A 115,343-nucleotide genomic window follows, 5' to 3' on the forward strand; every position below is an offset into this window, starting at 1 on the left:
CAACAAAACTGGCATAACAGGTGCATGAATCAGTTAAGCAGAATACGTGAGAGAAGAGACCTTCAAATTTAACGCAGCGTGCAGCCAGATTATGCATAACAGCTACAAGCCACGCATATGCAACCACTAAACCCCACTAAAATCGAAGAACAAGAAATATACGACATAAGTTGATTTTGCGCGGTTTTGTGTATTACTCTTAAAGACATGGCATCGCACATTTCTGGATCTCAATCATCGCTGAGAGAGGCAAATAAAGCTCTTTTAAGCAATGCTATTACTAAATATGGTGCGATGACGCAGATAGAACTAGCAGAAAATACAGGATTATCCACAGCAACGGTTTCTGTTTTAGTGCGTCAGCTCGTTGACGAAGGTCGGTTTACCACCACAGATACTGTACGCAGTGGCCGTCGAGCAACCTTAGTATCTATTGCCCGCAAAATGGGTATTGGTGTGGGTGTTGCTATTGAACGCCATAACTTATCTATTTGTATTACAGATTTTTCTTTGACTATACTAGGCACTCATTCTATGCCCTTGCCTTTTGGACATAAACCCGATTCCATACTTATTCAAGCCTCTCGTCTTATTCATGAAACACTTGATTCTCTCGGTGCCAGTGTAGAGGAAATTGCTGCCATTATGGTGGCTGTAGCCTCCCCTATTGATTGGAAGCATCAGCAGATAGGCGTGCTCGGTATTTTGCCGGACTGGGATGATGTGGATATTGTTGCGCATTTTAAAAATTCTTTCCATTGCGCTGTTTTTATTGATAATGATGCTAATGCTGCTGCTATTGCTGAACATAAGCAGGGTGCTGCAATCACTATGTCTAACTTCCTTTACGTTCATGCCGGAGATGGTGTGGGCTCAGCTATGTTTATTAACAACGATATTTACCGCGGATCTATGGGATTAGCTGGAGAAATTGGACACGTGCAGGTTGATCCTTTTGGAGATATTTGCGTTTGTGGAAATAGAGGTTGTCTCGATACGATTGTGAGCGAGCAACGTCTCACTCAGGTATTGAATTTTACTCATGGATCCATTACTTTAGACGATCTTATTCAAGGTGCACTCAATGCAGATGCCGGTTGCCGTCGTGTTATTTCTGACGCAGCCGTGCGCATCGGAACTGTTGTAGCTCAAACCTGTATTTCTATGGACCCTCAATCTATTGTTATTGGCGGTTCCCTCACTAAAGCGCACGAGATTTTCTTAGAACCTCTTCAACAGTCTGTTCAGCGCTTGCTTTTTCCTGATGCTGTGGAACCTATTCGCATTATTCCTTCCGATAATCCAGAAGGCAATGTTGTTTTAGGCGCAGCTTTATCCAGTATTGAACTTGCTTCTTCACTGAATAAAGTGAGCAATTAAGAGCACAAAGAGGAGCTGATATACTTGGTTGTTATTGATAAAAACGTTGAGGACATAGGTGACTTCACACATGAGTGCAATTGAACAAAAAACAGTGCTTGAGTTAAGTCATATTAATCTCAGCTTTGACTATATTGAAGCGCTGAACGATGTAAACTTAACGCTTAAAGCTCACGAAGTTGTAGCTCTAGTAGGAGATAATGGCGCTGGTAAATCCACTCTTCTTAAAGTTATTGCTGGACTGTATCACCCAGACAACGGTTATATTTCTGTAAATGGCGAAAAAGTCAATCTCTCTAGTGTGCGAGCAGCCAATGATTTAGGTATTGCATCGATTTTCCAAGATATCAATATGTGTATGAACTTAGATGTTGCTGCCAATATCTTCTTAGGTCAAGAAATAGCAAATCAAGTGGGTAACCGCAATGACGAGAATATGCATATTCAGGCGCGTCAAATTTTATCGCAGTTATCGTCTCCTTTAAGCGCTTTCCGTTCTTTAGAAGGCTTATCTACTGGCGAGAAGCAAACTGTTGCTATAGCGCGCGCCATGCTTCACGATCCTTCTATAGTTTTGATGGATGAGCCAACTGCTTCTCTGTCAGTTATTCAAACTGCTCAAGTTTTGTCGTATATCAAGGACTTACGTTCACGCGGTAAAGCAATTTTGCTTGTCTGCCATAATCTTCCCGATATTTTTGCTGTAGCAGATCGTATTGCTGTTATGCGTCACGGTCGGCTCGTTTCTGTTCACCGTACTGTAGAAACATCGTATGAGCAGATTATTGCTGAAATTGCGGGTGCACGTACTATTAACGAAGAGTTTGTGAATACAGAAGATCATCCTGAAGATCACAAACTGATTGATCGCTACAACTAAAAAGGATAATAATGACTTTAGCAATAATGATTGGCAGCGCTGTTCTCGGCCTTGTTTTAGGCATACTGTTTGGCGCTTTTCCGCTGCGTACCACAGAAATGACACGTAAGCAGGAAAGTTATGGTTCTGCTTTAGGCGTTGTATGTTTAGGTTTAGTTTTGATTTTGATTTTCCTCAACCAAAACGCTGCCTCATGGATTTTTATTGGAACAGTTATTGCTGGTTTTACGATTGCAAAAATTCCGCCTGTTCGTGCGTGGTTTGTGGCGCGCTTTAAGATTTTTAGGCCTAAGAAAAAGCGTAAGCGCTAAAAACTTTCACAAATCTCAGGATTTTGTGAGAGATTCAAAGTGTTCGTGTCTACACAGAGTTTCTAGTAGCTTATAGCCAATAACTATGGCAGATAACACAAGGCACTTGTCATCTACCGTGAATTACATATGTATATGTTCTACTTCTTAAAATGCTCTGAATGTGATTCCCACCTGTTGAGTACAAGAACGAGCACATCATGCTGAATTTCGTAAACTAATAACCGATCAGGTTCGATATGCCGCTCTCATGCACCCTTAAAATTTCCCGAAAACTCATGATCTCTATAACGTGCATCTAAACGATATCCCTGAGATAAAACAGAGATAATGCTGTTTCTTTGCCAGCTTCAAATCTTTCTTAAACTGACTTGTAAACTTAACAAGATATGTCATATGTCCAAAGCTGCTTTAAGATCGTCAATACTCTCATAACTCGGAACACTCTCATCTATAGCAATAGAACGTCCTTCTTGAATAGCAGCAGTTACATCGTTAGGTAAATCCAGCTTCAAATTAAAAGGAATGCCATTTTCGCGAATGGTGGTTTTGAGGAACATATTTATAGCAGTGGTCATATTCAATCCCAGCTCAGCAAAATATGTTCAGCCTGCTCTTTCACGACCTTATCGGTACGTATATTCAAATTTATACTAACCATATCAATACTCATACACAATTTATGTGCATTGTAAAGACAATGTCATTATATTATAAGGATTACAGGCTCTTGTGTTTTTAGCGGGGTTTTCGAGGTTGCAGGTGCGTGACTAGTAGCTGTTCTGCACAATCAGGCTTCACGCCGCGTTAAATTCGGAGAGCTATTGCTCTCACATATACTGGCTTAACCGATTCATACACCTGTTATGCCAGTTTTGATGGGCAAAAATGGTTTCAAAAGTGGCATATCGGTTGCGCGTATCAACTTCACGCATACAGGCAAGGAATCAACTGGAGTCTACTGAGTAATATCGCCCAAAAACCCCACTATGTCCGAAGATTATCTTTTACTCGTCTTCGTCGTTATCATCGTCAGGACGAGTTTTTTTATACAAAGTCCAACCTTGATAGCTTGTATAGCCAATAACAACAAGAAGGCAGGCAATAAACACCCAGCTTGCCCAATTTGTTATTGTTCCATCATGAATATAGCTGTAAATGCTTTGAATAAGCCATGCTGTGCAAGCTAAAGCAGTAAGAAGATAAAGACGCGACTGTGCTGTTTCATTCATGGTTCTTAAGTGTAGCAAAAGTTAAGGCTCGCACACTGCGTGCGAGCCTTAGTCTTTAATCATCACCCAAGGTGACGTGAATGCCACCAACCAGTGAACTTACTATGTTGTAGAGGAATGCTCCAATAGCTGCTAGAACTGTTCCCACCACAATCTCGAATACACTCACAATGGTGAAAATAGACAGCACGCGTCCCAGACTAATAAAGGAAGCAATATCGAAACCTTTAGAGTTCAAACCTGCACTCGACACAATAGAGGTGAGGGAATCAAAAACACCCACAGCCTGCAGTACATAATACAAGAAGACGACTGCAATAACCTGTATTAATGCAACAGCAATCAGCAGCATAAACGATACCTTGGTCACTGACCATGGATCAATCTGCGTTAAGCTCAGCTTCATACGTCGTGCTCGAGGAACAGACTTCTTCTTCTCTGCAAGAACAGACACATGAACTGTGTCCGGCGTAGTCGGTTCACTGGATGCCACACGAGCTTCAGTCACAGGTTTTTCTTCCGCTTGTTCTACCTGTGGCGTTTCTAATGCTTCGGTTTCATCACTCATGTGATTCCCCCTTTTCTTCTATTTTCAGCCTATATCTGAAGTTATAACTGAGTTTAGCTTAACAAAAGCACTGTCTATTGCACAGTTTGTGCGCTTTCTGTTACTGCCTCTTCACGAGTATCTTCGTCCTCAGTTTCTTTCTCCGCATTGCGGGCGATGGAAACAATTTCGTCGTTCTTATCTGGCTTCGCTAAGGTGACGCCTTGAGTAGTACGTCCTGTGCGCTTAATTTCGCTCACATCAGAACGGATTACTTTACCAGACTTCATAATCGCCATGATTTGGTCGTCTTCTTCTACAACAACCGCACCAACAAGCAGACCGCGACCTTCAACGAGGTTAATAGCCTTCACACCATAACCATTACGACCTTGCAAACGATATTCAGACAAAGCTGTGCGCTTAGCAAAGCCTTCGCTGGTTACGACTAACAGATCGGAATCGGACTCAGCTGGAACCACAGCCATGCTTAAGAGGAAGTCATCTTCCTTAAACTTCATAGCCTGAACACCAGCAGTCTGACGACCCATTGGACGCAAAGTATCATCATCAGCAGCGAACTTCACAGACATACCTGCATGAGACACCACAATAATGTCATCATTGCTATTGCACAGAGCAGCACCAATCAGCTCATCCGAAACTGTTTCGTTCTCGCCGTCCATATCCATCAAGCGAACAGCAATCAAACCGCCTTGACGAGTGGAATCATACTCTGGAAGCTTTGTCTTCTTAATCTTGCCGCTCTTTGTTGCCAGCACGAGATATTCAGCTGCTTCATAATCCTTAATAGACAGAATCTGCTGAATTTTCTCCTGAGGTCCTAACTGCAGAAGATTAGCAACATGCTGTCCCTTCGAATCACGAGAGCCTTCTGGCAGCTCGTATCCCTTCAAACGGTAAACGCGGCCTTCATTCGTAAAGAAGAGCAACCAGTTATGCGTGGACGTAGAGAAGAAATGATCAACAACGTCATCTTCACGTAGCCTAGCGCCCTTAATGCCCTTACCTCCGCGATGCTGAGAACGGTATTCATCCGCCTTCGTGCGCTTAATATAGCCCGAATGCGTAACAGTAACAACCACATTCTCTTCAGCAATCAAATCTTCCACATTCATCTCACCAGAGAATGGAAGAATCTTGGTACGACGTTCATCGCCATACTTTTCAATAATCTCATCCATTTCATCGCCCACAATCTTGCGACGACGTTCTGGACTGGAAAGAATATCGTTGTAATCAGCAATGCGACGCATCAGTTCTTCATGCTCGTCAAGAATCTTCTGGCGTTCCAAAGCTGCAAGGCGACGCAACTGCATAGCCAAAATAGCATCAGCCTGAATCTGGTCAACGCCCAAAAGCTCCATTAAACCTGTACGAGCCTGATCAACATCAGGGGAGCGGCGAATCAAAGCAATAACTTCTTCGATCATATCCAGAGCCTTGAGGTAACCCTGCAAAATATGATCGCGATCTTCTGCTTCGCGCTTCAAATACTCCGTACGACGGTAAATAACATCGAGCTGATGGTTAATCCAATGACGAATAAAAGCATCAAGGCTGAGCGTACGTGGCACGCCATCGACAAGAGCCAACATATTTGCGCCGAAAGTCTGCTGCAGCTGAGTGTGCTTGTAGAGGTTGTTGAGCACAACCTTTGGCACAGCATCACGCTTAAGAACAAGAACCAAACGCTGACCTGTGCGTCCAGAAGTTTCATCGCGCATATCGGCAATGCCTTGAATCTTACCATCGCGCACACCTTCTCGAATGGAGGATGCCAAACGATCTGGGTTCACCTGGTAAGGAAGCTCAGTAACAACCAAGCACAAACGACCCTTAATTTCTTCAGTATTCACCACAGCGCGCATGGTAATAAGACCACGACCTGTGCGGTAAGCCTGCTCAATGCCGTTATGTCCCAAAATTGTAGCGCCAGTAGGGAAGTCTGGTCCCTTAATAATAGCGATGAGGTTGTTGAGTAATTCTTCTTTAGATGCATCAGGATGATCCAAAGCCCAGTGCACACCCTGAGCCACTTCACGCATATTGTGAGGTGGAATATTGGTTGCCATACCCACAGCAATACCAGAGGAACCGTTGACCAGCAGATTAGGGAAACGGCTTGGAAGAACTGTTGGTTCCTGAGTTTTACCATCGTAGTTAGGAATAAAATCAACAGTTTTCTTATCAATATCGCGCACTAATTCCATAGCCAGAGGAGCCATACGGCACTCTGTATAACGCATTGCTGCTGCTGGATCGTCACCTGGAGAACCGAAGTTACCCTGTCCATCAACGAGTAAGTAACGCATAGACCAGCTTTGAGCCATACGCACCAAAGTATCGTAAATTGCAGAATCACCGTGAGGATGGTACTTACCCATCACATCACCGACTACACGCGAGCACTTGTTATAACCACGGTCTGGACGATAACCGCCATCGTACATGGCATATACCACGCGACGATGTACTGGCTTCATACCATCTCGCACATCTGGAAGAGCACGCTCCACAATTACCGAAAGTGCGTAAGCCAAATAGGATTCACGCATTTCTTTTTGCAGATCAGTGCGCTGCACGCGATGACCTGCCATTAAGCCAAAATCTTCGCCATTATCTGGCGTTAATTCGTCTGCCATTTTCTACCCTTTAATACAATCTGTCAGGTTTATGCATCAATAAAGCGAGCATCGCGAGCATTACGCTGAATAAACAATCGACGTGGCTCTACATCGTCACCCATAAGCATGGAGAAAGTTTCATCAGCTTGAGCTGCATCTTCAATATGAATTTGTTTCAAAATACGATGATGCGGATCCATAGTTGTTTCCCACAACTCCTGATACGACATCTCACCCAAACCCTTGTAGCGCTGGATACCTTCGCCCTTAGGAAGCTGACGACCTGCTGCCTTACCTTCAGCTAAAGCACGGTCACGTTCTTCATCGGTGTACACGAAATCGTGATTACCCTTCGTCCACTTCAAACGGTACAGAGGAGGCATAGCCACATACACATAGCCAGAGTTAATCAAAGGACGCATATAGCGGAACATTAAGGTCAGATTGAGTGTGGCAATATGAGCGCCGTCCACATCAGCATCGGCCATAATAATAATCTTGTGATAACGCACCTTGTCAATGTCGAATTCTTCGCCATAACCACCGCCAATAGCCGTAATCAGCGATTCAATGGTATCGGACTTCATCATGCGGTCGAGGCTGGCACGTTCGGTGTTCAAAATCTTACCGCGCAAAGGCAAAATAGCCTGTGTAATAGGATTACGACCCTGAATTGCTGAACCACCTGCGGAATCACCCTCCACAATAAACAATTCGCATTCAGCAGGATTATTGGACTGGCAATCCTTAAGCTTATCTGGCATACCTGCAGACTCAAAAATAGACTTGCGGCGCGTATTTTCGCGAGCTTTCTTAGCCGCAAAACGAGCACGAGCAGCTTCCTGAGCTTTCTGCACAATGCGCTTAGCTTCATTAGGATGTTCTCCCAACCAATCGCCAAGCTTTTCAGTTACTACACGCTGAACGAAAGTCTTTGCTTCGGAATTACCGAGCTTAGTCTTGGTCTGTCCTTCGAACTGAGGAACGGTCAGTTTCACAGAAATAACTGCTGTTAAACCTTCACGCACATCATCGCCGGTTAAGTTTTCGTCCTTTTCTTTAAGGAAGCCCTTCTCGCGCGCATAACGGTTGATTAAACCAGTTAATGCAGCACGGAAACCTTCTTCATGCGTACCACCCTCGGTTGTGGTAATTGTATTTGCGAAGGAATGAATAGACTCGGAATATGCACGCGTCCACTGCAAAGCAAGTTCAGCAGAAATACCCATCTGCAAATCTTCTGCTTCGAAGTCAATAACTTCGTCTTCAACAGGAGCAGTTTTCTTTGCCTTCACCAAGTATTCCACATAGTCTTTAATACCGTTTGGATACTTGTATGTTACGCTGCGATGCTGTGGCTTATCGTCAGCATTATTATCGGCAATTTCGTCGCCTGCCTCGTCTACAAAACGTTCATCTGTTAAGGAAATCTGCAAACCCTTATTCAGGAATGCCATCTGCTGGAAACGCGCACGTAAGGTTTCAAAATCATATTCAGTAACTTCAAAAATAGCTGGATCTGCCCAGAAAGTAACAGAAGTACCTGTTTCTTCGTCCTCGTTGAGAGCGCGCCCTTGAATAAGTGGGGTGACGGAATGCTGATTTTCAAAATTTTGCGTCCAGTAATAGCCTTGACGACGCACTTCTACGTTAATACGAGTAGAAAGAGCGTTTACTACAGAAATACCTACGCCGTGCAGACCACCGGATACGGCATAACCGCCGCCACCAAATTTACCGCCTGCATGGAGCTTAGTAAGCACCACTTCCACGCCAGATTTACCTTCGCCAGGCACTTCGTCCACAGGAATACCGCGGCCGTTATCGACTACGCGAATACCGTTATCTGGCAAAATAGTTACTTCAATATGAGAGGCAAAACCTGCTAAAGCTTCGTCCACAGAATTATCAACAATCTCATACACGAGATGATGCAGACCGCGAGGGCCAGTGGAACCAATGTACATACCTGGACGCACACGTACTGCTTCCAAGCCTTCCAGAACACGCAAATCGCTTGCATCATAATGTTCAGGGGACATTGTGTCATCAAGTTGAACGGAATTTTCTGTATCGTCCGCCACTGACGTTCCTTCCCAATTCATAAAAAATAACCCCGTACTTTTTATTGATGTGCGAGGTTCTTTTTGCTCCTACCCACGTTAAAAACCACAAAAAAGGCTCTTCTACGTGTTTTTACTTATTATGAATAGGGTACCAAAACATAGCGACACTTCGTCTGTAAAGCGCTTTAACGGTTTTTATAGATTTTTGACTGCTAATAGCGCGGATATCGTTTGCGTTTATATGGCTCTGGCTGAGGACCGATAAAACGAATGTCGCTGATTTCTAGACCTTCAATCTGCTCATTGATTTTAGTAATCATCTGTTCTTTCATAAAGCCAAGTTGAGTAGCCCATGCTGGTGAATTCACAAAAACCGTCAGTTCGGAACCGTGAAAACGCCCCACACGCGAATTTTGAGCTATGGTTTCACCCACAATTTGCGCCCAATCGTCATACAGATGAGCCACACCCATATGATTTTTCCACTGCGGATTACTCGTTATGGCTGCTAATACTGTTCCAAAATTAACCCAGTCGCGTCCTTTTTGTCCGAAACTTTGTGCTGCCAACTGATTTGATTCATCAAAACTGCGTCTTTGAACAAATTGATACGCATAAGGTTCAAAAATATGTGCAGCTAAACTATGAGAAGAAATACGAAATTCTTCGCTCAGAGGTTTACGCATGGGCACGATCACCTTCTGATTGCTTCATAAAATCCTCTAAAGAGGGTACATTGCTCATACTCATACTATTTGCACGCAACTTCTCAACATCAATAAAATGAACAAAAGATGATTTCTCAAAAAATTCTTCCGGAACATCATTTTTTGCTGCTACGGTAATAAATACCTGAGGAAGATGCGATGCAAAAGCCATAATATGCGCACGCCGTTCATTATCGAGCTGAGCAAAAACATCATCCAAAACAAGCAGGGGAGAGCTAGCTGTTTTTTCAGTAAGCACCTCGCATAAAGCCATTTTGAGGGCTAAAGCCAAACTCCACATTTCACCATTCGACGCGTAATCCTTGGCATCCATACTGTTGAGCATAAAAGCTATATCGTCGCGGTGGGGTCCAATAAGATTACGGGCTTGAGCCACTTCACCTTCAAATAAACGCTGATAATGCGCAATAATTGCATCATACGCAGCTTTTTTATCGCTAAACTGGTTCAGCTCATCATACGAAGGAATATACTGTAGCTGAGCTGTATGCTGTTTGCCCGCTAGCTGAGCATGAATCCTGGTAAAAACAGGAGATAATATATCTACTGTTTGCTGGCGAGCTTGGGTAATATCTATACCGAGATTAACCAGTTGATCTGTCCAAATCTCTAAGCTCGTAAAAATATGCGTAAAATCTACGCCAGCTCCACCAGCGTTCATGGTGGCGCGCAGCTGAGCCACATTTTTCAGTAAAGCAGCACGCTGTTTAGCAATGTGATTATATTGCTGAACTTTCTCGTAATAGCCAGAAACAAGGAAAACAGCTGCAGCATCGAGAAAATGACGTCTTATACTTGGCTCTGCAGAAATAAGTTTTTGATCTTCTGGAGCAAAGGTAACGCTCGGTATATCTCCCACAATATCGCGTAAATACTGGGATTTTCCGCCATTAATACGCGCTCTGTGCCCTCCTCGAGAAGATAAAGTAAGAGCATATTGTGTTGATTCTTCGCTATTTTTAGAAAAAAGAACATTCGCACGGATATGAGCAGAGACTTGTCCAGCTTGAATCAGTGGTTTTGCTGTATGTGTGCGATGACTCATACCAGTGGAGAGAAATTCCACTGCCTCCACAATATTCGTTTTTCCTACGCCATTATTGCCATAAAAAATCGTAATCCCAGGAGCACAGTCAATAATGCAGTGCTCCCAGGAACGATAATGATCTAAAGCAAGTTTAGAAATATACATTAATCAAGAACTAATCAATAAAGCGCATTGGAACGAGCAAATAACGATAATCTAAAGATTCATCGCCATCAATATCTTGTTGTCCGTTGAATTCTACTGCACGAGCAGCATTGACCATTTTCATACGCACATACGGTTCATCAATAGCGTTTAATCCTTCTTTCAAATAGGCAGGATTAAAAGCAACTGTAATTGCTTCGCCATCGAGTTGAGCATCAATAACTTCGTGAGCCTGGGATTCATCTGCAGAACCTGCAGAAAGTTGCACTTCATTATTGCTAAATACCATGCGGATTGGAGCATTCTTTTCTGCTACTAAAGCAACACGAGTAATTGCACTAATTAATTCGCTGCGATTAATAACGGCATGAATAGGATATTCATCCACAAACAGACCATCAACAGCAGGGAACTCACCATCAATAAGCTGAGCAGTGGACTGACGTCCTGCATTAGAGAAGCTCAATAATGTTGATTTCTCTGAATCGTAACCCATAACCACATTGCTGGAAGTATCAATGCTACGCGAAATATCTTTGATAACCGCGCCATCAATCAAAATAGTGCCCTCAAAATCAGGGTTTGATGGGGTCCAGTTGAAGCTTGCACGAGCCAAACGGAAACGATCGGTAGAGGTGAGCACAACTTTTTCGCCATCAATAGTCATGCGAATGCCCTTAAGAACCACACGATTTTCCTCGTGAGCAATAGCAACTGCTGCTTTTGCAATTGCATGAGAGAAAGTATCTGCATCCACCTGACCTAAATCTTGAGGAACTTCTGGCAAAGCAGGGTAGTCTTCATATGGCATTAACTGCAAAGAGAACTTAGATTTTCCACCAGAAATAGACAAACGAGAGTTTGTAGTTTCCAAGGAAATAGTGCCTTGAGGCAAAGCCTTAGCAATATCTGCTAACAGCTTACCTAGCACAACAACAGTTCCATCTTCGTCCACAGAAGCCTCTACATGATCGCGTGCAGACTTTTCATAGTCAAAAGTGGAGAAAGAGAGTTCTCCGTCATGCGCATCAAGCTTAATACCCGATAAAATAGGCACTGCAGGACGAGCAGGAAGTATGCGTGTAGCCCAAGCAACAGCATCAGCAAAAGCTGCAGAATCAACTTCAATTTTCATAATGTCTCCTACGCTAAAAATCTAAAATCCTATTGTACAGATTTTTTCGCGACGAAGAGAGCTTGATTTTTTCTGCTGCAGATTATTACGACGATTAAGTATAAAGATATAGATAGTAGTAATAATAAGGGCTGTGGATACTGTGGATAACTGCTCGTAACTGCTATTTTCCACGCCTTGCAAGCATTCTTTTGTTGTGGATAACTTAAGAAATGTATGTGGATAAGTAGGGTAGTTATGCACATCGTCCGGATAACCAAAAAATTATCCACATTTTCATATTTCTTATAAACGGCTTATTCACGGCTTATCCACCCATCTTTGCGCATAATGTGGATAGTATTGTGGATAACTTTTGTATATATTTCTTTTCCATCGGCGTGGCGCGAAGCTTAAAATCCTTTTGCCAGACGGATTCTGCTGAAAACGTGAATAGTTGATGCGAAAAGCAGGCAGCTTCATCTAGCTTCAGATATAGTCTGCGCTGGGCACAATAAAGAACAATTTATTCAGCAAAAGTGCGATTTTGCTTGAGCTGATTAGTCAGTTTTGTTACAGCAGTATATGTTTCTTGCTGCTCTTGCATTTCTGAAGAAATCTTACGGCATGCGTGCATAACTGTAGAATGATCGCGACCGCCAAAAGTAGCGCCAATATCCACCAAAGACATAGATGTTAATTCGCGCGATAAATACATAGCCATCTGACGAGCAGCAGCTACATTTTTTGTGCGTGACGAACCAACAATATCCTCAAAAGTGAGCTTATAATATTGCGCCACAAAGCTAATAATATTTGTTGGAGTAATCTCCACAGTTGAATTCGTAAAGTCTTTTAATGTCTGCTCAGCTAAGCTCTTCGTAATAGTTTGATTACTCAAACTTGCCATAGCAGAAATACGGGTGAGCGCGCCCTCAAGCACACGCACATTTTCCGTGACCTTCTCAGCAATCAAGTTCAACACATCCATAGGAATATCAATATGTTGAGCCTTAGCTTTCATGCGCAAAATAGCCACGCGCAACTCGTGAGAAGGAGGATCAATACTTACAGGCAATCCTTGGCTAAATCGAGAAATCAAGCGGTCTGGCAAACCCTTCAAATTTTTTGGAGGAACATCGGATGCCAAAACAATTTGCTTGCCCTGTTCATACAACTCATTAAAAGTATTAAAGAAAGCCTCCACAGTGGTATCGCGACCAGCAATAAACTGCACATCATCGACGAGCAGAATATCTACACCACGATAGCGGCGGTTAAATTCCACCATTTCTGCGCGACGGCTGCTTGCATTATTACCTAAAGCAATAACCAATTCATTCGTAAATTCCTCAGAATTCGTGTAGCGCACCTTCAAATTTGGATTAATCAGCAAAGCCTGATTACCAATAGCATTAAGTAAATGAGTTTTACCTAAACCAGATCCTCCATAAATAAACAGAGGATTATATTCCATACCAGGACGCTCAGCCGTTGCAAAAGCAATACTTTTAGCAAACTGATTCGATTCTCCAGGAACGAAGTTATCGAAAATAGCATTTTTATTGAGATGGGTAACTGCATCGCGCGTATTTGCTGGGGTATCCATCATAGCGCTCGATACAATATCTGGCTGCACAGCAGCAGGGACAGGAGATTCATCTGCTACAGGCGTTGGAACAGAAGAATGTTGAGATACCTGTTCGTGATGCACAGGAGCTGTTCTCTCTGGTGCAGCTGAAGGAGTGACTGGTTTAGTGACTGGAGGAGCTGTGACTGTATTATTCACTGGAGAGGTGTGTGCCGCTGGTGAAGCAGGCGTTGCTTCATTTTGCTCTAAAATATGCGGATCGATTTGCACAACATAGGTCATAGGCTGACCAGTAACCTGCGAAAAAATACTGGTTAATGCTTTATGAAGCTTTTTCTCTACTACTGTGCGGGTAGATTCACTAGATACAGTGAGCACAATCATAGTGCCGAAAATATTTGTGGCATGAATATCGCTAAGACATGCCATCTCGCGTAGGGTTAATTCCAGAGGTTGATCAAGCAAGAGTTGGTACGACTGATTCCAGACTTCAGCAGCATCCATCATATCTGCCATCTCGCCTCCTTCACAGTGACTACTGTTTCCTTCAAAGCTTTTATACCTACGGTTTTTATTCACAGCATTGAGCTCTTGAGATATATAACGCGCAATGACGTGTTATATATATGCGTGCGAGCGAATGTGTAAATTTTGCGCACATAAAACACAACTTTACATCCCCGCCATGCCTAATATCATGCCCCATCATTTATACACCGTGTTGATAAAGTTATCCACAGTCAAGCGTGTTGAAAATACACAAATGTGAATAACAAGGGTGTAATTTGTGAATAAGTGGATAAAGTTATTCACAAACTTATCCGCTTATTCACAAGGATATGTGTGGATAACTACACAGATGTCATTTAGAATGTGGATTGTTTAGGTGACTTTTCCACACTGTGGATAAGGTGTGGGTAACTTGTGGAACAACCGTGGATAACATTCCTATGCTCCTAATTGAGGGTGAATAAACACTATGAAGAGAGAGGATTTGCCTCAGTACAGGGTTTCGAGTAAGGTTGTAGAGATTGACTTAAAAGGAAAGCCGTGATGGACACGGCAAAAAATGGGAGCGTTAAATTATGAAGCGTACATTCCAGCCAAACAACCGTCGTCGTCACATGAAGCACGGTTTCCGTTTGCGCATGCGTACCCGTGCGGGTCGCGCTGTAATTAACCGTCGTCGTGCAAAGGGTCGTAAGTCCCTTTCTGCATAAGCGATAGCGCACATATATATAAAAGCGCCTGACAGTGGAGCGGTTAAAAAGTCATCAAGACTTTACTGCTGTCTTAAAGAAACGTCATAAAGTTTCTCAGAAAGATATAGTCGTCCATTTTGTTGTTACTTCTGTACCTGATAGTAATAACCGAGTGGACGACTTAGTCAGTTCTACGGCAAAAAATCGTTTAGGACTAGCAGTAACAAAGTCTGTGGGAAATGCGGTTAAACGAAATGCGGTTAAGCGCCGTTTTCGCGTACTTGCGCGACGTTATGAGCATCTTCTTCCCAGCGGATACAGTTGCGACATTATTATGAGAGCAAAACCTAGCTGCTATTGTGTAGCTTTTGAAGAGCTCGATCGCCAAGTACATGCTGTGTTTACTAAAATTGCTCACAGAGTAACCGAACCAAAGGATGCAGCGTGAGCATAGCCAGCACAAGCTTACTGAAGATGATTCAGTGGTATCGCTCCACCATTTCTTCGCGTACTTTGCCGCGCTGTAAATACTATCCCACATGCTCTCTCTATGCCGTAACAGCTATTGAACGTTTTGGAGCAATACGTGGGGGAGCGCTAATGCTGTTACGGTTGCTACGATGCAGACCGTGGTCAGCAGGTGGAATTGATGATGTTCCACAGAAATTTTCACTTTTTTATAGATTTTCGTGGTCTTCAGCGCATGAAGAGCCGAGCCTAGAACCGATATACCATCCTTACGAAGGGGACAAGAAGTAGAATGAATCTCGATCAAGGTTTTTTGGGTAGTATTTACAAACTGTTATACCCTCTGGAATGGTTAATGACCCAGGTGATGGTCTTCTTCCAAAAGTTCTTTGTTATGCTCGGTATGCAGGATGGCTCAGGCTTTGCTTGGGTTCTGTCTATTATTTTCCTGACCATTACTGTGCGCGTTATTATTTTGCCGTTCTTCGTCAAGCAGATGGCTTCTATGGGACGCATGCAGACAATTCAGCCTCAGCTGAAGAAGATTCAAAACAAATATAAGGGTAAGAACGATCCGGCATCGCGCGAAGCTATGAGCCGTGAGATGCAAAAGCTCTATAAAGATAATAATGCTAATCCAATGGGTTCATGCGTTCCTGGTTTAATTCAGGGTCCTGTCTTTATGGCTTTGTTCTATATCTTGACTGCAATCTCTCGTATTGCTGACGGTTCTCGTGATGCTTTGGGTGGCTTTACTCAAACCGTAGCTCAGCACATTATGGATACCGAGCTGTTTGGAACGAAGATTTCTCATAACTTTACGAACGCAACGGGTAGCGGAAAAATCGTTATCGGTTTATTCGTAGCATACATGTGTATTACTATGTTCCTCTCCCAGTACTACAGCTTGCGTCGTAATATGCCAAAGGAATCTTTTGGTACTTCTCAATACAATACACAGCGCATGATGGCATTTATTTTCCCTGTGATGTATATCTTCTCCGGTATCGCTTTCCCATTTGCAGTGCTGATTTACTGGGCAACAAACAATACATGGACCTTGATTCAGATGATTTTCCAGATTGAAAACTTCCCAACACCTGGATCTGCTGCTTATGAAACAAAGCAGAAGCGTGATCGTCACCGTGAAGAAAAGCGTCGCGAACGTCTTGGACTTCCTACTGTGGAAGAAGAAGAGTTACAGAAGGTTAAGGAAGCTCAAGAAAAGCTCAAGAAAAACGGCGGAAATCAGCGTTATCAGCCATCGCGTAAAAAGAAGAAGTAGCGAGTATTACAGCAGAGAGTGGCGTAAATGCGGGGCAGGTGCGCGGAATAGAGAGCGGTGTGAGCCCTGCTGAAGTGCGAGTGGTATCGAGGCGGTGCTGAAGCTCTGAAAGCTGAAAAAGCTAAATAAACAGCGTCGAAAATAGAAGAATGAACAGGTTAATGTTTCACGTGAAACATTGATGCGAAGAACGAAGTGCTGGTGGTGTGCGAAGTGTTCTGGTTGTGCGCGTGTACGTGGGTGCGTAACAGTGTTTGCGTGAGAGCGTGGCGATATTTCAGCGCATACTTTTTCGTACGAGATAAAAATCTCCGAGCGTGTCGTTCACAGTAAAGCAGTAACCGTAGGCAGAGCCTAAAGCTCTGCCTATCATTCTTTTAGTAGTAGGGAAGAAGTATTTGCCTGAGTCATGTATAAATACTTAGCGGGCGCTAAACTGAAGTGTGGTAAGGAGTGTTATGGATCAGAATACAGAAGTGAACCTCGATCAGCTCAATGATGAAGCTGATATTGCGGCTGACTATCTCGAAGAGTTGTTGGATATTGTCGATTATGAAGGCGATATTGAATTAGGCATTCGTCAAGGTCGTCCAGTTGTGCAAATTGTTGCCGATGATGATACTGATATTCGTCATTTAATTGGACGTGACGGTCAGGTTGTTAATGCGTTGCAGCACTTAACTCGTTTGGTTGTTCAGCAGTCTACAGGCGAACGTTCCCGCATTATTGTGGATGTAGATGGATACCTGAAGCGTAAGCGCGACAAGCTTGTTGCTGCTGCTTTAGATGCTGTGCAGGATGTGTTGGAGACGGGCGAACCTGTGGATTTGCGTCCAATGAATTCTTATGAGCGTAAAATTGTGCATGATATTGTGCGTGATGAGGGTTTAAAGTCTCGTTCGCATGGTGTTGAACCAAAGCGTTTTGTGACGGTGTATCAAAAGCATGATACTGAGGTTGAAACTCAGGATGATTTCGATGATGACACAGATGGTGTAGAAGAATACAATGACTGATATTCTCAGCTCTTCTCATCTTCCTCAGCAGGTTCTTGGAGATGCATACGAGAAGCTCGCTCTTTTCCATAAAAAATTAGAGACAGAGGGCGAGCCTCGCGGCATTATTGGACCTCGTGATGTAGATATTATTTGGGAACGTCATATTTTGAACTGCGCTGCTCTTGTTCCATTTTTGAGGGCTGAGCTGGACGGTATGACTAGGCGGTCTTCACAGTCTGCACAATCTCCAATCGTTGGAGATATTGGCAGTGGTGGTGGTTTCCCTGGTATTATTTTGGCCGCCTGTATGAGCGATATATCTTTTTATCTTGTTGAACCGATGGAACGTCGTGCGGAATGGCTTCGTGAGGTTGTTTCTGAACTTGATTTGCGTAATGTAACTGTTGTACGTGCTCGCGCTCAAGAAGTTGTTCCAAGAAAAGTTCTACCAGAATTACGTTCTCTTATGCCACGTGGTTTTAAGGGTTTCGATGTGGTAACCTGTAGAGCCGTAGCTCCAATGACGAAACTTACCGGCATGATGTTCCCATTACTCGCATCAGGCGGTAAACTGGTAACTCTCAAAGGAAAGAGCGTAGAAGCTGAGTTAGAAAAAGCGGTCAAGGAAATGAAGAAATATGGCGCTATTTCTCCTCATATCTATGAAGCTCCTGTGGCTGAAGGTTTGGAATCTACGCGCGTATTAGTGGTCAAGAAGAAATAATCGGAGGTAATAATGAGTAATGTTTCACGTGAAACATTCGAAGAGAACGACTCTCAGTTTGAACCTGCTTCCGATGTTATTCAACGAATTTTTAAGGATTCCTCTTCGTCTGAGGTTGGCTCATCCATTGCTAATGAACAGAAGCGCTTGGAACAGCTTGCCCTACAGAAGTTCGATAAGCCACAATCTACTCGATTTATTGCAGTAGCAAATCAAAAGGGTGGGGTAGGTAAAACAACTTCCTCAGTGAATTTAGCTGCTGCTTTTGCTGAGGCTGGGCTTAATGTTTTGGTTTTGGATATGGATCCTCAGGGCAATGCGTCCACTGCTTTAGGTGCTGCTCATGAATCTGGAACATTGTCTCTCTATGATGTGATTGAAGGTCAGGCTCAGATTTCTGAGGCATTGCAGGTGTGTCCTGATTTTGACAATCTTCATGTTGTTCCTTCAACTATTGATTTATCCGGTGCTGAACTTGAGATTGCTCAGTTAGATAATCGCGTGTATTTATTGCGTGACCAACTGCATTCATTTATTGAGACTAGCGACGTTCATTATGATTACGTGATTATTGATTGCCCGCCTAGCCTTGGTTTACTGGTGTTGAATTCCTTGTGTGCGGTTCATGAGGTAATTATTCCGATTCAGGCTGAATATTATGCGCTTGAAGGTTTGGGACAGTTATTGCGCACGATACAGTTAGTTCAGAAAAATATGAACCGTGAACTGCTTATCTCTGCAATTTTGATTACGATGTTTGATAAGCGTACCTTGCTCAGCCAGGAAGTGTATGCAGAAGTTGGCTCGCATTATTCGAACTTCTTACTGAAAACAACTATTCCTCGTGCTGTGCGTATTTCTGAAGCACCTAGTTTTGCGCAGTCAGTTATTGCTTATGATCCGCGTGGGGCTGGTGCTATTGCTTACCGCGAAGCTGCGTTAGAAATTAACCAGAAGAGTTCTAAAATTTTGTCCTCATTACAGCGTGTGAAGAAGGAGTTGTAAGATGCCAGCTGGACGTTCCCGACTTGGTAAAGGTCTCGGTGCTCTTTTTCCAACGATTGATGATGAAACCGAAAACGACAATGTTTCACGTGAAACATCTGCAACTTCTCAGACTCAAGAGTCTACTCACACAGGAGAAAAGGTGAAAAAATCCTCCTCAAAGAAACGCCGTGCTGTGATGCCGGGAATTGAGATACCAGCAACGTCGGCGAGTGGTGGAATTGGTTCTGGGGTTTCTGGAGGTGTGGTTGATGCTGGTTCTGGCTTGGGTGATGCTCAGGAGGAAATGCGCCCAAATATCCCAAGCCTCGAAGATTCTATTCCTCGCTATGAATCCACAGCAGCTCTCGATGCTTTGCTCTCCTCGACTGAGGGCGGCGCAGTCGTGTCTGGTTTGCGACGTGTGGATGGCGCGTATCTGACCGAAGTGCATTTGGATGATATTGTGGCTAATGAGCATCAGCCTCGTCAGATTTTTGATGAGGATGAGCTGATTGAATTGTCGCATTCTATTCAAGAAGTGGGCGTGCTCCAACCAATTGTTGTGCGCGAAGTCGACCCTGCTGCGCATGATGGCCATCATTTCGAGTTGATCATGGGTGAGCGTCGTACGCGCGCGAGTCGGTTGGCGAATATGGAGAAAATTCCAGCCATCGTGAAAACAACAGCAGATGACGATATGCTGCGCGATGCTTTGTTGGAAAATCTTCACCGCGTTGCTCTAAATCCGTTGGAAGAAGCTGCAGCGTATCAGCAGATGCTTAAAGAGTTTGGATTAACGCAGGAGAAATTGGCTCAGAGCATTTCTAAGTCACGCCCTCAAATAACTAATACTTTGCGCTTACTGCAGTTACCTGCTGCTGTTCAGAAGAAGGTAGCAGCAGGAGTGCTATCTGCTGGTCATGCGCGAGCATTGCTGTCTTTGAAATCAGTAGAAGATATGGATAAGCTCGCTAACCGTATTATTGCAGAAGGATTATCTGTACGTACAACTGAAGAGCTTGTTACTATGATGACAACGGGTGAGAAAACTGAAACAAAGAAGCGTTCTGCCCGTTCGAATCCATGGGATAATCCTGAACTTGTTTCTCGCTTGGAAAACCGTTTTGACACACGCGTGGCGATTAAGGGTTCTGCGAAACGTGGTCGTATTGAGATTACTTTTACTTCGCAAGAAGATTTAGACCGTATTATTGCTGTTTTATCTGAACAGAGTAATCAGTCTGGCGATGGTTGGATGTAAGACTATGGGGAGTGATGATCTCACTCCCCATAAGATTATTCGTGCTCAATAAGATAAGATTGAGCGTCTAAAGCAGCCTGGCAGCCAGATCCTGCGGCAACAATCGCTTGACGATAAACCTTATCTACAGCATCTCCAGCAGCAAAAATACCAGGAACAGATGTTGCTGTTCCAACTCCAGATGGCACAATATATCCTTCAGAATCGAGTTCAATAGCATCGCCTAAGAATCCTGATTGAGGAATGTGTCCAATAGCAATAAAGATTGCAGCAGTGTCGAGAGTAGATTCACTGCCATCAGCAGTATTGCGCAGACGAAGAGAGGTAACTCCACTGTCAGCAGACCCAACAATTTCTGTTACTTCTGTATTAGTAACAATAGAAATTTTGTCGTTATTACGCACCCGGTCAAGCATAACCTTTGATGCTCGGAACTCATCGCGACGATGAATAAGGGTTACTGAAGAACCATAGCGGGAAAGGAAGTCGGCTTCTTCCATTGCTGAATCGCCTCCACCCACAACCACAATTGGCTTGTCTTTAAAGAAGAAACCATCGCAGGTGGCGCAGTACGACACGCCTCGTCCGCTGTATTCTTCTTCACCAGGAATGCCAAGATGGCGGTAGCTGGCTCCCGTAGCTAAAATAACTGTACGAGATTCGTAGGTTTCACCCATATCTGTGTGTACTGTTTTAATATCACCGTTAAAATCAACAGATACAACATCGTCATACTCAACTTCTGCGCCGAACTTTTCTGCTTGTTCGCGCATATTTTCCATAAGATCTGATCCCATAATACCGTCAGGGAAGCCAGGGAAATTTTCTACTTCTGTAGTATTTACTAACTGACCGCCAGGTGTAATAGCGCCGGCAATAACCAGTGGCTCATACCCAGCGCGGGCTAAGTACAGAGCAGCAGTATAACCTGCAGGACCTGAGCCGATAATAATAGCGTTACGAACAGTCATATTTCTCCTTATATCTGTACAAGATATAACACGAACAAAAGAAGTTTATTGCTGTCTGGGCTTAGAGTGAAACGTCTGCATGAGGGATGTTGCGCTTTTGACTGATAACAGCGTCCAGCATGCGTGAATATAAATCAGATAAATCATACCCAGCAGCTACTGCTTGACGAGGCAAAATGGATACATCAGTCATGCCTGGAGTAACATTTGCTTCCAAGAATTGCGGAATACCGTTGGCATCAACAATAAAATCAACGCGCGTAATATCGCGCATACCCAGAACTTGGAAGGCAGTCAGCGCATCTTCTTTAACGCAGGTGAGAACGTCATCATCTACGCGCGCGGGAATAATAAACTCAGTCGCTCCAGGAGTATAACGCTCAGAGTAATCATAAACGCCGCTCGGTGTGCTAATTTCCATAGGAGGAAGCGCAATAATCTCATCGCCGGTATCTAAAATAGAAACAGAGACCTCAGTTCCTTCAACATAGCGCTCAATAAGCGCGGTCTGGTCGTATGCAAAGCAATCAACTAAAGCCTGAGGAAGAGATTCTGGTTCGCGAACAACCGTGCAGCCTAAAGCGCTGCCGCCCATATGAGGCTTCACAATAACGGGCATGCCAATCGATGAAACAATCAAATTAATAATGGACTTAACGCCCAACTCGCGGAAAATCTCCTGCGGCAACGTAACCGAATGCGGGGTATTAATACCACCAATCTTGCGTACAATATTTTTCGCAATCGGTTTACTCCAAGCCAACATCGATGCCTTAGCCCGCGAACCGAGGTAAGGCAAATCGAGCATTTCCAGAATATCGCGCAAAGATCCATCTTCGCCGTAAGAACCGTGGAGCAGAGGCCACACTACATCTGGACGCGTGGAAGGGTCGAGGAGATAATCGATAAGAGATGCGTCAACATCGTGAATATCTACATCCCAACGGCCAGCGTCTTCAAGAAATCCTGCCACACGGTGGCTGGAGCTGAGAGAAATATCGCGCTCGTGGCTTAAGCCACCGCATAAAATTGCTACGCGAGATGTCATGGTAAAACTCCTTCTAGTTCTTAGCCTTGTGTGGGATTGTTTGTAGCGTCGTGTGTTCGATTGCTTGCGGAGCCACTGCCGTCGTGCGTGGAGCCACTTGCACTACGAGCCGTACCAAACAGATTCACCGTAGCAAGCTCATCATCAACCACAGTTGAGAGGCGACGAATACCTTCAGTAATACGCTCTTCAGTTGGATAGCAGAAGCTCAAGCGCATATGGTCTGTTCCCTCATCGGTGTCGTAGAAAGCTGTTCCCGACACATATGCCACGCGCGCAGTAATAGCGCGAGGCAGCATCGACTTAGCGTTCAATCCCTCAGGAATCTTCAACCAAATATAGAAGCCGCCTTTTGGCTTATTCCACGAGCAATACGGCATATACGTGCGCAACGCCGAATCCATAGCTTCGCAACGCGATTTATACATGCTACGATATTCCTCAATCTGCTTTTTCCAATCGAAATTATCTAAATACGTGGAAATAGTCATCTGGCTCATATTTGAAGGGCTCAGAATCGAAGATTCATTAGCAAGCACCAACTTCTGGCGAATACCTGGAGGAGCAATCATCCATGCCACGCGCATACCAGGAGCAATAATCTTGGAGAAGCTACTCAAATACACCACATTGTCCGAATCCATAGAGCGCAAAGCAGGGTAGGTTTTATTCTCGAAAGATAGCAATCCATAAGGGTTGTCTTCTACCACAAGAACGTGATACTTGCGAGCAATCTCCAAAATACGTGGGCGACGCTCCACGCTCATGGTAACGCCTGCTGGGTTATGGAAATTCGGAACAGTGTAGAGGAACTTCACGCGCTTGCCTTGAGCAATAGCGCCTTGAATTGCTTCCTCAAAAGATTCAGGAATAAGACCATCTGCATCCATATGAGCGTTAATAACTTCAGTTTGGAAGCTCTTAAAAACGCCTAAAGCGCCCACATAGTTCGGATCTTCAGCAATAATCACATCGCCGGGATCGCACATAAGACGTGTAATTAAGTCTAGACCATTTTGAGAGCCGTTAGTAATAACCACATCGTCAGCTTGGGCATCAGTAATATTTTCCAAGCGCACAATATCTAAGATGCGCTCACGCAAGTGAGGGTCGCCTTGTGCAGAACCATACTGCCATGCATGAGTTCCTTGATCGCGTAACATCTTCGCTATGAGGTCGGCGAGTTCATCAAAAGGCAAATACTCGAGATATGGCATGCCACCAGCCAGCGAAACAACTTCCGGGCGGCTGGCAACGGCGAACAGTGCGCGAATTTCCGAGGCACGCATATCTTCAGCGCGCGAAGCATAGGATCCAAACCAAGGATCGTTTTTAATGACGTGAGCGGAATTGTGCGTCATAGCTGTCCTTAATAAAATGCGTAGTGAGTTAGTTTGATGATTTTCGGCAAGCTCGTTGCATCGCTTCCATCAATCCATACCACGAGCCTACTTGCTGTTACTGGTTTCTTCAAAATAACAGTCGAAACTTGTCCATTATCTGCAAAACTAAAGTGAGCAATTTCCGTTCCCGATGTAGGAAGGTTTGAGCTTGGATCAGGATCAGCATATACGTGCACCTGACCGCCGCCTGCAGCATTACCTATTTCGAGCTTCCAGAAGGTGGAAGGCTGATTGAAAGCGAAGTCGTATCCCCAAGCACGCATACCGTTTGGACGGTTCAAGAACGTGTATCCTCGCGGAGTAATAGGCGTAGTATTAGTTGTTCCTGCTGGGGTAGGTAAAGAATTTACCTTTTTATTCTTTGGTAACTCAACAGCTTTGATTGCGCTGTCTTGGGTTGCGCCTTTTCCCTTTTGAGTTTTCTTATGAGCTTTTTGAGCAGTTGATTTTTTCTGCTCGGACTTTTTTTCGCTCTTTTTCTGAGTAGCTTTATCTTGTGCAGCGTCTTTTTCAGATGGTTTTTTTGTGCTCTGTGAAGAGTTCTCAGAAGCAGTATCAGAAGAATCTTGTCCAGGGAATCGCACTTTTTCATGCTGAATTTGAGTCCATGGATCGTCTGCAGTACCAGGCGATACAGTTCCTACGCTTAAGGAGTAGAAAGCGATAGCAACTAAGGCGATAAGAATAACAGCAATAGTAATAAATGAAGCAATATGAGACTGGAAAAGCTGTGCCAACAGTTTTGCTGGCAATGGTTGCGCTTTACTTTCCGCTTTACTTCCTGAATTTTCCCCGCTTTGACTCTCTGCTTTACCAGCCCGCAAAGCCCGCTGAGATCTCTGTGATTCCTGCTGCTCAGTCTGCTCCTGCTGTGCACGATGAGGCTCAAAAACAGGTGGAAGAACCTGGGTTTGTGTAGAAAAATCAGTATCTACAGAGTCTAATGTTTCACGTGAAACATTAGACTGGGCAGCAGCTGCGCGAATCTCCAGAGTTCGCAATCCGGCAGTTTCGGTATCTTCATTCGCAAAGTCATTAAAATCATAAGGATCATAATGACGGTCGAGATTATGCTCATCCAGCTCGCCTAAAGCATGGAAAAGATCAGTCGATGTATCAGGGTGCGTAACATCCACAGATTTGCTACCGCCAAAAATCAGTTCTGATGCACTCCATTCAGGATGTTCATCTGCACTCTTTTTGCTATCCGAATCTTTCAAAGAATCAGGAATGTCAGCAATAGCCGATGGCTCCACGTGCTTAAACACAGCTTGAGTAACAGAAGCAGCAGATTCAACGCTGTTCTCTAAATTAATATCGGCATGATCAGGGCTGTTTATCAGTTCCTTCAGCGGACGCGAGGAGTCAAGCAAAATATTTAGTTCTAAAAGCGTAACCAGCGGAACAGGCGTGCGGCCATTGTTGTCTGGTAAGCACAGACTACGCTCACAAATAAGCATTAAATCGTTTGGAATGTTCATCTCACGCAACATAGCGCGTCCACGAGTTGCTAAAACAGAACGATATGGAGTGCCGGTGAGCATCTGGAAAGCAAGAGCACCAATCTGGTAGACCATCACACTTTCCACGTCGTGATTGGTGGAACGGAATCGTGGAGCTGTTGGTGGCAAAAGCGCTGCTGAAACAGGGAAATTTGCTAACTGAACGCCATCCGTGGTTAAGCGCACAGTTAAGTCATCGAGGCAATAATGAGCTTGCTGATGTTCATCCAAATCCTGGCAGATAGCAGTTACATCAGCAATAATCGAACGAATAGCTTGAAAACTTAAAGGAGAGTTCTCAGCAGAGGATACGTGGTCTGTGAGGTAATCGCGTAGCGTTGTTCCGCTATCTTCATCGGTAACAATAACGCAAACCTCTCCTTCTCTGTGCAAATGCAGAACAGGAACAAAACGAGGATCTTGCGACAATGCGAGGGTAGAGGCAGCTGTATTAACGCGCGAAATAATAGCGGAATTAGACACAAGAAACATATGGCATTCACGCTGCAAAGAATTATCATGCGTGCGCCACACGGATATGCCTGGTTCGTCGCGTAAGAGCTTCACCAAGCGGAAACGATTTAATACAATATCTCCGGTATTAAAATTCATTGTGTCTCTCTGTAAAAGTTATGCATACCTCTGTGACTATTTTAACGAGAGTACCGTTCAAAACCGAGTAAAAAATCACTATTTTGTGGAGGAACTGTTAGAGCTTTGAGAAGAACTTAAGCGCTCAAGAATTCGAGACACAACTGGATAGCGGTCGAGACGAAGACGACGAGCTACGGTAGCCACATTATCGCTGAATTCAGGTGTGCGAGTCAGTAGTAAAATCAGCGAAAAAGCAAGCGCTCCCGCAACTGTTGACGCCAAGCAGATAAGAACGGCAATAAGCCATGCAGTCTTACCATGAGCAGACTCAACAGTAAAGCGCAGAACCTTGCTTAAGCCATGTGAAGTCATCCATGCTGCCAAGAAAGTAATGCAACTAGCTAGAGCAATTTTTATATGCGTGACGGTGAAGTGCCCAATATGAAAAGCTGTTCCGAAACGCTTGTACAACATAACGAGCAGAACAGGAAGGCACATCATATAACTGATACTTACTGCATATCCCAACATAGCTGTTTGATGCTGAGGAGGAACCCATAGCCACGTGGCAATCTGAATAAGAAACTGTATACCGCTTTGAACGGCAGCAATAACAAAAGGACTTTTACCATCTTCGAAAGCATAAAATGAGCGCTGAGCCAGCAAAACGAGCGAGGTAAAAGGAAGGCAGAACGTAAGAGCAAATAAAATAGGGCTAATCAAACTCATTTGATAACCATCAATAGATGGCAAGAAAACTGCTGTTAGAGGGAACGAAATAGCCAGCATAACTGACGTGAAGAAGCACATAATCAAACTGCTGGAAATCATAGCCGTGCTTAAAATACGGGCGGCGGTATCTGTGTGATCCTCAGAAATATGATGCGACATGCGAGGAAAAATCGCTGTAGCAATAGAAACAGCGAACAAGGAGTACGGCAAAATATAGATGGTCATTGCGTTTTGATACGAACCGTTGCCTGCAACGCCATATAAATCACCGGCAGCTAGAGGTGCACCAGAGGCAATGCGCGTAATAAGAATGGAGGTGATTTGGATCATAATAGTAATGCCCAAACTCCATACGGCTACGCTTCCCATGGAACGCAAACCAATTCCACGAACTCCCCATGCAAAGCTAAAACGGTAGCCGCTGCGCAGAAGAGGAATAAAGAGGAGGAGGGCTTGCAAAGCCACGCCTGCAGTCCATGCTCCTGCAGTTAAGGTAATCTTGTCGGCAGTCCAAAACTCCAAAGGCTGACGCGAGGCATTGCCAAAAATCACTAAAAATGCAATAAAACCGGCGCAACTGACCACATTTGCAGCTACGGAACTCCAAGCATACATGCCGAACTTATCTTTGGCTGCCAAAATTTGGCCCAAAACCGTGTATAAACCGTAGAAGAAAATCTGAGGCGTACACCATAAAGTAAAGGCATTAGCTAAAGCGCGTTGAGGACCAGACCATTCTGAGCTGAGAAAAAGAGAAGTAATCAGATGCGTGCTTGCCATAATTGCAGCCGTCATGCCCAGCAAAATGACCATGCTTAACGTGACGAGCTTATCAAGCTGTTCCTTGGAATTTTCGGACTTCAAAGTTCGCACAATCTGTGGTACTAAAATCGCGTTAAACAGGCCGCCGGAAATAAGAGTATAAACAACCTGAGGAACGGTTGATCCGGTCTGATACGCATTCGCAGCAATTCCCGTTGTTCCCAGAGCAGCCGCTAATAAGATAGAACGAATCATGCCAGTTAAGCGAGATGCTAGGGTACCGGAGGCCATAATCAGAGAATTTTTGCCCACTGAACTCATGCGTTATGTCCTTTTCGTGTGATTTGACGTTTTGCGCCAAGAATGGCGAGAACTACGGATAATCCGAAAATAGCGTAGCCTGCGTTATCTAAAATGGTGAAAGAGCTGGTAATTTTAATGGTTTTGCGCTCGCCTATTTGAGTGGCTGGTTGAGTACTATTGTGGGAGCTGCTTTGAGAATCTGAGCTCGCTTGGTTTCCTCCCGCTTGGTTTTCTCCTGCTGAGTTTTCTTCCTCTGATCCTTGTGCTTCCGCGCTATCTGGCGTGGTTAAATATACTGCATATTCAGTGCTCCATCCCGAAATTGCGCGCACCGGAAGAATAACTTGTTGCTCGGAATGTGCGTCAACAAGAACATCTTTTTTACCGGAAATAACTACTTCAGAGCTCACTTTTTCTGATGACTTCGTGGCGATATTCAGTTTGAGCGCTACAGGAAGTTTATTCGATACGGTTACTGGCAAACTAGCTGTTTCGCTGACTACATGGAGAGATTGAGGCACAGAAATACTCACGCTATTGACCAGATTATTGGTAACGGTTGTCATAGCTGTGAGGGCTGCGCTCGTATGAGAGTCTTCGCTATAGCTACTAATAGAAGCACTGGAGAGCGCTTGAACAGCATAACTATTCGCCAGAGTATTTACCGTTTCTCGCCAACTGTCAAATTCTTCTTTCGATAATGTATGGTCACGATTTGCTGTGCCATTAGCTAAGTCTTGTGGATTGCGAGATTTCTTGTCTTTCTTTTCTAATTCAGCGCTGCTGACCACGCTACTGAAAAGAGTATCTAAACGCGCTGTATTCTTCTGAATAGACTGCGCAATAGAGTGCAAAGAGGTTTTCGTAGTCTCGTTTGTACTGGAAGCAGATGCAATAAAATCAGCTACTTCATTCTGGCTATACGCGGACTGAGCGTTCATCAGCGCATTCATATCGCTCAGCTGTGCCCACGATGCTGAAGATAACGCGCTCATCAGCGAATGCATATAGGAGATATGATCCGCATCAAAACTTTGTGCAGGATCAGCTGCATTAATCAACACAGTTCTGTGCTCATACGGAGCTTGGGTTTCGTAAAAAGCAGTCTGAGCAATAAAGCGGTTAATAAGACCGGCAGTAGATTGCTCTGCTACGGCATTACTCGATGTAGGGCGTCCTTGGGCAAGAGTGCTCAGCTCTTTTTGAGCAATCAGCACCTTCATATCGCTGCCATCCACGGATGTCTGAGCAACCGAATTATGTACAGCGCCATCTACTGTAGAGTTAAAACCATCAGTTGCCATAACAGTGCTATACCCAAGTTTTTGTGCACTTTTTAGAGCATCAGCGGACCATCCAGCAAGACCGTCGAGGGCAAGAGAAGGTGTGCTTGAGGTTGCGTTATCGCCCTGAGATTGCGCTGTTTGGTTCGCCCGAGCAAGTTGACTTGCTGGCAAAGCATCAATAAGTTGCGTGTTTGAGAGAGCAGTAATATCGATACCTGAGTTTTGGATTATTGCAGCGGGATTGAGATGATAGTCCGCGCGTGCAAGAGTAGAGAGATTATTATCGGTTAGAAGTTGTAACTGAGGATGCTGTGCAAGAAGACCAGACAGTGCAGATAATGTTGTTGATGCGCAGGATGTGCGAGAAGCAGTATTCGTATCGCTGAGTTTAATTGCACCGTTAAGCAGGTTCTGCGTTGTGGTGCGTGCATCTTGGTTAAGAAGAGATGATTGAGAACATGAAGGAATAGATGCTGTACTGACTGGCAAAGCTACTACAAAATTGATTGCTGGCAGATTTTGTGTGTAGGTTCCTGCATTTGAGCGCGTGACAAAAGTGTGTACCGTATCGCTTAACTCTCCGTTTGACGATTTATAGTTGACTAACAGAGGTTTTGCGCCCCACGTGGTCATTGCTACTAATGCTGAATTTGTTGGTTCAAGCTTCACATTCACCTGTGTGGACTCACCAGCATCGAGAGCAGGAACAGAAACCTGAGCTAGGGTTAGCGCTGTACGAAGTTTTAATTCTCCCTGCGCCCACTTATCCATATAATCGCTACTCAAAAAATCATAACTGGGAGCAGTTGAGAGGCTTACCGTTCCTTCAGGTACGCGCTCATGCGAGGTATTAGTTACCGTAAAACGTGCGGTATACCCGGAATTTGACGTAATAATACTGCTTGCAGAATCAATGCTTAATGTACGTGATGATTGAGCAGCAGAGGTTTTACTGGCTGCTGCAGCCACAGGCAAGGACGTCGTAATGCCTGCGCTCTTCGCCGTATCAGCGCCTGCGCTAGGATGAGTGCCCATGCTCAGCGTGCCGCCAAGAGCGCAACTAAGGGCTATGCTGGTTGTAGTTAATATACACCTGCGCAGAAAAGTCGAGCAGGAGTAGCGAGAACTATGGTCATGCTGAGCATTGTTATATGCAGTCATGTATTAGGATTCTTTCCTATGTTTTTTGGCGTATAGCCACACAATACGGCGTTCATTCGGATAGCTCAAAACATCCGTCAAATCGTCAAACTTAACCCATGTAGCGTCTTCTGCTTCGTGATCTGGATCGCCTTCAACAGTGAGGTATCCTCCCACCATGCGCAATGCATAATGATGCACTAATTTATGAATGCGCTGCGAATCACCAGTAAACCAGTAGTCAATTGTGGCGATGGAATCGGTTACTTCGCCCAAAATACCGGTTTCTTCATGAATTTCACGCACAGCGGTCTGGTCAGGCGTTTCGCCCTTCTCAATATGTCCCTTAGGTAAGCACCATTCAAGATGTCCTGAGCGGGAATGACGCGCAATAATTGCTACGCGGTCATGCTCGTCGAATACTAAACCGCCAGCAGAATATTCACGCACCACAGGCAAGTCACGGTTATCTAGGGAAGCGAAACTTGTTGGTGCATCCTCACGACGTTTTGCCATAATTGCCGGAGTAGGCACGTTGCGAGTTCTTAACTGTAGTTCTTCAGATAGCTTTTCTAAAGCCTGCTTAACGGATGCGTTACCTCTGAGCGCTGTGCCGATCTCGCTGAAATCACGTTCAGCTGTAGCGGGATTGTTCAGCGCGTTTCGATCGTTTTGATTGTTTCTATTGTTTCTATCGTTAGTCTCGCTATCCTCGTTTCCCTCGTCGCTCTTGCTATGCACTACGTGTGGCGATGGTATCTGAGATGACGTGCTGTACAGCGGAACAATTGAACTTGATATGCTCGTAAAGCGCGAGGTAGTAGTGCCGGTATTGAGTTCAAGATCGTATTCTGCGCGGTATTCCTCATCTTCCATAAAATATCCGCTGGAGTAATGCGAGGAAAAAGCAATCTCAATATGCGCAGAATTATTTCCACCATTCTCAGACGAAGATTGATCGCGTGAGCTCTTGCTTTGAGCATCAGAACGTGCTAATTTTTGGGCAGACTCAATAGTAGCGCGGGCGCGCTGTCTCATGCGATTCACATCTGCCGGGGTAATCATATCTACCAGTCTACTTGCCACCGTGTGCATGATGAGTAATGATTATGGTTACGGTGCGCTAAAATCTATGTCAGGCGTGTAATTGCGTGCCACTTCGCGGATTTTTTCGCGAAACGCCGAAAGTTTACAGCCGAACACTATATATGAGGTAGAAAGGATAGTCGTGGATCTGAGTGTTTCACCTATTGCAATTGAATTGGGCGAACTGTTTGAATCGCACGGCTTCGAATTAGCTTTAGTTGGCGGACCAGTACGAGATTTGTTACTTAACCGCCCTGCACATGATTTAGACTTCTGCACATCGGCTCTGCCCGAACAGATGGAGCCCTTGCTCAAAAAGTGGGGCGATGGTTTTTGGGATATGGGTCGTAAATTTGGTACTTTAGGAGCTGTAAAGAGGACCGCGGACGGTCAGGAATATAGTGTTGAAGTAACCACGTATCGCAGCGATGAATATGAGAGCGATTCGCGTAAACCTTCAGTCAGTTACGGTAAAACGTTAGAAGGCGATTTATCGCGTCGAGATTTTACAGTTAATGCCATGGCTATTCGTGTGCCGCACCTCGAATTTGTGGATCCTTTTGATGGTCGCCGCGATTTAGACCGAAAAATTTTGCGTACGCCTGTTGAACCTGAACAGTCTTTTGATGATGATCCTTTGCGCATGATGCGTGCCGTACGTTTTGTGGCGCAGCTGGGCTTCCGTATTGGATTAGATACTGCAGAAGCTTTGGCAGATATGGCTCCTCGTATAGAGATTGTATCTGCAGAACGTGTGCGCGATGAGTTATGCAAATTACTGTTATCCGATAATCCTCGTGCTGGTTTAGAGGCTTTGGTCGATTCAGGTTTGGCTGATTTTGTTCTCCCTGAATTACCTGATTTAGAGCTGGAAATAGATGAGCATCACCGTCATAAAGATGTGTATGATCACACCTTGCAAGTGCTGGATAGAGCAATAGCTTTAGAAACTGATGAGGAAGGACCTGTTCCTGCTCCTGATTTAACCTTGCGTTTGGCTGCTTTGATGCATGATGTGGGTAAGCCTCGCACGCGCAAGTTTGAACCGAACGGCAAAGTAAGTTTTATGCATCACGATGTGGTGGGAGCGAAAATGACAAAGAAGCGTATGCGCGCTTTGCATTTTGACAATCATCTTATTGCTGATGTGAGCGCTTTGGTGCAGTTACATTTGCGTTTCCACGGATATGTAGATGAGCCATGGACTGATGCTGCTGTGCGTCGCTACGTAAAAGATGCAGGACATTTATATCATCGTTTGAATCGTCTTACACGTGCTGATGCAACCACGCAAAATAAAGCAAAAGAAAAAATGTTTGCTCATGCCATGGATGAGCTTGAAGAGCGTGTGATTGAGCTGAAGAAAAAAGAGGACTTTGAAGCTATCCGTCCGGATCTTAACGGCGACGATATTATGCGCATTTTGGGATTAACTCCTGGACCAGAAGTAGGGAAGGCATATAAGCATATGCTTGATTACCGTTTAGATAATGGTCCAGTTGATTATGATGTAGCTGTTGAAGAGCTTCAACGCTGGTACGCAGACAATAAATAAAAAGAAGGGGATTTGTTTACACAAATCCCCTTCACCGTACTTATGCAGCTTGATGTTCCTGAGCTTGAGGCACATCTTTGAGCTGTGCAGCATCCTCACAGTTCGTTAAGGATTCAATCTTAGAGCCTGCTTTAGGTACTTTTTTCGTACCAATCAAATCATCGAAAGAAGATCCCACAATAACATCAATAAGATTATCTTCGCGATTATCCATGCGCAAAATAGCATCATTGAAGTTGGTAGCAAGCGTATATGCCTGAGTAATAGAGTTTTTGCCAAAACGAATTTCAGTGCGTTCTAGCACACTAGAGGAATCAAAATCACCCACACCTTGCAAATTGAAACCGCGGTTATGAAGTTCCTCACCTACAGCAGTAGCTAAACCAGTTTTATTGGTGCCGTTGAGCACGCGCACTGTTATTTCTGACGGATTCATAGTGACAGAATCTTTAACAGCACATGCAGTGACTACACCAAAGTTTGTTGCTGCTGTTGTTGTCTTCTTTTTTGAAGATGAGAAAGAGCCAAAAGCTCCAATTAAGGAAATGATAAGAACAACAACTAAGAAACCAATTGTTGCACTTAAAATCATACGCTGACGTGCGCGAAGATAAAGCTTGCGCTGTTCGCGTTCGGTATTAATCGTGCTGTCGGCCATTTTTCCTCCGTCTACTCTCCAGCTATTCTATACGCACACCGAGCCTAAAACCTCTATGCATGTGGAATTAGGAATGTTTCATGTGAAACATTCGAGATGCACTGGCTAAGCGGATAAAATCATCAATAGTTAAGGTTTCTCCTCGACGAGTTGAATCAATCTGTGCAGATTCGAAAGCTTCATCAGACACAGTTTTCTTCAATACAGCGCGTAAAGTTTTACGACGCTGGCTAAAAGCAGCATCAATCAGATTAAAAACATCGTCGCGCAACTCAGGGTCTCGAGGACTTTCCGTGCTGTGGGAATCATCATAACGATGGAATTCTACGAGAGCAGAGTCAACATGAGGAGCTGGCCAAAACACATTGCGACCAATAACTCCGGCAGGACTTGACAAACCGTACCATGCAAGTTTTACGCTAGGCACGCCGTAGACCTTGTTTCCCGGTTGAGCACACAGGCGGTCTGCAACTTCTTTTTGAACCATAACCACAAAAGACTCAATATTGGTAAAGCGCTCAAGTAGAGTAAGAATAATTGGAGTAGCTACGTTATATGGAAGATTGGCAACAAGAGTAAGAGGAGTGCTCAGATCTATAGCTGTATTGTCTGGAGTAGCTTTGAGCGCGTCCATCTCAATAACGCGCAAACGCTCAGAAGCGGCAGGCATATATGTAGCGACGGTATAAGGTAAACGTTCAGCCACAGGAGTGTCAATCTCAATAGCTGTAACATGAGCTCCTGTTTCGAGTAAACCCAAGGTGAGAGACCCTAAACCCGGACCAACCTCCAGAACTTTTGAATCCGCAGTTACGCCTGCTGTGCGTACAATTTTGCGCACAGTGCCCGGATCAATCACAAAGTTTTGACCGAACTTTTTTGTTGGCGAAATACCGGCTTCAGCAGCTATGGTGCGAATATCGGAAGCACCTAATAATCCTGTTGTTTCACTCATAATCTTGATTTTAATACCATCCTGTTTTATAGCTATGCTGCTGGGCACCTAATGGACTGCCGTATCGCTTAGCAATATAGTTCAGACCCCAATTAATTTGAATTGCTGCATCGTCACGCCAGTTTGCGCCATATGTAGCCATTTTGTTGCCAGGAAGAGACTGAGGAATGCCATATGCTCCAGAAGAACAATTTTCTGCATTCCATCGCCATCCTGATTCGCGGTTCCACAGCCATACTAAAGCATTCCAATTATCGCCTGTCCAGCCGTATTGAGCGGCTGCAGCTTGAGCATAGGCCTGGGCTTGGGCAGGGGTTGGATGCCATAAACCGCTTTGAGCTTGTTGTTGAGCCTGTTGCTGTGCTTGCTGTTGTGCTGCTTGTTCCTGAGCCTTGCGCTGAGCTTCGGCTTCGGCAGCTTTACGTGCAGCTTCTTGAGCTGCTGCTGCCGCTGCAGCCTGACGAGCAGCTTCTTCTTGCTTGGCTTTATCTTGATCAGCTTTGTTTTGATCAGTTTTATTTTGATTAGCTGAGGAAGATTGATCTGAATTTTGCTGATTATTCTGAGTATTGCTCTCAGCTTTAGGCTCTTCCTTCTTTTTTGTGCCTACATGAATAATTTCTTCTTGAGGCTCTTGGGTTACGGCTTCGCTCGTAACTTCACTAGATTCAACCTGACCATCAGCCAAAGTGTTATGCAGGTTTTGGGTTTTCTTACCATTTATGCCCTGCTGAACAACTTCCTGCTTACCTTCTTCTAAAGAATCATCTTTTACTGTTCGCGTGGTAAAAGGAATCTCAACTTCACGAGTAGAATCCGAATACGTAACTCGCACAACGCGCAAAATCGTATCGTTACCATCTTGTTCAACAGAAACGCGGTCATGCTGACCTACAGAAATACCTCGAGCATCTAAAATAGCAGCAGCAGGAACTTTTCCATCTACGGCATCGCTTGTGTGACCATCAGCAATAACTTTAACTGTTCCCTGGGCGTTAATAATTAACCCACCAGTCAGTTTGTTATAAATATTTGAGATAGAAACAGTTACTTTTACGGCATTTTTTTCGTTCTGCTTAAAAAGTCTGAGCAGCTCGTCCGCACTTTTTGCGTACGTCCAGAAGCCGACCGGCTGACCGTCGATCATAACAGTAACTTCGTAAGCGCTACGTACCTGAACATGCGCATTATCTGTTAAACGCTCTCCGGAAGTTGATTTCACAAAATCATGTGTTTTAACTTTAACGTTTTCCTGAGAAAGTAAACCGTCAACGGTTAAAGCAAGGGTATTCACATGCGTTGTTTTGCCGTTAACGGTTAGAGCTACGGATTTATACGTGCCAATAAAGAAAGAGCTGATGCAGATAGCAGCACACACACTTGAGGTGATGGCAATGCGCCAACGTCTACGTGTAATAAAACGTTTGGGAGTCCAACGAAGTGCCATCTTTCCCCTTGTTTCTCTGTATTATCTCACAAATCTAATGTTTACAACCATAGTAGATATACGTATTTGCTGGAAGATAAGCGTAAAGAAGTTGACGAGAAATTCATATTTGGTACTGCGCTCTATGCCTTGGGTAGAGAACTTGAATTGAAATTGCTCGTCATGTAATTGAATGTTTCACGTGAAACATGCGAGGGTGTTGAAGGATGAGGTTTGCGAGAAAAATCTGTGGGATGACTTAAAGAAAAATTAATAATAATTGAAAATATGAAAAACATCACAGTAAGTATGGATGTGTGTGCATAGCTAAAAGACATGCCATTGAGTAAAGTAATTGATTTCTTACGACAGTGCTTAAAGCCTGTAAATACAACATTTTTGAGTGATGGGAAGCCGTGTGAAGTAGTCACGTTTTCTGCGGGCAGTGTATTAATGAACTCACGACTTGCATCGCGTAATGTGCTCTACATCACATTATGTTGTTAAAACTGGCGTTTCGTGGTGCGACAGTGTTCCTCAACAGTGCTACACCGCACATTTGGAATTCCGAAGAGAAGGAAAGAAGAGGGTAACAGCACTAGTTAGTAACTATATGACCTAATGCGTGATGGCCTCTTGAGAAGACTCCACCATGTTTTACTTCATATCTTTGGTTGTTCGTGTAACCGCATGTAACTGAGGTGAATAACTACATTCGAGTGCAATTCGTTCAGAAAAAAGGTGAAGCTATGGGCTTCGTTATTATGATTTTATTTGCTCTAGTAGGAGTTGTTCTGCTTATTGTGGGAGCACTGCGTGCGAAGAATAATCCGAAAGTACTATGGTTAGTTGGCTTAGGATTGATTTTTATTGCTGCTGCCATTTGGCTAGCATGGCCGAAGTAAGGGCTTGAGGGGGGTATGTTTCACGTGAAACATACCCCTTTAGTTTGTATTACCATTCCTTCGGTTTTTTAAACGAAAGAATCCCTGTTTTTCCTAACGTCCATAGGATAGAAGATCCAAGTCCTAGTACAGTAATGTAAAGAGTATGTGTTTCGCCGATGATGGTTGCGCAAAATCCGCCTGCAATTGCTCTAATAGGCTCAGCAATTAACGCAATCATGCGTTCTGCGGAACTTACTTGTCCAAGAATATTTTCTGGTGTAATCACTTGCTTAATTGATTCCCCCAGAATAATGCTGACATTTACAGCAAAACTCCACAGGAATTGAGAGAAACAAACAGAAATAAGAACAATGAAGTGTTGCGCAGTAAAGAGTGATGATAGTGATACGAACATAGCGGCAATCGAGGGAAGAGCAAGCGAGTAGATATACAGAGGCTCTGATGGGAGATGAAAGATAATTTTTCCTGTTGCTGCTGCACTTACAATTCCAGCGATACCGCTGAAAGTAGCTGCTAAACCAACTTCAGTGGCGTTCATATGAAGATTATGAATAGTAAAGACATAATAAACTGCAAAGAAAGCCGAAGTGAAGAAATTAAACTGTCCTGCTGATAATGCTATAGATCGAATAACACCATGAGAAAAGACATAGGAAAAACCATTTCTATAGTCACTGTCTGAAGAAGTATCTGTTTGCTCCTCCTCTATAATCTGTTCATATAGTCCTGATTCTTTCTTAGACCAAATATTAATAAAAACAAGTAATGAACTGACAATATATGATACGAAGTCAAATAAGAGAGAAAAGGCTGCTCCTGCAACATGGAAAATCCCACCGCCAATACTCGGTCCGTGCCTTCACCAACAGCATTGGCACCTTCAATGAGAGAATTAGCATGAGGAATGCGATTTTTGGGAACAAGAGCAACAGTGTATCCTGTTCGGGAAATATCAAACCCAAGAGTCACAATTCCAATAATGAGCATGAGCAGTATTAAAGAGATAAAAGAAATAAAATGGAAATAGAGTAGTGCGAAAAGAACTGCGGTGGATACAGCTCCAATGAGATTGGAAGCAAGCATAGTTTTATCCGGATCGATTCTATCGCATAAAGTTCCAATTTGAATGCCGAAAATAGCTGCTGCTACTGATTCAGCAGCAGTGAGAATTCACACCTCAAAAGATGAACAATGTAATGTGATTACTGCAATTAATGGGATGACGATTGCGGTTGCGTTACTTCCTGTAATAGATACAAGGTGACCAGCGAGAACGCGGGTAAAAACAGGAGAAATAAGTGAGTTTTTAGTTTGTTAATCATGATATTTTTATCTGAGTGGTGCATGAGGTAGTCATTCTCTTATGTGCTTACGTTTTCACACATTGCCGAAAACAGCATTATCTATTGCGCTATCTTACACGCATTTTGACCAGAAGAATCAACGAAATCAATTCAACGCATACTTCACACATAAAACAAAAAATCTCACGACACAGTCAGCGGAACTATGTCGCGATACATAACAAAGAGCCTCCAGGGGGACTCGAACCCTCGACCTGCTGATTACAAATCAGCTGCTCTAGCCAACTGAGCTATAGAGGCGTTGATTAACTCAACGCTCTCACTATACACAAAACTCTAGAACTATACAAAACGGCTCGCCGATAAAATCGACAAGCCGTTAATAAAGTTAATAAATTAGAACTAGAAAACTGAATCAGCAGGTTCAGTAATCTCGCTCAATCTCGTACTCAACCCGTGCTCAGTCCTCTGCTCAACCTCCGTTTCACAAAGCGTCACAAAGTTTCGCAGCCTTTACAAGGCAACAGGCTTTCCTGTGCCAATGCTTGGCAAATCGCCTGCCTTGCCCACGGAAGCTTCCTCGAGTCCAATGCTATGCAAAATCATCTTGGCGTAATTGCCTGCATAACTGGATGGAGCAGTGGTGTAATCCCAGTAATTGTTGTTAATCAAAATAGTTGGAGTGGTCATCTGACCTTTATATGTGCCGCTCTTGTGCCATAACTTGCTATCAACTGGATACCACTGGCTCACAGCGTTAACCCACTTCTCATACTTACCCTTCGCGGCAGCCGTCGCAACAGAATCGCTTACGCCCACGGACTTTGCGAGCTTAACCAAAGCATCATTCGAAACGCTCTTATATCCAGACGCTTCCTGAGGCTGGAAGTTCTGCGCAAACATAGCTTCACTCAAAGCCAAAACTTTGTCTGGCTCGTTATCAGCAACGTATGTGACGAAAGCTGCTGCACGAGTGGAATAACGATCGGTAGAGGATGCGTTCAAGAAAGCAGCAGGATGAATATTTAAGTTAATCTGACCAGCAGCAACCAAAGAAGCTAAGGTTTCTCCTGCTGAACGATGCATGGTACCGCAAGCAGGGCAAATATAATCCATATAATCATCGATGGTTGGAACATTAGCAATTGGCTTATTTACGCCGTTCTTGGAAATAATAAAACCGCCGTTTTTTGCTGCGTTCTTAGGCTTATCCTTCACCTTTTCCACAGCTGCATATGCTTGAGCAGCTACTTCCTCTGGGGAGCGCGTGCTGTTATAGATGTTGCGTCCCACAAAGAACACAATTACAGCAGCGATAACAACAATAACTGCTACTACTGCAGCGCCGATGGTCGTTTGAATTTTACGTTCGCGTTCAGCTGCTAACTGTGCTTCGCGTTCAGCAGCCGCGCGTGCTTCCATTCGTGCTTTACGAGAGATAGCGCGCTTATCCGAGTTTTTAGCCATAGAAAAAACTTTAGCTTAAGGGGGTTAAAAAAATGGCTAATTTTCACGGATTACTAAAAATTTTTGCTAAACCAAAGACGGTATTGTAGAAAGAATCCAATACTGAATATTAGGCAACGGATCCCACGTTACCGTTTTGATTGTTGCCGATAGAGCAAGTATAGAGATAATAGCCAGCGCCCAGAGAGATACTTCGATAAAACGTGTTTGAACAGAAACGTTTGATTGTCCGCGAGCTTTAAGACCTAAACGGATTGTTTCCTGTGCAGGCTTGGCAAGAAGGAACAGCCAAGATAAGCTCATGGCACAGATATTTATGATGACGAAAAGCGACGTCCATTGCCCAAAACCGACAGTAAAACCGCTTAAGCTAAGTATTCCTAAGAAAATACCATTAAATAGGGCGAGTAAAATAGTCGCGCGCAGACCGTACCACAGAGCGCTTACTGCAGCTTTAAGTATATGCCAAGGAAGAGCTAAGCTGAGACTGATCGCAGATACGTTCGGATTATTCAGCCGTGCTTGAGTGCGCGATCCTCGTATCGACGACCACATAACTGTAAGCACGACAGCGAGCAGAGATAGAGCTGGGAAAAAAGCTGCAAGAGATACGATAATACTTGCCCATGCCCACTGATACACAACGGTTGTTGCCATTGATACTGGCGCTGCATTTGGTTGCATCTGGCTGCTTGATGGCTCAGAATAAACCGGCAACGGCTCAGGGGGTGCGCTCCACAAGAGACGTGTGGAATTATCGTCTGGTATGCTGCTGATTGGCGCGCTCGCCATAACTCGTGTTGCGGGAACTTCTGGGATCGCGTTTTGAGCGCCTGTGGGCATAAGACGAGTAGAGCCAATAGCTACAGTTTTATCTGTGCCAGTGTTTCTCGTGTTATCGTCGCGAGAAAAGTTTCTTGAAAAAGGGGGCACCACAGACGTACGTCCTGCTCCTTCATCTGCTGATGTCTGTTCAGTCACCGCTATATCGTGCGGTCCGTTATCCCAAATATCTGGTATTTGAGCCTCCTCATGAATAGCGGAAAGCAGTTCTTGAGCAGAGCAGCGCTGCATACGGTCCGGGTTCAAAGCCATGCGCATAGCATGTAAGGTTAAAGGCGGAAGACCAAATAAATCAGCGTTACCTGAAGCCGCGCGCTCTAAAACAGTCATTAATGGTTTCGAACCAAAAACGGGCTTTCCGGTAGCCGCGAAACCGAGAACAGCGGCGACGCTCCACCAGTCAGTGGCTTCATCGGACTCAGCGCCTTCAATAATTTCTGGTGCAATAAAACCAGGCGTACCCATAACCAGTCCTGTGCGCGTTACGTGAGATTCGTTCTCTCCCATAGCAATGCCAAAGTCCACAAGAACGGGGCCTGATGGGGAAATCATAACGTTAGTTGGCTTCAAATCGCGGTGAATAATACCTGCTGCATGTACGGCATCTACAGCATCAATAAGCATACGGGCTAAATTATCGAGATCTTCAGCAGTGTAGCGACCATTCTCATATACGTCGTCGCGCAGGTTTTTACCCTCAATTAGCTCGGTAACAATAAATGCAAGAGCGTCATCCAGTTCCATGTCCACAATATGGTTCACGCCCGGATGATCGATACGTCGCAGCGCCAAAGCTTCACGACGGAAGCGCTCGCGAGCGGTCAGTTTATCTGTGTTATCGCTGAGATTGCCGTTCTCGTCTTCCTCTTTGAGTGAGTCTAAGAGCACCTTCATAGCGAAAATATTGCCGCCGTCATCGCGCACGCGCCAAATAGTGCCCATGCCACCTTGGTCGAGGCGGTTGAGCAGTGTATAACCTCCTACGAGGTCGCCGGGCGCTAAATCGAGTGCGGAATAATGTTCAGCCATAGTTCCTATTTTATGAGCGTGTGTAGATGTGTGAGACGATGCATGAGGCTATATACGGGGGCTCTCAACAATTCAATTTACTATAGAGGGTAAAGAGAAAAGATAAGTAAATGAAGAGGGAGAAAACTATGGTTGATGAGTTCACCTAGATGTAGACAATACTCAGTCGGGTGTGCCTGAGCAATCACAGCAGTCGAAACAGTCGCAACCGATGTGCGCTCCTGAAAAGGCACCTAAGATAGCGCCTAAGAAGGCTCCAAACAAGAACCAGACACAAGCGAACACTCCAACGAATCTAGCTAGAGAGGCTGAGCCGGCTAGACCGCAAGGTCCGAGTGGGCCGTCTGGCTCGCAAAATCCAAGTGGTCCGATGGGGGTCAAACCCTCGTAAGCGGCGCTGGTGGCTTATCGCGCTCGCTGCTGTTCCCGCAGTAGCCATCAGTGTGGGCGGATATTTCGCATATTCGCACTTCTTAGCGCCAAAATTAGGGGCTGATCCTCGATCAGCCAATTTGCACGTAACGGTTCGAAAGAATGCTCTTATATACGACCGCAAAAATCAGATTTTTCTATAAAAGAAGTAAATGATCAAGACATAGTCGTTACTAAAGTTAAGAGCATTAAAAAAGGGAACAGTAATTAACGTGGGTATTACGCCTACAACGCCTCACGGTTTGTTGCGTAAGGTTAAGTCTGTGCATAAAACCGGCAAACTGTATACCGTTAAAACTGAGCAGGCTGCGCTCACAGACCTTATTGAGCGTTGCGATTACAGCGGTGTAGCAGTGATTGATGGTGATAAAGATATTACCGTTAAGCAGGTAAACGCAAAGAAGCAAGATGTTTTTATGCCACAGGTAAACGCTGCTGAAGATGGAATAACTGCTGACGGAGCGCTGAATTATGATGGTCGAGGTACGAAGGCTGAGTTTTCTGTAACGGTTAAATTACGTTTGATTATTACACCTCAGTGTAAGGTCGATCTGAAAGTTACTGCTGAGGAAAAGTTTAATGCTAGTGCTTCATTGCGTGATTTTTTGAAATCTTTTAATGCTGACGGCGTTCATGTGAGCGAAGAGTTAGCAAAAGTTGATTTGCCGAATGTCCAGTTTATGGTGGGATATGTGCCGGTTGTGTTAACTAATGAAGTATCACTAACTGGTGATTTAAATATGGCCTCCAGTTTTAACCCGTCAATCTCTATTAAGCAATCTCAAACCATAGGCTTTGGGTATACTACGAAAAAAGGCTTCTACACTATTCGTGAAGGAGCAGCCCCAGTAAGTGAGTTGTCATTTAATGGTCTAGATCAAAAGAATGCAGATGAGTACACTATTTTTTCTGCTCAAGCAGACTTTACTCTGACTCTTGGTTTTGAGTCAAAATTGTATGATCAAATGGGCTTGGAGGGCAGTGTTGGAGGGAAGATTTCTGCTGGTGGGCAAGTTCAGCTTGCTGATGATGCGCAAAAGAATGGCGCTATTGAACTACCTGGTATCAAAAAGGCTTTCGTTGGAAGTGTGGATATTAATGCAACGGTTCCTCTGCATGTAGGTATTGCTGTCGGGGATGATATACGTCAAGTTGCAAAAAATATTTTCGATAACAAGGTATTCGAGGTATCACTTCCTACTTACGATAAGGAATTCCCTATTGCGTTGTATAACAAACAGTTTGGCGAAGTGCGTACAGGATTCAGGGATTTTGCTGGAGAGTATGCATTTAGCTCAGGTGCCGGAACGTGGGCGACAATGATGACTCTGAATAGTGATGGTACCTTCAGTGGTGACTTTCACGACAGCGATATGGGTGCTACTGGACACGGTTATCCGAACGGTATGAGGTCTGAGTCCATATTTACCGGAAAATTCTCTAATCTGCGCAAAATAGATGAGAATACATTTGTGGCTACAGTAGCCTCGTTGAATGTGAGCGACACTATTGGTCGCCAATACGTTGAATATGGTGTGCTCATCACTATTACAGAGGTTTACGGCATGAAGCAGGGGCGGACTGCTGTTTTTGCGCGTCAAGGAAGAACTGCGAGTGATATTGGTGAGGAAGCTAAAATTTGGATTTATTCAATTACTGGACAAGAACTTGGTACAACGTTACCGAGAACGTCCATTTTTATTAGGGATAACCATAGCGATACATTATCGAAAGGTTATGTGTTTGTGGATAACTCTTCTGGGTACTAAAGCCCTCCCTACCGCTCCATCTAACGATGACCGCGTTGTATTATTAAGAGTGTCGGCAATTACGCCGATAACTTGCAGAGAAAAAGAGAAAAATTAGAGAAAAGAGGGGGATTATGTTTTGCAGCCAATGCGGTGCGCAGCTAGATCCGAATGCGCGTTTCTGCGGACAATGTGGAACGCCAACTGTGCTCCCAGATCCTACACCACAACCTGTTGCTCAGCCTGAGCCTACAGCACCTGTGGATAACAGTAGTCAGAGCAATCAGCCGTTCGAGAGCACAATCGTGAATGCAGAAGTGCCAACCGAGCAGACTCAAGTTTTCAATCCACAGAGCACTGATTATCAGCCTGTACAGCAGCAAGCAGCTCCAGTAAATCCAGCTCCAGTAAATAACGCTTCAGCAGGGACAGGTGCTGCGCAAAATCTTAACGAGTCCGTATCTCAGGTTGTAGCAGTAGCCCGCAGAAGCGAAGTGTTTGCTGAAAAGCGTATCAAGGGTATGGCTATTGCAGCTGGTATTGGTTTGGCAGCGGCAGCTGTATTCGCAGCGCTTCAGTTTATTTTATTCTCCTTCTTGGGCTCTTCCCAAACCTCAGAAATTCTCTCAGAGCTTCCTTATATGTCGAGCAGTGTGCCAGACAATCTCACCTCTTTTGTTGGCCCTCTGTCTATCTTCGGTATTCTTCTTACCGGCGGTGTGGGCGGCTCAGTAAGTGTTTCTGGCGGGGCACAGGGCATATCTGTAGCCGGCGCTGTGAATATTTTGTTCCCTATTTCGCTTTCGGGTGTGGCTCTTATTCTTGGCGTAGCTTTCGGTGCATATATGTTTGGTAAGGGACTTGAACGCACCAAGAAATGGACTCATTTATGGTCTGCAATGCTCACTGGTTTGGCAGTAGCTATTGCCTACTTACTTATCGCTTTCGTTACTGCTATACGTTTAGATAGCGGAAACACTGCGATTGGTGGAGCACTCAGCAGTCTTGGCGCCTCCGTATCTATAACAATTTCCGCAGCTACTTTCGGTACTTTTGCGATGGCTTTCATTTTCGCAACTCTTGGCGCTTGGTTCGGTTTTGTACTTGCTGAGAAGCATGCAACAGAAAAGACTATTGTTCAGGCTGCATGGAAGTGGGCACATCAGGCTCGCGGTTTTGTGCGCACTATTGTGGAATCAAGTGCGATGTATGCAGCTGTATTCACTGTAGTAGCAATTGGTTTGCTCATTTATCTTGGTGTGAAGACTCACAGTATGATGCCTCTGTCTTTGCTCTCCAGCCTTCCTCTGCTGGCGGCTTATGCACAAGCACTCAGCTCCTTTGGCTCCTTACGTGCTAGCATGGGTGGTACCTCTGGTTCTAACAATGGTGGGCAGAATTTTACTCTTGCGAAACTTGCAGAAACTGTTAGCCCATGGCTATGGGGTCTTTTGGTTCTCTTTATTGTTGCTAGCTTCTACATTGTGTTGCGCATGATTGTGCGCAACATGTATGACGCTGAATATGCACAGTGGAAGTACGCATGGCAGGCTCCAACAACTCTTGGTCTTGTGTGGATTGCTCTGGCTCTCTTCGGCTTGCGAATTTCCATAAATGCTGGAGCAATGGGATACGGCTACAACGTATCCGTTGGAATTGAATTATGGTATGGCGTTCTTTTTGCTGTATGGTTAGGTCTTTTGGAAGTAGCTTCTCGCGTACTTAATGGCGTTTTGTATCCGCTGATTACAGTTTTGTGGTCTGCAGTTGTGGGTGGAACTGTTGCTGTAGCTGCAGAGCAGAACGAACAGCCAGCACAGCCAGTACAGGCTGAAACTGTTCCTGTTGCTTTTGCTCAGCAGCCAACCGAGGTTCTGCCATCTTCTCCAGTTGAACAAGACCCAACTGTGGTGATGCCTGTTCAAAACACGTCTATGCTCAACGAGGCTAGCACGGTTTCAATGGCTGCACCTGCTCCTCAGCCGGTAGCCAGCAATACTGCACCTGCTCCAGTTGCCAAGCCTCTCGATCCACAGAAGAAGCGCGTTCTTGTTATTAGTGCAATCGTTATTGCAGTTTTAGCCGTGCTGTTTGGCGCATATAGCATTGCGTCAAGCACTCTATTTGGTCCAAAGAACGTAGTCAATCAGTATGTGAAAGCTGTAGAAAGCGGAAACTATACTCAGGCAACTAAGCTGTCTAATTTAGGTCTATCTACTGCTCAGTCCGCGCTGTTAACGTCAACAGCAGGTAAGAACGCGGAAGTCCGTATTTCGGGCGCAACCGTTGGAAAATCTGTTAAAAATCCTGATGGTTCGCAAACATTTAACGTATCGTATAACTTACAAAATAGTAGTCGGACTGCCTCTGTAACAGTAAAACCTGTGGGTAAGCAGTTCGGTATTTTTGATAAATGGACAGTGACTAATGGTTTAACGCAAACTGTTAACGTTACATTTGCTAAGCCTTTTACATCCGTTTCGATTGGCGGTGTAGCTGTTGGTAAGGCTAACGCTTTGTCTGAGATTGATTATGGATATACTTTTGCTATTTATCCTGGCGTGTATAGCGCTCAGGCTAAGGGAACGAAGTATATTAAGGAATTTACCGGAAAAATTGGAGCTAATTCCGACCTTTCCGTTACTGCCAACCCAACTGATGCATTAGAAGAAGATATTAATGCACAGGTGAAATCTGTACTAGACGAATGTGCTAAATCCACCAGCCCAGAGCCTGAAGGGTGCCCATTCTCTTCATGGATTAGTGGAAATAGCGACAGCTACAACGATTTATCGTGGAGCATTACTAAATATCCAGTAATCCGTACCATCGATTTAGAGGATGGAAGTTTTTCCTTTGGTAGCGGAACCGCAACCTTAAAGTATCGGCATAAGGATTTCTTCGATGATTGGACCGATGATTCCGATGATAACACCATTTATGGTGACGGTACCTTTACTCTCGATGGCAATAAACTGACAGTAAAGTTTGACAACAGTTCTTGGTAAAACTTTCGCTGTGCTGAACAGATGAGGAAAGAGAGTGCGACCTAGATGAAATATGCTAGGTCGCATTTTTACACGGAGATGGGGAAAGAAGAGTACAATCATGGTTTTCTCTCAATCAGGAAAACGAAGATGCTGTGCTGTCGTCTGCTAGTAATACAGAACAACCGCGAAAACGCTGAAAGAGCGGATTATTTATCTCGTTCATTATTTTTATTGTTTTTGTCGCGCTATCTTTCGCAGGTTTTATTCTATACTCTCAGTACGCAAGAATATCCGTTACGTGTGTAAATATGCAGTTTAGCGCACAACTAGATGAAAAATGGACGTCTCAATCATCGCCAATACTCGTACATATTTCTAGTACAGATAACAATAAAAAAGTCAGTATGTATAAAGCTCTTCGAGCGCAAAGCAAGGCAGAAACTATAGCAGCTGGCGAAGTTTCAGTGCCAGAAGGACGATATTCTGTTGGACATATTAGTCCTGTTAATGCTGATGGATCTATGTATAAAGTGCCGAAAGCAGCCACGGTTGATGTGTCTGCTGCCGGTGCATCTTTTGTTGATACCGCGGAAATTAGAGAAAATCCAAGTGAAGCACAATTCGAGTTCATTCCTGCATCGAAAGTATCTTCCACAAGATGTGGACGCTACTGTTGAGATTCTTCAAGAAGCTTCACGCGATAAGAACTCAGGAGTAACGCAGAAAGATATTCTTACTGTACAAAATGCTCGTCAGGCTTTGAAGTAAGAGCGAAGTTTGCTCGCGCTGATGTAGAAAGTTTTATACAGAAAGTTATATAGAGAAAGAGGAAAAATGGAGAATAACGGTAATGGTTTTAGTGGAGGTGGGCAGCCTCCTGCACCCCCAAGCAGCACCTTAAGCTGCACCTAAACAGGCTCCGGGGAAAGCGCCAAAGGTCAAGAAAACTCAGCCAGCTGGTGTTGCAACAGCTAGTGTTTCCGTGCGCTCGCCGAAAAATTGTGGTATATACTTCTTGCTGCAATTACGGCGGTGGCTGTGTGCGTTTACAAAGGTAACGGATACAGCTGTAACTCTTGCGCGTAGTAATGACGAACTGCAGGAGGCTGTGAAAAACGTAGAAGCTAGCGGACGTAAGGCAGCTACGGGTATTGTGCGGATATTAATTCTCAGGATGAGATTAAACAGTATGTGGGCAAAGATAATGAGTTTAGGCCTGACTTAATCGATGAACCGCCTTATGTTATTTTCTTGCCTGATAAGCCACTGGACATGCTCTTAGTGCCTCAAAGCGCTGGCGTAGAACTTGATAAAACTGTTGCTTCTATCATTGGTTTTAGAGGGGGAGAGGATTTCTCACAGTCAATTGATTGGAAACAGTATGAGAGTAAACGCGTAGTATTAAGCGCAGTCGAGTTTTATAGAGGAGACAATGGTTCCCCACTTCCTTACTCTTTCCTGCCTATTCTTTTTGATGGTGGGATATTGAAGAGCGACCTTAAAGTTGTTTATGCTCGAGATGTGCCAGATGAGAAGCTAAAGCCGTTTGATTTTTCCAGCTGGAGAATATGAATATACATCTACATTCGGCGATGTGCCACAGAAAGCAACAATAAAAGTAGATGGCTCAACTTTAACAGTTACGCATAGCGATTTCGGTTATTCCGAGTGGGCTGAAGGAAAAACCTATACGCTAACAGAAAATCTTCAGGCATCGACTTCGCAGCGTCGTGTATATCAACTCACAGGAGATACAGAAAACATGTTCTCTCCTACCATCAGTTATTTCTCTCAAGATAAATCGTTTATCAAGAGTATTGATGGCTACGGGGTGTATCGACTTAAGCAATAGCATCAGTAAGACTGCCTAAAGTAGCTCAAGAGCGTGAGTCTGTATAGATTTGCGCTCTTGTCATATCTCGAAGGCAATTACCAATCAGTCGCTATGAATCAGAAAGTTCATGCGCACAACGTAAAGCTCCTATAGAAGAAAATCAAGGAAGTTTCACTCCCCAAATGCAATCGTTTGCAAGAAAAACCGATAATTTTGCAAAAAATCCTGTTAATTTTGAGAAACACGTACACAAGTACCGCAGCATTGTGTATTATGAGAGGTGGCTCGAAGAAGAGTTATCTTCCAGAACCACAAATAACCAACCTCTCACTCGGATCGTTTGGCACGTACCTGTCAATGAAAGGATAAAATTATGGCAGAAGTGGTATTTGAAAATGTTACCCGTATTTACCCAGGTAATGACACCCCATCTGTAGACAATCTCAACCTCACTATCAATGACGGCGAATTCCTCGTTCTCGTTGGTCCATCTGGTTGCGGTAAGTCTACAACTTTGCGAATGCTCGCAGGTCTCGAAGAAGTAAACAAGGGTCGCATCTTGATTGGTGGCAAGGACGTTACCAACATGCAGCCAAAGGACCGCGACATTGCAATGGTATTCCAGAACTATGCTCTCTACCCACACATGACTGTGGCAGATAACATGGGCTTTGCTTTGAAGATTGCTGGTACCCCAAAGGATGAAATCCGCGCTCGCGTTGAGAAGGCAGCAGCTATTCTTGACTTAACTGAGTACCTCGATCGTAAGCCAAAGGCACTTTCTGGTGGTCAGCGCCAGCGTGTAGCTATGGGTCGTGCAATTGTTCGTCAGCCTAAGGTCTTCCTCATGGATGAGCCTTTGTCCAACTTGGATGCAAAGTTGCGTGTACAGACTCGTACGCAGATTGCAGCATTGCAGCGTCAGCTTGGCGTAACCACTCTTTACGTGACCCACGATCAGACTGAAGCTTTGACCATGGGTGATCGCATTGCAGTTATTAAGCTTGGTATTCTTCAGCAGGTTGGTGCTCCAACTGAGCTCTACGATCGTCCAGAGAACGTATTCGTAGCAGGATTCATTGGTTCCCCATCCATGAACATTTCTACTCATAAGGTAGAAAATGGCAAGGCAATCATCGGTGACGATGCAATTACTTTGCCAGCAGAAGTAACCGCAAAGCTCACCGCTGAGGACGACAACAAGATCATCATCGGCTTCCGTCCAGAAGATGCATCTCTTGCATCCGATACGGAGCCGGATGCATTCAAGCTCAACGTTTTGAATGTTGAAGATCTTGGTTCCGACGGCTTCATTTATGGTAACATCGTTGATGCTTCCGGCGCTGATGAAGCTTCCTCGGTAATGTCTGATCAGAACAATATGACCACAGTGCGTGTAAACCCACGTGCACTCCCACAGGTCGGTGCAACTGTTCGCATTCACATCGACCCAACAAAGATGCACCTGTTTGCACCATCTACCGAATTGCGTTTGAACTAATGCACTGATTCGACTGGTTCGCAAGAATCAACTGAATCAATTCAATTAGTCGATGTATACGAAGGGCGACACGAGGCTTCAGGGCCAGTGTCGCCTTTTGTAGTGCTGAACAGAATCTGCCAATTTGCATAAGGAGTGAGCTATGGCCGCTTTTAATCCCCAACTGTCTAACGCTACATCCGTGAAATCTGAAGAAGCTGATCGCGAAAGCGTAGAGCCTAAAACTCTGAACATCACTGCTGCTACGGCTAATCCGCGTCTGTTTACCTTGCCATGGTCGTTACCGTTGGCCAAATGGTCGCAAGATCTTATTGTTAACCTACCTCGAGGTATATCTCGTCACGTGGTACGTTTTGTGCGCGCTGGCGATCATGTGAACGCCATGAAGGAAATTTCTTACCGTTCAGCGGTTAAAGAGTATGAGATGTTGCGTAAGCTCGAAAAAATTGACGTGCCGAGCGTAAAACCAATTGGTGTGGTTGCTGGACGTCGCAATACAAAGGGCGAGCCACTTGAAGCTATTTTGATTACAGAACAGCTGAAGTTCTCGCTACCGTACCGCGCTTTATTCGCCCGCAATTTACGCGCAGATACTGCAGACCGTTTGATTGACGCTTTAGTTGTGCTCCTCGTTCGCCTGCATTTACAGGGCTTCTACTGGGGTGATGTATCGTTATCGAATGTTTTATTCCTGCGCGATGCAGATAATTTTTCGGCTGTGCTCGTAGATGCAGAAACAGGTGCGCTGCATGAGAACTTAACTGATGGTCAGCGCGAATACGATATTGACTTAGCTCGCACCAATATTATTGGTGAGTTGATGGATTTGCATTCCGGCAATTTGTTGCCAAGTGAAGTTGATGAGATTGAAGTGGGTAACCGCCTCGTAGACCGTTACCACGAGCTGTGGGACGCTCTTACTGGTATGTCATCCTTCGCTCCTGACGAGATGTGGAAGATTGAACAGCGCGTGAACAAGCTCAACGACTTGGGCTTTGACGTAGACGAGTTAGAAATAACCACAACAGATGACGGTAACCGCATTAATGTGCGTCCTCGCGTGGTGGATGCTGGTTATGCATCTCGTAAACTTTTGCGCTTGACCGGCTTGGATGTGCAAGAAAATCAGGCGCGCCGATTACTCAACGATATTGAAGCCTACCGCACGTCCACATGGCGTCAGGGTGAAGATATGGAAATTGTGGCTACAGATTGGATGCGTGAGGTTTTCGAGCCTACGGTACGCGCTATTCCATCGGAATACCGTTACCAAATTGAGCCTGCTCAGTTCTTCCATGAAGTGCTGACCCATCGTTGGATTATGGCTGAAAAGATTGGCCATGACGTATCTACTCCTGAAGCAACTGAAGATTATATTGCCAGCTCGCTGGGTGAGTACAAGATGGATCCGAAAGCTATTCAATCTATTCTTGATGAAGCTGATTCAGGCGTTATGGATGATTATGATGATTACCATGCTGAGGATGACCCAGATGCCGCAGTATGGGCGAGTATGTAGCTTTTAAGAATAAGTGGTGTTGATACGTATCAACACCACTTATTGCTTTTATTTCGTAGCAGAAATACGAGCTTTGTGCACGCTGTACAGTGCAATACCTGCAGCAACAGACGCATTAAGAGATTCGACCATAGACGTCATAGGAATACCCACAATCGAATCGCAAGCTTCACGCACTAAACGGCTGATTCCCTTACCCTCTGAACCTAAAACAACCACAAGCGAATCAGTTTCGAACCCAGATTCACCAACCAGAGCATTCCCGCCGCCATCTAATCCGATAGTATAGTATCCGCGCTCTCGCAGGCTTTCAATCGCCTTCGTCAAGTTAACAACGCGAGCCACTGGTAAATGTGCTGCAGCTCCAGCAGAAACCTTCCAAGCAGCAGCTGTTACCGAAGCACTACGACGCTCAGGCAAAATCACACCGTTTGCGCCAAAAGCAGCAGCCGAACGAATAACAGCGCCGAGGTTTTGCGGATCAGTTACGCCATCCAAAGCAATAAACAGAGGACGAGCTAAATTACGCGCCTTAGGAGACGCCCCAGCCAAAGCTGCCGCCTTAGCTTCTGCATGGTCGGCAAGCTTAGCTAAAGAAGCGTATTCATAAGGTTGCACACGCAAAACGACGCCCTGATGATTCGAGCTGCGCGCAATACGATCCATTTCTAAACGATCTGCCTCAAGTAAGTGCAAACCGTTCACGCCGGCGAGCTTAATAATCTCGCGCGTACGGTCATCATGCTCAATATGAGAAGCAATATAAATATCGCGGCTTGGCACGCCCACGCGCAAAGCCTCTAAAACGGCGTTGCGGCCAATAACAATATCGTCGCTATCGGAAGTGAACTTAGCTACGCGGCGTTTAGCTGCTAAACGCGGATCTGCTGCTTTGCGCTTGTCTGCTGCCTTTTTAGCTGCATATGCTTTGTGATACACGCGGTCTTCAGCTTTAGGAGTAGGGCCTTTACCTGCTAACTTATTGCGGTGTTTACCGCCAGAACCCTTTGTTGGACCTTTTTTATTAACCATAAAACATTATTTTACGCTATACATGGGGATTATTGATAAAAACTAAGAGGAAGTGGAGAGTGAATAATATAAATATTATTGCGACAATTTTGACATAAGATGTCTGATGTCTTATGATTGGATAAGGAGATAACTCCAATCATAGTGAAGAAAAAATTTTTATAGCAATGTTGCTGAAGATAGCTTCACATATGGATTCGCTTTCAGTGTTGAAGGAGAAAAAATGAAGTGCGGGAAGTTAGGAAAGTTGGTCGCAGGTATTGCAGTAGCCACATTAATGCTTTCAGGCTGTGGTGCGGGTAACAATGGAAATTCAAGCTCGTCATCGAAGAATGCTCCTGCAGCCAGTACGGTTGTTCCAGGAACAATTACTACACAGATTGCATATGCAGGACGAAACTTTGATCCTGGTACCACATCATTAGCCCTGCCTATGGCTGGAAACTGGCATGTTATTGAAGCGTTATACACCCGTAAAATGAACGACTTTAGTCTCGTTTCCGGTCTTGCTAAGGGCGACCCGAAGATGGTGTCGGAAACCGAATACGAAGTGACTCTGCGCGATGGTGCGAAATTCTCTGATGGTAACGCAGTAACAGCAAATGATGTGAAGTTCTCTTTTGAACGTATGATGAAAGAGGGAAGTTTGTTTGCGCCAATGCTTTCATTCATTGAAAGTATTGAAACAAAGGGAGATAATACCCTCGTTTTCCATTTGAATAAGCCTTTTACGCTGGTTAAAGATCGATTTAGCTTAGTTGGTGTTGTTCCGGCATCAATGTCTGATGAAGATCTTCAGAAAATGCCAGTTGGTTCTGGTCCATACAAGTACACAAATATTACGGATCAACAAGTAACTTTTGAAAAGAATGCCAACTATAACGGTGAATGGCAAGCTCCATCCGAGAAGATGGTATGGAACTCGAATGTAGACGATACTGCGCGTGTGACTGCAATGCAGTCAGGAAAAAATGATGTTATGGAAAATGTGCCAGTTAAGGCATTTCAGACATTAAAGACTTCTGGATCAGAAATTCAGCAAGTGCAGTCCTTTAACCAGGCCTTCATAATGTTTAATACGAAGAAAGCCCCATTCGATAAGAAGGAAGTGCGTCAAGCTGTTTTCTATGGTATCGATACAGAGGCGTTAATTAAGAATCAAATGGGCGGTCAAGCAAAGCCCGTTACTGGATTCCTGCCAGAGAGCTTCAAATATTACAAGAAGGGTAAGAACGTATACACCTACAATGTAGAGAAAGCAAAGAAACTCATTAAGGGTGCTGGAGTACAGGCTGGAACTACATTTACTCTCTATACCACAGATCAAACATGGATTACTGAGCTAGCTCCACAGATTAAGAATAATCTTGAAGCATTGGGCTTTAAGGTTGATATTCAGTCTATGAAGTCAGCAGCTCTCTTCCCGAATGTTACGGATAAAGAAGATGCGGATTACTCTATGGTCTTAGCTCCAGGTGATCCTACAGTGTTTGGTAACGACCCAGATGTTCTGCTCAACTGGTGGTTCGGAGATAATGCATGGACTAAGACCCGCACATTCTGGAAGGGCTCTGAAGCATATAACAAGCTCCATGAATACATGGATAAAGCAGTTGTAGCTGAATCAGACAGTGAGCGAACCGAAGCTTGGAATAATGCGATGGATATTATTTCTGAAGAAGTTCCTCTTTACCCACTCTTCCACCGTACGCTATCTACTGCATCTCGTAAGGGAGTGTTCAAGGAGTATAAGGCAGCCGGTACCACGGGTCTATTCTTCTTAGGAGCAAAGCTGAGTAAGAAGTCTTAATATAAACCATACAAAATCTCTATGTCCGTATGGGAGAATAAAGCTTCCATACGGACATATCACAAAGACGTGTATAGATGATTTCCGCGGATCATCTTCGGAATTAAGAGGTAAAATCTCATGACAAACTTGCTGAGATTACTAGCAAAGAGGCTAGCATCCCTGCCGTTAGTGGCATTTGGTGTTGTATTTCTTGTTTTCTTCTTAATGTCATTTTCTCAATATGATCCGGCAACAGCCGCGTTGGGAGAGAATGCAACAGCAGAACAGTTAGAAGCATATCGTCACGAAGCAGGCTTTGATAAGCCATGGTATATTCGATTTTTTGTATACATCTGGAATATGCTTCATGGCAATTTGGGAACTTATGGTGTCAATAGAGAGTCTGTGGCTGGTCGAATTGCTCAAGCTTTTCCTATTACTCTGCAATTAACATTTATTGCGCTCTTAGTAGCTGTATTTTTCGCTATTCTTTTTGGTGTACTTGCAGCTCTTTTTCGCAATACATGGGTTGATCAAGTTATTCGAGTATTTTCTATTATTGCGATTTCAACACCATCCTTCTGGTTGGGTGTTTTAATGATTTACGTTTTCCAAATTCGTTTGGGATGGCTTTTGGGTGCAGGAGATTTAGTCCCATTCTTTGTTGACCCTTTGGCATATTTGAACCGTATGGCAATGCCTGCAGTCTCTTTGGGACTTCCAGTAGCCGGTCAGCTTACACGAGTTATACGCACCTCAATGGTAGAAGAGCTTGACAAAGATTATGTGCGTACTGCTATTGGAGCGGGTATTGAAAAGGGAATAGTTGTTGCGCGAAACGTATTGCGCAATGCATTAATTACACCAATTACAGTACTCGGAATGAAGATTGGTTACCTCATGGGTGGTGCAATTGTTACCGAAGTTATTTTTACACTGCCGGGTATGGGAACCACACTTTTTGAAGGTATTAACGGAAATGAGCCAACTTTAGTGCAAGGTGTGGTGCTCGTAGTAGCACTATCCTTTGTAGTCATCAATATTGTTGTTGATTTGCTGTATGTGCTTATCAATCCTCGCATTAGGACGGTGTGACATGCTATTTGGAAAGAAAGCAATTACTGACGCTGCATCGCAGCCAGGCGTGAAATTGCGTAGATTTGCACATCTTAAGCTCAGCACAAAACTAGCAGCACTATTTATGATTTTACTTATTGGTGTTGCAGTCTTAGCTCCCATTATTTCGCCTCATGATCCTCTTGCTATTACCACTAGCTATTTGTCTCCGAACGCGAACAATCTATTCGGTACAGACAATTTAGGGCGAGACGTAATGAGTCGAGTCTTTTATGGAGCGCGTTATTCGCTGACTATTGGTCTGCTTGCCATTGCCTTTGCTCTTATTCTTGGAGCTCTTATTGGTGCAATTGCTGCAGTATCGCGCTCTTGGATTTCTGAAATTATTATGCGCGTAGTTGACATCTTTATGTCTGTTCCAGGTATTGCATTGGCAGCAGTTTTTGTATCTATCTTAGGACAGTCGATGTTCGGCATCATTATTGCTATTGGTATTTTATATGTGCCTCAAATTACACGAGTGGTTCGGGCAAATATTATTAGCGAGTATGGTCAAGATTATGTGCGTGCTGTAATTGTTTCCGGTGCGCGTGCTCCATGGATTTTACTCAAGCATGTTACGCGCAATATTGCTGCACCTGTTATGGTATTTACCACGCTATCGGTGGCTGATGCAATCGTCTTTGAAGCATCGTTATCCTTTATTAACTTGGGCTTCCCAGAGCCTACACCAACATGGGGTAATACTCTATCTTCAGCAAAACAAGGCGTTATTTTCGGTTATTGGTGGCAGGCATTATATCCAGGTTTGGCCATTATGATTACCGTATTAAGCTTGAATATCTTGTCTGAAGGTATTACAGATGCTATCGTATCTGCTCCAAGTGCACCTATGGTCAAGAGTTCTGTTGATGCGGCAAAAGCACGTAAAGAAGACCTACTTCTGACAGACCCTGTTGCTGCATATGCGGCACAACACGATACCCTTGTTAACTCGTTGGCACAGCTTAAAGAGGCTGAAGCTCAACGTACAGATCGCTTTATTCCGCGTGGACCTGAATCGGGTGAGCCAGTCATTGAAGTAAAAGACTTGTGTATCTCTTTCCCTCGCCATGGCGATGTGAATGTTGTTGACCACGTATCGTTCTACGTACGCCCTGGTGAAACCATGGGACTTGTAGGTGAATCTGGATGCGGCAAATCTATTACCTCCTTGGCCATTATGGGTCTGCTTGATAAGCGTGCAACAATTTCCGGTGAAATTAATTTCCATGGTAAGAACTTAGTTGATATAAGCCCTAAGGAGCATAATGCTCTGCGGGGTCACGAAATTGCGATGATTTATCAAGATGCTCTCAGTTCTCTCAATCCATCCATGCTTATTAAGAATCAAATGGCTCAGCTTACGAAGCGTGGTGGAAAACGTACGGCCGAAGAGCTACTTGAGCTTGTTGGATTAGATCCAAAGCGAGTGCTGGAATCTTATCCGCATGAGCTTTCAGGTGGTCAGCGGCAGCGTGTGCTGATTGCTATGGCATTAACTCGTGATCCTAAACTGGTTATTGCCGATGAGCCAACCACCGCACTCGATGTTACAGTGCAGCGTCAAGTTATTGACCTACTCAATGATTTGCGTGAAAAGCTTGGATTTGCCATGATTTTTGTTTCACATGACTTGGCATTAGTTGCGAAGGTGGCTCATAAGATTACGGTTATGTATGCCGGTCAGGTAGTTGAGCAGGGCTCGACTCAGGAAATTCTGACTGATCCACGACATGAATACACTCGTGGTTTGCTGGGATCTGTTATCTCTATTGAAGCAGGTCAAACTCCGCTACATCAAGTACCTGGAACTGTTCCTAGCCCGAAGGACTTCCCAGATGGTGATCGTTTTGCTCCTCGTTCATCGAGACCTTATGACGCTCTCGATGAGCATCCGGTCATGATTGAAATTCCAGATACTCACCATCGCTATGCTGTGCGCCCATCTCTTGCAGATTTGGACGTTCACCATCAGCCAGTTGAGAATCCTGGAGAAATAATTCATCTGATTAATCCATCTCTTAATAATGCTTTTGACGATGGAGAAAAAGTCCCAGGTGACACATCCAATGTTGTAGTTACTGCTGACGCAACTCAGGAGGCAGACAATGAGTAAAGAACTGTTGAATACTCCCATTATTGAGCTGAAGAACATTAAAGTAGTGTTCAAAACTCGCGCAGGTGGTATTTTTCACCCTCATATGGTTACTGCTGTTAATGACGTGAGTTTGCAACTTATGCCAGGGAAAACCATTGGTTTGGTTGGGGAATCCGGATGTGGAAAATCCACCACAGCTAATGTGCTTTGTGGTTTGCAGATGGCTACAGAGGGCACAGTGCTATTTAAGGGTATTGATGTTACTAAGCGCACTGCTGATCAACGTAAGAAAATTGGGCGCGTGGTATCAGTTGTTTTTCAAGATCCAGCAACTGCTCTTAACGCTCGTATGAAAGTTATTGATCAACTTATTGATCCTCTAGCTGTGCATAAGCTTGGAACGAAAGAAAAGCGCATAAATCGTGCGATGGAACTTATCCACATGGTTGGTTTGCCAACTTCTGTGCTGGATGCTCTTCCTGGTCAACTCTCAGGTGGTCAGCGTCAGCGAGTAGCTATCGCACGAGCTTTGAGCTTAGAGCCGGATGTAATCATCGCAGATGAACCTACATCTGCTCTCGATGTGTCTGTGCGAGCGCAGATTTTGAATCTTCTAACACATTTGAGAGAAGAACTTGGCTTAGCAATGGTGTTTATTAGCCACGATATTCAAACAGTACGCTACGTATCCGATGAAATCGTGGTGATGAATGGCGGCAGCATCGTAGAACGTGGCCCAGCACAAGAAGTGTTTTACAATCCGCAACATCCTTATACGCGAACTCTTCTTGCTGCAGCACCATCATTGTTGCATCCTACTGAAGAAGAATGCGCATAACAATAAAAATAATAAAAGAAAATCGTGCGAGCCTTATCTTAGATAGCCTTTCCACACATCAAATCTAGGTATGAGGCTCGCCATAGGCACCCAGCTAAACTGAGCTAGGGGCTACAGGAACATACTTTTCAAAGACGAAAAGAGGAGGAATAGAGAAATGGATTCTCGTTTTCGTGGCGTTTTCCCGCCAGTAGTTACAGCCTTAGATGCAGATGGTAATCTTGATGAAACCTCTTTTGAACGAAGTATTAATCGCATGATTGACGCTGGAGTCAATGGACTCTTTGTATTGGGATCTTCGGGAGAAGTAGCTTTCAGTACTGATGAACGCCGCCGGCAGATTATTGAAGCAGCTGTGCGCATTATTGACCATCGAGTACCCCTGCTGGTGGGGTGTATTGATACAGAAACAAGACGAGTTATAGAACATGCTCGAGTAGCTCAAGCTTTGGGGGCAGATGCCATTGTAGCTACAGCACCATTTTATGCACTTGGTGGTCAAGCAGAAATAGAACGGCATTTCCGTCTCATTCATGAAGCTGTAGATTTGCCATTATTTGCATATGATATTCCGGTATGTGTGCACACCAAACTGCAGGCAGATATGCTTATTCGTTTAGGGCTTGATGGCGTGCTTACGGGTGTTAAAGATTCTTCCAACGATGATGTTTCTTTCCGTTTCCTTGTTGATAGTAATAAGAGAGCAGGGCATCCTCTGGTCTTGTTGACAGGGCAGGAGGTCGTTGTTGACGGGGCTTATATGGCTGGTGCGGATGGATCAGTTCCTGGTCTTGCTAATGTTGAGGCAAGTGCTTATGTGCGTATGTGGCAAGCATATGAGAATGGTGATTGGAGCACTGTTCGTAAGGAACAAGATTTCCTTGCAGACCTTATGCGTATTGTTCTCGTACCACAAGGCGTTCAAGGTTATGCAGCGGGAGTAGGAGCATTCAAAACAGCCATGGCTTTGCTGGGAATTTTTGATACGAATCAAATGCCAGAGCCTGTCTTACCGCTGCGTGGCGAAAATGTTGAGCGCATTGCAAGCGTGTTGAAACAAGCAGGACTCGAACTTAAGCGTAATGTCGAAGAGGTAAGTGCTAGCGCGCACATTCATACTCTCTAAGTGCAAGGAAGGACGAGAGAATGGCAGAAGTTCTTATTGTAAAATCACAAGAAGAAGCTGGAGAAATCTACGCACGTGCTGTGGTCACCGCGCTCGCTCGGAATCCTCAGCTTGTTCTAGGACTAGCTACGGGGTCAACACCACATGCCGCGTACCAAGCATTAGCTCGCCGTGTTAAAGAAGATAATCTTGATGTTTCCCGAGTTCAGGGTTTTGCTTTAGATGAATATGTGGGTCTCGATCCAGAACATCCAGAATCGTATCATAGCGTTATTTTCAGAGAAGTAGTGGAACCTGTAGGTCTCAATCCTGATCTTATTCATGTGCCACACAGTGATATTGACACTCTTCCTCATGCAGGTGCAGACTACGATGCTGCAATCGAAGCAGCGTGTGGAGTAGATATTCAGATTCTAGGCATCGGAACAGATGGTCATATTGGGTTTAATGAGCCAGGAAGCTCACTTGCTTCTCCTACACGTATGAAAACCTTAGCCGAACAGACTCGTCTCGATAATGCTCGCTTTTTCAATAATGATGTAAATCAAGTGCCTATGCATTGCATTACACAAGGTGTGGGAACCATAATGAAGGCAAAGCATCTTGTGCTGTTGGCATTTGGGAAATCAAAAGCTCAGGCGGTAGCAGCAAGTATTGAGGGGCCTATTACTGCTATGTGCCCAGCATCGGCATTACAAATGCATCCACATGCTACTTTTATTGTGGATGAAGCAGCTGCGAGCGAATTGAAACAGGCTGAATATTACCAGTGGGTAGCGCGTCATAAACCGCAATGGCAGGAGTTGTAGGTTCGGATGCAGCTTGGTGTCGATATATGAGGTATGCCTCGTAAATATTAAGGATACTGAATGAGTGCATTAATAGATAAAGTTCCTGATTCATGGGAGAAACGTCGTGTTATAGCTCGACGCCTCGTAGGGCAGATGAGCTCCACAAGTTCTGCTTCGGCTTGTATTACTGTTTTACGTCATGCCACGCTTGTTGATGCTTTGGGCACTATGAACAATGGTTGGCTGGTGATGCGTAATGGCAGTATCTATCGCACAGGTGCAGGTGATTATGCTCTTGAAGCGGTTACGAATGAGCTGGAGAGCGTGCAGAAAGAGCAGGACTACAAGAACACTATTAGTGTAATTGATGTTCAGGGACATATTGTTTGCCCCGGTTTCATTGACATTCATTCTCATGGCGGTTGGGGTAGTGCTTTTGACGACGGTGAAGATGCCATTGCTATGGCACGTAGTTTCCATCTTCTTCATGGCACTACTCGGCAGGTACTTTCGTTAATTACGAATCCGTGGAATGATTTACTGCACACTATTCGTGTTGCTTCTCAGGTTGCATTAAGTCGCGTAGACATCTTAGGACTTCATCTTGAAGGGCCTTTCCTTTCACCTCAACATAAGGGTGCTCACGATGAAGAGTGCTTACTTGACCCTACACAAGAACGAGTAGAGGCAATACTTGAAGCAAGCCAAACAACACTACGCCAGATTACGATTGCTCCTGAGCTAGAACATGGCATCAGTGCTATCGAAGGTTTTGCGCGCGCAGGAGTTCGCTCTGCTGTGGGGCATTGCGATGCTGACTATAATCAGACTCGTGAAGCTTTCGACCATGGTGCACGTATTTTGACGCACATGTTTAATGCCATGAACGGGATATCTCACAGAGCGCCTGGGCCTATTGCTGCAGCAGCAGAAGACGAATCAGTTATTGCTGAGATAATTGCTGATGGATTTCATGTTCATACCCCAGCTTTACGCATAGCTGCCCAGCTTGTTCCACACCGACTTGCTCTTGTAACAGATTCCATGTCTGCTGCAGGTTGTCCAGATGGTTCATATACCTTGGGTAATTTAGACGTAGATGTGAAAGATGGACATGCTCGGCTTGTGTCTAATGGAGCTATAGCTGGTTCAACGTTAAATCTTGAAGAAGCAGTTCAGCGCATGGTTTTTGAAGTTGGATTGAGTGTGCAAGATGCTATAGAAGCTGCTACCTTTACACCGGCACGTGCTGTGGGGGTAGACCAGCCTCAGGAGATCACACAGGCTCCTCTTGGTTTATTGCGTGAGGGATATGCGGCTGATGCTTTGATTTTAGATAAAGATTCCTTAAGCGTGCGCGACGTGTGGTGCTCAGGCGTTCGTGTAGATATTTAAGTGGATACAATCAGGATTAATTGTTCTCAGCATAATAGTTTTTATGCCGAGAACAATTAATTCATAACGATTATCCATGTGTTATGCGTTATGAATGAAGACGTGTACGAACTATGTGCTCAATCGGTTGATAATGCGAATCGACTGCTTCGCGATATGCTTCGATGTCTCCATTGACCGCGGCATTAAGCATATCTATATGGGCTTGAGCTGAATGCATAAGATCAGCAGTAATTTCCGCGTTTAACGCCGGAACTACTGCCATATGCACAAGCCATAAGCTACGCGATAGTTGTTTGGCCACGGCGTTATCAAGCGAATCCATCAGTCCTTGGTGAAAAGCTATGTCTTCTTCAAGAAAAGTATGTCCATCTTGAGCTTTTGCTGTAATATTCTCTGTTACAGTACGTAAACGAGCAATATCGTCGGTAGATAAACTCTGAACGTGGTTTACTACTTCAGGAGCTAATCCTTGATCTAAAATTTTACGTAGCTCAATAATATCGGCTAAATTTCGGTAGCTGTCGTCGCCGGACATCATAGCCTTAAAAGAGAGAGCTTCGACAAGTGGGTCAAATGATAGAGAACCTACAAAAGTGCCTTTGCCATGAACCACAGATACAATATCCAATGCTTCAAGTTTACGTATCGCCTCGCGTACTGAGGACCGTGCTGCCTTTAAATGCTCACACAGCTCAGACTCAGTGGGGAGAGGGTCTCCAATCTGTAAGCCTTCACGAAGGATATAGGATTTTATTGCATCCATTGTTGTATCTACGCGTCTGCGTGTAGAGGATGGCTCGGAAATACGTGGGATTAAAGCATCAGTTAAACCCTCTACACTCTGAATTTCCAATGTAGATTTTTTGAAATCAGGTGCCATAATACCCTCCTTCTTCATCTGCGCCGTTGCATGAACGAATTATGCCTCTGACTCCAACACTTACTTACTAGTATATACATCGAGCGAAGCAATGGTAATACACGTATTCTATCAAATTATCAGACATCAGACAAATCTATGATATACTGGGTACAACATGTTGAGTTGTCTCATCGAAAAGTAGCACAAGGGAGTGTTCTTAATGGTAGGAATAACAACCGTCGCGGGAGTATACGCCTCACAGCCTTCAGATAAGGCGAAACGTGAAGAATATTATGCTTTGCTTGGTCATGAAGAGTGGATTAGTGGAGCAGAGCTCCCTTTTCCTGGCGAGCTTGCAGATGCGAGTGAGAGAAAATGGCTTGCTGCTCATTTACCAACACATTGGCATCACAACAATGTCACTCTTATTCCTGGCACGATGCAGAGTCTCGCTGTGAACCCAAGTTTTGGTCTAGCAAGCCCCTCATCATCAGGTAGACGTGAAGCTCTCACATATTTAAGAAATGCTTTTTACGCTCTTGACGATTTTGCGCAGCTTCGGGGAAGCCAAGATATCCGTTATGTGCAGATTCATTCAGCTCCTTCAAAAATTGCTGAAGTTGATGCAATGAAAGCATCTTTAGAAGAAATAAATAGGTGGGAGCATAACAGTATTCGCCTAGTTATTGAGCACTGCGACCGTTACAAAGAGGTGCAATCGCCAGAAAAGGGTTTCCTAACGTTGGAAGAAGAAATTGAATTAGCGCGGGAATTTAATGTAGGTATCACCATTAATTGGGGGCGCTCTGTTATTGAAGATAGAAATCCTTGGACGGCTAAGCGGCATATTGAAGAATGTGCGTGTGCAGGTGTTCTTACGGGACTGATGTTTTCTGGTGCAGGACCTCAAGCATCACAGTATGGATACGAGTGGATTGATGGGCATCTTCCTTTGAGTACTTTCGAGAAAACTAGCTTAATGACACCTGAACATATCGAAGCTTGTGTTACTAGTGCATGTGAGAGTAAGCAGTGGTTAGAGCACGGGTATGGCGGAGTGAAAGTATGTGTTCCTGCCAATGCAGACCTAGCAACGCGATTAAGTTATATGTCAACAACGTACGAGGTTATGAACAATGTTTTGTGCTCACGATGATTATGATTTACATCTTGATGATGTTGTATCTGACCGTTTCTATATAGCTGTGGATATTGGTGGAACAAAAATCGCTTCGGCTATTGTGCGTATGAGTTACGGGACATATGAGGTCATAGATAAAAATCGTATGCCCACATGCGCGCAGAAGGGCGGTGATGATGTTTTGTATCGCCTCGTTGACTTCATCGAACGGCAGTTTCGTCTTGCGAGCAAGCAAGGAATACCTATTACTGGTATTGGCATAGGAACTGCTGGTGTAGTTGATAGTGAGCATGGGCGCATTGCTGCTGCAACCAACATCATGCCAGGCTGGACAGGCCAGCATGTGGCACAGGCAATTCATGAAAGTGATCTAGTTGGGCATTTACCTGTGTATATGGTGGGAGATGTTGGAGCACACGGTTTAGGCGAATCGCAGTATGGAGCAGGTCGAGGACATGAGTCGGTGCTGTCTGTGGGAGTAGGCACAGGTATTGGCGGAGCTATTATTCGTTCGGGAGAACTGATAACTGGTGCTCATGGTGTAGCAGGACATGTTGGTCATATTTCGCATGCTCTGGGCGTGGGGGTGACATGTTCTTGTGGAACAACTTGTGGACATATTGAACCTGTAGCATCAGGAACGGGTCTTGCAACCTTGTATAACCTATTGCGTAGTGAAAACTCAACTATTGAAAATGGTCAGGAATATGTTCAACCAGCTCGCAGTGGTCTCGATGTCGTGAACCGCATGAACGAAGGTGAGCATTTCGCACGGCGAGTAATTGAAATCTCAGCTACAGCATTAGGTGAGTGTATTGCAGGAATGGCAAATCTCCTTGATCCTGATGTAATTGTGCTTTCAGGGTCAGTGGTGAAAGCTGGAGAAGTGTGGTGGCAAGGCGTGTATACAGGTTTTTCGCATGCAGCACTACCTCTTATAAGTGCGACTCCTATTATTCAAGGGAATTTAGGCGATGATGCACCCCTAGTGGGAGCGGCATACGCCGTGAGTGAATACATTAAAACGCTTTGACTACGTAAATCTGAAACTGTATAGAAGTACTCAATGGAGAGATGAGAAAGGAAGATTAGAATGGTTCATCCACTTATTCAGCAGCTCAAGGGTGGCTTAATTGTGAGTTGCCAGGCATATCCTGGTGAGCCACTACGTCAACCTGAGATTATGGCACGTATGGCTCAAGCGGCTGTAGCTGGTGGTGCAGTAGGTATACGATGTCAAGGACTTGCTGATATTAGTGCCATTAAGGGGCAGGTTGATGTTCCGGTTATAGGTATTTGGAAAGATGGTCACGAAGGAGTATTCATTACTCCAACCTTGCGTCATGCTCGTTGTTGTATGGCCGCAGGAGCAGACATTATCGCTTTAGACGCCACTCGTCGTCCCCGTCCTGATGGTTTAAGTTATGAGCAAACAGTTACAACACTGCATAACGAGGGAACGCTGGTAATGGCTGATTGCGGTAGTTTTGCTGATGCTCGTATGGCAGTTGAAGCAGGCTCTGATATTATTTCCACAACATTGAGTGGATATACGGGAGAACGTGAGAAAACACACGGGCCTGATTTTGAGTTATTGCAGCAGATGATTGACGCTTTTCCTGATGTTCCTGTGCTGTGTGAAGGTCGTATTCACACTCCAGAACATCTTGCTCGTGTTATGAGTATGGGTGCATGGTCTGCTGTTGTTGGTACAGCGATTACTCATCCTACAACTATTACATCGTGGTTTGTGGATGCGCTGCAATGATTTATTTGCATAATTTGTTTGCAGATATGGCGTAACCGTATAAAAATAGTAAGGATTAATCACCATGATTGACAATGATGTGCATCGTTTGGTGTGGAAACAAGGATATTCGAGTGTAAGTTTACGTTTTCAAGCATCTACAGATGGCGTACTTACTCAGGCTATAAATAGTAATGGCGAGTCTCAATTAGAACTACGTATTGCTCACGGATCACTACTAGTAGAAAGCGGGAGCTTTAGCTTAGATATTGAAGATAGTTATGGTATTGCATGCGGTACAGAGCACGCTTTGGTCTTAAGCTTTGGATCTTTTGGTACTCGTATTTATATTGATGGGTATCAGGTCTTTTCGTGTGCCACGAATCTTCAGCCACAGGAAGATACCGTACTTCAAAATGCTCAATCTAATACCTTGCACGTTTATGATGTTGATATTGAGCTGAACACTTTGAAGTCAGAGGAGATTTGTAATCGTTATGAGTGTCCAGCAGCTGATATTGAATTTGCAGCCGCATATTTAGCTGAGCCTGATATTAATCGCATTAGTACGATGCATACGGGAACCTTATACGCTCGTTTTAGGGTGAGAGGTATTAATCAGTATGGAACTATTATTGCTGCCTCACGTGATAATCAGGAGCTATTGAATTTAAGTATTGATGATGACGGCTTCCTCTACAAAGTGTATATAAATGGCGGATGGAACGAGTACCGTGCTCCAGGTTATTGGAATGATGGGCAATTTCACGATGTTGTTGTCAGGGCTTTCCGTGGCGCTATAGATATTTATGTGAATGGTTCCTTGATTATTCATGAGCCTGGACAGTATATGTGTGAGGCAGTTGGTGGCATCGATTATTTCAGTATTGGTGAAGATACTCACGGAGTTCGTCTCTTTGGAGAAGTACGCAGTGGCGGAATTTATACATATGCACTGACTGATGGACAGATTGCTTCTTTATCTCATAAAGAGCCTGTAACTACTACAGCTCTTTTTGATAAAGGTTTTGAGGGGTCAGCGAGCTATCGAATTCCCTCGATGGTGACTACGCCTTCCGGAGTAGTGATTGCGGGTTGTGATCAGCGCGTGGTTATTTCTAATGATGCTCCGAACAAAATTCATTTTGTTATTCGGCGCAGTCTTGATGGTGGACATACATGGAATGATTTACAAACAGTTATTTCATATCCGGATAAAGATGGACCAAGTGTAGATGGAGCTAGTCTTATTGATTCATGTATGCTTGTTGACCGCAATACGGGTCGTGTGATTGTTCTTGTTGATCATTTCCCTGGTGGGGTCGGTTTTGCCAATGCGATACAACGCCGCGGTACGGATGATCAAGGACGACTTATTCTTACTGATGACCAAGATAATAGCTACTACCTCAATAGTGACGGAACAGTAGAGGCAGATACTAACAATGATTCTGAGGCTACTCCAGCATCGGCTTATACAGTAGATGAAGACGGCTATGTGACCTATAACGGTAGAGACGGAGGAAATATTTTCTTCAAAAAAGGTATTGATGAGAATGAAACGCTGTTAACCGTTAGAACGAGCTATCTCGTAGAAGTTCACTCAGATGACGACGGAGCCACATGGTCAAAACCGCGCTATATTGATTGGATGTTACGAGAAGAGTGGATGGGATTTTTGGGAACAAGCCCGGGAAGCGGACTTCAACTCAGCACAGGACCATATGCAGGACGTCTTTTAGTGCCATATTATTGCTGTTCGGCAAATCCACAATATTCAGCAGGTGGAGCGCTTATCTCAGATGATGGTGGTAATACATGGTATCGAGGGCATTGCATTAATGAGAACCGTGTGGTTAATGGTGTATCGGTTGATGTAACTCAGATTGGCGATAATGATGCCACAACGCATGAATCAGTTTTTATTGAAGACAGTAATGGTGACGTCGTCGTTTTCTTTAGAAATCAGCATCATAGTGGGCGTGTGGGGAAAGCTATCAGCCATGACGGTGGTAATACGTGGGATGAGTTAGAGTTTGACCCAAATATTCCTGATATCTTCAGCCAACCTAATGCGATTACTTTGCCAGACCGAGAAGATTGGACATACGGCGAGGCTTCACATAGAGTTCTCTTTGCTAATGCTTGTCTTATGCGCCCTTATCGCGGATGCGGAGTACTGCGGTACAGTGAGGATGGAGGACGTACATGGAAACATTCGCGTTGCTTTAATCCATATCACTATGTGTATCAGTGCATGTCTGTTAGACCTGATGGAGATGTGGGATTGCTGTGGGAACGCGAAACAGCTGGCGTATATTACACGCATCTGACGCGCTCATGGCTAGGAATTGATTAGACTTCGTTTTCTCTCCTAAAAAACGAGTGCCTCTGCGTAGAGCAGAGGCACTCAATATCTCACCATTTACCTATATGGTGGTTGAGGCGGCACAGGCGCTGATGGTTGTTGCGGATAAGCAAAATACATCTGCTGCTGTCGTTGCTGCTGGTAATAGCGCTTCATCTGTTTTCGCATAGAGCGACGCTGTTTCCATGACGTCACAGACTGCATCATGCCATCATAAAACTCACGAGCGTAATCGCGTCCTGGAGCGTCAAACCATCCGCGTTTTACAGCGAAATAGACAATAATCACAGCAATAGTAATTTGTACAGCAATATCAATCGAGGCAAAAATTGGAGACGTGGCAGAATCACTATCTCCACCGTCAGCAAAACCAAAAGCTGCAAACAGCATAATACTCACATTGTTAGCGATATGCATACCGATGCCTGCTTCTAATCCGCCTAAATACATGGCAAGATAACCGGTAATAATACCCAAACTGAAAATCGTTGTTAGCCCAATCAAATCATAGTCGTGCATAGCCGTAAAAATAAGCGCAGGAATAATTGGAACGAGGACATGCGTAATGCGCGGAAGCCAACGTCCCATAGCTTGCAGAAGTAACCCTCTAAAAACGTACTCTTCAGTGGCACATTGAATAGGAATAACCGTAATAATTAGCAAAAGCGACACAATCGATGGCGCATGTGGAGTCACTTTTTCTCCGCTAGCTATAGCCACAATAATGGAAGCGAGATTAAGCAATGCGAAGAAAATAAACGAAACAGCGGTTGACTTAAACATAGCCGACCAGCGTAAATGACCGTATACGCTTGACAAAGAGCCAAAACTTTGGGATTTAAGCGTGTGAATAGTCCACCACAAAGCAGGGAGCATAATGGCAACGCCACCGAAAGTCAGAAGAATGACTGTGGGGCTTGCAGGGTTGGCTAGGAAATTCTCAGGAGAAAGCCCCATATATTGCTGATACGTATAAATGCTGAGCTGTCCGAAAGCTGCTAAGCCAGCAACTACGTACAAAGCCAAGGATACAAGTAAATAAAAGAGCACAAAAATAAATGTTGTGGCTACGGGCTTCCACCACGGATTACGGAAAGTGTCGCGCAAAGTGGCAGCGTAACCATGGCCTTTGTACCAGTCATCACGGCGGATAAGCTCCCACGGACGGGTGTAGGTGGTCTGCACAGGCTCAGGAACGCGAGGAGCTGTGTAGGATAGCGCTGGTCGAATATTAATTTTTTTCGCCTTCGTTGGGACTGCTGCCATAGGACCACTTGTTAGCGGCGCAGAATAAATGGAATATGCAGGATACGCAGAATCGCGCGGCGCACGGAGGTCAGGGTTGCTCTGGATGCCTTGGGGGTTGCTCTGTGAGGCATAAGGTGCTGAAGGAGCGGATGAATAAGCGAAGGCTGCTGGATAAGCGGCGTTGTAAAGCGGTGAAGGAGCTGGCTCATACGGAGATGGAGCGTGCCGAGGTGCGCGCTTAACTTTCGCAGGTTTTATAGGATGCATAGCGTTCGGGCTGTACGCGCCGGTCTGGGCGTTCGCAGGTTTGGCTACAAGAGAATTCGGCGCGGGCAACGGTGCAACATACGTATTTTTTTCGCTCCCACTGTTCTCAGCGCTGGTCATACTGTTCTCAGCGCCTGTCCCGCGTTCAGCGCTCGCGCGGTTCAAATCTGCAGGTTGGATTGGCTCAGTCATGCATTAATCTTAGCGCGAGGTATTTATGAAACTGTTTCCCTTATCCGAAAATCAGCGCTTGTTTTCCTCGCTGTGTAAACCTTTTGTAAAACCCGCACCAAAACTGTCTATGCCAAGCGCGTCATTGTCGTTATAAAACCATGCGTTACACTACAATAAAACCTACACATATTCATGCCCGCACAACAGATGAATTCTCCTTCATGTGTTGACTACTCTGCGGCGAAACTAGGAGATAGTGATGACCGATTCACTCGGCACAACTCAACAGCATCTGAACCCTTTTGAGGGAACAGATCCATCGATTAGCGAAGTATCCAGCGTTGAAACTGCAATGAATACGAGCATTACGCACGGTTTGTCGTCTGCTGAGGCTCAAGCTCGTCTCGAAAAGTTCGGGCCAAACGCGCTAGCTTCCAAACCAAAAGATCCAGCGTGGAAGAAGTTCTTAGCACAGTTCCAAGATCCGCTTGTCTATCTTTTGCTCGCAGCAACCGTTATTTCTTTTGCTGCATGGATTATTGAACGTAGCACGAACCCAACGCATGCTGAGCCTGTGCCTTTCGACTGCATTGTTATTATTTTGATTTTGATTGTTAACGCAGTTCTTGGCTTTATTCAGGAGAACCGAGCAGAAGCAGCAGTAGAAGCGCTGGCTCAGATGGCTACGCCGCAGACGGCTGTTTTGCGTGACGGTCGCGTAATGTCTATTGCTACAGCAGATGTGGTGCCTGGCGATGTGTTGATTTTGGCTGAAGGCGACACGATTTCTGCAGATGGACGTCTGTTTGAAGCCGCTAGTTTGCGCGTGGCAGAAGCATCGCTGACTGGTGAGTCCCTGCCTGTGGCAAAGAAAGTGCTTACTTTAGACTCTGTGAAATCGTTGGGAGACCGCACAAATATGGTCTTTAACGGTACTTCAATTACGCAGGGGACTGGTCGTGCAATCGTTACCTCCACGGGTATGAATACTCAGGTGGGCAAGATTGCAGACATGTTATCGCAAACAACAGAAGAATCCACGCCTCTCGAAAAGGAGATGGATCACGTCTCCAAGATTTTGGGCATTGCAGTTGTTGCTATTGCCTTTGTAGTTCTGGGCGCTTTGTGGATTATGTCTGGTTTCCACACAATTGAAGACGTGATTGAGTCATTGCTGTTGGCAGTGTCTCTTGCGGTTGCTGCCGTGCCAGAAGGCTTGGCAACAATTATGACCGTGGTTCTTGCTCTGGGCGTGCAACGTATGGCTCAGCATAATGCCATTGTGAAGAAGCTTTCGTCTGTAGAAACTCTTGGCTCTGCATCTGTTATTTGCTCTGATAAAACTGGTACCTTAACCCGCAACGAAATGACTGTGGAAACAATCATTACTCCAAGCGGTGAAGTGAAAATTACTGGAACTGGATACAATCCAACGGGTAAGCTTCTCAACGTTGATGGCACTGAGCTGTCCGCTCAGTCTCCACTGCGTAATGAGGTTGAGCTCGCGCTGGCTGCTGGTGCTTTGGCGAATAATGCTGAACTCCATAAGCCTCAGGCTGGCGAGAAGAACTGGGAGATTGTGGGAGATCCGACCGAAGCGTCTGTGCTTGTAGCTGCTCGCAAGGTGAGCGCTCTGCATAATTATCAGGGCGTGGAGCGCGTGGCAGAAATTCCATTCACTTCTGAGCGCAAAATGCAGACGGTTATTGGTCACGATAAGAGCGACGATCACTCGATGACCGCATATGCCAAGGGTGCTCCTGATGTGCTGCTTTCGCGCTGCTCCTTTATTGAGGTGAATGGAACTGTGCGTGCGCTTACGGACGATGATCGCGCTAACATTCTGTCCCAAGTAGAACGCTTGTCTAATCAGGCGTACCGTACGCTTGGTCAGGCGTATCGCCCGCTGAAGGTGAACCGCTTGGCAGATATTGAGGGCATCCGCACTGATGCAAGCGGCCGTGTGTCCGATATTTCTGAACAAGATGACGTGATTGAGCGCGACTACATTTGGACGGGTATGGTGGGTATTATTGATCCGCCTCGTACCGAAGTGCGTGATTCTATTGCTGAGGCTCACCGTGCAGGCATTCGCACGATTATGATTACGGGCGATCATCCGCTGACCGCAGCTCGTATTGCTACTGATTTGGGCATTATTGGGGAAGATGCTGGAGCGGAGACTGGTGTTGGTTCTGGTGTGGTTTCTGGTGTGGCTTCTGGTGTGTCGTCGGGAACTTCGGGAAGCACGGCACGCCGCGCTTTGACCGGCGACCAGCTCGACGCTATGAGCGATGATGAGTTCCAGAAGGCTGTAACAGAAGTATCTGTGTATGCTCGCGTGGCACCAGAACACAAGTTGCGCATCGTTAAGGCGCTGCAGTCTCAGGGCAATATTGTGGCTATGACCGGTGACGGTGTGAACGATGCTCCAGCTGTGAAGTCCGCGGATATTGGTGTGGCTATGGGCATTACGGGTACGGAAGTGACCAAGCAGTCTGCCAAGATGATTTTGGCGGATGACAATTTCTCTACCATTGTGGCTGCTGTGCGCGAAGGTCGTGTGATTTTCGACAATATTCGCAAATTCTTGCGCTACCTGCTCGGTTCGAACGTGGGCGAAGTGTTTACGGTCTTCTTTGGCGTTGTGCTTGCAGGAGTTTTGGGCATTAACGACCCACATTCTACTGGCGTGACCGTGCCGCTGCTGGCTACACAGTTGTTGTGGATTAACTTGCTGACCGACGCTGCTCCTGCTTTGGCTATGGGTGTGGATGGTCAGACAGATGACGTGATGGGTCGTTCGCCTCGTAAGATGGGCGATCGCGTGATTGACGTTGCTATGTGGTCCAACATTGTTTTCACTGGTTTGGTGATGGCTGCTGTAACGCTTATCGGCATTGATTTGTATTTGCCTGGTGGCATTTCTACTGACACTCCTGCGTTGCAGAATCTGCACTCAGAACCGATGGTGATGGCACGCACAATGGGCTTTACGATTTTGGTGTTTGCCCAGCTGTTTAACGCTTTGGCATCGCGTTCGGGGACTGAATCGGCGTTTAAGAACCTCTTCTCGAATGGATGGCTCTGGGCGGCTATTGGATTGTCGATTGTGCTGCAGTTGGCTGTGATTTATATTCCAATACTCAATGAGGCATTCGGAACTACACCTTTGGATCTGCATCAGTGGTTTGAGGCTATTGGATTGGCTGCTGCGGTTCTCATCTTCTCGGAGATTTACAAGCTGTTTGTGCGCGTGATGCTCAAGAAGGTTGTATAGGAGAGCTGTAGAACTTCCGGTTCATAAATGCTGCGTCTAACTTACTTGTGTTTGCTAGGCGCAGCATTTTTATGCGTTCTGGGGACGTTTTCTGCTGTATCTTTCATAGCTAAACGCAGCTATGAAAGATACAGCAGAAAACGTCATTCGTAACCTGTACACATGACCGCAGGTAAAAGCCGAAGCCCTACAACTCATAACAAAACCCGCTCTCCAGCTTATGGAAAACATAAGAGAGAACGGGTCTCGTGGTAAAGACGCTTGATTTTAGTCGATAACTGCCTCAATCATTGCCATCTCAATTTGGTTCATTGGCTCTTGTGCTTCTGGAATCGGAAGCAGCGGATAATCATGAATCATCTTCTCGCCAATATGTAACTTGGTGCGCACGCCTGCTGTTGTTAAACGCTGAGCGAAGTCAACTACATCTGGGTAGAAGATCTCGTCTGTACCCACCAAAACAGTCACATCGGAGTTCTTCAGCACGGATAAATCAGCGCGAATAGGCGAAATGCGAGGATCGCTCACGTTCCATGCGCCTGCCCAAGCGTGAGCGTCAACGTGCAAGCGGTTAACGTCAAGCATAGGATCGCGCTCAACATAAGCATCAATCTCTGGATTGCTCAAAGTGGCGTCAACCCAAGGGCTGATGGCAATAATGCCTTCAGGAGCTTGAATGCCTTGAGTAGCCCAATCTATAGCGAGGCCGAAAATCACACCTGCTCCAGCGCTGTCACCCATCAAAACAACCTTCTCTTCTGGGTGCTTTTCGCGCAACGTGGTGTACAAGCCTGTAATACGGCGGAAAGCGTCCGCTGCAGTACCGTAAGGCGCTGGATCGTAATCAGGAACAAGCACGCTCACACCGCACTGACGAGCAAAACGGTGCAGGAACAGCAAATGTGTTGGATTAATCCCCTGCACATATCCGCCACCATGCACAAAAATAACCGTGGTATGAGGCGCAATCGTGCGCGAGAAATCTTTAGGTGCAATGCGGTAGGTGGTCATGCCAAAAGTATCTAACTCAGCGTCATTGCCGTCGTCATATACGGAAGCCAAACCGGACTTAAGCATAACTCCTGGAACGCCCGCATCTGCACGTTCAGTATTTTTGCGCTCGTCGAGCCAAGCCATCTCCTGCTGAGCAGAACGACGAGGGTACAGCTCCAAACCGGTGTTAATAGCCAAAGATACGCCCGAACGCTGATGCTTCTTTTGAGCGTACTGGTCAAAAGCCCATGCAGCACCTGCAACTGCCGCAGCACCTGCAAGAATTTTTACTAAGCCTGAACCTCGTGCCATAATTACTTCCTTTCCTTATGCTGAGGAGCTTGATGTTGTGAAGCTTGAGCGTGTAGCTTGGCAAGTTCACCGAAATAAATCCATGTAACAAAGGCGACCCATGCAATGCCCAATGACCATCCGCTGAGCACATCGGTAGTCCAGTGATGTGCCACGTAAATACGGCTCAGTCCGATGAAAAGAGGCATGAGAACAGCCAGAATATTCAAAGCGCGAGCCCATGCGCGCTGTACTTCTGTGCGAGCTAAAGTGCTCACAATAATCGCGAGCATAAACCACAGAACGGTGTTATTCGCTGAATGTCCGGATGGGAAAGACTGCTGATCTTCTACGCTGCCGAGCCAGAACTGCTTATCTGGACGCATGCGCGAAATCATGCGCTTAAAAGCCGTAACAATAATCACGTCGCCGGCTAAAGCGCCAAAGAGTATTTTCGCTTGCAGCCAGTGCTTACGCCATGCGAGCAAACCGAGGCAAATCAGCGAGAACGCGAGAACAATTTTTGTGCCGCCGATAGTAGAAATTAGGGGTGCAATAGTATTGAGGAAACCGTTACGATGTGCAACAACTGCTTTAGTTATGCTCAGATCGAAAGATTTCGTTACACCAGGCCAGACGAGTGCTGTGATAAGTACGAAAAGAACGGCAAAGATACCGCTGACTTGAGCAGCAAGACGGCGCGTTGATTGAATAATAAAATCTCGACCATGGCGACGCGATTTACGTGACTGTATGCATGTTTGAGGGGAATTAGCCATGAATAGAAACCTCTCCAGAGACATCGGCTTTATAGAAGTTCACGAAAGAACGGGAAGCGGTTGGGCCGCGCTGTCCCTGATAGTGTGAACCGTTATGCGCGCTACCGTATGGATGCTCGGCTGGGCTAGACAGCTGGAAGAAGCACATCTGACCAATCTTCATGCCCGGCCACAGCTTTACCGGAAGCGTGCTGACATTAGACAGCTCCAAAGTGATGTGACCTTCGAAACCTGGATCGATGAATCCTGCCGTCGAATGTGTGAGAATGCCCAGACGTCCCAGCGAACTCTTCCCCTCTAACCGAGCCGCAATAGACGTTCCTAACTTCACGTATTCATAGGTGGAGCCCAAAATAAATTCGCCAGGATGCAAAATCCATGGCTGATCGGCCTCAACCTCCAACAATTCGGTTAAATCACCTTGGTCTTCTGCAGGATCCACATATGTGTGCTTGTGATTATTAAACACGCGGAAAAAGCGGTCGAGGCGCACATCAATGGACGCAGGCTGAACCATTTGCGGCGTCCACGGCGTTAATGAAATTTCACCCGTAGACTGAGCTTGAATAATATCGTGGTCACTTAAAAGCATAACTCTAGTGTAGCGTGCAGGCTGGTTAGAGCTGGAGATCAGGCATATATGTGCAGTTCTTTAACTAATTCCAGCGCTGTGTTTTCATATATAACCCTATTCATAAATAATCTCCATAAGATTTCGAACGTGCGCAGTAATCTTCATGCTGTGGGCAATATGCCACAGGAGAGGGAGATCTTTGTTTGAATATGCCGCATAATCTCTAATAACTTTTCCATAAAGTTCAGAGTCAATTTTGTTTTTGTGCGCAATACAGTCGCAAAGAACGCGCTCGTAACAATAAAGTCTAACTGTGTTACCGAACATCGTCGAGGTTTCCGTTACACCGAGCTCAAGAAGGTTTTTCTTTACATAATTGATATGGATATTTGGTTCTACTTGGTTAAGGCGATAACCATTTTCTACAGTTATCGATATTTCATGCGGCAGAATATCCGTCTGTTTTAATAGATAGAGAGCTGTTTCGTATGAATAGATAATTTTCGTGTAGCGGTATTGAAAAATATAAAGGTTGTCGAAAGGTACGTCTGCGTTTGCGTATAGACTAGCAGCGAATTTTTGTAGACGTCCTGCTTTATAGAGACGGCTCAGGTAGATAGTAGGAATTTGTCGCGAACGAGCATCCGTAGCGCTGATTAGTCCGTTATTTTGTCTGAGGAGTTCATTGATTCTCGAGACATAATCTTTACCTATCGTGTCGTTACTGCCGTCGTTTGTTGCATTCATACTGATAATCATATTTCAGTATGGATGCAACATGGAAGTTCGCACATAGCCCGCCCGCGCTAGAGTAGAAGCATGAGTACACACAAAGCTCACGCACCTCTTGAGCCAGGCAGGGCTGCCACAGCAATTTCTGGTCGCTTTGGCGATGAACTTCAGGTAGAGCAAGCCTTCTTTTCGCGCGGACGTGGCATGAATAACCCGAGACGTCCTCTTTTCGTTCTTCTCCACGGCTGGGGTTCGAATGAGGATGATATTGCAGAGTTCTTCGGCAATTATGTGAGTCCGCACAGCGATTATGTGTCTTTGCGTGGTCCTCTAACTCTGCTCGACCCTAACGATATGGGCGTTTTTATGGACGAGGATGCCGTGGGGCTAGCCTCTAAAACCCGCGGTGCATTCAGCTGGTTCCACGAAGCCGTTCCGCAAGGCGATGACCGTGATCGAGACATGTATGCCGCCGCTGTTGCCATTGATAACTGGGTTAACGACTATATTCCTGACGAGCGCGAAGTCATTCCTTTTGGCTTCTCTCAAGGCGGTGCGCTTGCCGTACATCTCATGCGCGTCAATCCGCAGCGATATAAAGCGGCAGTCTGCTTATCGGGCTTTATCGCGGACGCAGCTGTTCCTGGGTCAGCGCCTGAAGACGCAGCGTTGCAGCTAAAATCGCCATCAATCTTTTATGCGTATGGTCTGCGTGACGACGTTATACCTCGTTTCGAATCAAACGCGCTCGCAGCTTTTCTAGAGGAAAACTCTTTCTTGAAGTTATGCGAGTATAAAACGCTTGACCATGCGGTCAGTCTCGATGAGTGTAACGATGTGCGCCAATGGCTTATGGATATAGGTGCCTCTAGTGGGGTCATGTAAACTAGCAGTATGGTTCTCGGTATTATTTTTTGGCTTGTTATAGTAGGCATTCTTGTTTACTTTGTTGTGCGATGGGCGCAGAGTGAGGCTGTGATTAATAATCAAGCGAGCGGTTTAAGTTCATTTGAACGCGATGACGATTCAGAAGAGAACAAAAAACGTATTCCTCGCACAGCTGGATCTCCCGTTTCGTACGCGCCTCAAGAGGGCATTCATGAGCTAGCTGCTCAGCTGCGCGAGAACGTAACAGCAGAGTCTACGCAAGAATCCCCGGTATATTTGGGCGAGCATTCTTCTGTAGTGCCGATGCATTTGAAACGTAGCGATTTTGAGGCTGCCGAGAAAAGCGTTAAGAGTACGGGTGACGCGGATGGTACCGATGACGCTGGTGGCGCGGATGAGAACGCTCCAGAACAGAAGTAGTTAGCAGTTTTAGTAGTTTTAGCTGAGCGTGAGAGAGTAGGGATTTATGGATATTCATGTTTTATGGGCAATTATTGCCGTTGTGATTGCTGTTGTGGCGATTGGTATTTTGGCTGTTGCTGCTTGGCAGCGCAAGAACGCAGCGAAAGACGATACAGCTCAGACAGTTCCTGATGAGAAGGCTGAGACAGCTGAGCAGATAGAGTCAGAGCAGTCCGAACCTGAGATCGAGCAGTCTAAATCAGAGACCGCTGAACCGACAGCCGACGAACCATCAGCTTCAGCCAGCCTCGACACTCCTGAAGACGGTAGCACGCGCATGCAGCGTCTGCGTTCTCGCTTGGCTAAGTCAGCTAATCCGTTCGGTAAAGCGCTGTTCAATATTTTAACGCGCGATAATCTGAGTGAAGCTGACTGGGAAGAGGTAGAAGATACCTTACTTCTTGCTGATGTGGGCACAGATACCTCCATGGATATTGTGGAAGAACTTCGCCGCAATGCTCGCGTTGTTGATGCGAACGATGCCAACGCAATCCGTTCTTTGCTGCGCACTCAGCTGCTGCATGCCGTGAATACTGATAAAAACGGTAACACTTACAACCGCGATCTTGAGCTCATGAAAAGCGCGCAGACTGTTGAACCTCACGTGCTCATGATGGTGGGTGTAAATGGTTCTGGCAAAACAACAACAACAGGTAAGCTCGCTCGTCTGCTCATTGGCGAGGGCTATGAAAAGATTGTGCTTGGAGCTGCTGATACTTTCCGTGCTGCTGCTGCTGACCAGCTGCAAACCTGGGGAGACCGAGTGGGCGTGAAAGTGGTGCGTAGCGATAAAGAAGGTGCAGATCCTGCTTCTGTTGCTTTCGAGGCTGCCGAGGTAGCGCAAAATGACAGCGCTCAAGTTTTGATTGTAGATACTGCCGGACGTTTGCAGAACAAGGCAAATCTTATGGATGAGCTTGGCAAAATCCGTCGTGTGGTAGAAAAACGCGTGCCGGTTGGGGAGGTTCTGCTCGTTTTGGATGCTACAACAGGACAGAATGGCATGACTCAAGCGAAAGTATTCGCTGAAGCTATTGGCATTACTGGCATTGTGCTGACGAAGCTTGACGGCTCTGCTAAAGGTGGCATTGTGATTTCAGTGCAGCGTGAGTTGGGTGTGCCTGTGAAGTTCGTAGGTCTCGGCGAAGGCCCTGATGATTTGTCACGCTTTGATGCTGAAGGCTTTGTAGACGGTATTTTGGGCGCATAGTTTCGGTTTTTACTAAGAGCTTGGCGATTATCTTCTGCTTATTGCTGCTTGTTGCTACTTATTGCGGGGCGATGGGCGAAGGATAATCGCCTTTCTTGTGCTTGGCTTGTTTTATAGGGGCTGGCTGGTGTGAGTCAGGACGGGTGTGATGCGTCATCAGATACAACACGCGAATTGATATAAAGCGGTTTTTCGGAGTTTAGTGGGGTTGTGTAGGTTGCAGGTGCGTGGCGGTTGTGAGCGTGGAATGCTAGCAATGTTTGCGTCCATTTTTCACGTAATAGCAGCTCTTATATGTTCCTGAAAGTTGCTAGCGCCACGCACTCACAACGCTGGCGTCCATCGTTGAGAGTGTTTTCTGCCCTTGCTCATGCGTGAATCATGGAACGCTAGAGCAAGTCACGTTTCACGTTGTTGGTTATATGCTTAACCGCATGCACTAAAATCTACCCCCGCGTGTTTCAGAAGCTCAATATCTCTGCAGATTGTTATACTCCGCCACGTCCCAAAGTCCACATATTGAACACCCGCCAGTCTCCAAAGCAAGTAAAAATCGCCATACTTCGCATCTTCCCGAAAACAGTACGAAACAATTGCTCGTAAGCCAAGGAAATATAAGGGAAATAGAATGTGTTAGTGCTAACACTGAAACCATCTTCCGAAACACGTCCGAAACGTGAGACGCCACTCAGATCGCGTCACGTAATACTTCAGTTACACATTTGGCGATTGTCCTTCACAAGCTCCTCCTTGAATAGCCATATACCTACTGGAGAAAAAGGAGGAGATTATGAACTCAGGGGATACCGCGTGGATGCTCATATCGAGCGGTCTTGTTTTTCTGATGACCCCAGCCGTGGCATTTTTCTACGGCGGCATGGTGCGCGCAAAAGCTGTGCTGCACATGATGATGCTGTCTGTGGGAGCAATTGCCGTTGTTGCTCTTGCATGGGCTGCGTGCGGATGGTCAATTGCGTATACCGGTAAATCTGTGGGAGGTGTCTTCGGCAACCCATTTACTGGCGCGTTCTTCCACGACGTCATTGCTGTGAAAGACGGCGTATACACGTCTTCAGCAGATACAGGAACAGGCGCATACCCAGTAACGGTGGACGCCTTCTTCCAAATGACCTTCGCAATTATTACCGTTGCTTTGATTTCCGGTGCTTTGGCAGAGCGCGTTAAGTTTAGCACGTGGCTTGTTTTCACTCTATTATGGGTTATTTTCGATTACGCTCCGATGGCTCATATGGTATGGAATAAGGGTTTACTTTCTGCAGACGGCGCGATTTCCAAGTTCTTTGGCGTTCCTGCGCACGATTTCGCAGGTGGCACGGTTGTGCATATTAACGCTGCTATTGCTGCTCTTGTTGTGGCTATGATTGTGGGACGACGCAAGGGCTTTGGAGCTACTGCTTTTAAGCTTCACAACGTTCCGTTTGTTCTGTTGGGTGCTTTCTTGCTGTGGTTCGGATGGTTCGGATTTAACGGCGGTTCCGCTTTTGCTGCGAACGGCACTGCTGCTTATGCGATTATTACCACCACTTTGTGCGCGGGGGCTGCAACGCTCGGATGGCTGCTTGTGGAAAAGATCCGCACGAAGCACGCCACTCCTGTGGGCGCTGCTTCAGGTATGGTAGCCGGTTTGGTGGGTATTACTCCATCTGCTGATGTTGTTTCTCCTCTGGCTTCCATTATTATCGGCTTGATTGTGGGAGCTGTATGCTGCGTAGCTATTAGCGTTAAGTTTAAGCTCGGTATCGATGATTCGCTTGATGTTGTGGGCGTGCATGGTGTGGGAGGCGTGCTCGGAACTGTGTTCGTAGGCGTTTTCTCTGCTGGCTCAGGTTTGGTTACTCATGGAGATTTCCGCCTAGCTCTCGTTCAAATTATTATTGCGTTGATTGCGATTATTTTCTCTGCTGCAGTAACGTTTGTTATTGCTTTTGCTTTGGAGAAGACTATGGGCTGGCGCAGTAGCACATATGCAGAAATTACTGGAATTGATGTTGTTCAGCACGGTGAACATTCTTATGATTTCACAAGCACATCACTGTCTATTGGAAGGCACGCATAATGAAACTCATAACTGCAATTATTCAGCCGGATAAGATTGATGACGTCGTTAGCGCTTTGGCTGGCGTGGGAGTGCACGGTTTAACGATTTCGGAAGCGCATGGCTACGGTCGTCAGCATGGGCATACAGAAGTTTTCCGCGGAACATCTGTTGAGGTAGATATTTTGCCGAAAGTCCGTTTTGAAATTGTGGCAGAAGATGCTGCTATTGATTCAATAGTCAACGCTATTTGTGTGGCAGCAGGTACCAACACTATTGGTGACGGTAAAGTGTGGGTTATTCCTGTGGAATCGGTAACCCGAGTGCGCACACACGAGCAGGGCGTAGACGCTCTCTAATCCTCTATTGCCGCGCGTATCCAGGTATCTGTATGCGCGCGGTTTATATTTCCTATACCGCGGATACCCATAAAAACAATATTAAAAACGAGCCACAAAGCTATCGCCTGAATCAACTCGGAAGCACCGTGCACAGCAAAGAAAGTAATAATCAAAAATACTATATGTGCTACAGCGGAAACCGAGCATAACTTGGCTAAATAGGTAAAGTCACCTGCTCCAATCAAAACACCGTCGAGCGCCCAGAGCCAGCCGTGATACGGGAAGAAGATGCCGACGACCACAGCACACACGGCAATAATCTGAGCGGTTTGCGCGTCCGTGGTAAACAGGTGCGCGCCCGTGTATCCGAAAATGGCAAAGAGCAGGCCCACATACGCGCCCCAGATGATGCCGGCGCGCTCAATCTCCTTAATCAGCGAATGCACAAGCTTAATATTTTTCGCGCCCAAAGCAGCGCCCACCAGTGCTTGACCGCCAACTCCAATGGCATCGAGAACATTTAACGCTAAATTCCAAGAGGAATTAATCACCTGAAAGCTAGCCAGAACGCGGGTTCCCATAGCTGTGGCAACCATAATAGTGGCAACCATTCCTACGCGCAAAGCGGCTGTGCGCACAAAAAGCATAAGACCGTCTCCCGCGCTTTCCTTTACGCCAGCGAAGTCAGGCTTGAGCGTAACCTGATGGCGACGAAGAATGGGCAGCAGGTAGAGCACAACGATGGCACACATGAGCCACTGCGCAATGCCGGTGGCAATTCCCGAGCCGGCAACACCCCAGTGGAAGACGAAGATGAAGAGGGCATCGAGAAGAATGTTGACTACGGCTCCTGCCACCGCAGACCACAGGGTGATGTTTGCTTTGCGTAGGCCGCGGAACATGCCGTTAGCAGCATAAGCAATAAGAGTTCCCGTAATGCCCAAACCTGCGGTATGCACGTAAACTGTTGCAGAGTCGAGCACAGCGCCGCGCGCGCCGAGAGCATAACTAATCGGATACGCTCCGCCAACGATGGCGAGTGTGAGTACTGCGCCAATCAGGGTGGCAAGCCACATGCCCGATGTTCCTGCTTTTAATCCTTCTCGTGTGCGACCCGAACCCATAAGAATGGACACGCGCGAAGTGGTGGAGTACGCGAGGAAGAGGCATAAGCCAACTGAGGTGAGAATAATTGTGGATCCAATAGACAGACCCGCCAGAGCAGTGTCGGAAATAGTGCCTACAAAAGCAGTATCGGCCAAAATAAAAATAGGTTCGGCAATGAGCTGACCCAAGGTAGGGATGGCAATGGCTGCCAACTGTTTGCGCACTGCGCGAGGAGAGGCGTCGGCGAGGAAGGAGTCGGTGGTCGGAGTAGTGGTGCTGTTCTGCTCAGAAGTCATAGACACAATAGTATGGACAAGTTTGCCTCTTGTGGAGAAATTCTCACGCATAATAGGGGAATGTGAGCAATTCGACACGTTTATCCCCAAGTTATCCACCGTGTTATCCGCATATTGTGGATAACTAGAGGGGTTATTCACGTGCAACACGCATAGAAATGTGGATAACTGCCTGTTGTGGGGAATGTTATCCACAATGGGTGGGGCGGCTTGTTGGTTACTTGTTGGTTACTCGATTAGCTGCTCGCGGGTTAGTCTCGGGCTGCTTGATTAGCTGCTTAACCGTTTCATACACCTCTTATGCCACTTTTGATGCGCAAAAATGGCTTCAAAAGTGGCATATCGGTTGCGCGTATGTGACTAACCACATGCTACGCTTGGTCAATCGCTTTCGAGCATTCTCCATTTCTGTGTCTTTGCTGTATTCCTACAACCATCCGCATAGAATGGGCATATGCCTGAAAACAGCAATGAACGAATCTACTCCTCGCGCGGCGGTTATGATAGCAACGGTTACGACCGCTCATCAAGCAACCGCACAAGCAACCGCACCACAGACGACGTATTCATGGGAATGCCTCCCTACGACGAAACAGCCGAAATGGCCGTGCTTGGCGGCATGCTGATGAGCAATGACGTAATCGCAGAGGTCAGCGAAATCCTCGATGCACACGAGTTTTACGTGCCAAAGCATCAGACGATTTACTCAGCAATTGTGGAGCGTTTTGCTGGCGGCGAGCAAGTCGATCCAGTGTTGGTGGCCGACACACTGCGCGTAAAAAACGAGCTCGAAAAAGTTGGTGGCGTAGATTATCTCGCCAGCCTTGTTCACGCTGTCCCGGCGGCAATCAACGCTATTCATTATGCCGATATTGTGCATCGTGATGCCATGCTACGCGATGTTATCCAAACAGGCGTGCGCATCGCTCAAATGGGTTATGCCGCCGAAAGTTCAGATGCAGAAGAGGTTGTCAATCTCGCGCAAAACTCGGTCTATCATCTTTCGGACGGTCATGTTCGTCAGGATTATCAGTCTATTGGTGAGAGCGTGCGCAGTACTCTCGACCATATCGAAGAAATCCAAGCGGGAACCGTCACTCCTGGCGTTCCTACAGGCTTCCGCGATATTGATAACGTAACGAACGGTTTGCAGCCGGGGCAGATGGTTGTTGTAGCAGGCCGTCCAGGTATGGGTAAGTCCACTATCGGCATCGATTTCGCAAGGTCAGCGGCATTGCATCATAATATGCCAACAGCTGTTTTCTCGCTCGAAATGAGCAAGCTGGAACTATCCCAGCGTATTATTTCTGCAGAAACGGGTATTACTCTCAAAGCCTTGCGCGATGCGGATAATATTAACGAAGAGGAATGGCGCAAACTCAATGCTTTCCAAGACCGTATTTCCGATGTGCCGCTCTACCTCGACGATTCGCCAAACATGTCGATGATGGAAATCCGTTCGAAATGTCGCCGTCTGTCTCGTCAAGGTCTGCGTTTAGTAGTGATTGATTACTTGCAGCTGATGAGTTCTGGCAAGCGCGTGGAGTCGCGTCAGCAAGAGGTCTCCGAGTTCTCGCGCTCGCTCAAGCTGCTTGCAAAAGAGTTGGAAGTTCCTGTGGTGGCGCTGTCTCAGCTGAACCGTGGCGCCGAGGCGCGCGCCGACCGCACGCCAATGATTTCCGACCTGCGTGAGTCCGGTTCGATCGAGCAGGATGCGGACGTGGTTATGCTTGTTCATCGCCCAGACGCTTATAATTCCGAAGACCGTCCGGGTGAGGCAGATATTATTATGGCAAAGCATCGTAACGGTCCAACCGCAACCTTTACGCTTGCTTTCCAGGGACATCTTTCGCGCTTTACCGATATGGCTGCTGACTACAGCCAGGGCGTTTAGAACTTTCAGACAGGATAGCAACAGATTACGGAGTTACTATGGCATCTTCAGTTTTTTCTCGTTTAACGCCTGCGCTGGGAAAAATGGTGCGCGCGGCTGCCCGTGTGCGCGGTGGCGGTACTGCGTTGCCGGGCAAGGTTGTTGAAGCAATCGACGCTGGTTTTATGGCTCGCACTTTAGCGCAACTTCCGTATGGAGTGGTGCTTGTGTCTGGAACGAACGGTAAAACCACTACCACGCGCATTGTGGCGTCTATGTTGGAGCGGTTGGGTTTGCGCGTTTTTACGAACCCTACCGGATCGAATTTTACGCGCGGAGTTGTTTCTGCTTTGCTCGATCAGGTTGATTTATCTGGCCGCTTGCACGCCGATGTTGCTGTTCTAGAACTAGACGAAGCCTATGCCGTTCATTTCGTGAAGAAAGTTAAACCGCGCTATAGTTTGCTGCTGAACGTTTTGCGCGATCAGCTCGACCGTTTTGGCGAAATAGATACGACCGCGAAAATGCTCGCGGCTGTAGCCGAAGCGACCACGGGAACAGTTGTGCTCAACCGCGAAGATCCGCGCGTAGCTCAGCTCGCAGAAAGCGTGCAGCAAGACAATGCTCGCGTTGAGTATTTTGGCTTGAGTGATGATTTGATGAGTTTCTTCCCCTCTGACGATGCGATGCACGAAACAGAAGATAAGCTCAACTATCATTTAGCGCATTACCGTCCAGCACAAGTAACGCTTACCGAGCTGAAGCAGAAAAAAGCAGTTTTTGCTTTCGGTCAGACTGAAGGAACGTATAGCGCGCAGTTAAAGCTCGAAGGAGTATATAACGCTTTTAACGCGGCGGGCGCGCTCGCTGTGGTAGACGCGGTTCTTCGCGAAGTGCAGCCGCAGAAGCGTCCATCGCATGCAGAAATGGTTCTCGCCCTTTCGCAAGTAACGCCTGCTTTTGGTCGTGGCGAATCAATTACTGTGGGAAATAGTGACGTTGAGCTTATTTTGGTGAAGAATCCAATGGGCTTTAGGTTGGCGTTAAAATCTTTTGATTCTGCCGAGCACGACACGATGATTATTATTAACGACGAATACGCAGACGGTCGCGATATGAGCTGGCTGTGGGATGTGGACTTTAGTTCGCTATCTGCTGGTGGAGTGCAAAGCGTTTCGGGCGTGCGCGCTACGGATATGGCTTTACGCTTGGCATACGACGGCATAGATGCTCAAGGAGTCAACGAAAATATTGAAGAAGCCGTGCAGTCTTTCGTCAGCAACGGCAGCGGGCGAAATAAGCATGTGTACTGCACATATACAGCAATGTTAGCCGCTCGTAAAGCGCTAGCACAGATTGCGGATGTAGAGGATGTGGGGTTGTAATGGCAGAAACTGTGAATAGCGCGAATAGTGTGAATGCGGAAGCGCGCGTGCTCGATATTGTGTCTTTGTATCCGAAAGATATGAATATTTACGGTGATACCGGCAATGTGAAAACCGTAGAGATGCGCGCTCGCTTATACGGCTACGAACCGCGCATTCACGCATATAACGTGGGTGATGCGTGGCCAGAACAGGTCGATTTGATTTTAGGCGGCGGCGGTCAAGATAAAGGCCAAGCAGTGATTAGTGACAATCTTTTCGCTCGAGCCGATACTATTCGCGCGCTCGCTGCAGATGGCGTGCCGATGCTGTTAATTTGCGGACTGTACCAGCTGTTTGGTGAGTATTTCGAAACGCATGAAGGGGAGCGCTTGCCAGGTATTAATGTGCTGGGAGTGCACACGATTGGCCAAGACACACGCATGATTGGCAATCTGGTTGAGCAGACCGAAGAATGCGGCGCAATTGTGGGCTATGAGAATCATTCCGGACAAACAATTGTGCATGATGATGGAACGGTTGCGTGGGGTCGCGTTGAAGCTGAAGGCACGGGAAATAACGGTAGTGATTTAACTGAAGGCGCTCGCAAATATAACGTGATTGGCACGTATATGCACGGTTCTGTGCTACCGAAAAATCCACGGCTGGCTGATTTTCTGATCCGCTGTGCTGCTGAGCATCGTTACGGTTCGTTTGAGGCTTCCAGCACGGCTGAGCAGGTCGCTCAGTTAGAGAAGTTGAACGCTTTGGCGGCGGCTGCGTTTGGTGTTGCGTCAAGTAGGCCGCGGTAGGCGTTGGTTTTGCTTGATTTTGAGGGTGTGCATTGCGTTGGCAGTGCACACCCTTTGCTTTTTTGGAAGCGGAGAGAAGTGATTGTGGAAAACTAGGCGTGTTTTCACATCGGTTCACATGTTCTGTATATTTTGGAAAATATTGTAGTCTAGAGACTACAATAAGACATGAAGTAATACGGACAAGAAAATTCGACAAGTGGCTACGAAAGCTCAAGAACAAAGAAGCAGAAGCGAATTATTTTTAATGAGGGTTAATAATGTGTAAAAGTAAAGAAGCTATTCGAAGATAGACTGCTGAAGATATGGAGATATTGCCTTTTGATGTCGCTGATTACTTAGATAACGGAGAAATCGTCGTGGAATATTTAAATGCAGTTGCTCAGCACGAAGATTCTCAGCTTTTGATTGACGCCATCGGCGATGTAGCCCGAGCATATGGCATAGGTAAAGTTGCTAAGAGCGCGCATGTTAATCGTGTGAGCTTATACAAGAGTCTGAGTAAAACAGGAAAACCTAGCTTCGAAACCGTCATAAACGTTCTTGCGGCTTTAGGATTAAATTTCCGTGTTCGGCCAATTGAAGCAGGCGAGAGATCTAAATAATCAGCTACATGAGATTTGACTCTCACGTAGCGTAAGACTCCATAATGGCACTATGAACAGTCAAGAAGAACTCTACACAGTGGGTGAAGTAGCGCAGGCACTGAAAGTAACCGTGCGCAGCTTACATCACTGGGAAAGTATGGGATTAATAACTCCTACTGAGCGTAGTTGGTCAAACTATCGGTTGTATACGGCAGACGATATTGAGCGTATTGAGCAGATAATCATCTACCGTGCAACGGGTATGAAACTGACCGAAATAAAAAAGGTTCTGAACAGCGCTTCTTCGCGTTTAGAACATTTGCGTATGCAGAGAGAAAGCTTGATTGATCAGAAGGCACAGCTCGAAGAGATGGTGCAGGCTATAGATACATTGATGGAGAAAGAAATGAATAACGAAAAACTATCGCTTGAAGAAATAGGCGATATTCTTGGTGACGCAAAGATAGCTGATTACCAACGAGAAGCCGAAGAAAAATACGGCGAGACAGATGACTGGAAGATTAGCCAGCAGAGGACTGCATACTGGACAGCACAAGACTGGTCGGATAGCAGGCAACGATGTCAGGACGTGGATAATAAGCTGGCTCAAGCAGCGCGCGATGGTGTAGCCATCGACAGTGAACAGGCAGAGCAACTGGTGGAGGAACATCGCCAACTGCTCAGCGTATTCTTCCCCGTAAGTTATGCAAAGCAGTATCTGATTTCACGTTCATATGTGAATGATGAACGTTTTGCTCGCTACTACAACGAGCAACAACCAGGATTGGCTCAGTGGCTTGCCGGTGCCATTGAACACGTGGCTGTGGCGAACGGTGTGGATGTGGAAAATCCCGTGTGGGAGTAGACGGGGGCTGCAGTAAGTGGCGAAGATGATGGGGCAAAAGTGGCAGTATGCTGTTTTTGCCCTTTTGTGTTTTGGAGATGCTAAGCTTCTACGTCCCACGAAATAGTGAATAAGTCTCGTACTTCATGCTTTGCTTGTAAAGATTTTTCAACTTTATTGAGGAATTTCTCTGATTTAGCATGAAGACGATTACGTTCTTGCCTATATTCATCGTCTGCCTGTTCAGCCCTGTTCTGCCAGTGGCGAGCTTCGCGTGTGAGACGCAGCTTTTCCATCACATCGCTAGCTTTGCGCGCTGCTTTTGAAGCAGTGTTTTCTTTCGCATGGAATTCTCTGATTTTGGCGTCGAAGGTTGCCTTCAAATCTAGTCGAGCTGCCTCAATAAGTTCTTCTTGTTGAAGATAGAATACAGCATTTCGTTCTTGCACATCATTGGATAAATCAGAAATTTGCTTATCGATTAATTCTGAAAAACCATCTTCTGGAACTGCAGTAATCCTCTCTTGCACACATGTTAGGTCGAGCAAATCTCTCATCTGTTCGGCATCCAATACAGTACCGTCGTCGAGGAATCCAGCCATAAGCAAATATGATTCCTTTAAACCCTCTTTGCCGGCACTCATGGTGAAAGCAATTTCGATGTAAATCATTTTGATTTTGCCGTAGTAGTGTTTCTGCAAAATCTTGGGTACTTCGAGGTTATCGCCTTCAATGAAAACATTTTGGGTGGTGTCCCAGTTTTTAGAATTCTTAAAGTCTGGTTTTAGCGTAGCTGTTGTGGGTTGCTGTGCTGCGCGGATTGCTTGTATTTTTCCTGACCAGAATAAGCCGAAACGTTCTTGCTCACCTTCAAGGTCGGGGTCGAGGAGTGTTTTGAGTGCTTCAAAATCGATTTTTCCGTCAGCTACTACTTCAGGGAACAGATCCTTAATTTTTTTTGGCGGCTTCTGTATTGAAGTTGGGGCTAGACGATGGGACTTTGCTAATATTCACACTCATAATATGCCTCAATACACAGTAGCCTTGCATAACACTACATAAAAATACATAAGAGCGCATATGAAAGCACATGAATACATACATCGACTTAGCGATAACATCAGGCCGAAATCCTAATATTATGTCGTATATGAGGAATATCAAATCAAAGAGCCTCTGACCGTCTCACTCGAGACAATCAGAAGCCCTTTTCCTTAGTAAGAAAAACCCCTACTCCAACTCAAACGCACCGGTATACAGCTGGTAATACTGTCCCTTTTGCTCAATGAGCTGGTCGTGTGTGCCGCGCTCAATAATGCGACCGTGATCCATCACCATAATCACGTCGGAGTTGCGCACAGTGGAGAGGCGGTGTGCAATAACGAACACAGTGCGTCCTTCCATCAGTGCATCCATACCTGCCTGCACAATCTCTTCCGTGCGGGTGTCGATCGACGAGGTTGCTTCGTCCAAAATCATTACTGGAGGGTCGGCTACTGCAGCACGGGCAATCGACAGCAGCTGGCGCTGACCTTGCGATAATCCACTTCCGTCACCAGACAACACGGTATCGTAGCCTTGAGGCAACATGCGAATAAAACCGTCGGCATTGGCAAGCTTAGCTGCTTCAATACATTCGTCGTCGGTGGCGTCGAGCTTACCGTAGCGAATGTTATCCATCACAGTCCCGGTAAACAGGTTCACGTCCTGCAGCACCACACCGAGGCTTCGGCGCAAATCATTCTTGTTAATGTGCGAAATATCAATGCCATCATACAAGATCTGACCAGAGCGAATATCGTAGAAACGGTTGACCAAGTTGGTAATAGTGGTCTTTCCTGCACCGGTTGCACCCACCAGAGCCACTTTCTGACCTGGCTTAGCGTACAAAGTAATATCGTGCAGAATTTCGCGGTCAGGATTGTAACTGAAGTCCACGTTGGTAAAGCGAATATCTCCGCGCAGTCGAGTGTATACGCTCGCTGTGCGTTCGTTTGTAGCGCGTGACGGCGTGCTTTCGACCGAAATACTACCCACCAGCGCTTCGAGAGCCTGGGCGTGAGCGCCGTCCACAGCATGCGCAGTAGAGCGTGAACGTAACACATTGCTTGGCGCAGCAGATATTTCCGCCACGTCTTCGCGCACTTCAATACCTTCCGGCACCTTCCAAGCCCACGCATTCGTATGCTTAGAGCTTTCGGTAATACTGCCGTCCGGCTTAATCAGCGCGTTGACGAGCGTAACGGTACCGTTATCGTGCTCAACCTTCTCATCGAGCAGGCTAAAGATTCGCGAGGCGCCGGCCAGCGCGAGCATAACCATCGTAAACTCGTTAGAAATCTGAGCGATCGGGTTAATAAAGCTGCGTGAGAGCGTAAGGAAAGAGATGAGCGTACCGATAGTCAGCGCGCTCGATCCGGCTAAACCGAAGTTTGGGAACGCTGCCAAGCTTGCGTATGCGCCCACAAGAGCGACAATAACGTACAGCAGGTAGCCGAGGTTACCCACCGCAGGCATGGTAACGTTACCGTACGAGTTTGCGGTAAGAGCCGCGTTAAACAGTTTGTCGTTTTCCTCGTCGAACTGCTTTTGGATCGCTTCCTCGTGCGTAAAGACTTTAATAACCTTCTGACCGTTAATCGCTTCCTCGATAAAGCCGTTCACATCGCCGAGCGCTTTCTGCTGCTTCACAAAGAAGCGGCCAGAAGTTCCGGCAAGGAAACGGATGACGAGAACCACGAACACCGTGTATACGAGCACGCCGAGCGCGAACGGTACGCTCAGATAGAGCATAGAGATGAACGCGGCGAGCATAGAGATAGCAGAGGAGAAGATCGCAGGCATTGATTGAGAGATAGCCTGACGCAACACGTCTGTATCGTTCGTATAGAAGCTCATGATGTCGCCATGCTGATGCGTATCGAAGAAGCGGATTGGCAGCTTCTGCATGTGCTCGAACATGTCGTCGCGCAACTTCTTGAGCGTATCCTGTTCTACGCGCACTAAAATACGGGCATACAGCAGGTTAGACAGCACGCCGAGCGCGTAAATAGTTGCCATAACGCCCAAAATCTGAGCCAATGGACCAAAGTCTGGGTTCGCCTGGCCTACCAGCGGCAAAATGTAGTTGTCGATAAGCGTTTTAACGAACAATGCCATGCTTGCGTTGGCAACGGCAACAATAACAATGCAGACGAAAACCACTGCCAAGTGCAGCTCGTTACCGCGCACTAATTCCTTAATGAGGCGCTTTAATGTGCCGCGATGTGCGCCTTGTTCCTTACTCATCAATAGCACCTCCCTTTTCCTGAGACTGCGCAATAGAACGGTATTCTTCGCAGCTTTCCATCAGTTCATCGTGCGTACCGTGGTCTAAAACGGTACCGTTGCTCATCACAATAATCTGGTCGGCATGCTTAACCGAGCTGATGCGCTGAGCGATAATAATCTTCGTCGTATTAGGAATTTCCTGAGCAAAAGCGTTACGAATGCTGGCGTCTGTCTTGGTATCGACTGCCGAAGTGGAGTCGTCCAAAATCAAAACTTTCGGCTTCTTTAAGAGCGCGCGAGCGATGCACAAACGCTGCTTCTGACCGCCCGAGAAGTTCGAACCGCCCTGCTCCACGCGCGAATCGTAACCATCTGGGAACTGGTCGATAAACTCGTCTACACACGCTAAATGTGCAGCGTGGCGAATCTCTTCGTCGCTCGCTTCCGGATTGCCCCAACGCAAGTTCTCGGCAATCGTGCCGCTAAACAGAATGTTCTTCTGCAGCACCATGCCCACTTCCGTGCGCAAAACGTCGAGATCGTAGTTACGCACGTCGCGGCCACCCAAACGCACCGAACCGTCCGTGGCATCGTACAAACGAGGGATGAGCTGAACCAGCGAGGACTTCGCCGAACCAGTACCGCCCACGATGCCCACCGTCGAGCCGGATGGAATCGTAATGTTAATGTGCGAAAGAACATCCTTCTCACTCTGGTCGGAGTAGCGGAACGTAACATCCTTAAACTGCACAGTGCCGTCGGCAACGTGTTCGAGTGCTTTATCCGGGGTTGTTACCGTGGATTCTTCGCGCAAAACGGCAGCGATACGGCTGGCGGAGGCGCGCGAAATAATAATCATGATGAAGATGAAGGAAATCATCATCATAGCCATCATAATTTGCAGCGTGTAGGTAATAAGCGAGGTGAGATCGCCCGTGGTTAAACCGTTGGCCGCAACATTGCCAGAGGCTACAATCTGACGCGAAGCCATCCAGCTCAAGATGAGCATAGCAATGTAAATGGAGCTAATAAGGATTGGATTCGAATATGCCAAACGCAGTTCTGCCTTCACAAAGAACTTGTAGATAGCAGAGGAAATATGCTTGAACTTAAAGTCTTCGTGGTCTTCGCGGTTGAAGGACTTTACCACGCGGATGCCGAGCAGATTTTCTTCTACATTGGAATTGAGGCGGTCGTATACGCGGAAAACGCGCACGAAAATAGGGTGGACGCTGGCAATAATGCCGATGAGCGCGCCACCTGCTAATGGAATAAGAGCCAAGTAGACGAAGGAAATGCTTGGGCTAATGCGGAAGGTGAAGAACCACGCGAAAATAACCATGAGCGGAGCGCGGAAAGCCACGCGAATAAGCATTTGGAAAGAGTTCTGAACGTTGGTTACGTCTGTGGTCAGGCGCGTGACGAGCGAACCTGAGGAGAAGCGGTCAATGTTCGTGAAGGAGAAGTCTTGCACCTTCTTGAACAAATCATGACGCAAGTTGCGAGACAAACCTGTTGCCGCCTGCGCCGCGTAACGACCGGCACCAATACCGGCTGCCAGAGAACACAAAGCGATGACCAGGAGAACAAGACCCCACTGCCAAACCTTGGAAATGTCATGCTTGTTTAAGCCCTGATCGATGAGGAAAGCCATAAATGTTGGGATTAACACCTCGAAAAGCGCTTCAATAGCCACCAAAACAGGGGTGAGATAAGCTGCCTTCTTGTATTGACGAAGACTATTGAGTAGTGTTCCAAAATCGCGGACTGAGCCGTCTCCATCGCCATAGCCGTTGTTGTCTTCTAACTGTTGCATGGCAAGTTCGGCCTGCTCGAGGGCGGCGCGCTCGCGGGCATCGAGGGAGTCGTTGTTCTCTGCAGTTTCTGCGGTGTTTTTAGTATTTTTGCGCGACATTTTTCTCCTTTCTTTTCAATCAAGTGTTAGCCAAATAGGCACCACGGTGCGAAAGGAAAGCGCCAAACGGACTGCTAGTTTCAGGGCATTTTTGGGCGCGACGGGCCAGAGCATAAATCTGGAGACGTTGTTTCGGCACAAATACACACGAATTTTAGATAGTGTGTGCAACGGGTGCATAGCAAAGTTCTATACTAGCACCACCGCTGGGCGAGCGAGCGCAGCGTTTAGCCTAGAGCGCGGTTTCCGCGCGGCGATGATCGGAGCGTTCTTCGTCGTCTTCGTTCACGCTAATGTCTGCGATCTGAGCAGACGAGGTGTTTCCTAGCCCCTCAGCATCGCGCAGCTCGGAAATCTCCTCGATCGGGGCCGGAGCCGCGTGCAGCTCCTGATAGCTCTTAATGAGGGTTTGCGCGGTCTTAATATTGATCTTCTCGTCCATCATGAGCGAGCGGATGAGGGTGACGAACATATCGTCCGGTGCGCAGTTATACATGTGAATCTTGTTAATAAGCTGATCGAGGCGGTGGCGCAACGTTGGATACGAAATGCGATACAGCTTGCTCATCTCCTTGAGCGAGCCTGATGACAACATAAAGTTCTTAATGAAGATTGCATCTTCGTCCGATAGATACTGCAACCACCCTTTTGCATTATCCATGTGTGTATCCCTCTTCTCTGGTGTTTCGTGCTGGCCGGGGGTTTCTTGCGTTTTGCTCAACAGAGCTCACCGAGTTCGACAAAGCTCGCAAACCGTGGCTGGCACTCTACCCATAATATTATACTGACAATTTTTTGTGAAGCTGCTGGGAGTGCGCGGGTGTGAGGAAAGCCTCATGGGGGCTTTCGGGTGGGGCGGGACTCTGTGAATTTGGGTGTTCATGCGTACTGGCGATTGGGTGTTCGTCACACTCACAACGCTCACGTACGTGTGAGTGCTGTTTTTGTGGTGGAATCGAGCGTGAAGAGTGTGACTTCGCCGTGCACACAACGCTCACGTTCATCAGATCGTGGTTTTAGTGATAAATCAGTGCGTGGCGATTGTGTGTATCACGAACTAACAACCTTCAAGACCTGGTTCACGAAAATGAACTCTGTGTCGCTCATTGAACTAGTAGCTTTCTTACGAAACTCGATTTCTACGATAAAACATTGGACGATATCCTGTATAATATGTATAACAACGTTATACATATTATACAGTTTGAAAGGTTAATGATGGCTTCACAACTTACTGCAGTTCGTCTTCCTGGCGAATTGGTTGAGCGTTACGACCAGCTCGCCAAGAGTACTCACCGAACTCGTAGCTTTTATCTTACTCAGGCATTGTCGCAGTCAATTGATCAGCTGGAATACGAGTATGGAATTTTATCCGATGTAGAAGCGTATAAGCGTGGAGAGTTGGAGACAGTAACTGTTGAGGAAGCAAGGCGAGATCTTGGCTTGGACGATTAGGATTTCGAAACGAGCACTAAAATCGTTGCGAAAGATGGATAAGCAAGTTTCCAACCGAATTCTTAATGAATTAGACCGTGTAGCTGAGCTTGATAATCCAAGGAAGCGAGGCAAAGCCTTAACTGGTCAACTTTCTGGATTATGGCGTTATCGTATTGGCAACTATAGGGCTATATGCATGATTGAGAATAATGAGTTGGTGATCCTTGTAATCGATGTTGATCATAGAAGCACCATATATTCGAAGAATTATTAGCCTCGTTAAGGCGTTTAAGGAACTTTTCCTCGGTGGCGAGCGCTTCTTAGCCAAGCAACGTGCGCACCCGTCATGGCTCACAGCAAAAAACGCCCCCATCCAAACCAAACCAAACAAAAAACGGGCGAACGCGCCAAAAACGTATCCACCCGCATAAGAGCTAAGAGCTAGGAAACGAAACAACTAGCCAATCTTGGCCAAGAAAGCGCTCACCTGAGCTTCGAGTGCGGCGCGCTCGTCATCGCTCAAAGTGAGCTCGCCGGTAGCCCACTCAGCGGTGAGGTTGTGACCGAACAGTGGCTCCTCGAGAACATCCATGCCGATGAACTTAGCCAAGCGCACGGCGTCTGCGAACATGTGATTAAAGGAGTCATAAGCGGATACGGAGGAGAAGGTAATCTTCACGCCGTTGGATACAGCGGTTGAACGCTCGTTCGCAACAACTGGGCGAGAGATCCAGTCGAGCAGGTTCTTTACCTGTGGGGAGTAGGTGTCGTTGTACACAGGGGAGACGAACCAGACGCCGTCAGCCTTTTCGAAAGCGTCGCGAGCAGTAGCAACTGAAGCTGGAGCTGGGAATTCGATGTCCTGGTTAACGAATGGAACCTCGGAATAGTCGAAGAAGTCTACTTCAGCGCGGTCGCCGATGGTCTTCTTAATTTCGTTTGCGCGCTGGGAACCAACAACAATCACAATCTTTGCCATAATATTTCTCCAATAGGTATGTGTTAAAGGGGTTCAACAAGGTAGGCGATTTAGGAAAAATTAGCCTACCTTAACGTCTACTGCCTAAGATAGCGCGGCAAGTTAGAGCGCGCACGGTAATATCATTGTTGGCATGAGATAACGCTGAAAGTGAAGTGTGGGAATGAATAACGCAACCTCGAAATCGACGACGTTACCAGCTGCAGTCATGTGGGATTTGGACGGCACGCTCATTAATTCCGAGCCGTACTGGGGCGAAAGTGAGCGCGCACTGCTCGACCGCGCTGGCGGCGCCTGGACCCCAGATATTGCCGCTCAGCTGCAGGGAAGTTCGCTCGCTTTCGTAGCGAACTTTATGATTCAGGCGGGCGTTAAAGATATGGGCGCGGAAGATATCGCCCACTTCATGGTCGAGTTCGTCTACAAGAAGGAAGTTGAGCGCTTGCCATGGCTGCCAGGCGTGTACGATCTAATTACTGCTGTGCGCGACGCCGGTATTCCGCAGATAATCGTGACCAGTTCGCCAGAAAAGATGGCCCGCAACGTGAAGGAGCAAGCTCCTGAAGGCGCGTTTATGGCCTACGTGTGCGATAACGACGACGTGCCACACAAGCCAAGTCCGGAGCCTTATCTTTTGGCCGCGCGCACGATGGGCGTGGATATTAAGGACTGCTTGATTTTTGAGGACTCTGTTCCAGGCTTGACCGCTGCCGCCGCATCCGGCGCATCATGGGTATCGGTTACCGGTTACTCCAGTATTGATGCGCGCGAACGCGGTTTAGCCTCGCAGTTCGTTCGCGATTACGAGGGCTTGGGCATTGACGATATTGCCCGCTTTTTCGCGCATAAAGGTTAGCCCGCGTTTACTTTTTTCGCTATCTGCTGATTCAGCCAGTCTTGCAAAGCATCAGCAATCGTTTGCGCGTACAGGGAACCGCCACCATCTGGAGTGGTATGGATCCCGTCTGGTCCGAGAACTTCTGGGTGTGCTGTGGCTGCAGCGTCCCAGTTCACGACCAAAGCGCTATCAGGATGTTCTTGCGCGAACGTGGTGACGTTCTGGTTCGAGCCGGCAATCCACGAGCGGTCAGCGTGCGCGTTCACTAAAATCATCACATGATCGGGGCCGAGCGCATCGCTCATCTGCTGGAACTCGTCGAGCGTTGCTAAACCGTTCGTTGTCAGCGCAATAATCACGTACTTTTTAAGCGTTCCCGCGGCCTTCATGGTGTTAATAATGCCCACGCCTGTCGAGGAGTGACGCGAAACCGCGGCGTCGATGGTAATGCCCGGGAAGCGATCGTTGAGCGCGGCCGAAGCGCCAAGCATAACGGAATCGCCAATACCGGTGATGTTATCGCCGGACGGCATCGCGAACTGTTCCTTCGCCTCCTTTGCTCGTTTCTTACGTTCCAGCGCGTTCTTGCGGTTCTGTTCAGCCAACTTTTGCGTGGCATCGTAGAGCTGCTGCTCAAGCTGCGTGCAATCCGGCGCCTGCGGCAAAATAACCGCGCTCGCGCTCACAGAAGAGAGAACGAGGATGATGGCAACAACGATGCGGGCGATTAGAGCGCCTGACTTTTTCGCTACTTTAAGTGATTTAAGCGGCTTCTCGATGAGGTAGAACGTGCCGAGCGTGAGCAGTGCGGCCAGAGCGAACGAGGCGTACGGGACGAGCCAATCGCTGATCGGTTTGCTGATGTGTACCGAGCTTTTCATGAGCACATAAATTGGCCAGTGCCACAGGTAGAGGCCGTACGAGTACTTGCCTAGAACGGTAAGGGGTTTCCAAGCGAGCATCGGCTTCATCCAGGAGCTGTCGGATTGCGCGTCTGCGATGATAATCGCTACTGCTACGCCTACCAGGAACAGGCCGCCGCTAAAGGTGAACAGGCCTTCTTTCTGCGTGAAGGCGACGATGGTGAGATAGCTGAATGCCGTGAAAGCGGCGATGGAGAGCGCGGAGTGGGTCTTAACTTTTTTAGCGAGAGCGAAGGCCAAGCACATGCCTAAGAAAACGCCAAAACTGTGGGTATCGGTGCCGTAGTAGAGACGTGAAACGTCCGAAGCGTCCGTCGTGGTTTGGAACAGGGCGGCCATTTCTGTTGCGCTCGCGATGGCGAGGATGGCTGTGAGCGTGATGCCCGCGATGCGCGTTGTTTTGCTTGACTTTTTGCCCAGAGCTTTCGCGGCCAGAACAACAAGCGGAATGATGATGTACATCTGCACAATCAGCGAGACGAACCACAAGTGGTGGAAAATCTCCGGCGATGACGCTGCGAAATAATCGCCATTGTTAAGAATCGAGTACCAGTTAAAACTCGAGGTGAGCACCCACAGTGCAGACTTTTTCGCGGCAACGAGCGCGTCTTTGTTGAGCAGGTATGCGGCTACGACCGATACGCCCGCAACCGTGAGCATAAGCGGGTAAATGCGTACGAAGCGCTTGGAAATGTAGGATGAGTACGTTGGAGCTTTCTGCGGTGAAACGGGCGGCGGAACAGGAGGTTGATTGTGCAAGCGTTTGAGCGCTTTCTTTTGCTTTTTCGCGGCCTTTTTAGACAGCGGTTGCGCTGGGATCGGGTCTTTCGGAGCCGACGCTGCTGGTGCGGTCGGGAGGAGGGAGCGAGTAATCAGGAAGCCGGTGAGAACGAAGAAAATCTCTACGCCCACGAAACCGCCTGGCATCAGGTGCTCATTAAAGTGGTAAAGAATAATGAGCAGGATCGCGAAACCGCGCAATCCCTCGAGTGCTAAGTTGCGAACCTTGGGCTGATGTTCTGTCACTGTCGTACCCTCATCAAGTGCTTTAATCTGTATCCCGTAAGAATTCTAGTGCGAGCCATGCTGTTTCGGGCCGCGCAAGTGTGTATGTTCTGTGGGAATCATTTGGGGAATACATGCTACATCGCGCGAGCGATGATTGCGGAGGTGTGTTGTGGGCTTGAGTATAGAATGGGGAGCGGGCCGGGTCACAGAAGACGCTGGCTTCGAACAGAAAGAAGAAAAATGACTGCTGTGGTTTATGTATTTCATCCGGATTTGGCTGGATCTGTTGTAAATCGTGCGTTGGCTGGCGCTGTTGCTGAGCTAGACGATGTTCTCGTGCGCAACATGTATGCGCAGTATCCAAATTATGCGATTGATGTAGAGGCTGAGCATGAGCTGATTGAGGGCGCGGATGCTGTTGTTTTGCAGTTTCCTCTGTATTGGTACTCGACGCCGTCATTAATGAAGAAATGGCTCGACGATATTTTGACGGAAGGTTGGGCGTATGGCGAGGGCGGTACGCGCTTGCGCGGTAAGAAAGTGATGCTTGCGTTGAGCGCGGAAGTGGATGAGAAGTATTATTGCACTGGTGGTGGTCTTGAAGGAGCTGTCGGTTTTGAGATTTCGCAGCTACTGAGCCCTCTGGAAGCGACTATGCGCTTCGTGGGGATGGAGTGGTTGACGCCGTTTAGAACTTTTGGAACCATGCACATTAGCAAGGAGCGCGTTGCTGAGCGTGCTCGCGAGTATGCAGATGCAGTGCGGGAGTTGGCGGGGTAGATATAAATCAACAAACCTCCCAAGACAAGGCATGTTGAGACTTGAGAGGTCTACTAAAAGATGTGAACCGGATTGTTCTTATAAAATGAGCGCATCGCCTCTTGCGTAATAGGTTTGTTACCTAATTCGGTAGGTCCTAAGCCCTTGCGTGTATTAATCCAAGGTGACTCTCTATGAGTGCGCTCGCTAAGCTGGTTTGCAGAATAATCTCCCATATATGTAAGGACATCAAGAATAATTTGTTGTTCTTCGGGAGTCGGCGTCTGAACATTGGGAGCATTCAAATCGCGTCGGCGAATCATGAACAGTCCCCTGTGGAAGTTAAACAGCTCTTTTGACACGGGACCATTAATCCAGGCAAAAAATTCTGTATCAACAAGCGGTTTATCTTGTTCGACGAAGGGATTCGGCCTGCGCGTAATAAACCAGTTTTGCAGCTTCATTGTGGTCATAGGCCGAGAATTATCTAAGATAAAAGCTGCTACATCCGCTACGGTCGTCGACATTTTCACCACCTTCCCCTGTTGGTAGAAATTATAGCGTTTTCGCTAGTAAAAGGTTACTGTCCGAGAAGAAAACGAATAGAATGCAAGCGATTCAGAGCGTCATGCTCGGCAATTGTTAGCCCAAGAGTATCGTGCTTCAAACGTAGCTCTTCAAGAGAGCCAAACTCCTTGGAAAGTTTAGACTCCTAAGCGCGCAACTCTATGGAAGTTAGTTTGACACGCTTAATGGGATAAGAATCGTTTTTTGACTGCATAGACATCGAGCACCTCCGAACCAACATAAATAAGCACATATCTCATGCAAAACTATGCGTTTTTATGTGGAATTGTGCGTTTGAGAGTAGGCTGCGAAACCGCTTAAAATCGTTGAAATTACAAAGAAAAAGGTCTGTCCGGTGGAATGAGTGGACAGACCTTCGTGGAGCTAGGGGGAGTCGAACCCCCGACCTTTTCGATGCGAACGAAACGCGCTACCAACTGCGCTATAGCCCCGTATCTAACGTGTTACTACTATACGCAGATGTGTATACACGTTAGACGTATGTGTTTTTAGTTCTTATTTCTCGTTATTTTTCTTGCGGTTAAGAAGGCTGCGAACACCAGCAATAAGAGTTGGAGCAAGGGAAACAAGCAAAATTGCAACAATAACCAGCTCAAAGTTCTTTTGCACGAATGGAATGCCGCCAAAGAAGTAGCCGAGCAGAGTGAACAAAGAGCTCCATGCCAAACCGCCAATAACACTGTATGGTGTGAAACGTTTCCAACTCATGCCGGATAAACCGGAAATAAATGGCATAAAAGTACGAATGAATGGGAAGAAGCGGCCGAGGAACACAGCCAAAGGTCCCCACTTTTCAATCATGGCTTCAGTTTTAGCAACACGCTCAGGGGTCATAGCCTTAACCTTGCCGGATTCGATAATGCGACGACCGAAGAAGTGTCCAATGAAGTAATTGCACTGGTCACCAATAATTGGGGCACTCCACACAATTGGCAAGAGAACTGCCAAAGACATTGGATTATTAGGGTCGCCAGCAAAATATCCTGCAGCAAAGAGTAAGGAATCGCCTGGCAGGAATGGCATGAAGACAACGCCAGTTTCCACGAAAATAATAAGGAAAATAAAGGCGTATGTTGGCGCTAAGCCCATTGCGATCCAGCCTGCAATTGCGCCACGTGGATCTTTCAACAAATTAACAAAAAAATGGATGATACCCATGTCTCTCCTGGAGGTGAAAATTACATAACCTCTGCCTAGTCTATGAGAAAAATGAAGGAATGCCTCGAAGAGCGCGGAATATAAACAGTTTCCACATAAACAGGCGTGTAAAAGCTTTTTTGCTGGCGAGTGAGAGGTGCTGATTTCTTTGCGCTGAGAACTCGATAGTGCAGCGTGATGTAGGTGGTTGTACTCTAGTAAGCATGGAATACGGCGAAGATGTACAAGACAACACACATCGCACAGAACTTGACGACGGTCGTGTGGTTCTAGCAGCCACTCCGATTGGTAATACAGCAGATGCATCAGCACGCTTGGTTACTCTTCTTGAAACAGCCGATATTGTGGCAGCAGAAGATACACGACGACTTTATGATTTAGCTCGTCGCTTGGGAGTGCATGTGTCGGGGCGTGTGGTGGCGTACCACGACCATAATGAGCGTGGTAAGGCAGATTCTCTTCTTGACGAAGTTGCGTCTGGTGCCACTGTTCTTGTCGTCTCCGATGCTGGTATGCCTACCATTAATGATCCTGGTCTTGCCATTGTGAGGCGTGCTATTGAACGCGGTTTGCCGGTAACTTGTGCTCCGGGTCCTTCTGCGGTTCTCGATGCTTTAGCTCTGTCAGGTCTTCCGACTGACCGTTTCTGCTATGAAGGTTTTGTACCTCGTAAACATGCTGAACGTATGAAGCGTTTGCGTGCTTTAGCAGGCGAAATGCGAACCATCGTTTTTTATGAAACTCCTCATCGCATTGAAGAGACCATGAACGATCTTGAAGAAGCTCTTGGTTCTTCACGTCTTATGGCTTTAGCGCGTGAACTGACTAAGGATTACGAAGAAGTTCGTCGTGGCACAATTAGTGAAATCCGTGAAAGTGTGGTCAATAATCCTCCTCGCGGTGAGATTGTGTTAGTAATTGCAGGAGCTTCTGAAGAAGAAGCAGTGCAGGCTGCAGGCTCCTCTATTCTCAGCATTGATGACTTAGCTCAACTTGCTGTGCGCACAGCACAAAACAATAACGTGCGCATCAAAGAAGCGATTACGCAGGTGGTTGCAGATAATCCTCTTCCTGACGGCTCGTTTATGTCTCGCAAAGATGTGTACGCACGCGTGCTCGACATGAAGAATTCCCGTTAATTCGTAAGGACTTAACAGGCAGGCTAAAATGAGTCAAAAAGTACAGAAAAAGCTTCTTTAACTCGCGGCCCGCCAGTTTGCGAAATATATTCGAGTAAATCGGGCGTAGCTGCCGTATTAGCAATAATCCAAAACCTTAAATCAGGAATATGGCGAGCAATATGCCATAAAATTTCTGGCGATGTGCTCGGGTCTGTTGCTACGCGAGGCGTGAGTTCAAGAGGCGGTTCGGGTGGAGGACTGCCTGGATAAAACGGTTGATTCATTACGTCTCCTGTGAGGTGTGAGTTTTATCGTTTTCTGTCTCGTTATCTGCAGACGGTTGAGGTGACTGCATTGCGGAATAATTGGGTCTGTTTAAAGCGCGAATCAGCAGATGCAGTCCTGCTGTATAGCGCGGACGTCTTGTATTTTCTCGCATCAGTTCGAGGCAATCATGCTCAGTAAAGTTATACTGCTGCGCAAGCTCAACCAATAAATCGCTCACTTCTTCCGGATGCTTACGTGCATCCTCGCTACAGGCTAAATCACATGCAGTAATTTCTGGAGTGGTAACGAGTAAATCTGCGAACTCATATAAATAGGAGTGATGGATTTGCCGAGCGCTGGATCGTACCTTGCGTCCAAAAAGAATGGAATGGTAATTATGGTCGCGCATAACGTCAATGCGCCCCGGAAAACGTCCTCCTAACCAAATCCAAGCAGCGAGCAGCCCTGAAGCAATCGAATGCTCAGGAATCACATCGCGCACCACATGCACGCGCATAAAGGAAGTAGCGGAAAAGCGAGCAGGGAAGAAGGTGTTATCGTCTAACTGATCGAGAGCTTGGCATGAGCGTAGCCGATGCAAGCACATAAGACCAGGGTAGTCAGAGACATGGCGTAAAGGATGACGTAAGTCTGCCGAAATCATGGGGTGAGAGCGCAATATTTTCTTGTGATATGTGTGTGCAGACATCATCGTCTTGCGGTCTATTCGCTTGTCTAAAGAATCTGGCAAATCATCGGGAACGGTTACGAGCATGGCATCATGCAGTGCATCGGTTGGCGGTGTGGCAGCAGCCGATACCTTCTTTTCTGACTTAACCGTGCAGGCAGGCGGAGTATCTGAATGTAAGCGTTGTTGGTTCATGTACGACACCTTATAGCCAGAAAATACAAATAAAAAATCGTGTGAGAAAAAGCTGTGCATAACCTCTTGTGTGTGGATGAAATACGTATGTTTTCACATTTATGCACATATAGTTGTTGTGGATGAATGTGAAAACATACCTGAAGCGCAGAAAACTGGCTCTATGTCGCCTCAATTAGAGATAATCAACAACATGAGTCATGTATTAGTAGCAGTAGCTTGGCCTTATGCCAATGGTCCTCGTCACATCGGTCACGTAGCCGGTTTTGGTGTTCCTTCCGATGTGTATGCCCGTTATGAACGTATGAAGGGCAATGATGTTTTGATGGTTTCGGGTACCGACGAGCACGGTACCCCAATTTTGGTGCAGGCAGACGCGGAAGGCGTTACTGCGCAGGAATTGTCAAACCGCTACAATCGTGTGATTGCTCAAGATTTATGCAATCTGGGTTTGAGCTACGATCTGTTTACGCGTACCACAACGAAGAATCATGAAATCGTTGTGCAAGATATGTTTAAGCAGTGCTTAGAAAATGGCTACATTTACAAGGGTACGCAGATGGTGGCTATTTCGCCATCGACCGGTCGCACCCTGCCAGACCGCTATATCGAAGGAACCTGCCCAATCTGTGGTGCAGACGGCGCTCGCGGCGATCAGTGCGATAACTGCGGTAATGAGCTTGATCCAATTGATTTGAAAAACCCAGTTTCGAAGATTAATGGCGAAACTCCTCGTTTCGAAGAGACTGAACATTACTTCCTTGATTTGCCAGCATTGGCAGAAGCAAACTTGGCATGGCTCAAGACTCGCGAAGGTTGGCGAACTAATGTTATTAACTTCTCCATTGGTTTGTTTAATGAAGTGAAGCCTCGCGCAATTACTCGCGATATTGATTGGGGTATTCCTATTCCAGTTCCAGGCTGGATTGATAACCCAAATAAGAAGCTCTACGTGTGGTTCGATGCTGTTATTGGTTATTTGAGCGCATCTATTGAGTGGGCTCGTCGCAGTGGAGATGACCAAGCATGGCGCAAGTGGTGGAATGATCCTGAAGCCTTGAGCTACTACTTCATGGGTAAAGATAACATTACTTTCCACTCCCAGATTTGGCCATCTGAGCTGCTTGGCTACAATGGTGCTGGCTCTAGGGGTGGCGAAGCTGGCGGCATGGGGACGTTGAATTTGCCTACTGAAGTGGTGTCTTCTGAGTTCTTATCTATGGAAGGCAGAAAGTTCAGCTCGTCGCGCGGCATTGTGATCTATGTGAAAGATATTTTGGAGCGTTATCAGGTTGATGCTGTGCGCTACTACATTTCTATTGCTGGCCCAGAAACCTCTGATTCCGACTTTACATGGGCGGAGTTTGTGCGCCACAACAATGATGAGCTTGTCTCTGGTTGGGGTAACCTCGTGAACCGTGTAGCAACGCTGATTCATAAGAACTTCGGCGAGATTCCTGCTGTAGATGAGGCTTTCGTTACCGATGAAGACCGCGCTCTCTTAGAGACTACGGCCGTTGCTTTCGATACAGTCGGTAACTTCATTCACAACCACCGTCAGAAGGCTGGTTTGGCTGAAGCTATGCGTATTGCTGGTGAAGTGAACAAGTATATTTCTGCAACCGAGCCATGGAAGATTAAAGATAGTCCAGAGCGATTGGCTGCTGTATTGCACACTGCAGCACAGGCTGTGATGGATGTGAACATTCTTCTCTGCCCATATTTGCCTCATTCTGCACAGAAGGTGTGGGAGACTATGGGCGGAACTGGCGTCTTCTCGCCACTTCCTCATATTGAAGAAGTAACCGATTTGGACAACCCAGACTTCACTTACCCAATTATTACGGGTGAGTACAAGCTGGGTGAGAACGTGCATCCATGGCAGCGTGAAAACATCGTTGCTGGTACTCCAATTGCCAAGCCAGCGCCAATCTTCCAGAAGATTCCAGTAGAAGCTGTGGGAGAGGAGCTGGAGCGTTTCCAGGCTGAGCTCAATGCTCGTCAGGAAAAGGAAAAGGCTCGTTTGGAAGCGGAGAAGGCAAAACTGAGCAATGAGTAGAGCCGAAGCTACTAGAACAAAAACGACTAGAGCTGCAACTCTCAAGTCGCTCAGTCCCCTAGTAAAACGAATAAACAAAATAAACGAATAAGCAAAAAAGAAAAGAGATAAGAGACAAGAGAGACGAAGCGCTTTCTGGAGAAACATAAACAATGTAAAGGCTGCCTTCACATTTTCTTCACAAAATTCTAAGCTTGCGCTCAGGTATTTTGCACATTCAGCTCAGAAAGAGTGGGTTTAATAATAGGTATCAGCATTAGAGCTGGCAGTTAATACTGATAATTGAACCCCTCTTCTCTTTCTCTTTTAAGCCCGAGCTTCCCCTCGGGCTTTTCTCTTATCTGCGCGTAATAATCATCAACAGAAAGAAGCTGACTGCACATCATGGCTAAAAAACATCGCAAACGTTCCTGGCCCGAGCAACCAGAACCGCTCGCATCGCCAATCATCGATAACCACACGCATATCGCGTCTGTGGTGAATTTCGCGATCGAAATGAGCAAGCAGGCCGAAGAACGCGGTATGGAGTCCGTTCCGGTGTTCTCGGTGGAGGAGCTGCTGCGCAAAGCTGAGGAATCAGGTGTGAAGCATCTCATCGACGTTGGCTGCGAGCTGCCGAACCTTAATCGTGCGGTCAATATCGCCAAACAGTATCCGAACCAGGTAAAAGCTGCGGTTGCTATCCATCCGAACGAAACGGTGCTGCATGGTCATCGCGGTGAGGTGGGGCCCGACGGTCTGCCCATTAGCTACAAGCCATGGCACGAGGTGAATATCGACGAGGCGATGCGCACCGTCTACGAAACCGCCCGCAATAACCGAGCAGATGTGGTTGCTATCGGTGAAACGGGCCTCGACTACTTCCGCACAGGCGAAGGCGCGCGCCAAGCCCAAATCCAGGCATTTCGCGAGCATATTGCGATAGCAAAAGAGCTCCACCTTCCCCTGCAAATCCACGACCGCGAAGCGCACGAAGACGTAATCAACACTCTTCTTAAAGACGGTGCTCCAGAAGCTACGATTTTCCATTCCTACTCTGCAGACGCGGGCGTGGCGCGCCTGGCCAACGAGCAGGGCTGGTATCTCAGCTTTTCGGGCACTCTTACGTACAAGGCGAACGAGCGCTTGCGCGAGGCTCTCAGCGTGCTCGACAAATCGCACATCCTTATCGAAACGGATGCGCCGTATCTTACGCCCGAGCCGTACCGCGGTCGCACAAACTCCTCGTATCTCACGCCGTTCACGCTGCGATGCATGGTCGAAGTTCTCGATCTGTCTGAGCAAGAGATTGCGCGCATAACCTACGAAAATACGGTTCGTGCGTACAGTTTGCCATACTAGCGTGTAAAATAGTTGACTATTGGCTAAGGGCATGTGGCAAACTATGTGCTTAAGGTGTAGCTGGGCGTTCGCGTCGAGCTAGAGAAGAAGAAGCCCTGGAAACAGGCGGAGATTATATATGATGTCTGAAATGGACGCAGATAATAATCAAGACTCAGGTCTTGCGCATTTAGCAAAAGATACTGCACAACAAGCAGCTGAGGGAAAACTGGGCGATGACGGCAAAACCGACCAACCGGTTACCACAACTGCAGACCTTCTGGCACGAGATTTAGCCGAAACGGGCGCGATTTTGCCGCCTGAAGGCATTACGAAGGCGCCGAAAATCGATGAGCGCGCGGTGTCGGAAGAGGAGCGCGAAGCCAAGCGTTTAGCAGAAGAAGAAGCCAAGCGCACGGCAGAACTGCAAAACAAGAAGGCGCGCACTCCTTTTGGACGTTGGTGGCGCAAGCTGCAAACATCTCAAGATAAAATCACCTGGGGTATGATGATTGTTGCCCTCGGCGTGGTTTACGGCGATATTGGAACCTCGCCACTTTACTTGTCTCAGTCTTTCGTGGCTGGTCAGGGCGGTATTCAGTATGCAGACCGTGCAGCCGTGTTGGGCATGCTCAGCCTGCTGTTCTGGTCGGTAACGCTTATTACCACTGTTAAATACGTCTTTATCGCCATGCGCATCGATAACAAGGGCGAAGGCGGCATTTTTGCGTTGTTCTCCTTGGTTAAACGCTACGCGAAATGGCTGTGGATTCCTGCCATGATTGGTGGCGCCGCCTTTTTGGCCGATTCCGTGCTCACCCCAGCCGTGTCGATTTCTTCGGCAGTCGAAGGTTTGCGCACACTTAAGCCGCTCGAAGGAGTGTTTGCTGCCAATCCTAGTCTCACGCTCGTTATTACCACCATTATTATTGTGGTGCTTTTCCTTATCCAATCGCGCGGAACCGAAAGCATCGGTAAGGTTTTCGGCATCGTGGTACTCGTGTGGTTCACCTTCCTAGCGATTACTGGCATTATGGCCATCGGCACGGATTGGACTATTTTTGAGGCCATTAACCCGATTTACGGCATCGAATTCCTCTTTTCTGCACATAATCGCGCAAGCCTGGCGATTATGGGTACGGTCTTCCTGGCCACCACGGGTGCCGAGGCTTTGTACTCCGATATGGGTCACGTGGGCCGCGGCAATATTTACGCCACCTGGCCATACATTAAGGTCTGCTTAATGCTTAACTACTTCGGTCAGGGCCAGTGGATTATTCAAAACCAGCTCAACGTGGAAGTAGAGAAAATTCAGAACCTCAACCCGTTCTTCCAAATGATGCCAGAAGTCGTGCGTTATGGTGCGGTTGTGCTCTCCGTTGTGGCCGGCGTTATCGCCTCGCAGGCGCTTATTACCGGCGCTTACACGATGGTGTCTGAGGCTACGGGTCTTAACTGGATGCCGCACTTGCAGGTGCGCTACCCAAGCCGCACGCGCGGTCAGCTCTACATTCCAGTGGTTAACTGGGTGCTTATGGTGGCTACGCTGTCCGTGCTGTTCATCTTCCAAGATTCCGAACGCATCACGGCGGCCTACGGTTTGGCACTCACGGTTACCATGATTACGACCACGATTCTTCTGGCCGCATACATTTGGTGGGGCAAGCAACTGCGCATTACCGCCATTGTGTTTACCATCGTCTTCTTGGCTATTCAGATTTTGTTCTTCATCTCCTCGATGTCCAAGTTTATGACCGGTGGTTGGTTTACCACGCTTATCGGCCTGGCAATTTTCGGCGTTATGTACACGTGGGAGACGGGTACAAAGGTGGAGCGTTCTCAGCGCCGCCACATGTCTCCAGAAGACTTCCTCCCGGCTTTGAACGTGCTGCACAACGACGAAAACATTCCGCTCTACGCCGATAACGTCGTCTACCTCACCTCAGATACCGAGCTGCGCCGTTTGGATACCGATATTTTCTACTCGATTTTCTCGGATCATCAAAAGCGTGCGCGCGCCTGGTGGGCGGTGTCCGTTTTCGTTACCGACGATCCGTACACGCGCGAGTATTCCGTAGAAAACTTCGGCACGAACTTCCTGTTCCGTGTGCGCATCCGCTTGGGTTTTAAGGTGAGCCAAAACGTGGCTACGTATTTGCATCAGATTATGCATGAGCTGATTGATGACGGCACTTTGCCTCCTCAAACAACGATTTACCCGCAGGTAGATGAAGATCCAGAAATTGGTTCAATAAAGTACGTTCTGATTCATAAAGAGCTGATGCCTGAATCTAATATTCCGTCGTCTGGTGCTATTGCTTTGCGCATGAAATATGCTATTCGTAAAGCTGCCGGCTCGCCGATTAAATGGTTTGGATTATCCGCGTATAATCCGCTGGTTGAGGTTCAGCCTCTGTTTGTTTCGCGCTCGCCAGTTGCCCCATTGCGTCGCGTGAAGCTGCGTAAGACGAAGAAAAATATTACTTTGGAAGGCGTTCTCGCTCAGAAAGCAGCGAAAGCAGGTATTCCTGTGGACTTAGCTGTGATTCAATCAGGCGAAGTTCCTGACCATGCAAAGAACGCGCAGACCGAGCAGAACGTTCCTGAGCAGGCAAACGATAATCAAAGCGATAATGCAGATAATAATCAGGAAGAAAAATCCAAAGAATAACGCAGTTTTATAAGCGTTATAAATTTCTGCAATAACCGCATGGGCGTGTACGAAGGCTCGTGCGGTTATTTTTGTACGCATGTGCAGATTACTGGGATATATTTCGACGCAAAATGACATTACATTGCGTGATGCTGTGGGTTCCGCTCAGCTTGATGAGTTCAAGGAAATATCGCGTATTCACAACGATGGCTGGGGAACCAGTCAGATTAGCACAACCCATCGTGACGCTCAGGTGAACGATGGCGGTGCTCCAAGCCCTGCAGTTTTCGAAAACATTTACCGCACAACCGAGCCAGCCTATCTCGATCATAACTTTGAATCTTTAGCATCAACGCCTGCTCGCAGTGCTATCTTCCATCTGCGTCTTGCGTCCTCTAATCTGCCTCTTATCCCAGAAAATCAGCAGCCTTTTACCGCGGGCGGCATCAGCTTCGCTCATAATGGTGATATCTCTTCCGAGGACGGCGTCAATCTCGTTCATAACCCAGACGTTACTGTCTCGCCATACGAAATTGCTCAGACTGGCGGCAAGTCGGACTCAGCTATTTATTTCGCGCACATCTTGCATTTCCGCAACGCGGGCCATGTGCTCGACAAGGCGGTTGAATTGGCTATCGCTACTTTGCGCGAACAGTATGCGAATTCCTCGTATAACTGCCTCGTACAGACGCAAAATCAGTTTATTGCTGTGAACGCAACCGGTCACGACCGTCTTGCAGATCGTATCGCGGAGGTTTACGACGCTTACGGTCAGCGCGAAAAAGCTGCAGATTATCGTGTGATTCGATACAAGCAGATTGACGGTGGTGTGGTTGTGGCGTCTTCTGGTTTCGAACAGAAGGAAGACGAGGGCTGGGAAGAGTTGCCAGTGAACCATATACTGGTAGCTGATGCTGAAACGGGGTCTTTCGAGGTGCACGCGCTGAACTAGGGGTCGCTTGCCCTCGCCCGCGTCGCCCGCACAGAAAAGTGAAGCTTATGTTAAAAGAATTTCCTCACTATCACTACGATTCTCCCGTAAAAGACGCGCACGTGCAGTCGTTGGTTGAGTTCTTCCAATCCGGTTGTGTAACACGCGATAACTATGGCATCGGCGTAGAAATTGAACATTTGCCAGTGCGCGTAGGCACAGATGAGGCCGTTGGATACACAGATGAGCACGGCATTCGCGACGTGCTTCATGATTTAGCCCCGCTGTATGACGAGAGCCGCGAGTATTACGAAGACGGTCATTTGCTCGGCTTGGGACGAGGAAAGATTGCGGTTTCGCTCGAACCAGGTGCGCAAATCGAGTGCTCGCTGGGCGTTTTAGATTCGCCTGAAGAGCTCAACGATGTGTACGCGCAGTTCCGCCGCGATATTAATCCAATTTTGGAGAAACACGGCATTCGCTTGATTAACTATGGTTATACGCCACGCAGCCGCGCGCATGATTTGAGCGTTATTCCTAAGCGTCGTTACGATGTGATGACCGCTTACCTGGGACGTTTATCTGCCTACGGTTGGAATATGATGCGTGCTTCCGCGTCCACTCAGATTAGTCTTGATTTTTCGAGCGAAGCCGACGCCATCGCGAAAATGCGCATGGGCACAGCTGTCGGTCCGATTTTAGCGTACTTGTTCCGTAACACCCCATACTTTGAGGGCGCAGCCAACGGTTTGCCGCTGCTTCGTCAGCACATGTGGGAGGGGATCGGAACCGGCCGCACGGGCGTTATTCCAGGGCTTTATGACTCGAACTTTGACTTTGAAAAAGCGGCCGTGAACGTTTTGGCCACACCGCTCATGGTTGCCGACACCACGCACACTCCCGAAGCCGGCGAAGGTAGCGTATACATGGCCAGCTACGAGACGGCTGCCGACGTTTACCCAGACCGCGCTTTGAACGTGTACGAGATGAACCACATTATTTCCACGCAATTTACCGACGTGCGCTTAAAGAACTTCGTTGAGCTGCGTCACTGGGATAGCTTGCCGATTGATAGAGCGCGCGTTTTAGCGGATATTGTTGTTTCGCTCTTTAACCGCGCTGACGAGATGGAACGCTTGAAGACTTACTTTGACGGACTGACTGCGCTGGACGTGCAAGCTGCCAAGTATGAGCTGCAAACTCAAGGACGCAACGCTAAGCCATATGGCGCCAGCCTTGATTTTTGGCGTGAATTCCTCCACGCCGAGTATACGGGCGAGGATATTCCTGGAGATCCGCTCAATCCGGAAGTTGGGCAGGAGTAGCGGGGATTGCTGTTCTGCCATAGCGTACGGATGCGTGAACCGTGTCAGTAGTGCATACACCCAACCATCACGTCCTTGGAACGAGAAAAAACGGATGCGTGAACCGTGTCAGTAGTGCAAACGCACAATCTACACGCATGCTCGCCAACCCGACCCCACCCGTCCACCACACGTTCGATGTGCGCGAACTTTCTAGCGCCCTCGTTACACTGGTAGAAGACCTTTTTGCAACAGAAAGTGTAGAAATAGTATGGCAGAAGCACAAGCAAATATTGGCGTTGTAGGTTTGGCAGTTATGGGCTCCAACTTAGCCCGCAATCTCGCACGTCATGGCAATACCGTGGCTGTATATAATCGTTCCTACGGTCGTACCGAAACTCTCATCAACGAGCACGGTTCCGAGGGTACTTTCGTTCCGTCCGAAACAATCGAAGACTTCGTAGCAAGCTTGGCAAAGCCTCGCACAGCAATCATTATGGTTAAAGCGGGCGAGCCAACCGACGCTATGATTAACGCTTTGGCCGATGCTATGGAACCAGGCGACATTATTGTTGACGGTGGAAACGCTTACTTCCCAGATACTATCCGCCGCGAAAAGGAAATTCGCGCTCGCGGTTTGCACTTCGTAGGTTGCGGTATTTCTGGTGGTGAAGAAGGCGCTTTGAACGGTCCTTCTATGATGCCTGGTGGCACTGATGAGTCGTGGAAGACTCTTGGCCCAATTTTGGAATCTATCGCAGCTGTTGCTGAAGGTGAGCCTTGTGTAACCCATATTGGTCATGACGGTGCAGGTCACTTCGTTAAGATGGTGCACAACGGCATTGAATACGCAGATATGCAGCTTATTGGCGAATCCTACGATTTGCTGCGTCGCGGTTTGGGCATGAGTGCTGAGGAAATCGCAAACACTTTCGATGAGTGGAATAAGGGTGATTTGGATTCTTACCTCGTAGAAATTACTGCAGAAGTTTTGCATCACGTAGACGCTAAGACTGGCAAGCCTTTCGTGGATGTTGTTGTAGACCGTGCAGGCATGAAGGGCACGGGTACCTGGACTGTTCAGACCGCTTTGTCCCTCGCAACCCCTGTAACCGGTATCGCAGAAGCAGTATTTGCTCGCGGTTTGTCTTCAATGGTTGCTCAGCGTGAAGAAGTAAAGTCCAAGCCATTGGCAGGTCCTAACGGCAAGATTGATGTTGAAGATAAGGCTGCGTTCGTAGAAGCAGTTCGTCAGGCATTGTATGCGTCCAAGATTGTGGCTTATGCTCAGGGCTTCGATGAGATTCGCGCCGGCGCTGCAGAGCATAACTGGCAGATTGATTTGGGTGCAGTTGCTCGTATTTGGCGCGGTGGCTGCATTATTCGCGCAAAGTTCCTCAACCGCATTTCTGAGGCTTTCGATTCCGGCGAAAAGTTCGAGTCTCTGCTTCAGGACGCTTACTTCAAGGCTGCTGTAGAGAACGCTCAGGATGCATGGCGTGAGGTTGTGGCAACTGCTGCTCGCGTTGGTATTCCAGTTCCAGCATTCTCCAGCTCTTTGTCTTACTACGACGGCTTGCGTTCCGACCGTTTACCAGCTGCTCTTATTCAGGGACAGCGCGACTTCTTTGGCGCTCACACCTATGGTCGTGTAGATATGCCAGGAACTTTCCACACGTTGTGGAGCGAGGATCGCAGCGAAATCGAAGCTTAGTTTTTCTCGATTTTCATTAAAGTCCGCGGTGGCTGTGCTGTTTGGCATGGCTACCGCGGTTTTTGCTTGAGATAGGAGAGAAAACATGATTGATTCGTTCTGCGCCGGCCCGCGGGCGCGCGGTGCGCGTACAGCTTGGCGAGTTGTTTCTGCGCTCGCTTGGTTCGGTGTTGTGCTTACGAATATTGGCAATATTTTTGATGTGTATCCGCGCGATTCGGGACATTGGCCGGGCTTGTATGGTCATTCTGCGCACGGTATGGCTGGGGCATGGCAACGATTTATTGAAGGCATGAGCTACTTTACGATGGTGTCGAATATTGTTGTTGCAGTTGTGTTTGGACTGTTAGCGGCAGGCGTTCGTAAAACTGCATGGCGGGTTGCATTGGTTAATACGGCGTTGCTTATGATTACTATTACGTCGCTCGTTTTTCTGGTGGCGATTCTGCCGTTCCTTCATTTGCGCGGTTTGGCGCTGCTCACCTCCCCGTGGCAGCATGTGGTGGTGCCTGCGGCTGTGTGGATTGTGTGGGCGCTGTGGGGGCCGCGTGACTTTTTTGGGGGATTTTCGCGCGGGCACATTCTACTCAGAACCTACATGATTCCGTGGCTTTGGGCTGCATGGATGCTCGGTTATGGCGCTGTAACACATTACTATCCGTACGGTTTTGTGAACGTTAATCAGCTTGGTTATGCATCGGTGATGGTTTCGCTGTGCGTTGTTATGATTTTGGCGCTCCTGTTCGAGCTGCTGTTTAACTGGATAGACCGTCGATTAAGTAAATAAAAAGCTGGCCTACTGGCCAGCTTTTTATGTTAAGCAAGATTTGCAGCTGCTGCTCTATCGAGCATCCATAAAGTTTCTTCAGTGCCGCGTGCAAAAGAGCTTGGCACGTGATAATTATCTGGTTCATACAAAGCGCGGGCAATAGCTTCACTCTTACGCTCACCAGAAGCAAAAACCCACACAAAATCAGTCTTATGAATGTACGGAACAGTTAAGCTCACACGCAAAGGTGGCATTTTTGGTGAGTTCGATACGCCAATGCACTTCACAGATTCGTCTTCAATACGCACTTCTTCGCGACCTGGGAACAGCGAAGCAAAATGACCGTCTGGCCCCACGCCAAACAGAGCAATATCCAAAGTACCGTCTGCACCTAATTCGCGCTCTAACTGAGCTTGATAATCGCGAGCAGCAGCACGAAGAACCTCATCGTGCTCATCAGTGGAAGCTGCCTCAACTTCTGCAGGACTACGAAGTTCAGTAGGCATCTCATGAATATTACTTTCTGGTAATTCGCCTGTATCGATTAAAGCGTTCAGCCAAGCTTCACGTGCCTGTAAAGCGTTACGATCGCCGTCATCAGAAGTAACAAAACGCTCATCGCCCCACCAGAAGTGAACGCGCGAAAAATCGATAGCAGCAGTCAGCGGGCTTTGAGCGGCCGCGGCAAGCACAGCAATGCCGTCTGTGCCGCCGGTTAAAGCAACGTCTACGCGGTCTTGTGCAGTAAGCAGGTCAGAAATGCGTAGTAATAAACGTGCTGCAACGGTATTAATCAGAATATCTTCAGTGTTATATACCAAAATATTGCGAGATGTATCTGCCATATCAACTCCAGCGTTAATTGTTCCAGTGATCATGACTAATCATATCCCAGCCCTCGGTAATGACGGCGTTATAGATTTCGTCAGGATCGAGACGGCGCAGTTCTTCAGTCATGCAGTCAGCAAGTGTGCGGTGAGGAACAGAGATGGTCTGCTTGTGCGCACCAGGCTTAGTAATATACACGTTTGATGATTCATCGCTTGGACGTTCAATAGCGCTAATACCATCTTCGCGATGGAAGAAAACACCGGAGACAGCGGAGACATTCTCGTCAATCTCAAAGTTTACAGGCACTTTAAGAGCCCACGCGAGCCATGCGCCCAAGAGATCTACAGACAGATTATTATTACTTCCGCGCACGGTAACTGACTTAATAGCAGTGTGTGGTGGCTCGTCAATAAGAGCTGCCAAAAGACCGCGCCATACGGTGAGGCGAGTCCACGACAAATCCGTTTCGACGCGCGTGTGCTGGGAGCGCAACTTAAGGAAAGTGCCCATAGCATC

Annotated in this window: 95 protein-coding genes, 2 tRNA genes and 2 pseudogenes (1 of these 99 running past the window's edge); 54 read left to right on the forward strand and 45 right to left on the reverse strand. The window is 46.6% G+C overall.

All coding sequences use genetic code 11. The features are described 5' to 3' along the window. Positions 1–207: 207 nt before the first annotated feature. The 3 genes from G464_RS0102420 (at position 208) to G464_RS0102430 (ending at position 2,571) form a co-directional block, all read left to right on the forward strand. Positions 208–1,380: an ROK family transcriptional regulator gene (locus G464_RS0102420; RefSeq protein WP_022856586.1), complete on the forward strand. Its 1,173-nt coding sequence runs from the start codon at positions 208–210 to the stop codon at positions 1,378–1,380. 70 nt (positions 1,381–1,450) lie between these two features. Further along, the gene (locus G464_RS0102425; protein WP_021617347.1) at positions 1,451–2,260 is read left to right on the forward strand and encodes an ATP-binding cassette domain-containing protein; all 810 of its coding nucleotides are present in this window, start codon (positions 1,451–1,453) and stop codon (positions 2,258–2,260) included. 11 nt (positions 2,261–2,271) lie between these two features. Next, positions 2,272–2,571, forward strand: a complete 300-nt coding sequence (locus tag G464_RS0102430; RefSeq protein ID WP_021617348.1) for a hypothetical protein — start codon at positions 2,272–2,274, stop codon at positions 2,569–2,571. Positions 2,572–2,963: 392 nt separating this feature from the next. Here G464_RS0102430 and G464_RS08620 read toward each other — a convergent pair. From G464_RS08620 to dnaA, 9 genes and pseudogenes are all read right to left on the reverse strand, one after another. Then, a pseudogene (locus G464_RS08620) lies at positions 2,964–3,232 on the reverse strand (type II toxin-antitoxin system RelB/DinJ family antitoxin). A gap of 346 nt (positions 3,233–3,578) precedes the next feature. Then, positions 3,579–3,803 carry a hypothetical protein gene (locus G464_RS0102440; RefSeq protein ID WP_022856587.1) on the reverse strand — a complete coding sequence of 75 codons (225 nt, stop codon included), beginning with the start codon at positions 3,801–3,803 and terminating at the stop codon, positions 3,579–3,581. 55 nt (positions 3,804–3,858) lie between these two features. After that, positions 3,859–4,371: a DUF3566 domain-containing protein gene (locus G464_RS0102445; RefSeq protein ID WP_022856588.1), complete on the reverse strand. Its 513-nt coding sequence runs from the start codon at positions 4,369–4,371 to the stop codon at positions 3,859–3,861. A gap of 74 nt (positions 4,372–4,445) precedes the next feature. Beyond that, the gene (gyrA, locus tag G464_RS08625; RefSeq protein WP_022856589.1) at positions 4,446–7,016 is read right to left on the reverse strand and encodes a DNA gyrase subunit A; all 2,571 of its coding nucleotides are present in this window, start codon (positions 7,014–7,016) and stop codon (positions 4,446–4,448) included. Positions 7,017–7,045: 29 nt separating this feature from the next. Beyond that, on the reverse strand, positions 7,046–9,103 hold the full coding sequence (gene gyrB / locus G464_RS0102455; RefSeq protein ID WP_021617353.1) for a DNA topoisomerase (ATP-hydrolyzing) subunit B: 2,058 nt from the start codon (positions 9,101–9,103) through the stop codon (positions 7,046–7,048). A 173-nt stretch (positions 9,104–9,276) separates the two neighbouring features. Next, complete coding sequence (locus G464_RS08630) at positions 9,277–9,750, reverse strand: DciA family protein (protein WP_022856591.1); 474 nt, start codon at positions 9,748–9,750, stop codon at positions 9,277–9,279. Beyond that, positions 9,743–10,984 (reverse strand): DNA replication/repair protein RecF, encoded by a 1,242-nt coding sequence (gene recF, locus G464_RS0102465; RefSeq protein ID WP_022856592.1) that lies wholly within the window; start codon positions 10,982–10,984, stop codon positions 9,743–9,745. The genes G464_RS08630 and recF overlap by 8 nt, the downstream gene beginning before the upstream one ends. A gap of 10 nt (positions 10,985–10,994) precedes the next feature. Continuing rightward, positions 10,995–12,119 (reverse strand): DNA polymerase III subunit beta, encoded by a 1,125-nt coding sequence (dnaN, locus tag G464_RS0102470; RefSeq protein WP_022856593.1) that lies wholly within the window; start codon positions 12,117–12,119, stop codon positions 10,995–10,997. Positions 12,120–12,624: 505 nt separating this feature from the next. Beyond that, on the reverse strand, positions 12,625–14,205 hold the full coding sequence (gene dnaA / locus G464_RS0102475; protein WP_021617358.1) for a chromosomal replication initiator protein DnaA: 1,581 nt from the start codon (positions 14,203–14,205) through the stop codon (positions 12,625–12,627). A gap of 569 nt (positions 14,206–14,774) precedes the next feature. On the opposite strand from dnaA, the gene rpmH reads away from it, so the two are divergent. The 8 genes from rpmH (at position 14,775) to G464_RS0102510 (ending at position 20,614) form a co-directional block, all read left to right on the forward strand. After that, positions 14,775–14,909, forward strand: a complete 135-nt coding sequence (rpmH, locus tag G464_RS0102480; RefSeq protein ID WP_021617360.1) for a 50S ribosomal protein L34 — start codon at positions 14,775–14,777, stop codon at positions 14,907–14,909. Positions 14,910–14,943: 34 nt separating this feature from the next. Beyond that, the gene (gene rnpA / locus G464_RS0102485) at positions 14,944–15,339 is read left to right on the forward strand and encodes a ribonuclease P protein component (RefSeq protein WP_021617361.1); all 396 of its coding nucleotides are present in this window, start codon (positions 14,944–14,946) and stop codon (positions 15,337–15,339) included. 26 nt (positions 15,340–15,365) lie between these two features. Further along, positions 15,366–15,650, forward strand: a complete 285-nt coding sequence (yidD, locus tag G464_RS09885) for a membrane protein insertion efficiency factor YidD (RefSeq protein WP_021617362.1) — start codon at positions 15,366–15,368, stop codon at positions 15,648–15,650. A gap of 1 nt (position 15,651) precedes the next feature. Next, positions 15,652–16,644 (forward strand): membrane protein insertase YidC, encoded by a 993-nt coding sequence (yidC, locus tag G464_RS0102490; protein ID WP_022856594.1) that lies wholly within the window; start codon positions 15,652–15,654, stop codon positions 16,642–16,644. Between the two features lie 458 nt (positions 16,645–17,102). Beyond that, positions 17,103–17,660: a Jag family protein gene (locus G464_RS0102495; protein WP_022856595.1), complete on the forward strand. Its 558-nt coding sequence runs from the start codon at positions 17,103–17,105 to the stop codon at positions 17,658–17,660. After that, complete coding sequence (rsmG, locus tag G464_RS0102500; RefSeq protein WP_022856596.1) at positions 17,653–18,366, forward strand: 16S rRNA (guanine(527)-N(7))-methyltransferase RsmG; 714 nt, start codon at positions 17,653–17,655, stop codon at positions 18,364–18,366. Before G464_RS0102495 ends, rsmG begins: the two co-directional genes overlap by 8 nt. Before the next feature lie 12 nt (positions 18,367–18,378). Continuing rightward, positions 18,379–19,371 (forward strand): ParA family protein, encoded by a 993-nt coding sequence (locus tag G464_RS0102505; protein ID WP_022856597.1) that lies wholly within the window; start codon positions 18,379–18,381, stop codon positions 19,369–19,371. Position 19,372: 1 nt separating this feature from the next. Beyond that, on the forward strand, positions 19,373–20,614 hold the full coding sequence (locus tag G464_RS0102510; RefSeq protein ID WP_022856598.1) for a ParB/RepB/Spo0J family partition protein: 1,242 nt from the start codon (positions 19,373–19,375) through the stop codon (positions 20,612–20,614). A 35-nt stretch (positions 20,615–20,649) separates the two neighbouring features. Here G464_RS0102510 and trxB read toward each other — a convergent pair whose 3' ends face one another. The 7 genes from trxB to G464_RS10290 all read right to left on the reverse strand — a co-directional run bounded on the left by trxB (position 20,650) and on the right by G464_RS10290 (position 31,420). Next, on the reverse strand, positions 20,650–21,585 hold the full coding sequence (gene trxB / locus G464_RS0102515; protein ID WP_021617368.1) for a thioredoxin-disulfide reductase: 936 nt from the start codon (positions 21,583–21,585) through the stop codon (positions 20,650–20,652). 61 nt (positions 21,586–21,646) lie between these two features. After that, positions 21,647–22,633 carry a D-alanine--D-alanine ligase family protein gene (locus G464_RS0102520; protein WP_022856599.1) on the reverse strand — a complete coding sequence of 329 codons (987 nt, stop codon included), beginning with the start codon at positions 22,631–22,633 and terminating at the stop codon, positions 21,647–21,649. A gap of 20 nt (positions 22,634–22,653) precedes the next feature. Then, positions 22,654–23,994 (reverse strand): aminotransferase-like domain-containing protein, encoded by a 1,341-nt coding sequence (locus tag G464_RS08635; protein WP_021617370.1) that lies wholly within the window; start codon positions 23,992–23,994, stop codon positions 22,654–22,656. A gap of 8 nt (positions 23,995–24,002) precedes the next feature. Further along, positions 24,003–26,150, reverse strand: a complete 2,148-nt coding sequence (locus G464_RS0102530) for a protein kinase family protein (protein WP_022856600.1) — start codon at positions 26,148–26,150, stop codon at positions 24,003–24,005. A 78-nt stretch (positions 26,151–26,228) separates the two neighbouring features. Then, a complete protein-coding gene (gene murJ / locus G464_RS08640; protein ID WP_022856601.1) occupies positions 26,229–27,947 on the reverse strand; it encodes a murein biosynthesis integral membrane protein MurJ in 1,719 nt (572 codons plus the stop codon). Continuing rightward, positions 27,944–30,376 carry a DUF6049 family protein gene (locus G464_RS0102540; protein ID WP_022856602.1) on the reverse strand — a complete coding sequence of 811 codons (2,433 nt, stop codon included), beginning with the start codon at positions 30,374–30,376 and terminating at the stop codon, positions 27,944–27,946. The genes murJ and G464_RS0102540 overlap by 4 nt, the downstream gene beginning before the upstream one ends. 3 nt (positions 30,377–30,379) lie before the next feature. After that, the gene (locus G464_RS10290; RefSeq protein WP_244264110.1) at positions 30,380–31,420 is read right to left on the reverse strand and encodes an NUDIX hydrolase; all 1,041 of its coding nucleotides are present in this window, start codon (positions 31,418–31,420) and stop codon (positions 30,380–30,382) included. Positions 31,421–31,583: 163 nt separating this feature from the next. Here G464_RS10290 and G464_RS0102550 point away from each other — a divergent pair, with 163 nt between their 5' ends. Continuing rightward, entirely contained in the window at positions 31,584–32,996 is a 1,413-nt protein-coding gene (locus tag G464_RS0102550) for a CCA tRNA nucleotidyltransferase (RefSeq protein ID WP_021617375.1), read from the forward strand. Between the two features lie 40 nt (positions 32,997–33,036). Here the strand turns inward: G464_RS0102550 and G464_RS0102555 are convergent, their stop codons facing one another. The 3 genes from G464_RS0102555 to G464_RS0102565 form a co-directional block, all read right to left on the reverse strand. After that, on the reverse strand, positions 33,037–33,654 hold the full coding sequence (locus tag G464_RS0102555) for a LytR C-terminal domain-containing protein (protein WP_022856604.1): 618 nt from the start codon (positions 33,652–33,654) through the stop codon (positions 33,037–33,039). Between the two features lie 67 nt (positions 33,655–33,721). Next, a complete protein-coding gene (gene rsmA / locus G464_RS0102560; protein WP_022856605.1) occupies positions 33,722–34,609 on the reverse strand; it encodes a 16S rRNA (adenine(1518)-N(6)/adenine(1519)-N(6))-dimethyltransferase RsmA in 888 nt (295 codons plus the stop codon). A 10-nt stretch (positions 34,610–34,619) separates the two neighbouring features. Then, complete coding sequence (locus G464_RS0102565) at positions 34,620–36,056, reverse strand: aggregation-promoting factor C-terminal-like domain-containing protein (RefSeq protein WP_022856606.1); 1,437 nt, start codon at positions 36,054–36,056, stop codon at positions 34,620–34,622. Between the two features lie 728 nt (positions 36,057–36,784). On the opposite strand from G464_RS0102565, the gene G464_RS10035 reads away from it, so the two are divergent. After that, positions 36,785–36,940, forward strand: coding sequence for a hypothetical protein (locus G464_RS10035; protein ID WP_022856607.1), 156 nt, complete (start codon positions 36,785–36,787; stop codon positions 36,938–36,940). Between the two features lie 49 nt (positions 36,941–36,989). Here G464_RS10035 and G464_RS0102575 read toward each other — a convergent pair whose 3' ends face one another. From G464_RS0102575 to G464_RS09890, 5 genes and pseudogenes are all read right to left on the reverse strand, one after another. Continuing rightward, positions 36,990–37,787 (reverse strand): MFS transporter, encoded by a 798-nt coding sequence (locus tag G464_RS0102575; protein ID WP_162138579.1) that lies wholly within the window; start codon positions 37,785–37,787, stop codon positions 36,990–36,992. A 23-nt stretch (positions 37,788–37,810) separates the two neighbouring features. Then, positions 37,811–38,113, reverse strand: a pseudogene (locus G464_RS0102580) (MFS transporter); the annotation flags it as partial. A 360-nt stretch (positions 38,114–38,473) separates the two neighbouring features. After that, positions 38,474–38,547: transfer RNA gene (locus G464_RS0102585), tRNA-Thr, on the reverse strand. 213 nt (positions 38,548–38,760) lie between these two features. Continuing rightward, positions 38,761–39,714 carry a DsbA family protein gene (locus G464_RS0102590; RefSeq protein ID WP_022856610.1) on the reverse strand — a complete coding sequence of 318 codons (954 nt, stop codon included), beginning with the start codon at positions 39,712–39,714 and terminating at the stop codon, positions 38,761–38,763. Positions 39,715–39,780: 66 nt separating this feature from the next. After that, complete coding sequence (locus G464_RS09890; protein WP_022856611.1) at positions 39,781–41,586, reverse strand: serine/threonine-protein kinase; 1,806 nt, start codon at positions 41,584–41,586, stop codon at positions 39,781–39,783. Between the two features lie 644 nt (positions 41,587–42,230). Between G464_RS09890 and G464_RS09635 the strand changes: the two genes are divergently transcribed. The 7 genes from G464_RS09635 (at position 42,231) to G464_RS0102640 (ending at position 51,610) form a co-directional block, all read left to right on the forward strand. Continuing rightward, a complete protein-coding gene (locus G464_RS09635) occupies positions 42,231–43,787 on the forward strand; it encodes a hypothetical protein (protein ID WP_022856613.1) in 1,557 nt (518 codons plus the stop codon). A gap of 113 nt (positions 43,788–43,900) precedes the next feature. After that, positions 43,901–46,774 (forward strand): zinc-ribbon domain-containing protein, encoded by a 2,874-nt coding sequence (locus tag G464_RS0102610; RefSeq protein ID WP_022856614.1) that lies wholly within the window; start codon positions 43,901–43,903, stop codon positions 46,772–46,774. A 386-nt stretch (positions 46,775–47,160) separates the two neighbouring features. Further along, positions 47,161–47,433 carry a hypothetical protein gene (locus G464_RS0102615; RefSeq protein ID WP_022856615.1) on the forward strand — a complete coding sequence of 91 codons (273 nt, stop codon included), beginning with the start codon at positions 47,161–47,163 and terminating at the stop codon, positions 47,431–47,433. Positions 47,434–47,947: 514 nt separating this feature from the next. Beyond that, positions 47,948–48,328 carry a hypothetical protein gene (locus G464_RS0102625; RefSeq protein WP_022856617.1) on the forward strand — a complete coding sequence of 127 codons (381 nt, stop codon included), beginning with the start codon at positions 47,948–47,950 and terminating at the stop codon, positions 48,326–48,328. Between the two features lie 22 nt (positions 48,329–48,350). Further along, complete coding sequence (locus G464_RS0102630; protein ID WP_155237047.1) at positions 48,351–48,608, forward strand: hypothetical protein; 258 nt, start codon at positions 48,351–48,353, stop codon at positions 48,606–48,608. Between the two features lie 355 nt (positions 48,609–48,963). Then, positions 48,964–50,091, forward strand: a complete 1,128-nt coding sequence (locus tag G464_RS0102635; RefSeq protein WP_021617399.1) for an ABC transporter ATP-binding protein — start codon at positions 48,964–48,966, stop codon at positions 50,089–50,091. 142 nt (positions 50,092–50,233) lie between these two features. Continuing rightward, positions 50,234–51,610 (forward strand): DUF4032 domain-containing protein, encoded by a 1,377-nt coding sequence (locus G464_RS0102640; RefSeq protein WP_021617400.1) that lies wholly within the window; start codon positions 50,234–50,236, stop codon positions 51,608–51,610. Between the two features lie 48 nt (positions 51,611–51,658). Here the strand turns inward: G464_RS0102640 and rlmB are convergent, their stop codons facing one another. Then, the gene (gene rlmB, locus G464_RS0102645) at positions 51,659–52,642 is read right to left on the reverse strand and encodes a 23S rRNA (guanosine(2251)-2'-O)-methyltransferase RlmB (protein ID WP_022856618.1); all 984 of its coding nucleotides are present in this window, start codon (positions 52,640–52,642) and stop codon (positions 51,659–51,661) included. A 223-nt stretch (positions 52,643–52,865) separates the two neighbouring features. Between rlmB and G464_RS0102650 the strand changes: the two genes are divergently transcribed. The 7 genes from G464_RS0102650 to nagA all read left to right on the forward strand — a co-directional run bounded on the left by G464_RS0102650 (position 52,866) and on the right by nagA (position 61,801). Beyond that, positions 52,866–54,452 carry an ABC transporter substrate-binding protein gene (locus tag G464_RS0102650; RefSeq protein ID WP_022856619.1) on the forward strand — a complete coding sequence of 529 codons (1,587 nt, stop codon included), beginning with the start codon at positions 52,866–52,868 and terminating at the stop codon, positions 54,450–54,452. 120 nt (positions 54,453–54,572) lie between these two features. Then, positions 54,573–55,529: an ABC transporter permease gene (locus G464_RS0102655; protein WP_021617403.1), complete on the forward strand. Its 957-nt coding sequence runs from the start codon at positions 54,573–54,575 to the stop codon at positions 55,527–55,529. Between the two features lies 1 nt (position 55,530). After that, the gene (locus G464_RS0102660) at positions 55,531–57,669 is read left to right on the forward strand and encodes a dipeptide/oligopeptide/nickel ABC transporter permease/ATP-binding protein (protein WP_022856620.1); all 2,139 of its coding nucleotides are present in this window, start codon (positions 55,531–55,533) and stop codon (positions 57,667–57,669) included. Beyond that, positions 57,662–58,489 carry an ABC transporter ATP-binding protein gene (locus G464_RS0102665; protein WP_021617405.1) on the forward strand — a complete coding sequence of 276 codons (828 nt, stop codon included), beginning with the start codon at positions 57,662–57,664 and terminating at the stop codon, positions 58,487–58,489. Before G464_RS0102660 ends, G464_RS0102665 begins: the two co-directional genes overlap by 8 nt. Before the next feature lie 157 nt (positions 58,490–58,646). Continuing rightward, complete coding sequence (locus tag G464_RS0102670) at positions 58,647–59,615, forward strand: dihydrodipicolinate synthase family protein (protein ID WP_022856621.1); 969 nt, start codon at positions 58,647–58,649, stop codon at positions 59,613–59,615. Between the two features lie 20 nt (positions 59,616–59,635). Next, complete coding sequence (nagB, locus tag G464_RS0102675) at positions 59,636–60,424, forward strand: glucosamine-6-phosphate deaminase (protein ID WP_021617407.1); 789 nt, start codon at positions 59,636–59,638, stop codon at positions 60,422–60,424. 60 nt (positions 60,425–60,484) lie between these two features. After that, positions 60,485–61,801: an N-acetylglucosamine-6-phosphate deacetylase gene (gene nagA, locus G464_RS0102680; RefSeq protein ID WP_022856622.1), complete on the forward strand. Its 1,317-nt coding sequence runs from the start codon at positions 60,485–60,487 to the stop codon at positions 61,799–61,801. An 88-nt stretch (positions 61,802–61,889) separates the two neighbouring features. On the opposite strand, the gene G464_RS0102685 is transcribed toward nagA, so the two are convergent. Further along, positions 61,890–62,684, reverse strand: coding sequence for a FadR/GntR family transcriptional regulator (locus tag G464_RS0102685; protein ID WP_022856623.1), 795 nt, complete (start codon positions 62,682–62,684; stop codon positions 61,890–61,892). 202 nt (positions 62,685–62,886) lie between these two features. On the opposite strand from G464_RS0102685, the gene G464_RS0102690 reads away from it, so the two are divergent. From G464_RS0102690 to G464_RS0102705, 4 genes are all read left to right on the forward strand, one after another. Next, positions 62,887–63,822, forward strand: a complete 936-nt coding sequence (locus G464_RS0102690) for a DUF4862 family protein (protein ID WP_021617410.1) — start codon at positions 62,887–62,889, stop codon at positions 63,820–63,822. Then, positions 63,803–64,840, forward strand: coding sequence for an ROK family protein (locus G464_RS0102695; protein WP_022856624.1), 1,038 nt, complete (start codon positions 63,803–63,805; stop codon positions 64,838–64,840). The genes G464_RS0102690 and G464_RS0102695 overlap by 20 nt, the downstream gene beginning before the upstream one ends. Before the next feature lie 60 nt (positions 64,841–64,900). Beyond that, positions 64,901–65,575 carry an N-acetylmannosamine-6-phosphate 2-epimerase gene (locus G464_RS0102700; protein ID WP_022856625.1) on the forward strand — a complete coding sequence of 225 codons (675 nt, stop codon included), beginning with the start codon at positions 64,901–64,903 and terminating at the stop codon, positions 65,573–65,575. Between the two features lie 64 nt (positions 65,576–65,639). Next, complete coding sequence (locus G464_RS0102705) at positions 65,640–67,913, forward strand: sialidase family protein (RefSeq protein ID WP_021617413.1); 2,274 nt, start codon at positions 65,640–65,642, stop codon at positions 67,911–67,913. 66 nt (positions 67,914–67,979) lie between these two features. On the opposite strand, the gene G464_RS0102710 is transcribed toward G464_RS0102705, so the two are convergent. Then, positions 67,980–69,629 carry a CPBP family intramembrane glutamic endopeptidase gene (locus tag G464_RS0102710; protein ID WP_022856626.1) on the reverse strand — a complete coding sequence of 550 codons (1,650 nt, stop codon included), beginning with the start codon at positions 69,627–69,629 and terminating at the stop codon, positions 67,980–67,982. Between the two features lie 241 nt (positions 69,630–69,870). On the opposite strand from G464_RS0102710, the gene G464_RS08650 reads away from it, so the two are divergent. Beyond that, positions 69,871–72,891: a cation-translocating P-type ATPase gene (locus G464_RS08650; RefSeq protein WP_022856627.1), complete on the forward strand. Its 3,021-nt coding sequence runs from the start codon at positions 69,871–69,873 to the stop codon at positions 72,889–72,891. A gap of 267 nt (positions 72,892–73,158) precedes the next feature. On the opposite strand, the gene G464_RS09640 is transcribed toward G464_RS08650, so the two are convergent. The 4 genes from G464_RS09640 to G464_RS0102735 form a co-directional block, all read right to left on the reverse strand. Further along, positions 73,159–74,196 (reverse strand): alpha/beta hydrolase fold domain-containing protein, encoded by a 1,038-nt coding sequence (locus G464_RS09640; RefSeq protein WP_022856628.1) that lies wholly within the window; start codon positions 74,194–74,196, stop codon positions 73,159–73,161. Between the two features lie 2 nt (positions 74,197–74,198). Continuing rightward, positions 74,199–74,954: a phosphatase PAP2 family protein gene (locus G464_RS0102725; protein ID WP_021617417.1), complete on the reverse strand. Its 756-nt coding sequence runs from the start codon at positions 74,952–74,954 to the stop codon at positions 74,199–74,201. Further along, positions 74,947–75,546 (reverse strand): dCTP deaminase, encoded by a 600-nt coding sequence (gene dcd / locus G464_RS0102730; protein WP_021617418.1) that lies wholly within the window; start codon positions 75,544–75,546, stop codon positions 74,947–74,949. Before dcd ends, G464_RS0102725 begins: the two co-directional genes overlap by 8 nt. 96 nt (positions 75,547–75,642) lie before the next feature. Continuing rightward, the gene (locus tag G464_RS0102735; protein ID WP_143739588.1) at positions 75,643–76,275 is read right to left on the reverse strand and encodes a type IV toxin-antitoxin system AbiEi family antitoxin domain-containing protein; all 633 of its coding nucleotides are present in this window, start codon (positions 76,273–76,275) and stop codon (positions 75,643–75,645) included. A 72-nt stretch (positions 76,276–76,347) separates the two neighbouring features. Here G464_RS0102735 and G464_RS0102740 point away from each other — a divergent pair, with 72 nt between their 5' ends. The 5 genes from G464_RS0102740 to G464_RS0102760 all read left to right on the forward strand — a co-directional run bounded on the left by G464_RS0102740 (position 76,348) and on the right by G464_RS0102760 (position 81,235). Further along, a complete protein-coding gene (locus tag G464_RS0102740) occupies positions 76,348–77,145 on the forward strand; it encodes an alpha/beta hydrolase (protein ID WP_022856630.1) in 798 nt (265 codons plus the stop codon). Positions 77,146–77,154: 9 nt separating this feature from the next. Then, complete coding sequence (locus G464_RS0102745; protein WP_022856631.1) at positions 77,155–77,568, forward strand: hypothetical protein; 414 nt, start codon at positions 77,155–77,157, stop codon at positions 77,566–77,568. A 46-nt stretch (positions 77,569–77,614) separates the two neighbouring features. Continuing rightward, positions 77,615–78,820 (forward strand): signal recognition particle-docking protein FtsY, encoded by a 1,206-nt coding sequence (gene ftsY / locus G464_RS0102750; RefSeq protein ID WP_022856632.1) that lies wholly within the window; start codon positions 77,615–77,617, stop codon positions 78,818–78,820. A 790-nt stretch (positions 78,821–79,610) separates the two neighbouring features. After that, positions 79,611–80,897, forward strand: coding sequence for an ammonium transporter (locus G464_RS0102755; RefSeq protein WP_022856633.1), 1,287 nt, complete (start codon positions 79,611–79,613; stop codon positions 80,895–80,897). Further along, on the forward strand, positions 80,897–81,235 hold the full coding sequence (locus G464_RS0102760; RefSeq protein WP_021617424.1) for a P-II family nitrogen regulator: 339 nt from the start codon (positions 80,897–80,899) through the stop codon (positions 81,233–81,235). The genes G464_RS0102755 and G464_RS0102760 overlap by 1 nt, the downstream gene beginning before the upstream one ends. On the opposite strand, the gene G464_RS0102765 is transcribed toward G464_RS0102760, so the two are convergent. Next, entirely contained in the window at positions 81,232–82,620 is a 1,389-nt protein-coding gene (locus G464_RS0102765; RefSeq protein ID WP_022856634.1) for an MATE family efflux transporter, read from the reverse strand. The genes G464_RS0102760 and G464_RS0102765 overlap by 4 nt on opposite strands. A gap of 454 nt (positions 82,621–83,074) precedes the next feature. Between G464_RS0102765 and dnaB the strand changes: the two genes are divergently transcribed. From dnaB to G464_RS0102790, 5 genes are all read left to right on the forward strand, one after another. Then, complete coding sequence (dnaB, locus tag G464_RS0102770; protein ID WP_022856635.1) at positions 83,075–84,514, forward strand: replicative DNA helicase; 1,440 nt, start codon at positions 83,075–83,077, stop codon at positions 84,512–84,514. A gap of 38 nt (positions 84,515–84,552) precedes the next feature. Then, complete coding sequence (locus tag G464_RS0102775) at positions 84,553–85,878, forward strand: Mur ligase family protein (RefSeq protein ID WP_022856636.1); 1,326 nt, start codon at positions 84,553–84,555, stop codon at positions 85,876–85,878. Further along, the gene (locus G464_RS0102780; protein WP_022856637.1) at positions 85,878–86,669 is read left to right on the forward strand and encodes a type 1 glutamine amidotransferase; all 792 of its coding nucleotides are present in this window, start codon (positions 85,878–85,880) and stop codon (positions 86,667–86,669) included. The genes G464_RS0102775 and G464_RS0102780 overlap by 1 nt, the downstream gene beginning before the upstream one ends. 305 nt (positions 86,670–86,974) lie before the next feature. After that, positions 86,975–87,274, forward strand: a complete 300-nt coding sequence (locus tag G464_RS0102785; protein ID WP_022856638.1) for an addiction module antidote protein — start codon at positions 86,975–86,977, stop codon at positions 87,272–87,274. Positions 87,275–87,326: 52 nt separating this feature from the next. Beyond that, the gene (locus G464_RS0102790) at positions 87,327–88,121 is read left to right on the forward strand and encodes a MerR family transcriptional regulator (RefSeq protein WP_022856639.1); all 795 of its coding nucleotides are present in this window, start codon (positions 87,327–87,329) and stop codon (positions 88,119–88,121) included. Positions 88,122–88,201: 80 nt separating this feature from the next. Here the strand turns inward: G464_RS0102790 and G464_RS10180 are convergent, their stop codons facing one another. The 4 genes from G464_RS10180 to G464_RS09900 all read right to left on the reverse strand — a co-directional run bounded on the left by G464_RS10180 (position 88,202) and on the right by G464_RS09900 (position 93,946). Beyond that, entirely contained in the window at positions 88,202–88,771 is a 570-nt protein-coding gene (locus G464_RS10180) for a hypothetical protein (RefSeq protein ID WP_022856640.1), read from the reverse strand. A gap of 559 nt (positions 88,772–89,330) precedes the next feature. Then, on the reverse strand, positions 89,331–91,388 hold the full coding sequence (locus G464_RS0102800) for an ABC transporter ATP-binding protein (RefSeq protein WP_022856641.1): 2,058 nt from the start codon (positions 91,386–91,388) through the stop codon (positions 89,331–89,333). Beyond that, on the reverse strand, positions 91,381–93,285 hold the full coding sequence (locus G464_RS0102805; RefSeq protein ID WP_022856642.1) for an ABC transporter ATP-binding protein: 1,905 nt from the start codon (positions 93,283–93,285) through the stop codon (positions 91,381–91,383). Before G464_RS0102805 ends, G464_RS0102800 begins: the two co-directional genes overlap by 8 nt. A gap of 232 nt (positions 93,286–93,517) precedes the next feature. Further along, positions 93,518–93,946, reverse strand: coding sequence for a DUF2089 family protein (locus tag G464_RS09900; protein ID WP_022856643.1), 429 nt, complete (start codon positions 93,944–93,946; stop codon positions 93,518–93,520). 554 nt (positions 93,947–94,500) lie between these two features. On the opposite strand from G464_RS09900, the gene relB reads away from it, so the two are divergent. Beyond that, positions 94,501–94,740 carry a type II toxin-antitoxin system RelB family antitoxin gene (gene relB / locus G464_RS0102820; RefSeq protein ID WP_230957668.1) on the forward strand — a complete coding sequence of 80 codons (240 nt, stop codon included), beginning with the start codon at positions 94,501–94,503 and terminating at the stop codon, positions 94,738–94,740. A gap of 34 nt (positions 94,741–94,774) precedes the next feature. Next, on the forward strand, positions 94,775–94,996 hold the full coding sequence (locus G464_RS09905) for a type II toxin-antitoxin system RelE family toxin (RefSeq protein WP_060808773.1): 222 nt from the start codon (positions 94,775–94,777) through the stop codon (positions 94,994–94,996). A gap of 183 nt (positions 94,997–95,179) precedes the next feature. Here G464_RS09905 and G464_RS0102830 read toward each other — a convergent pair whose 3' ends face one another. Further along, the gene (locus tag G464_RS0102830; protein WP_022856647.1) at positions 95,180–95,701 is read right to left on the reverse strand and encodes an NADPH-dependent FMN reductase; all 522 of its coding nucleotides are present in this window, start codon (positions 95,699–95,701) and stop codon (positions 95,180–95,182) included. Between the two features lie 163 nt (positions 95,702–95,864). On the opposite strand from G464_RS0102830, the gene G464_RS0102835 reads away from it, so the two are divergent. Further along, positions 95,865–96,557, forward strand: coding sequence for an HAD family hydrolase (locus G464_RS0102835; RefSeq protein ID WP_051126677.1), 693 nt, complete (start codon positions 95,865–95,867; stop codon positions 96,555–96,557). Here G464_RS0102835 and G464_RS0102840 read toward each other — a convergent pair. Then, a complete protein-coding gene (locus tag G464_RS0102840) occupies positions 96,554–98,488 on the reverse strand; it encodes an acyltransferase family protein (protein WP_022856649.1) in 1,935 nt (644 codons plus the stop codon). The two genes, G464_RS0102835 and G464_RS0102840, sit on opposite strands and share 4 nt — an antisense overlap. A 222-nt stretch (positions 98,489–98,710) precedes the next feature. Here G464_RS0102840 and G464_RS0102845 point away from each other — a divergent pair, with 222 nt between their 5' ends. Then, positions 98,711–99,250 (forward strand): NAD(P)H-dependent oxidoreductase, encoded by a 540-nt coding sequence (locus G464_RS0102845; RefSeq protein ID WP_022856650.1) that lies wholly within the window; start codon positions 98,711–98,713, stop codon positions 99,248–99,250. A 53-nt stretch (positions 99,251–99,303) separates the two neighbouring features. Here G464_RS0102845 and G464_RS0102850 read toward each other — a convergent pair whose 3' ends face one another. From G464_RS0102850 to G464_RS0102860, 3 genes are all read right to left on the reverse strand, one after another. Next, positions 99,304–99,756, reverse strand: coding sequence for a Panacea domain-containing protein (locus G464_RS0102850; protein ID WP_022856651.1), 453 nt, complete (start codon positions 99,754–99,756; stop codon positions 99,304–99,306). A gap of 419 nt (positions 99,757–100,175) precedes the next feature. After that, a tRNA-Ala gene (locus tag G464_RS0102855) sits at positions 100,176–100,248 on the reverse strand. A 64-nt stretch (positions 100,249–100,312) separates the two neighbouring features. After that, complete coding sequence (locus G464_RS0102860) at positions 100,313–100,975, reverse strand: VTT domain-containing protein (protein ID WP_021617439.1); 663 nt, start codon at positions 100,973–100,975, stop codon at positions 100,313–100,315. Positions 100,976–101,178: 203 nt separating this feature from the next. Here G464_RS0102860 and rsmI point away from each other — a divergent pair, with 203 nt between their 5' ends. Next, the gene (rsmI, locus tag G464_RS08665) at positions 101,179–102,114 is read left to right on the forward strand and encodes a 16S rRNA (cytidine(1402)-2'-O)-methyltransferase (RefSeq protein WP_021617440.1); all 936 of its coding nucleotides are present in this window, start codon (positions 101,179–101,181) and stop codon (positions 102,112–102,114) included. A 23-nt stretch (positions 102,115–102,137) separates the two neighbouring features. On the opposite strand, the gene G464_RS0102870 is transcribed toward rsmI, so the two are convergent. Together G464_RS0102870 and G464_RS0102875 are read right to left on the reverse strand one after the other, a co-directional pair. Next, entirely contained in the window at positions 102,138–102,380 is a 243-nt protein-coding gene (locus tag G464_RS0102870) for a variant leucine-rich repeat-containing protein (protein ID WP_022856652.1), read from the reverse strand. Then, a complete protein-coding gene (locus tag G464_RS0102875) occupies positions 102,380–103,246 on the reverse strand; it encodes a hypothetical protein (protein WP_022856653.1) in 867 nt (288 codons plus the stop codon). The genes G464_RS0102870 and G464_RS0102875 overlap by 1 nt, the downstream gene beginning before the upstream one ends. Before the next feature lie 163 nt (positions 103,247–103,409). Here G464_RS0102875 and metG point away from each other — a divergent pair, with 163 nt between their 5' ends. The 7 genes from metG (at position 103,410) to G464_RS0102915 (ending at position 114,014) form a co-directional block, all read left to right on the forward strand. Next, positions 103,410–105,305 (forward strand): methionine--tRNA ligase, encoded by a 1,896-nt coding sequence (gene metG, locus G464_RS0102880; protein WP_276324644.1) that lies wholly within the window; start codon positions 103,410–103,412, stop codon positions 105,303–105,305. A 384-nt stretch (positions 105,306–105,689) separates the two neighbouring features. Further along, on the forward strand, positions 105,690–106,646 hold the full coding sequence (locus tag G464_RS0102890) for a TatD family hydrolase (RefSeq protein ID WP_022856656.1): 957 nt from the start codon (positions 105,690–105,692) through the stop codon (positions 106,644–106,646). Positions 106,647–106,764: 118 nt separating this feature from the next. Then, complete coding sequence (locus G464_RS08670; RefSeq protein ID WP_022856657.1) at positions 106,765–109,296, forward strand: KUP/HAK/KT family potassium transporter; 2,532 nt, start codon at positions 106,765–106,767, stop codon at positions 109,294–109,296. 79 nt (positions 109,297–109,375) lie between these two features. Further along, positions 109,376–110,230: a class II glutamine amidotransferase gene (locus tag G464_RS0102900; RefSeq protein ID WP_022856658.1), complete on the forward strand. Its 855-nt coding sequence runs from the start codon at positions 109,376–109,378 to the stop codon at positions 110,228–110,230. A gap of 47 nt (positions 110,231–110,277) precedes the next feature. Next, a complete protein-coding gene (locus G464_RS0102905; RefSeq protein WP_022856659.1) occupies positions 110,278–111,534 on the forward strand; it encodes a glutamate-cysteine ligase family protein in 1,257 nt (418 codons plus the stop codon). A 250-nt stretch (positions 111,535–111,784) separates the two neighbouring features. Then, on the forward strand, positions 111,785–113,227 hold the full coding sequence (gene gndA / locus G464_RS0102910) for an NADP-dependent phosphogluconate dehydrogenase (RefSeq protein ID WP_022856660.1): 1,443 nt from the start codon (positions 111,785–111,787) through the stop codon (positions 113,225–113,227). A gap of 85 nt (positions 113,228–113,312) precedes the next feature. Further along, positions 113,313–114,014, forward strand: a complete 702-nt coding sequence (locus G464_RS0102915; protein WP_022856661.1) for a Pr6Pr family membrane protein — start codon at positions 113,313–113,315, stop codon at positions 114,012–114,014. A gap of 29 nt (positions 114,015–114,043) precedes the next feature. Here G464_RS0102915 and pgl read toward each other — a convergent pair whose 3' ends face one another. Together pgl and G464_RS0102925 are read right to left on the reverse strand one after the other, a co-directional pair. Beyond that, entirely contained in the window at positions 114,044–114,841 is a 798-nt protein-coding gene (pgl, locus tag G464_RS0102920; RefSeq protein ID WP_026472562.1) for a 6-phosphogluconolactonase, read from the reverse strand. Positions 114,842–114,854: 13 nt separating this feature from the next. Then, a protein-coding gene (locus G464_RS0102925; RefSeq protein WP_022856663.1) for a glucose-6-phosphate dehydrogenase assembly protein OpcA crosses the window boundary here: on the reverse strand, positions 114,855–115,343 show its final stretch. Its footprint extends 489 nt past the window's final position; only the last 489 of its 978 coding nucleotides appear in the window; the start codon falls outside the window, past its right edge; its stop codon occupies positions 114,855–114,857.

The sequence above is a fragment of the Alloscardovia omnicolens DSM 21503 genome (assembly GCF_000420505.1).
Classification (GTDB): Bacteria; Actinomycetota; Actinomycetes; order Actinomycetales; family Bifidobacteriaceae; genus Alloscardovia; species Alloscardovia omnicolens.

Bases quoted from the DNA above. Each gene is read 5' to 3' on its own strand.
- G464_RS0102425 (WP_021617347.1), top strand. From the start codon at position 1,451: ATGAGTGCAATTGAACAAAAAACAGTGCTTGAGTTAAGTCATATTAAT.
- G464_RS0102735 (WP_143739588.1), bottom strand. From the start codon at position 76,275: ATGAATGCAACAAACGACGGCAGTAACGACACGATAGGTAAAGATTAT.
- G464_RS0102755 (WP_022856633.1), top strand. From the start codon at position 79,611: ATGAACTCAGGGGATACCGCGTGGATGCTCATATCGAGCGGTCTTGTT.
- G464_RS0102760 (WP_021617424.1), top strand. From the start codon at position 80,897: ATGAAACTCATAACTGCAATTATTCAGCCGGATAAGATTGATGACGTC.
- G464_RS08630 (WP_022856591.1), bottom strand. From the start codon at position 9,750: ATGCGTAAACCTCTGAGCGAAGAATTTCGTATTTCTTCTCATAGTTTA.
- G464_RS0102785 (WP_022856638.1), top strand. From the start codon at position 86,975: ATGGAGATATTGCCTTTTGATGTCGCTGATTACTTAGATAACGGAGAA.
- G464_RS0102505 (WP_022856597.1), top strand. From the start codon at position 18,379: ATGAGTAATGTTTCACGTGAAACATTCGAAGAGAACGACTCTCAGTTT.
- G464_RS0102695 (WP_022856624.1), top strand. From the start codon at position 63,803: ATGTTTTGTGCTCACGATGATTATGATTTACATCTTGATGATGTTGTA.
- G464_RS0102860 (WP_021617439.1), bottom strand. From the start codon at position 100,975: ATGGGTATCATCCATTTTTTTGTTAATTTGTTGAAAGATCCACGTGGC.
- gndA (WP_022856660.1), top strand. From the start codon at position 111,785: ATGGCAGAAGCACAAGCAAATATTGGCGTTGTAGGTTTGGCAGTTATG.
- G464_RS0102690 (WP_021617410.1), top strand. From the start codon at position 62,887: ATGGTAGGAATAACAACCGTCGCGGGAGTATACGCCTCACAGCCTTCA.
- G464_RS0102875 (WP_022856653.1), bottom strand. From the start codon at position 103,246: ATGAACCAACAACGCTTACATTCAGATACTCCGCCTGCCTGCACGGTT.
- G464_RS0102670 (WP_022856621.1), top strand. From the start codon at position 58,647: ATGGATTCTCGTTTTCGTGGCGTTTTCCCGCCAGTAGTTACAGCCTTA.
- G464_RS0102430 (WP_021617348.1), top strand. From the start codon at position 2,272: ATGACTTTAGCAATAATGATTGGCAGCGCTGTTCTCGGCCTTGTTTTA.
- yidD (WP_021617362.1), top strand. From the start codon at position 15,366: ATGATTCAGTGGTATCGCTCCACCATTTCTTCGCGTACTTTGCCGCGC.
- rsmI (WP_021617440.1), top strand. From the start codon at position 101,179: ATGGAATACGGCGAAGATGTACAAGACAACACACATCGCACAGAACTT.
- G464_RS0102800 (WP_022856641.1), bottom strand. From the start codon at position 91,388: ATGAGTAAGGAACAAGGCGCACATCGCGGCACATTAAAGCGCCTCATT.
- G464_RS08670 (WP_022856657.1), top strand. From the start codon at position 106,765: ATGATGTCTGAAATGGACGCAGATAATAATCAAGACTCAGGTCTTGCG.
- G464_RS09890 (WP_022856611.1), bottom strand. From the start codon at position 41,586: ATGGCTGAACATTATTCCGCACTCGATTTAGCGCCCGGCGACCTCGTA.
- G464_RS0102740 (WP_022856630.1), top strand. From the start codon at position 76,348: ATGAGTACACACAAAGCTCACGCACCTCTTGAGCCAGGCAGGGCTGCC.
- G464_RS0102660 (WP_022856620.1), top strand. From the start codon at position 55,531: ATGCTATTTGGAAAGAAAGCAATTACTGACGCTGCATCGCAGCCAGGC.
- G464_RS0102835 (WP_051126677.1), top strand. From the start codon at position 95,865: ATGAATAACGCAACCTCGAAATCGACGACGTTACCAGCTGCAGTCATG.
- G464_RS0102790 (WP_022856639.1), top strand. From the start codon at position 87,327: ATGAACAGTCAAGAAGAACTCTACACAGTGGGTGAAGTAGCGCAGGCA.
- G464_RS0102565 (WP_022856606.1), bottom strand. From the start codon at position 36,056: ATGGCACTTCGTTGGACTCCCAAACGTTTTATTACACGTAGACGTTGG.
- rlmB (WP_022856618.1), bottom strand. From the start codon at position 52,642: ATGGTTAATAAAAAAGGTCCAACAAAGGGTTCTGGCGGTAAACACCGC.
- G464_RS0102870 (WP_022856652.1), bottom strand. From the start codon at position 102,380: ATGAATCAACCGTTTTATCCAGGCAGTCCTCCACCCGAACCGCCTCTT.
- G464_RS08635 (WP_021617370.1), bottom strand. From the start codon at position 23,994: ATGACGCACAATTCCGCTCACGTCATTAAAAACGATCCTTGGTTTGGA.
- G464_RS0102850 (WP_022856651.1), bottom strand. From the start codon at position 99,756: ATGTCGACGACCGTAGCGGATGTAGCAGCTTTTATCTTAGATAATTCT.
- G464_RS09640 (WP_022856628.1), bottom strand. From the start codon at position 74,196: ATGGCACGAGGTTCAGGCTTAGTAAAAATTCTTGCAGGTGCTGCGGCA.
- G464_RS0102510 (WP_022856598.1), top strand. From the start codon at position 19,373: ATGCCAGCTGGACGTTCCCGACTTGGTAAAGGTCTCGGTGCTCTTTTT.
- G464_RS0102905 (WP_022856659.1), top strand. From the start codon at position 110,278: ATGTTAAAAGAATTTCCTCACTATCACTACGATTCTCCCGTAAAAGAC.
- G464_RS0102775 (WP_022856636.1), top strand. From the start codon at position 84,553: ATGGCATCTTCAGTTTTTTCTCGTTTAACGCCTGCGCTGGGAAAAATG.
- G464_RS0102495 (WP_022856595.1), top strand. From the start codon at position 17,103: ATGGATCAGAATACAGAAGTGAACCTCGATCAGCTCAATGATGAAGCT.
- G464_RS0102915 (WP_022856661.1), top strand. From the start codon at position 113,313: ATGATTGATTCGTTCTGCGCCGGCCCGCGGGCGCGCGGTGCGCGTACA.
- G464_RS0102555 (WP_022856604.1), bottom strand. From the start codon at position 33,654: ATGGCCGACAGCACGATTAATACCGAACGCGAACAGCGCAAGCTTTAT.
- G464_RS0102640 (WP_021617400.1), top strand. From the start codon at position 50,234: ATGGCCGCTTTTAATCCCCAACTGTCTAACGCTACATCCGTGAAATCT.
- dcd (WP_021617418.1), bottom strand. From the start codon at position 75,546: ATGCTTTTAAGTGACCACGATATTATTCAAGCTCAGTCTACGGGTGAA.
- gyrA (WP_022856589.1), bottom strand. From the start codon at position 7,016: ATGGCAGACGAATTAACGCCAGATAATGGCGAAGATTTTGGCTTAATG.
- G464_RS0102685 (WP_022856623.1), bottom strand. From the start codon at position 62,684: ATGGCACCTGATTTCAAAAAATCTACATTGGAAATTCAGAGTGTAGAG.
- G464_RS0102780 (WP_022856637.1), top strand. From the start codon at position 85,878: ATGGCAGAAACTGTGAATAGCGCGAATAGTGTGAATGCGGAAGCGCGC.
- G464_RS0102805 (WP_022856642.1), bottom strand. From the start codon at position 93,285: ATGTCGCGCAAAAATACTAAAAACACCGCAGAAACTGCAGAGAACAAC.
- G464_RS10035 (WP_022856607.1), top strand. From the start codon at position 36,785: ATGGGCTTCGTTATTATGATTTTATTTGCTCTAGTAGGAGTTGTTCTG.
- G464_RS0102440 (WP_022856587.1), bottom strand. From the start codon at position 3,803: ATGAATGAAACAGCACAGTCGCGTCTTTATCTTCTTACTGCTTTAGCT.
- G464_RS0102710 (WP_022856626.1), bottom strand. From the start codon at position 69,629: ATGACTGAGCCAATCCAACCTGCAGATTTGAACCGCGCGAGCGCTGAA.
- G464_RS10180 (WP_022856640.1), bottom strand. From the start codon at position 88,771: ATGATTTACATCGAAATTGCTTTCACCATGAGTGCCGGCAAAGAGGGT.
- yidC (WP_022856594.1), top strand. From the start codon at position 15,652: ATGAATCTCGATCAAGGTTTTTTGGGTAGTATTTACAAACTGTTATAC.
- G464_RS0102745 (WP_022856631.1), top strand. From the start codon at position 77,155: ATGGTTCTCGGTATTATTTTTTGGCTTGTTATAGTAGGCATTCTTGTT.
- G464_RS0102420 (WP_022856586.1), top strand. From the start codon at position 208: ATGGCATCGCACATTTCTGGATCTCAATCATCGCTGAGAGAGGCAAAT.
- G464_RS0102520 (WP_022856599.1), bottom strand. From the start codon at position 22,633: ATGACATCTCGCGTAGCAATTTTATGCGGTGGCTTAAGCCACGAGCGC.
- G464_RS0102445 (WP_022856588.1), bottom strand. From the start codon at position 4,371: ATGAGTGATGAAACCGAAGCATTAGAAACGCCACAGGTAGAACAAGCG.
- G464_RS0102725 (WP_021617417.1), bottom strand. From the start codon at position 74,954: ATGGCTAATTCCCCTCAAACATGCATACAGTCACGTAAATCGCGTCGC.
- G464_RS0102890 (WP_022856656.1), top strand. From the start codon at position 105,690: ATGGCTAAAAAACATCGCAAACGTTCCTGGCCCGAGCAACCAGAACCG.
- G464_RS0102540 (WP_022856602.1), bottom strand. From the start codon at position 30,376: ATGACTGCATATAACAATGCTCAGCATGACCATAGTTCTCGCTACTCC.
- G464_RS0102615 (WP_022856615.1), top strand. From the start codon at position 47,161: ATGTATAAAGCTCTTCGAGCGCAAAGCAAGGCAGAAACTATAGCAGCT.
- G464_RS0102655 (WP_021617403.1), top strand. From the start codon at position 54,573: ATGACAAACTTGCTGAGATTACTAGCAAAGAGGCTAGCATCCCTGCCG.
- gyrB (WP_021617353.1), bottom strand. From the start codon at position 9,103: ATGAATTGGGAAGGAACGTCAGTGGCGGACGATACAGAAAATTCCGTT.
- G464_RS0102900 (WP_022856658.1), top strand. From the start codon at position 109,376: ATGTGCAGATTACTGGGATATATTTCGACGCAAAATGACATTACATTG.
- dnaN (WP_022856593.1), bottom strand. From the start codon at position 12,119: ATGAAAATTGAAGTTGATTCTGCAGCTTTTGCTGATGCTGTTGCTTGG.
- ftsY (WP_022856632.1), top strand. From the start codon at position 77,615: ATGGATATTCATGTTTTATGGGCAATTATTGCCGTTGTGATTGCTGTT.
- rpmH (WP_021617360.1), top strand. From the start codon at position 14,775: ATGAAGCGTACATTCCAGCCAAACAACCGTCGTCGTCACATGAAGCAC.
- G464_RS0102650 (WP_022856619.1), top strand. From the start codon at position 52,866: ATGAAGTGCGGGAAGTTAGGAAAGTTGGTCGCAGGTATTGCAGTAGCC.
- G464_RS0102635 (WP_021617399.1), top strand. From the start codon at position 48,964: ATGGCAGAAGTGGTATTTGAAAATGTTACCCGTATTTACCCAGGTAAT.
- dnaA (WP_021617358.1), bottom strand. From the start codon at position 14,205: ATGGCAGATATGATGGATGCTGCTGAAGTCTGGAATCAGTCGTACCAA.
- G464_RS0102610 (WP_022856614.1), top strand. From the start codon at position 43,901: ATGTTTTGCAGCCAATGCGGTGCGCAGCTAGATCCGAATGCGCGTTTC.
- trxB (WP_021617368.1), bottom strand. From the start codon at position 21,585: ATGACTGTTCGTAACGCTATTATTATCGGCTCAGGTCCTGCAGGTTAT.
- G464_RS09905 (WP_060808773.1), top strand. From the start codon at position 94,775: ATGGATAAGCAAGTTTCCAACCGAATTCTTAATGAATTAGACCGTGTA.
- G464_RS0102665 (WP_021617405.1), top strand. From the start codon at position 57,662: ATGAGTAAAGAACTGTTGAATACTCCCATTATTGAGCTGAAGAACATT.
- G464_RS08650 (WP_022856627.1), top strand. From the start codon at position 69,871: ATGACCGATTCACTCGGCACAACTCAACAGCATCTGAACCCTTTTGAG.
- metG (WP_276324644.1), top strand. From the start codon at position 103,410: ATGTCGCCTCAATTAGAGATAATCAACAACATGAGTCATGTATTAGTA.
- G464_RS0102590 (WP_022856610.1), bottom strand. From the start codon at position 39,714: ATGGCTAAAAACTCGGATAAGCGCGCTATCTCTCGTAAAGCACGAATG.
- murJ (WP_022856601.1), bottom strand. From the start codon at position 27,947: ATGAGTTCAGTGGGCAAAAATTCTCTGATTATGGCCTCCGGTACCCTA.
- G464_RS0102830 (WP_022856647.1), bottom strand. From the start codon at position 95,701: ATGGCAAAGATTGTGATTGTTGTTGGTTCCCAGCGCGCAAACGAAATT.
- dnaB (WP_022856635.1), top strand. From the start codon at position 83,075: ATGCCTGAAAACAGCAATGAACGAATCTACTCCTCGCGCGGCGGTTAT.
- G464_RS0102705 (WP_021617413.1), top strand. From the start codon at position 65,640: ATGATTGACAATGATGTGCATCGTTTGGTGTGGAAACAAGGATATTCG.
- G464_RS0102765 (WP_022856634.1), bottom strand. From the start codon at position 82,620: ATGACTTCTGAGCAGAACAGCACCACTACTCCGACCACCGACTCCTTC.
- nagA (WP_022856622.1), top strand. From the start codon at position 60,485: ATGAGTGCATTAATAGATAAAGTTCCTGATTCATGGGAGAAACGTCGT.
- rsmG (WP_022856596.1), top strand. From the start codon at position 17,653: ATGACTGATATTCTCAGCTCTTCTCATCTTCCTCAGCAGGTTCTTGGA.
- G464_RS0102845 (WP_022856650.1), top strand. From the start codon at position 98,711: ATGACTGCTGTGGTTTATGTATTTCATCCGGATTTGGCTGGATCTGTT.
- relB (WP_230957668.1), top strand. From the start codon at position 94,501: ATGATGGCTTCACAACTTACTGCAGTTCGTCTTCCTGGCGAATTGGTT.
- G464_RS09900 (WP_022856643.1), bottom strand. From the start codon at position 93,946: ATGGATAATGCAAAAGGGTGGTTGCAGTATCTATCGGACGAAGATGCA.
- nagB (WP_021617407.1), top strand. From the start codon at position 59,636: ATGGCAGAAGTTCTTATTGTAAAATCACAAGAAGAAGCTGGAGAAATC.
- recF (WP_022856592.1), bottom strand. From the start codon at position 10,984: ATGTATATTTCTAAACTTGCTTTAGATCATTATCGTTCCTGGGAGCAC.
- rsmA (WP_022856605.1), bottom strand. From the start codon at position 34,609: ATGAGTGAAACAACAGGATTATTAGGTGCTTCCGATATTCGCACCATA.
- G464_RS10290 (WP_244264110.1), bottom strand. From the start codon at position 31,420: ATGATTACCCCGGCAGATGTGAATCGCATGAGACAGCGCGCCCGCGCT.
- G464_RS0102530 (WP_022856600.1), bottom strand. From the start codon at position 26,150: ATGAATTTTAATACCGGAGATATTGTATTAAATCGTTTCCGCTTGGTG.
- G464_RS0102700 (WP_022856625.1), top strand. From the start codon at position 64,901: ATGGTTCATCCACTTATTCAGCAGCTCAAGGGTGGCTTAATTGTGAGT.
- pgl (WP_026472562.1), bottom strand. From the start codon at position 114,841: ATGGCAGATACATCTCGCAATATTTTGGTATATAACACTGAAGATATT.